At 34.1% G+C, this 115,343-nt stretch carries 96 protein-coding genes, 2 tRNA genes and 6 pseudogenes (1 of these 104 running past the window's edge); 46 read left to right on the forward strand and 58 right to left on the reverse strand.

Annotation, left to right across the window (positions count from 1 at the left end):
* The first annotated feature begins 114 nt into the window (after positions 1-114).
* The 3 genes and pseudogenes from IPM51_00320 (at position 115) to IPM51_00330 (ending at position 2,479) form a co-directional block, all read left to right on the forward strand.
* Positions 115-425: pseudogene (locus tag IPM51_00320) on the forward strand (hypothetical protein).
* A 47-nt stretch (positions 426-472) separates the two neighbouring features.
* Positions 473-1,724 (forward strand): annotated as a pseudogene (gene rodA, locus IPM51_00325) (rod shape-determining protein RodA).
* Positions 1,721-2,479, forward strand: coding sequence for a hypothetical protein (locus IPM51_00330; protein MBK9282750.1), 759 nt, complete (start codon positions 1,721-1,723; stop codon positions 2,477-2,479). The pseudogene rodA and the gene IPM51_00330 overlap by 4 nt, the downstream one beginning before the upstream one ends.
* Here the strand turns inward: IPM51_00330 and IPM51_00335 are convergent.
* The 3 genes from IPM51_00335 to IPM51_00345 all read right to left on the reverse strand — a co-directional run bounded on the left by IPM51_00335 (position 2,469) and on the right by IPM51_00345 (position 5,778).
* Positions 2,469-3,317 (reverse strand): T9SS type A sorting domain-containing protein, encoded by an 849-nt coding sequence (locus IPM51_00335; protein MBK9282751.1) that lies wholly within the window; start codon positions 3,315-3,317, stop codon positions 2,469-2,471. The genes IPM51_00330 and IPM51_00335 overlap by 11 nt on opposite strands.
* A complete protein-coding gene (locus IPM51_00340) occupies positions 3,292-4,371 on the reverse strand; it encodes a hypothetical protein (GenBank protein ID MBK9282752.1) in 1,080 nt (359 codons plus the stop codon). The genes IPM51_00335 and IPM51_00340 overlap by 26 nt, the downstream gene beginning before the upstream one ends.
* Positions 4,372-4,932: 561 nt before the next feature.
* On the reverse strand, positions 4,933-5,778 hold the full coding sequence (locus tag IPM51_00345) for a toll/interleukin-1 receptor domain-containing protein (GenBank protein ID MBK9282753.1): 846 nt from the start codon (positions 5,776-5,778) through the stop codon (positions 4,933-4,935).
* A gap of 517 nt (positions 5,779-6,295) precedes the next feature.
* On the opposite strand from IPM51_00345, the gene IPM51_00350 reads away from it, so the two are divergent.
* Entirely contained in the window at positions 6,296-9,910 is a 3,615-nt protein-coding gene (locus IPM51_00350) for an SBBP repeat-containing protein (protein MBK9282754.1), read from the forward strand.
* Between the two features lie 668 nt (positions 9,911-10,578).
* Positions 10,579-10,893, forward strand: a complete 315-nt coding sequence (locus IPM51_00355) for a hypothetical protein (GenBank protein ID MBK9282755.1) — start codon at positions 10,579-10,581, stop codon at positions 10,891-10,893.
* A 121-nt stretch (positions 10,894-11,014) separates the two neighbouring features.
* Here IPM51_00355 and IPM51_00360 read toward each other — a convergent pair.
* A tRNA-OTHER gene (locus tag IPM51_00360) sits at positions 11,015-11,074 on the reverse strand.
* 1,013 nt (positions 11,075-12,087) lie between these two features.
* On the opposite strand from IPM51_00360, the gene IPM51_00365 reads away from it, so the two are divergent.
* Genes IPM51_00365 through IPM51_00380 form a run of 4 tightly spaced genes read left to right on the forward strand, consistent with a single transcriptional unit; the run spans position 12,088 to position 21,149 of the window.
* Positions 12,088-13,902 (forward strand): hypothetical protein, encoded by a 1,815-nt coding sequence (locus IPM51_00365; GenBank protein ID MBK9282756.1) that lies wholly within the window; start codon positions 12,088-12,090, stop codon positions 13,900-13,902.
* Between the two features lie 20 nt (positions 13,903-13,922).
* Positions 13,923-14,369: a T9SS type A sorting domain-containing protein gene (locus IPM51_00370; GenBank protein MBK9282757.1), complete on the forward strand. Its 447-nt coding sequence runs from the start codon at positions 13,923-13,925 to the stop codon at positions 14,367-14,369.
* A gap of 5 nt (positions 14,370-14,374) precedes the next feature.
* A complete protein-coding gene (locus IPM51_00375; GenBank protein ID MBK9282758.1) occupies positions 14,375-20,797 on the forward strand; it encodes a VCBS repeat-containing protein in 6,423 nt (2,140 codons plus the stop codon).
* 10 nt (positions 20,798-20,807) lie between these two features.
* Positions 20,808-21,149, forward strand: a complete 342-nt coding sequence (locus tag IPM51_00380) for a hypothetical protein (protein MBK9282759.1) — start codon at positions 20,808-20,810, stop codon at positions 21,147-21,149.
* A gap of 103 nt (positions 21,150-21,252) precedes the next feature.
* Here the strand turns inward: IPM51_00380 and IPM51_00385 are convergent, their stop codons facing one another.
* Both IPM51_00385 and IPM51_00390 read right to left on the reverse strand, forming a co-directional pair.
* Positions 21,253-21,450, reverse strand: coding sequence for a hypothetical protein (locus tag IPM51_00385; protein MBK9282760.1), 198 nt, complete (start codon positions 21,448-21,450; stop codon positions 21,253-21,255).
* Between the two features lie 195 nt (positions 21,451-21,645).
* Positions 21,646-22,967: pseudogene (locus tag IPM51_00390) on the reverse strand (IS3 family transposase).
* Between the two features lie 106 nt (positions 22,968-23,073).
* On the opposite strand from IPM51_00390, the gene IPM51_00395 reads away from it, so the two are divergent.
* The gene (locus IPM51_00395; protein ID MBK9282761.1) at positions 23,074-23,307 is read left to right on the forward strand and encodes a DUF3997 domain-containing protein; all 234 of its coding nucleotides are present in this window, start codon (positions 23,074-23,076) and stop codon (positions 23,305-23,307) included.
* Between the two features lie 1,502 nt (positions 23,308-24,809).
* Here the strand turns inward: IPM51_00395 and IPM51_00400 are convergent.
* From IPM51_00400 to IPM51_00415, 4 genes are all read right to left on the reverse strand, one after another.
* Complete coding sequence (locus tag IPM51_00400) at positions 24,810-26,027, reverse strand: hypothetical protein (GenBank protein ID MBK9282762.1); 1,218 nt, start codon at positions 26,025-26,027, stop codon at positions 24,810-24,812.
* A 1,179-nt stretch (positions 26,028-27,206) separates the two neighbouring features.
* A complete protein-coding gene (locus tag IPM51_00405; protein ID MBK9282763.1) occupies positions 27,207-27,533 on the reverse strand; it encodes a hypothetical protein in 327 nt (108 codons plus the stop codon).
* 113 nt (positions 27,534-27,646) lie between these two features.
* A complete protein-coding gene (locus IPM51_00410; GenBank protein MBK9282764.1) occupies positions 27,647-28,372 on the reverse strand; it encodes a hypothetical protein in 726 nt (241 codons plus the stop codon).
* Positions 28,373-28,467: 95 nt separating this feature from the next.
* Positions 28,468-29,076, reverse strand: a complete 609-nt coding sequence (locus IPM51_00415; GenBank protein MBK9282765.1) for a hypothetical protein — start codon at positions 29,074-29,076, stop codon at positions 28,468-28,470.
* Positions 29,077-29,159: 83 nt separating this feature from the next.
* On the opposite strand from IPM51_00415, the gene IPM51_00420 reads away from it, so the two are divergent.
* On the forward strand, positions 29,160-29,417 hold the full coding sequence (locus tag IPM51_00420) for a helix-turn-helix transcriptional regulator (protein MBK9282766.1): 258 nt from the start codon (positions 29,160-29,162) through the stop codon (positions 29,415-29,417).
* A 64-nt stretch (positions 29,418-29,481) separates the two neighbouring features.
* Here IPM51_00420 and IPM51_00425 read toward each other — a convergent pair whose 3' ends face one another.
* The 6 genes and pseudogenes from IPM51_00425 to IPM51_00450 all read right to left on the reverse strand — a co-directional run bounded on the left by IPM51_00425 (position 29,482) and on the right by IPM51_00450 (position 37,212).
* Positions 29,482-31,398 (reverse strand): ATP-binding protein, encoded by a 1,917-nt coding sequence (locus IPM51_00425; protein ID MBK9282767.1) that lies wholly within the window; start codon positions 31,396-31,398, stop codon positions 29,482-29,484.
* Positions 31,399-31,480: 82 nt separating this feature from the next.
* The gene (locus IPM51_00430) at positions 31,481-32,701 is read right to left on the reverse strand and encodes a site-specific integrase (GenBank protein ID MBK9282768.1); all 1,221 of its coding nucleotides are present in this window, start codon (positions 32,699-32,701) and stop codon (positions 31,481-31,483) included.
* Positions 32,702-32,869: 168 nt separating this feature from the next.
* A tRNA-Val gene (locus IPM51_00435) sits at positions 32,870-32,944 on the reverse strand.
* Between the two features lie 149 nt (positions 32,945-33,093).
* Positions 33,094-33,863: pseudogene (locus IPM51_00440) on the reverse strand (hypothetical protein).
* 1 nt (position 33,864) lies between these two features.
* Positions 33,865-34,962, reverse strand: coding sequence for a Nif3-like dinuclear metal center hexameric protein (locus IPM51_00445; GenBank protein ID MBK9282769.1), 1,098 nt, complete (start codon positions 34,960-34,962; stop codon positions 33,865-33,867).
* Between the two features lie 54 nt (positions 34,963-35,016).
* Positions 35,017-37,212: a peptidylprolyl isomerase gene (locus tag IPM51_00450; protein MBK9282770.1), complete on the reverse strand. Its 2,196-nt coding sequence runs from the start codon at positions 37,210-37,212 to the stop codon at positions 35,017-35,019.
* A 160-nt stretch (positions 37,213-37,372) separates the two neighbouring features.
* Between IPM51_00450 and IPM51_00455 the strand changes: the two genes are divergently transcribed.
* The 7 genes and pseudogenes from IPM51_00455 to IPM51_00485 all read left to right on the forward strand — a co-directional run bounded on the left by IPM51_00455 (position 37,373) and on the right by IPM51_00485 (position 47,660).
* Positions 37,373-37,930: a PH domain-containing protein gene (locus IPM51_00455; GenBank protein MBK9282771.1), complete on the forward strand. Its 558-nt coding sequence runs from the start codon at positions 37,373-37,375 to the stop codon at positions 37,928-37,930.
* A 14-nt stretch (positions 37,931-37,944) separates the two neighbouring features.
* On the forward strand, positions 37,945-42,327 hold the full coding sequence (dnaE, locus tag IPM51_00460; protein ID MBK9282772.1) for a DNA polymerase III subunit alpha: 4,383 nt from the start codon (positions 37,945-37,947) through the stop codon (positions 42,325-42,327).
* A 1,248-nt stretch (positions 42,328-43,575) separates the two neighbouring features.
* The gene (locus IPM51_00465; GenBank protein MBK9282773.1) at positions 43,576-44,076 is read left to right on the forward strand and encodes a hypothetical protein; all 501 of its coding nucleotides are present in this window, start codon (positions 43,576-43,578) and stop codon (positions 44,074-44,076) included.
* On the forward strand, positions 44,034-44,489 hold the full coding sequence (locus tag IPM51_00470) for a hypothetical protein (protein MBK9282774.1): 456 nt from the start codon (positions 44,034-44,036) through the stop codon (positions 44,487-44,489). Before IPM51_00465 ends, IPM51_00470 begins: the two co-directional genes overlap by 43 nt.
* 131 nt (positions 44,490-44,620) lie before the next feature.
* Positions 44,621-45,646 (forward strand): T9SS type A sorting domain-containing protein, encoded by a 1,026-nt coding sequence (locus IPM51_00475; protein MBK9282775.1) that lies wholly within the window; start codon positions 44,621-44,623, stop codon positions 45,644-45,646.
* Between the two features lie 5 nt (positions 45,647-45,651).
* Entirely contained in the window at positions 45,652-46,278 is a 627-nt protein-coding gene (locus tag IPM51_00480; protein ID MBK9282776.1) for a hypothetical protein, read from the forward strand.
* 63 nt (positions 46,279-46,341) lie between these two features.
* Positions 46,342-47,660: pseudogene (locus IPM51_00485) on the forward strand (IS3 family transposase).
* Positions 47,661-48,027: 367 nt separating this feature from the next.
* Here the strand turns inward: IPM51_00485 and IPM51_00490 are convergent.
* Positions 48,028-48,660: a peroxiredoxin gene (locus IPM51_00490; GenBank protein ID MBK9282777.1), complete on the reverse strand. Its 633-nt coding sequence runs from the start codon at positions 48,658-48,660 to the stop codon at positions 48,028-48,030.
* Between the two features lie 100 nt (positions 48,661-48,760).
* On the opposite strand from IPM51_00490, the gene IPM51_00495 reads away from it, so the two are divergent.
* The 3 genes from IPM51_00495 (at position 48,761) to IPM51_00505 (ending at position 52,382) form a co-directional block, all read left to right on the forward strand.
* The gene (locus IPM51_00495) at positions 48,761-49,228 is read left to right on the forward strand and encodes a redoxin domain-containing protein (protein ID MBK9282778.1); all 468 of its coding nucleotides are present in this window, start codon (positions 48,761-48,763) and stop codon (positions 49,226-49,228) included.
* Positions 49,221-49,820 carry a ribonuclease HII gene (locus IPM51_00500; GenBank protein MBK9282779.1) on the forward strand — a complete coding sequence of 200 codons (600 nt, stop codon included), beginning with the start codon at positions 49,221-49,223 and terminating at the stop codon, positions 49,818-49,820. The genes IPM51_00495 and IPM51_00500 overlap by 8 nt, the downstream gene beginning before the upstream one ends.
* A gap of 69 nt (positions 49,821-49,889) precedes the next feature.
* A complete protein-coding gene (locus IPM51_00505) occupies positions 49,890-52,382 on the forward strand; it encodes a hypothetical protein (GenBank protein ID MBK9282780.1) in 2,493 nt (830 codons plus the stop codon).
* Here IPM51_00505 and IPM51_00510 read toward each other — a convergent pair.
* Positions 52,377-53,579: a phosphoribosylformylglycinamidine cyclo-ligase gene (locus tag IPM51_00510; GenBank protein ID MBK9282781.1), complete on the reverse strand. Its 1,203-nt coding sequence runs from the start codon at positions 53,577-53,579 to the stop codon at positions 52,377-52,379. The two genes, IPM51_00505 and IPM51_00510, sit on opposite strands and share 6 nt — an antisense overlap.
* A 59-nt stretch (positions 53,580-53,638) precedes the next feature.
* Here IPM51_00510 and IPM51_00515 point away from each other — a divergent pair, with 59 nt between their 5' ends.
* Positions 53,639-54,391: a menaquinone biosynthesis protein gene (locus IPM51_00515; protein MBK9282782.1), complete on the forward strand. Its 753-nt coding sequence runs from the start codon at positions 53,639-53,641 to the stop codon at positions 54,389-54,391.
* Here the strand turns inward: IPM51_00515 and IPM51_00520 are convergent.
* Positions 54,388-55,275 (reverse strand): diacylglycerol kinase family lipid kinase, encoded by an 888-nt coding sequence (locus tag IPM51_00520; GenBank protein MBK9282783.1) that lies wholly within the window; start codon positions 55,273-55,275, stop codon positions 54,388-54,390. The genes IPM51_00515 and IPM51_00520 overlap by 4 nt on opposite strands.
* Positions 55,276-55,325: 50 nt before the next feature.
* On the opposite strand from IPM51_00520, the gene IPM51_00525 reads away from it, so the two are divergent.
* Positions 55,326-56,849, forward strand: coding sequence for an aldehyde dehydrogenase family protein (locus IPM51_00525; protein ID MBK9282784.1), 1,524 nt, complete (start codon positions 55,326-55,328; stop codon positions 56,847-56,849).
* A gap of 30 nt (positions 56,850-56,879) precedes the next feature.
* Here IPM51_00525 and IPM51_00530 read toward each other — a convergent pair whose 3' ends face one another.
* From IPM51_00530 to IPM51_00595, 14 genes are all read right to left on the reverse strand, one after another.
* On the reverse strand, positions 56,880-57,089 hold the full coding sequence (locus tag IPM51_00530; protein ID MBK9282785.1) for a hypothetical protein: 210 nt from the start codon (positions 57,087-57,089) through the stop codon (positions 56,880-56,882).
* Positions 57,090-57,118: 29 nt separating this feature from the next.
* Positions 57,119-59,584, reverse strand: coding sequence for a TonB-dependent receptor (locus tag IPM51_00535; GenBank protein MBK9282786.1), 2,466 nt, complete (start codon positions 59,582-59,584; stop codon positions 57,119-57,121).
* 67 nt (positions 59,585-59,651) lie between these two features.
* On the reverse strand, positions 59,652-60,026 hold the full coding sequence (locus IPM51_00540) for a hypothetical protein (GenBank protein MBK9282787.1): 375 nt from the start codon (positions 60,024-60,026) through the stop codon (positions 59,652-59,654).
* Positions 60,027-60,032: 6 nt separating this feature from the next.
* Positions 60,033-60,392, reverse strand: a complete 360-nt coding sequence (locus tag IPM51_00545) for a DUF1801 domain-containing protein (protein MBK9282788.1) — start codon at positions 60,390-60,392, stop codon at positions 60,033-60,035.
* Between the two features lie 55 nt (positions 60,393-60,447).
* Complete coding sequence (locus IPM51_00550) at positions 60,448-60,843, reverse strand: polymer-forming cytoskeletal protein (GenBank protein MBK9282789.1); 396 nt, start codon at positions 60,841-60,843, stop codon at positions 60,448-60,450.
* Positions 60,844-60,918: 75 nt separating this feature from the next.
* Positions 60,919-61,392 carry a GyrI-like domain-containing protein gene (locus IPM51_00555; GenBank protein MBK9282790.1) on the reverse strand — a complete coding sequence of 158 codons (474 nt, stop codon included), beginning with the start codon at positions 61,390-61,392 and terminating at the stop codon, positions 60,919-60,921.
* Between the two features lie 3 nt (positions 61,393-61,395).
* Entirely contained in the window at positions 61,396-62,031 is a 636-nt protein-coding gene (locus tag IPM51_00560) for a class I SAM-dependent methyltransferase (protein MBK9282791.1), read from the reverse strand.
* A gap of 2 nt (positions 62,032-62,033) precedes the next feature.
* Positions 62,034-62,459, reverse strand: coding sequence for a hypothetical protein (locus tag IPM51_00565; GenBank protein MBK9282792.1), 426 nt, complete (start codon positions 62,457-62,459; stop codon positions 62,034-62,036).
* Between the two features lie 144 nt (positions 62,460-62,603).
* Positions 62,604-63,173 carry a hypothetical protein gene (locus IPM51_00570; protein MBK9282793.1) on the reverse strand — a complete coding sequence of 190 codons (570 nt, stop codon included), beginning with the start codon at positions 63,171-63,173 and terminating at the stop codon, positions 62,604-62,606.
* The gene (locus tag IPM51_00575; GenBank protein ID MBK9282794.1) at positions 63,170-64,543 is read right to left on the reverse strand and encodes a SpoIIE family protein phosphatase; all 1,374 of its coding nucleotides are present in this window, start codon (positions 64,541-64,543) and stop codon (positions 63,170-63,172) included. Before IPM51_00575 ends, IPM51_00570 begins: the two co-directional genes overlap by 4 nt.
* Positions 64,544-64,615: 72 nt before the next feature.
* On the reverse strand, positions 64,616-65,392 hold the full coding sequence (locus IPM51_00580; protein MBK9282795.1) for an SOS response-associated peptidase: 777 nt from the start codon (positions 65,390-65,392) through the stop codon (positions 64,616-64,618).
* A gap of 1 nt (position 65,393) precedes the next feature.
* A complete protein-coding gene (locus IPM51_00585; protein ID MBK9282796.1) occupies positions 65,394-65,723 on the reverse strand; it encodes a hypothetical protein in 330 nt (109 codons plus the stop codon).
* Positions 65,720-66,331 (reverse strand): YihA family ribosome biogenesis GTP-binding protein, encoded by a 612-nt coding sequence (locus IPM51_00590; GenBank protein MBK9282797.1) that lies wholly within the window; start codon positions 66,329-66,331, stop codon positions 65,720-65,722. The genes IPM51_00585 and IPM51_00590 overlap by 4 nt, the downstream gene beginning before the upstream one ends.
* Complete coding sequence (locus IPM51_00595; protein ID MBK9282798.1) at positions 66,328-67,269, reverse strand: GNAT family N-acetyltransferase; 942 nt, start codon at positions 67,267-67,269, stop codon at positions 66,328-66,330. Before IPM51_00595 ends, IPM51_00590 begins: the two co-directional genes overlap by 4 nt.
* An 83-nt stretch (positions 67,270-67,352) precedes the next feature.
* On the opposite strand from IPM51_00595, the gene IPM51_00600 reads away from it, so the two are divergent.
* From IPM51_00600 to IPM51_00610, 3 genes are all read left to right on the forward strand, one after another.
* Positions 67,353-67,922: a gliding motility-associated C-terminal domain-containing protein gene (locus IPM51_00600; protein MBK9282799.1), complete on the forward strand. Its 570-nt coding sequence runs from the start codon at positions 67,353-67,355 to the stop codon at positions 67,920-67,922.
* Positions 67,919-68,875: a PorP/SprF family type IX secretion system membrane protein gene (locus IPM51_00605; GenBank protein MBK9282800.1), complete on the forward strand. Its 957-nt coding sequence runs from the start codon at positions 67,919-67,921 to the stop codon at positions 68,873-68,875. Before IPM51_00600 ends, IPM51_00605 begins: the two co-directional genes overlap by 4 nt.
* 151 nt (positions 68,876-69,026) lie before the next feature.
* Entirely contained in the window at positions 69,027-69,836 is an 810-nt protein-coding gene (locus IPM51_00610; protein MBK9282801.1) for an energy transducer TonB, read from the forward strand.
* A 77-nt stretch (positions 69,837-69,913) separates the two neighbouring features.
* Here IPM51_00610 and IPM51_00615 read toward each other — a convergent pair whose 3' ends face one another.
* From IPM51_00615 to kdsB, 3 genes are all read right to left on the reverse strand, one after another.
* A complete protein-coding gene (locus tag IPM51_00615; protein ID MBK9282802.1) occupies positions 69,914-70,354 on the reverse strand; it encodes a GatB/YqeY domain-containing protein in 441 nt (146 codons plus the stop codon).
* Between the two features lie 70 nt (positions 70,355-70,424).
* Positions 70,425-71,429 carry a T9SS type A sorting domain-containing protein gene (locus tag IPM51_00620; GenBank protein ID MBK9282803.1) on the reverse strand — a complete coding sequence of 335 codons (1,005 nt, stop codon included), beginning with the start codon at positions 71,427-71,429 and terminating at the stop codon, positions 70,425-70,427.
* A gap of 62 nt (positions 71,430-71,491) precedes the next feature.
* The gene (kdsB, locus tag IPM51_00625) at positions 71,492-72,235 is read right to left on the reverse strand and encodes a 3-deoxy-manno-octulosonate cytidylyltransferase (protein ID MBK9282804.1); all 744 of its coding nucleotides are present in this window, start codon (positions 72,233-72,235) and stop codon (positions 71,492-71,494) included.
* Positions 72,236-72,293: 58 nt separating this feature from the next.
* Here kdsB and IPM51_00630 point away from each other — a divergent pair, with 58 nt between their 5' ends.
* Entirely contained in the window at positions 72,294-73,127 is an 834-nt protein-coding gene (locus IPM51_00630) for a DUF1571 domain-containing protein (GenBank protein ID MBK9282805.1), read from the forward strand.
* A 17-nt stretch (positions 73,128-73,144) separates the two neighbouring features.
* Here the strand turns inward: IPM51_00630 and IPM51_00635 are convergent, their stop codons facing one another.
* Entirely contained in the window at positions 73,145-74,053 is a 909-nt protein-coding gene (locus IPM51_00635) for a M20/M25/M40 family metallo-hydrolase (protein ID MBK9282806.1), read from the reverse strand.
* Positions 74,054-74,152: 99 nt separating this feature from the next.
* Positions 74,153-75,022, reverse strand: a complete 870-nt coding sequence (locus IPM51_00640; protein ID MBK9282807.1) for a DMT family transporter — start codon at positions 75,020-75,022, stop codon at positions 74,153-74,155.
* Between the two features lie 43 nt (positions 75,023-75,065).
* On the opposite strand from IPM51_00640, the gene IPM51_00645 reads away from it, so the two are divergent.
* Positions 75,066-75,788 carry a hypothetical protein gene (locus IPM51_00645; protein MBK9282808.1) on the forward strand — a complete coding sequence of 241 codons (723 nt, stop codon included), beginning with the start codon at positions 75,066-75,068 and terminating at the stop codon, positions 75,786-75,788.
* An 8-nt stretch (positions 75,789-75,796) separates the two neighbouring features.
* Here IPM51_00645 and IPM51_00650 read toward each other — a convergent pair whose 3' ends face one another.
* Genes IPM51_00650 through IPM51_00660 form a run of 3 tightly spaced genes read right to left on the reverse strand, consistent with a single transcriptional unit; the run spans position 75,797 to position 78,031 of the window.
* Positions 75,797-76,372, reverse strand: a complete 576-nt coding sequence (locus IPM51_00650) for a nicotinate-nucleotide adenylyltransferase (GenBank protein ID MBK9282809.1) — start codon at positions 76,370-76,372, stop codon at positions 75,797-75,799.
* A gap of 1 nt (position 76,373) precedes the next feature.
* Positions 76,374-76,973, reverse strand: coding sequence for a hypothetical protein (locus IPM51_00655; GenBank protein ID MBK9282810.1), 600 nt, complete (start codon positions 76,971-76,973; stop codon positions 76,374-76,376).
* Positions 76,970-78,031 carry a VOC family protein gene (locus tag IPM51_00660; GenBank protein ID MBK9282811.1) on the reverse strand — a complete coding sequence of 354 codons (1,062 nt, stop codon included), beginning with the start codon at positions 78,029-78,031 and terminating at the stop codon, positions 76,970-76,972. Before IPM51_00660 ends, IPM51_00655 begins: the two co-directional genes overlap by 4 nt.
* Positions 78,032-78,127: 96 nt before the next feature.
* On the opposite strand from IPM51_00660, the gene IPM51_00665 reads away from it, so the two are divergent.
* The 7 genes from IPM51_00665 (at position 78,128) to IPM51_00695 (ending at position 85,892) form a co-directional block, all read left to right on the forward strand.
* Positions 78,128-79,411, forward strand: a complete 1,284-nt coding sequence (locus tag IPM51_00665; protein MBK9282812.1) for a T9SS type A sorting domain-containing protein — start codon at positions 78,128-78,130, stop codon at positions 79,409-79,411.
* A gap of 83 nt (positions 79,412-79,494) precedes the next feature.
* The gene (gene kbl / locus IPM51_00670) at positions 79,495-80,685 is read left to right on the forward strand and encodes a glycine C-acetyltransferase (protein MBK9282813.1); all 1,191 of its coding nucleotides are present in this window, start codon (positions 79,495-79,497) and stop codon (positions 80,683-80,685) included.
* A gap of 4 nt (positions 80,686-80,689) precedes the next feature.
* The gene (locus IPM51_00675) at positions 80,690-82,381 is read left to right on the forward strand and encodes a hypothetical protein (protein MBK9282814.1); all 1,692 of its coding nucleotides are present in this window, start codon (positions 80,690-80,692) and stop codon (positions 82,379-82,381) included.
* Between the two features lie 48 nt (positions 82,382-82,429).
* Entirely contained in the window at positions 82,430-83,086 is a 657-nt protein-coding gene (locus tag IPM51_00680; GenBank protein MBK9282815.1) for a response regulator transcription factor, read from the forward strand.
* Between the two features lie 153 nt (positions 83,087-83,239).
* Complete coding sequence (locus tag IPM51_00685) at positions 83,240-84,172, forward strand: T9SS type A sorting domain-containing protein (GenBank protein MBK9282816.1); 933 nt, start codon at positions 83,240-83,242, stop codon at positions 84,170-84,172.
* A 17-nt stretch (positions 84,173-84,189) separates the two neighbouring features.
* Positions 84,190-85,326, forward strand: coding sequence for a hypothetical protein (locus IPM51_00690; GenBank protein ID MBK9282817.1), 1,137 nt, complete (start codon positions 84,190-84,192; stop codon positions 85,324-85,326).
* An 8-nt stretch (positions 85,327-85,334) separates the two neighbouring features.
* Positions 85,335-85,892 carry a hypothetical protein gene (locus IPM51_00695; protein ID MBK9282818.1) on the forward strand — a complete coding sequence of 186 codons (558 nt, stop codon included), beginning with the start codon at positions 85,335-85,337 and terminating at the stop codon, positions 85,890-85,892.
* Between the two features lie 53 nt (positions 85,893-85,945).
* Here IPM51_00695 and IPM51_00700 read toward each other — a convergent pair.
* The 3 genes and pseudogenes from IPM51_00700 to IPM51_00710 all read right to left on the reverse strand — a co-directional run bounded on the left by IPM51_00700 (position 85,946) and on the right by IPM51_00710 (position 87,883).
* Positions 85,946-86,322: pseudogene (locus IPM51_00700) on the reverse strand (RNA-binding S4 domain-containing protein).
* Positions 86,322-86,918: a hypothetical protein gene (locus tag IPM51_00705; protein ID MBK9282819.1), complete on the reverse strand. Its 597-nt coding sequence runs from the start codon at positions 86,916-86,918 to the stop codon at positions 86,322-86,324. Before IPM51_00705 ends, IPM51_00700 begins: the two are co-directional and overlap by 1 nt.
* Positions 86,915-87,883 carry a hypothetical protein gene (locus IPM51_00710; protein MBK9282820.1) on the reverse strand — a complete coding sequence of 323 codons (969 nt, stop codon included), beginning with the start codon at positions 87,881-87,883 and terminating at the stop codon, positions 86,915-86,917. Before IPM51_00710 ends, IPM51_00705 begins: the two co-directional genes overlap by 4 nt.
* Positions 87,884-87,947: 64 nt before the next feature.
* Here IPM51_00710 and IPM51_00715 point away from each other — a divergent pair, with 64 nt between their 5' ends.
* The 4 genes from IPM51_00715 to hemH are packed head-to-tail and all read left to right on the forward strand — an operon-like array spanning position 87,948 to position 91,479.
* Complete coding sequence (locus tag IPM51_00715; protein MBK9282821.1) at positions 87,948-89,345, forward strand: dipeptidase; 1,398 nt, start codon at positions 87,948-87,950, stop codon at positions 89,343-89,345.
* Positions 89,345-89,794 (forward strand): LEA type 2 family protein, encoded by a 450-nt coding sequence (locus tag IPM51_00720; GenBank protein ID MBK9282822.1) that lies wholly within the window; start codon positions 89,345-89,347, stop codon positions 89,792-89,794. The genes IPM51_00715 and IPM51_00720 overlap by 1 nt, the downstream gene beginning before the upstream one ends.
* Before the next feature lie 12 nt (positions 89,795-89,806).
* A complete protein-coding gene (locus IPM51_00725) occupies positions 89,807-90,469 on the forward strand; it encodes a lipoprotein signal peptidase (protein MBK9282823.1) in 663 nt (220 codons plus the stop codon).
* Positions 90,466-91,479: a ferrochelatase gene (hemH, locus tag IPM51_00730; protein MBK9282824.1), complete on the forward strand. Its 1,014-nt coding sequence runs from the start codon at positions 90,466-90,468 to the stop codon at positions 91,477-91,479. The genes IPM51_00725 and hemH overlap by 4 nt, the downstream gene beginning before the upstream one ends.
* Positions 91,480-91,487: 8 nt before the next feature.
* On the opposite strand, the gene IPM51_00735 is transcribed toward hemH, so the two are convergent.
* The 5 genes from IPM51_00735 to IPM51_00755 all read right to left on the reverse strand — a co-directional run bounded on the left by IPM51_00735 (position 91,488) and on the right by IPM51_00755 (position 98,045).
* Entirely contained in the window at positions 91,488-92,207 is a 720-nt protein-coding gene (locus tag IPM51_00735; GenBank protein MBK9282825.1) for a 2-phosphosulfolactate phosphatase, read from the reverse strand.
* A gap of 78 nt (positions 92,208-92,285) precedes the next feature.
* Positions 92,286-93,242, reverse strand: coding sequence for a gliding motility-associated C-terminal domain-containing protein (locus tag IPM51_00740; protein MBK9282826.1), 957 nt, complete (start codon positions 93,240-93,242; stop codon positions 92,286-92,288).
* 56 nt (positions 93,243-93,298) lie between these two features.
* A complete protein-coding gene (locus IPM51_00745) occupies positions 93,299-96,202 on the reverse strand; it encodes a histidine kinase (GenBank protein MBK9282827.1) in 2,904 nt (967 codons plus the stop codon).
* Positions 96,203-96,277: 75 nt separating this feature from the next.
* Complete coding sequence (locus IPM51_00750) at positions 96,278-97,027, reverse strand: response regulator transcription factor (GenBank protein MBK9282828.1); 750 nt, start codon at positions 97,025-97,027, stop codon at positions 96,278-96,280.
* Between the two features lie 82 nt (positions 97,028-97,109).
* Positions 97,110-98,045: a hypothetical protein gene (locus IPM51_00755; protein ID MBK9282829.1), complete on the reverse strand. Its 936-nt coding sequence runs from the start codon at positions 98,043-98,045 to the stop codon at positions 97,110-97,112.
* Positions 98,046-98,104: 59 nt separating this feature from the next.
* Between IPM51_00755 and IPM51_00760 the strand changes: the two genes are divergently transcribed.
* Complete coding sequence (locus IPM51_00760; protein MBK9282830.1) at positions 98,105-99,619, forward strand: glutamate--tRNA ligase; 1,515 nt, start codon at positions 98,105-98,107, stop codon at positions 99,617-99,619.
* A 197-nt stretch (positions 99,620-99,816) separates the two neighbouring features.
* Here IPM51_00760 and IPM51_00765 read toward each other — a convergent pair whose 3' ends face one another.
* From IPM51_00765 to IPM51_00775, 3 genes are read right to left on the reverse strand one after another with little or no spacing between them, the layout of a single operon-like run.
* The gene (locus IPM51_00765) at positions 99,817-100,365 is read right to left on the reverse strand and encodes a hypothetical protein (protein ID MBK9282831.1); all 549 of its coding nucleotides are present in this window, start codon (positions 100,363-100,365) and stop codon (positions 99,817-99,819) included.
* Entirely contained in the window at positions 100,362-100,784 is a 423-nt protein-coding gene (locus IPM51_00770) for a hypothetical protein (GenBank protein MBK9282832.1), read from the reverse strand. Before IPM51_00770 ends, IPM51_00765 begins: the two co-directional genes overlap by 4 nt.
* A gap of 1 nt (position 100,785) precedes the next feature.
* Complete coding sequence (locus IPM51_00775) at positions 100,786-101,283, reverse strand: hypothetical protein (GenBank protein ID MBK9282833.1); 498 nt, start codon at positions 101,281-101,283, stop codon at positions 100,786-100,788.
* Between the two features lie 141 nt (positions 101,284-101,424).
* On the opposite strand from IPM51_00775, the gene IPM51_00780 reads away from it, so the two are divergent.
* Complete coding sequence (locus tag IPM51_00780) at positions 101,425-101,820, forward strand: acyl-CoA thioesterase (protein MBK9282834.1); 396 nt, start codon at positions 101,425-101,427, stop codon at positions 101,818-101,820.
* A gap of 2 nt (positions 101,821-101,822) precedes the next feature.
* On the opposite strand, the gene IPM51_00785 is transcribed toward IPM51_00780, so the two are convergent.
* Positions 101,823-103,385 carry a T9SS type A sorting domain-containing protein gene (locus tag IPM51_00785; GenBank protein MBK9282835.1) on the reverse strand — a complete coding sequence of 521 codons (1,563 nt, stop codon included), beginning with the start codon at positions 103,383-103,385 and terminating at the stop codon, positions 101,823-101,825.
* Positions 103,386-103,524: 139 nt separating this feature from the next.
* Between IPM51_00785 and IPM51_00790 the strand changes: the two genes are divergently transcribed.
* Positions 103,525-105,126, forward strand: a complete 1,602-nt coding sequence (locus tag IPM51_00790; GenBank protein ID MBK9282836.1) for an FMN-binding glutamate synthase family protein — start codon at positions 103,525-103,527, stop codon at positions 105,124-105,126.
* Positions 105,127-105,135: 9 nt separating this feature from the next.
* Positions 105,136-106,368 (forward strand): tetratricopeptide repeat protein, encoded by a 1,233-nt coding sequence (locus tag IPM51_00795; protein ID MBK9282837.1) that lies wholly within the window; start codon positions 105,136-105,138, stop codon positions 106,366-106,368.
* On the opposite strand, the gene IPM51_00800 is transcribed toward IPM51_00795, so the two are convergent.
* The 3 genes from IPM51_00800 to IPM51_00810 are packed head-to-tail and all read right to left on the reverse strand — an operon-like array spanning position 106,369 to position 109,895.
* Positions 106,369-107,553, reverse strand: coding sequence for a DUF1501 domain-containing protein (locus IPM51_00800; GenBank protein ID MBK9282838.1), 1,185 nt, complete (start codon positions 107,551-107,553; stop codon positions 106,369-106,371).
* Complete coding sequence (locus tag IPM51_00805) at positions 107,550-108,932, reverse strand: DUF1800 domain-containing protein (GenBank protein MBK9282839.1); 1,383 nt, start codon at positions 108,930-108,932, stop codon at positions 107,550-107,552. Before IPM51_00805 ends, IPM51_00800 begins: the two co-directional genes overlap by 4 nt.
* Before the next feature lie 15 nt (positions 108,933-108,947).
* Positions 108,948-109,895: a hypothetical protein gene (locus tag IPM51_00810; protein ID MBK9282840.1), complete on the reverse strand. Its 948-nt coding sequence runs from the start codon at positions 109,893-109,895 to the stop codon at positions 108,948-108,950.
* Positions 109,896-110,005: 110 nt separating this feature from the next.
* On the opposite strand from IPM51_00810, the gene IPM51_00815 reads away from it, so the two are divergent.
* Positions 110,006-110,218, forward strand: a complete 213-nt coding sequence (locus IPM51_00815; protein MBK9282841.1) for a hypothetical protein — start codon at positions 110,006-110,008, stop codon at positions 110,216-110,218.
* A 93-nt stretch (positions 110,219-110,311) separates the two neighbouring features.
* On the forward strand, positions 110,312-111,628 hold the full coding sequence (locus IPM51_00820; protein ID MBK9282842.1) for an amidohydrolase family protein: 1,317 nt from the start codon (positions 110,312-110,314) through the stop codon (positions 111,626-111,628).
* A gap of 1 nt (position 111,629) precedes the next feature.
* On the opposite strand, the gene IPM51_00825 is transcribed toward IPM51_00820, so the two are convergent.
* Entirely contained in the window at positions 111,630-112,772 is a 1,143-nt protein-coding gene (locus IPM51_00825) for an aminotransferase class I/II-fold pyridoxal phosphate-dependent enzyme (protein ID MBK9282843.1), read from the reverse strand.
* Between the two features lie 133 nt (positions 112,773-112,905).
* Here IPM51_00825 and IPM51_00830 point away from each other — a divergent pair, with 133 nt between their 5' ends.
* Positions 112,906-115,044, forward strand: a complete 2,139-nt coding sequence (locus IPM51_00830) for a SpoIIE family protein phosphatase (protein MBK9282844.1) — start codon at positions 112,906-112,908, stop codon at positions 115,042-115,044.
* Between the two features lie 62 nt (positions 115,045-115,106).
* On the opposite strand, the gene IPM51_00835 is transcribed toward IPM51_00830, so the two are convergent.
* Positions 115,107-115,343 carry the 3' end of a hypothetical protein gene (locus IPM51_00835; protein ID MBK9282845.1) on the reverse strand. It continues 1,395 nt past the right edge of the window, so only the last 237 of its 1,632 coding nucleotides appear in the window; its start codon lies beyond the right edge, outside the window; its stop codon occupies positions 115,107-115,109.

A 115,343-nucleotide genomic window follows, 5' to 3' on the forward strand; every position in this document is an offset into this window, starting at 1 on the left:
CATAAAAGGAGTGGGCGAAGAAAAAAATTAGATAAGAAATTTAAAGAAAAACATTATGTAGCTGTTCAAAATCAGGAAGCCTATCAAAACGTAATTGATGGCATGTAAGGCGCAATGGAGCCCGGTGGTACTGCGTTTACCAATCGAATTAAGGATATTGAGTTTGTGGTAAAACCGGAACTGCACAAAATCCGCATGGAAAAGATCACGCCGTTTTTTTAGCCTTTGCGCCAAGAGAAAAACCAAAAATTGCCATTGCTTGTATTATTGAAAATGCAGGCTTCGGAAATACCTGGAGCGCACCGGTAGTTACTTTAATGATTGAAAAATATTTGAAGGGAAAAACAGATCGACAGGAACTGGAAAAAAGAATTATGGATGCCGACTTAATTCATACAACAACCTTAACAGTTGAAAATCATTAATGAGAGGAAATCAAAATAGTGTTTTTATGGTGTAGATAGACTAACCTATATTCATTTATTTTGTTTTAGTGTTGCTGGGTTGGTTTAATATTTACGCCGCTGTTTATAACGATGATCACCAAAGTATTTTGATGTTTCTCAAAAATACGGCAAACAATTATGGTGGATTGTTGGCGCAACAATTATCGCATTTGGTATATTATTGATTGATGCTAATTTTTATACGGTATTCTCCTATGGGTTTTATGCTTTTTTTATTATTGCCAATATTTTGGTGATATGGCTGGGTCGTGAAGTTAAGGGAAGTAGATCTTGGTTTAGATTTGGAGATTTTGGAATTCAACCGGCCGAATTTATGAAATTTGCTACTAATCTAGCGCTCGCTAAATTTTTAAGTAACAGTACAATTATTATTAATCAAAAATTCCGATTAAGAATTAAGGATTTAATTAAAAATTATAAAAACACCTTTATTGCATTATTAATTATCGGATTACCACTTTTATTAATTAAAAAATTACAAGATGAAACCGGATTAGCCATTGTATTTGTAGCCTTTGTAATTGTTTTGTATAGAGAAGGATTAAGCGTTAACTTTTTAGTGTTTGGTATATTGGCTGCAATATTGTTTGTAGTAACACTAGTTGTTGGTAATGTGGCTACCATCATCATTACTTTAAGTATTATAGCCGCACTTTCACTTTTATTTATTGAGCGAAGTAAGATAAACTTATTCACCGTTTTTTTAGTTTTGATAAGTTGTGCGGCTGTGGTAAAGGGTACAGATTATGTGTATGATCACCTCGAAACGCATCAGCGAAACAGAATTGATGTATTGTTGGGAAGGGGAAATGTAAATTTAAAAAAAGAAGGCTATAATGTAAACCAAGCCAAAATTGCTATTGGTAGTGGAGGAATGATGGGTAAGGATATTTACAAGGTACACAAACCAAATATGATTTTGTGCCGGAACAGGACACTGATTTTATTTTGTACAGTAGGCGAGGAGTGGGGATTTATTGGAAGCACTATTGTTATTTTCTTGAACTTTTCTTATCCTCCGAATTATCTTATTGGCCGAAAGGCAACGTTCTGATTTTAGTAGAATTTATGGATACGGAGTTGCATCTGTTTGTTTTTCCATCTGCCGTAAATATTGGCATGACCATTGGTTTAATGCCGGTGATTGGAATTCCTTTGCCCTTTTTCAGTTACGGAGGATCTTCGCTCTGGTCCTTTACTATTTTGCTTTTTATTTTCATTAAGTTAGATGCCAATCGTTTAATGATTTTGAGGTGAGTATACGCTATACGCCAAATAAATTAATTATTATAGGATTAGTCTTTTTACTATTTTCTTGTAGATACACAAGAGTACCATCCTATTTAAAAAAAGAATTTAAGTATGAACCTCATATAGACACTTTGGCTCAAGAAAAGATTCAACTTGCCAAAGGCTTTTACAGGGAATTAATGATTGATGAAAATATGCCAATAACACAAGGACTTTGTTTTAAAACGTATTATTTTGATAGTAAAGATAGTTCACTTAGAGAAAATACAGGTTATTGTGATATCATGTTTTTTGAAAATGGATTGTGTTTTGTGGGACATTTAAATCCTTTAAGGTGGGAAATAAACCCAAAAGAATTTCATCGTAGTGTCGAGGAAGGAATTAGATTAAATAAACCCGGTTACTTTAGTGATGTTGTTTATTCTTATTGGGGGCCTTATGAAATAAAAGGCGATACAGTAAAAATAAAAGTACTTATTAGAAATTCATTAATGTCGGCCAGTGTTTTAGCTTATGAGCAATGGTATAGAATTATTGATAAGAATACTTTGAGGCCGATGCAATTTAAAGGACTTATAAAAGGTCATTACAATAAACAATGTGATTCTGTTGTTAAATTAAATCCAAAATATTATCCAGATTCTAAATTTATACCATTACAAAATATAAATATTAACCCCAATTATAATTGGATTATGAATAAAAAATGGTTTTGGAGGAATAAACAGGATTATGTTCGTTGGAAAAAATCTACGCTTTAACTATTTTATAGATTTTATTTTTATTACGAATTTTTATTTTCATTAAAAAAATTCCGGGTTTCATTTCACTTAAATTAATCTTTACAGTTCCATCATTTGGTATGGAATCAAAATATTTTGTAAATAAAACACTCCCAAAAGTATTTAAAACCTCAATTGTAAGTTTATCTTCAGATTCTAATTCTATTTGGATATTTACTAAATCTAGGGTGGGGTTCGGAAATAAATTAACTCCAGTCAGCGTTTTTTCTAATTCATTAATGCCTATACATTCATCAACTATTTGAGTTACTATTGCTGTATCAGAGCATCCATTCAAATCTAATCCTGTAACTATGTAATTTGTTGTTAGAGTTGGTGAAACAATATTGATTGATGAAGTAATTCCATTATTCCACCAATAGCTATTAGCACCAGTTGCGCTTAGGGTGGAAGATTCACCTGTACAAATCAAGGTCATGTTACTTGATGCATTCACTAACGGAGGTGTGCCAGTACATTGACTCAATTTATAAATAAAACTAGATTGTAAATTTGAAATTAAATTGTAAGTTCCAATTCCTGAATCAAAATCACAAGTATCTTGAAAGTATCCAGTAACTAAAACATTATTTGTAACATCTATGGCTATTGAAGAGCCTCTATCGTCTATTTTCCCACCCAATTTTAATGCCCACAAAAAATCACCTAAAGGATCTAACTTAGTTATAAAACCATCTGATGAAAGAGCCGTTAAAGGGTAATTTCCAATATTTGGATTAAAATCTACTGTCCCATAAAATTGGCCTGTTGCATAAACATTATTTGAAGAATCAAACGAAAGAAGTTCCAAAATCATCTCCTATGCTACCATAAGTTTTCACCCATACAAAATCACCAGATGGGTCTAATTTTAGAATATAATTATCTTGAAGTCCCGCTGAGGGTAAATTCATTATTCCTGGGCCTGGATCAAAATCAACTATATCATGAAAATAACCAGTACAATAGATATTATTTAATTGATCTATACGCATACTTAAACAGTTATCAATTCCAGAGCCTCCATAACTTTTAGCCCAAATAAAATTCCCTGCGTTATCCAATTTAATTAGGAAAATATCTTGCCAGCCACTAACCGAGCTTAGAGTTGATGTTCCTGGTCCCGGATCAAAATCAATAGTAAATTGGAAATAACCGGATAGGTACACATTACCAAATTGATCACATGCAACTGTGCTTCCACCATCTTTTCCTGTACTTCCAAATGTTGCTGCCCAAAGAAAATCACCAATGGAATTTAATTTTAATAGAAATACATCTTCAGAGCCGTTAGATGTTGCTGTGAATATTGCTGGACCAGGATCAAGATCAATCGTATTAAAAAAATTTCCTGAAACATAAACATCGCCTATTTGATTAATGAATAAACCATAAGCATAATCAGAACCAGAAGAACCTACATTTTTAGCCCAAATAAAATTTCCTGAAGCATCTAGTTTAACTATAAAAACATCACTTTCTGAAACACCATTAGAAATCAGATTTGTTACTCCCGGTCCTGGATCGAAGTCACATGTGCCCCTGAAAATGCCACTAACATAAATATTTCCAATCCCATCTAAAGCAATCCTGTAGCCTGCATCAAAACTTGCCCCGCCAAATTTTATAGCCCAAATAAAATTTCCCGAAGCACTTAATTTAAGAACATATGCATCATCATAACCTGCAGAAACAATGCTGAATGTATTAATACCGGGGTCAAAATCAACGGTGTCTTGAAATCGCCCTGTTGTATAAACGTTACCGGATGGGTCGGTAACAATTGACATTCCCAAATCTGTATTAGATTCTCCTATACCATGTGCCCAATTTAAGGAAGGTGATTGAGATTGCGCTATAAAAAACCGCAAAAATAAAATTAATGAATATAAAACCCTTTTTATAATAAATGATATTTCACAATAAAATTAATCATTTTTTTTATTTATTGTGATTAATAGATTAGTGGGAGTATATTGCTTTAGTTGAAAGCATAATTTTTAAATGAGCGTTAACGAAAATTATCCATTATTTATTTTCCCTTAAGATAAAAAAAACAAAGGATATAATAAGTTATATTATACCCTTTGAATATGGTTATTTTCAGTGAATTGCTTTTTTCTTATATAGCCAATCTGAAAGCACTCGTCTCAAAAAACCAGTGAAAAAATACAATATCAAAACAGATTATTTATTTATGTGGAATTCAAAACCAATCAAGGATTGAATGATCACATGCAGCTGGACTATCAGCAATTCATTTAGCTTCTATTGTTCCAAAAAGCTATGTATTAAGGAGTGAAGATTAATTTTCGTACTTTGAATTAAAGTTGGTATTTGTTGTTAAAAACACTCAGTTAATTTGTAGTAAAAGCGAGTATTTTAGACTTTTTGATATTAAAACAGGCGTTAAATTTAGATTTTTCTCCAGTTTATTTTATAACTGCTTTATGAATTTTATTGGCAACTATTTCCACACCTAAGTCCCAGTCAATGCCAAATCTTTCTGATAGCGTCGGAGAATACTCGTATACTTCTTTTTTTGATACCCCAGCCCAGATCGGTAAAATTAAGTTTTTGGTTTCAATTATTTCTCTAGTGAAAATGGCGTTAAATTCAATTTTTGTCCAACCGTTATTTTTAATAAAGTTCGGGGATAAAATGAGTACACATTTATTACAATTTATAATGCCTCTCTCTATTGACTCTCTTAGACTGTCGCCAATTTTTAAAGAGTATTGATCGTACCAAACCCAACACATTCTTTTTTGAAGTGCTAACGCAAGTGGTCCTGCAATAAATTCTTTATCTCGAGTGTCGTGTGAGATAAAGGCCAGAGGTTTTTCAATTTTGTTTTTTTCGTTAACATAGTTTTGATCTCGAAATCTAAGTATTAGTCCATTTGTTTTTACTTTTTGTTGAAGAAATTCAAACTCTGTTTTATTTACCTCTCCTTCAAAGTAAAAGAAAACTTTTCCCGAGAAACGAAGCTCACTAGAATGATCCTTTTCTTGTCCAAATCCGCCTTTTGCAACTTCAATACCTTTTTTTATGTCAAGCACATCTTCTATTTTTGAAAGTAGGAGAGAGAAAGCATCTATTGGGTTTTCAATTAACGGGACATAAAATGAAATGAAAGTCACATGAGCGTTGAAGTCGAGGTGAAGCCTTGAGGTCACTTCATAAATAATTCCGTTTGGACTTGATAGTTTCCAAATTTTATGTTGGGAAAGCAAAGTGCTTAGATCTTTGTTGTAATATTCTTTAAGTGTTGCCATATTTTAACGTCTACAAAATGGGTGCTTAACAATTTGTAGTTACTTTGTAGTTATAGCGCATAGGGGCGGACATTCTCCGTAGACAATTCCTCGTAGACAAAAAGCATTTCGCTTCGACAGGCGACTTCTCACACGGGCGACCGCACAGCAGCTCTTTCGGTAGACAAGAACATTCAGGTAAAAAGATTTTTAAAATTTTTTGCCGACGCACTTTTTTGGCTGAAGCCATAGTAACAGCCATCGCACGACCTCCTTTTCGCCTCCTTCGGAAGGCGGATTGGCTATCCCAAGCTGCGGTCATTTGTATTTTTTCCGTTCCTCCAAAAATCCAAATCACCTCGCTCTGACGCACATTATATGGCGTGGCGAAGCCACCTTTATGTGCGTGCGCTTCGCACCATAATGCGCAGCCTCCGGCAGGTAGGCATGTATGGTTTGACGTAAGATTGGTTATTTCTAGCTATTGTAAGCTTCGGTTATTTTCCCGTATTTTATAATATAAATTGGATTAACTAACATGCAAACAAAGCCCCCATCACCACAATTAGCGTTCGATTTGATTATCGATGAGTCCTTTGCTAGGCTGGAAATGCAAACGTTTTACCATTTTAATTCTTTATCTTTGGTATTAATTCAGCTAAAGTCAAGTTTAATGAAACATTCCTATCTTATTATTTGTTTCACAATTTTCACAAGTAACTTATTTATAGCTCAAGTTACCAGACCTCTGAATAGCTCCATAGTATTCACAGAAAACAAAGGTCAAATACATGACCTAAATTTTAACAACAGACCGGATATACTCTTTAGTGCTGAAGCAGGACCAATTGGCTTTCATTTGAGAAATACCGGCATAAGTTATCAATTGTATAGAGTTGACGATTGGGAAGAAGTCAAGGATCTCAAGACACAGGAAACAAAACTTGAGATAAAACAGCAAACTATTTATCGAGTTGATCTGAACTGGTTGGAGGCTAACAGCAATATGGTCATTAGCACCGATGATCGGTATCAAGGATACAGTAACTATTATTTGGAGAATTGTGCGACAGGAGTATTAAATGTCAAGAGCTATAAGGGGTTTACAATACACAATTTATACGATGGAGTTGATCTACACTATTACGAAAAAAATGGTCAATTAAAACACGATTATATTGTAGCACCATTCTCCAACTATTCGCAGATACGATTGAAAGTAGATGGAGCGAATGCGAAACTGACCAACGGTGGAGGCCTAATACTTAGCACACCGCTAGGAAATGTCGAAGAGTGCAAACCAGTCGTTTACCAAGATGGTAAAGAGCTGAAATGTCGTTGGGTCATAAGAAATAATGTGTTAAGCTTCGAAATTAAAAACTACGACCGGAGCAAGAAACTTATTATTGATCCGGTTACACGTTTGTGGGGAACATACTATGGTGGCAGTGGCAATGACTACGCATACGCTTGCGCTAAGGATACATTGGGAAATATTTATATGTCAGGTCAAACAACCTCAAACGCAGGCGCTGTAATTGCTACCGCAGGCAGCCATCAGCAAACTTTTGGCGGGGGATCAGGCGATGCTTATTTGGCAAAATTCGATGGTGGCGGGAATAGGATTTGGGCTACTTATTATGGAGGCAGCGGAAACGATGCAGCGTATTCTTGCTTCGTTGATAGAACCGGCAGTGTATACCTTGCTGGCTTTACTGACGTGAGTGGCGGCACTTCCATTGCAACTATTGGTAGTCATCAGCAATCGAATGGTGGAGCGATCGATGCATTCCTTGCTAAATTTAACTCTGCCGGCACAAGAATTTGGGGAACTTATTATGGTGGCACCGGGAACGAATATGCTTGGTCCTGCCATGTTGATACCACGGGGAGCGTTTTTTTATCCGGGTACACAAACTCTAATTCAGGAACTGTAATTGCAACGGTAGGAAGTCATCAAGCGACTTACGGTGGGGGCGCTAATGATGCTTTCCTTGCGAAGTTTAATACTAATGGTCAACGAATATGGGGTACCTATTATGGCGGGGCATCGGAGGATATTTCATACTGTTGTTTAACGGATATTTCAGGAAACGTGTTTATGACAGGCGTTGCAGGATCGGGTACTGGCATCGCAACTCCTGGGAGTCATCAACCAACTTATGGCGGTTGGATTTTTGACGCATTTCTTGTAAAATTTGATGGAAACGGGCAAAGACAATGGGGAACATATTACGGAGGGAATCAGAGCGATTACGGGAATGGAATTGCAATTGATGGTGCGGGTAACATTTTTTTAGTGGGTTATACTTCCAGTAGCGGAACAATGATAGCCACAGTAGGTAGCCATCAGCAAACATATGGTGGGGGAATTCATGACGCCTATATAGCTAAATTTAATTCACTTGGACAAAGACTGTGGAGTACATATTATGGCGGAATAAATACAGATTATAGTACAGCTTGCGCAATAGATGCAAGCGGGAACATTTTCCTAACAAGTTTGTCATTTTCAAACATCGGTGATATAATTGCTACAAGTTGTAGTTATCAGCAGAGTTACGGAGGCGGTGCGTGGGACGGATATATAGTTAAATTTAGCGGTGCGGGGCAAAGGCAATGGGGCACCTATTATGGTGGAAGTTCTGATGACAGAATGCAGTTTTGTACTGCTGATACATCAGGAGTTTATGTTGTCGGTCATAGTCAATCTACCGGGACTATTTTAGCGACACCTTCATCGTATCAGCCATCATTTGGTGGTGGAGTTTGGGATGCATTCTTAGTGAAATTTAAAGATGGTGGTGCTCTCAGTCCTACAATATCAGTTAATTCACCTGTATGTATCAACAATGCGCTAAACTTTTCTGTGGCTATTACCGGAACGACAGTGCCAACATATAGTTGGACTGGCCCGAACAGTTACACCGCTGCCGTTCAAAACCCAGTCATCCTAAATACATCAACAGTAAATGCAGGTAATTATGTAGTTACACTTACTTATACTTCAAATATTATCCCAGGTACATGTATTGAAAACGCGACGACACAAGTAATTGTAAATGTCAATCCTACAGTTAGCGTAAATAGTGGCAGCTTATGCAATGGCAATTCTTTTACAATTGTCCCTTCAGGTGCAAACACTTATACAATTCAAGGTGGTAATAGTGTTGTATCGCCTACTGTGTCAAATTCTTATACTGTTATTGGCACTAGTAGCACTGGCTGCATCAGTTCAAATACAGCCGTTTGCAATGTAACAGTATTCCCAAATCCTACGATAACCGTTAATGCTGGTAGTATTTGCATTGGGAGTTCTTTTACAATCGTTCCAGGAGGTGGCGTCACATATTCTTATTCCGGGGGCTCTCCTGTGGTAACTCCAACTAATAATACAACATATACAGTTTTAGGATCCAGCGTCCAAGGATGTACCAACACTGCAGTAACTACTATTTCGGTTAACACATACCCTATAGTGATAATTAATGCAAATACCGATACAATTTGTTACGGAAACTCTGGAGTTTTAGTCGCAAGCGGAGCTAGTAGTTATTTATGGAATATGGGTTCTATTAGTCCAACTATTGTTGTTTCTCCTTCTATCAATACGAACTATACGGTAACAGGCATGCTTAACGGATGTCCGAGTCAAGCGACCCAGAACATTGACGTATTAAGTCTCCCGATTATCATACCCGCTTTAACCCCAACATTGATTTGTGTAGGTGAAACTGCAACGCTCAATGCAAACGGCGCGCTTACATACTCATGGAACCCGCCGATCCCAATGAACAGTATAGTTTCCCCTTCTTTCACAACTACCTACAGTGTTATTGGTACCGGCTCAAATGGATGTGTTGGTACTCAAACGATGATTACTTTAAACGTCGATCTTTGTACAAATACCGCTAGCAAAATTTCAGGCCTGTCTAAAGAAATATTAATTTATCCGAATCCGTTTACTAATATAATAACAATTATGAATTCTGGCATTATCGAATTGCCTGTAAATATATATGATGTTTTAGGTTCGCTCATTTATTCCTCCAATATCTTAATTGGCAAATCGGAAATAGATTTAACAGAACGACCATGCGGAATCTATTTTATTAGAATAGGTTTTGTGACTGAAAAAATCATTAAAGAGTAAACCAACCCTACCGTTTTTTTTCTGGACTATGCCTATTAATTTAAATAAATGCGATACATCACCTTAGCGTATCGACCTGTGTGCGTTGACCTAAACCGTCAACCATTATGTACCAACCGCACATTTTACAAGCACTTGTGTCGCTTTTAGATTAAGGCAGATAATTTGTTTGGCGCCACAAAAGCTTGCAAAATCTCTCACCCGCCTATGTGTATCGAACTGTGTGTAAAAGCCGACGCAAAAAATTTTAAAAAGGTGGCGGTATTAAAAAGACATTCGGAGAGCTGCTTTCCTCCCCTGCAATCACGCAGACAAAAAAAATGTATGCAGACACGTAACCAGTCGCCAAAGCTGTGTGCGCCCCTACGACGCTATAACACCACCTACCAGTAATTGGCGCGGACGGCGTAATAAAAAGTTTTGTATCTTTAAACAACCTTTTGTCGGTATAGACAGTTGAGTGTTTCAAAACGCCAACTACTGGTAGCCGGAAAACGTTATTGTAAAGTCCAAATTAAAAAATTAAATGTTAACCCGCAAATATCGTTTCCTTTATAATGTCAGGTTACTAGAGCTTTCCTTGTAATATAGACTTTATTTTTATGAAGTAATAAAGTTGTTACAAGTCTTAATTGTATACGCATGTTCGAGTAATTTTGTCTATAAATATGAAAATAATAATTATAGAGTCCCAAAGGATGATTATCCCAGGGAAAAAAGGGTTAAATAATTGTGATAAACGAACAGTTACAGCTTTGTCATTTCAAAGAGAAGTTAATCAAATTAAAATTGTCATGTGTAAATTCGAGTATGAATTACTCGTGGATTTTCTTTGCAAGAAGACTAGAAACGGAACATATTTTATTTATTTTAAAGAAATTAAGAAGTGGATTTCTTCAAGAATTATTTATGCTAAAAATAATGAAGTGTTTTTTGAAATTTATAAAGAAAATTTTGTTCTGTTAAACAGTGATTGTATATAACTGTAAAATTTGCAGGTAGATTTAGCTGGTTCCAACTTTAGTTGGTCATCAGAGCATCGCTGGGAGAACCGTTCCTAAAAGAAAAAGCCTCAGTATCATTTGGATACGAGGCTTTCTTCTGTGGGAACTACTGGGTTCGAACCAGTGACCCCCTGCTTGTAAGGCAGGTTAATTCTAGTTCAAATCAATTAGTTTTGAATCATTTACCGTAATAATGCGTTTAATTTGCATGCAATTTGCAGGTGAAGGCTTGGTTATTATTAATTTATAATTTTAATTGAAATTTTTCTTAGACAAGTAAATACTAGTTTAATATAGTATTTTTCTAAAGGTTTGAGGATGTTAGTTTAGTCGGTTTTTAATTCGTAAATCGTTTATCAATTTAGTGTTTTATAGGGCGTAAAAATTTTAACTTAAAAGGCAAGTTTTTTTTAAATTATTTCTTCATAATTATTACTGTGTTGGTAATCAAGTGACTTATTGATAATAAATTTTTTTCGCCATTTTGCACTGTTTAAAACTATGTATCACATGTTAATTCATTGTTTTTAAGCACCAAAGCATTTTCATTAAATTTATATGATTCTTTCTAAAGAAGGTAAACCATTCAGGGTGAATGGGTGTTCTTAAAACGCAAAAACCAAAGATAGGACTCTGGTTTATGCAGGCTTTATAAAGTATCGGGTCGAAGAAAAGTTACGAGTATAATCTTGGGTCTAGTAAAAACCGAATTTCATTTCTCGCAACAGCCCCAATAGAGTTAAAACTTTGTTGGGGTTTTCTTTTAAAATTTATATTCAAATATATACTTTAGATTCCATATTGAGCAGAAGAGTTTTCAATAATTAATCTAGTGTACTAATCAAGAAAAATGCTTCAATCCTTGAAAACAAGCTAATTACAGAAAAGGTAAACCTATATTTTTGTTGATAATTTTTAGAGTTATACAAAGTAAAGTTTAAGGAATAGTTTTTACAGCACAAGTTATAAACAATAAATAAAACCCCTGAGCATATTAATACTAAAGCTATTAAAAAAATTTCTGTTTATTTATTTGATTGAATAAGCGACATCATTGGCTTTCACATTTATTCACTTTTTATAAACAGCCTGTTTTTTTCTACCGTTTTATTTATTACAATTGTTATAAGAAAAATTATTCAATTTTTTATAAATAACTAAACTACAAAAATAATGAGGAATAAATTATTTCTTTTTGCATTTACTGCTTTATTTACAAATGCATTTTCGCAACAAGGGCCTAAATGGGCGACTGGTGGAAATTTAATTTCTAATGATGATTTTATTGGAACTACGAATAATTTCCCAATGGACTTCAGAATTAATAATACACAACGAATGAAACTAGGTATAGATGGTAATCTTGTGCTTAATAATTTAGCAGGTTCAGGAAACCGAATGCTAATGAGTGATTCAACAGGAAAATTATTTTCATTACCAGCTGGAGGCCCTGGTCAATTTTTGCAAGGCAATGGAGTTTGGGGAAATTTACCCGGTGGAGCTACAAGTTGGCAATTAATTGGGAATGACTTAATTTCTACTAATTCAGGAAATATTGGTATAGGAACTTCTAATCCACAAAATAAATTAGAAGTTGTTGGTGATGTAAGTATTTCCAATAATTTATTCGTTGGTGGGGGATTAATAACCTCACAACAAGTAGATGCAACAACGATGTTGAATGCTGGAGATGTTAACGCAACTAATAATTTGAATGTATCTGGTAATTCTAATTTTTCTGGATTAATGACTTCTCAACCTCTTGGGAATAATAATGGATATCAACCTATCTTTGTAAACTCAGGTGGTCAATTTGTAACAGCTACTGCGCAAGGACCAATAGGAGGTATATTCCCATCTACAGCATGTTATCCTCTTAACCCACCTTGGGTAATTGGCGGAAATGCGCTTATCGGAACAGGTCTTACTGACCCTTCTGTAGGCACTTGTGATGATGTTCAATTTGGGATAAAGCAAAACAATCAAAATAGAGTATATTTTGGAAACGCTTCTAATTTTTATAACATTGGTTTTGGTACTACTAATCCACAACAGAAATATCATTTTTCCTCTGGACATGTTTTAATAGATGAATTGAATTCTAGTGCCGGAACACAAAATACTAAATTAAATATAAGAGGGGCCGTAGATAATACAGGTTTAATGGTCACTACTAATCATAATCTAAATGGAGCATATAATGTAAAACTGTTTGTAAATAGGAATGAAACAAAAGCAATTGGGGTTTTAAATACATTTGCTGATCCTAATGGTTTTGAAAATTTCATCGTATATGGTGATGGTAAAACTAATGTAGGCTGGCAGCCAAATTCACAAAACTTAGCTAAACTAAATGTTAATTTGAATGGTGGACCTGCTTTAAATATATACGATGCAATTACAAATCAAATAAATTTTGCAGTTAATGCTGATGGAGCTACATTTATTGGCAACCCTTCACAAACTAATGGGGCTATGCTTACGGTTGCACAAGCTAATGATAACGCATTGGCATTTTCAATAACAGACAATTCTTTTAATCCTAATCGTGATTTCTTTAATGTACTAGGAAATGGGTATACTGAAATAAAAGTATATAGTCCGTTGGCGATGCCTAATGGCAGGGCATTCGCAATAAAAGATATGGTAGCTAATAGAGATATTTTCGTGGTTAAAAGTGATGGGAAAGCCTATGCAAGAGAAGTTGAAATTACCTTGGTTCAGAATTTCCCTGATTATGTGTTTAGGAAAGATTATAAGTTAAAAACCCTGAATGAAGTAGAAACCTTTATAAATGAAAATAAACACCATCCCAATTTTAAGAAAGCAGATTACTATGAGAAAAATGGGATGAATATTACAAACATAATCCTTGACCAGCAAAAAACTATTGAAGAATTGACGCTTTATGGAATAAATGCAGACAAAAAAGTACAAAATCTTGAAAAAAGAATTGAGGCTCTAGAAAATTATATTAAAAGTAAATAATTGTAAAAGACATTGATATTATGAAAAAATTAAAAATAATCACAATTTTTTCCTTTTTGTTCCTTTATTTCAAGCTTAGTTCACAAACTAGTTTGGCTTTTACCTATGATGCTGCCGGCAATTTAATTCAGCGAAATGTAGTTATTATGTTTCAAAAGCCAGGCGGAGATTTTATAAATCCATTTTCAACCTCAGAACAGAAAAACGATTCATCAATGGTATTACAATTTAATGTGTTTCCAAATCCTACAAAAGATATATTATTTATTGAGGGGGAATTGCCAGAAGAAAATGAAACTGCTGATTTATTTTTATTCAATTCGATGGGTCAATTAATGTATAAAGATTACTATTCAGGTAGCAGTAAACAATTAAATATTAGAGAACTAAAATCTGGACTTTATTATCTGGAAGTGAAGTACTCTAAAGAACATTCTTCCAATTATAAAATTATAATTAACAATTAATTGTTATGGTAAGGAAGTTTTATATACTTATTTTTTTTGTTGTTCATGTGCTATTAAAGGCACAGATTCCTGTGCCAACTACAACAGTTTTTAATGCGCCACTACCAAATTATGGCATCAATTCTTACACAAGAGCATCGCAGCAAATAAATTTAACGCCCGGGTTTGTGTATGGTTTTGTAACAGCAGGAGCAACTAATCTCCAGAATCTGAATATTAGTACGTATCCTTCTTATGTAAATAATAACTACACAGACCCATCGAACAATGAGAATTATTTTACTCCAAATACCAATTTGCAAGTTGCTACAACAAACTGGAATAGCTCAGTTGATGATATTGGTGCTTATAATTTAAATATTCCTATTGTTTGTTCTCCGGGTACAAAAGGTATTCAGCCTAATTTATCAATAAATTATAATAGTAATGGCGCTAATAATTGGTTGGGTCTCGGTTTTAATCTTAGTGGAATCCCAATGATTACTAGAGTAAATAAAACAATTTACTTTGATGGCGCACCATCAGGCATTAATTTTAATTCTAATGATGCTTTTAGTTTAAATGGAAGTAGGTTACTTCAAAAGTCAGGAACTTATGGTCAAAACGGAGCTACTTATAAGCTCGAAATTGAAGACTACAGTTTTATTTCATCTTTCAATAATCAAGGAAATGGACCACAATATTTTGTTGTTACAAATACAGATGGCTTAACAATGGAATTTGGTAGAACGCCGGACTCAAAAAACGTAGCTAAATTTAGCAATGAAGTTTTGGCTTGGTATGTAAATAAAATTTATGATGAATTTGGGAATTACCTGATTTTTGATTACACAAATCAAAATGGAGAAATATTAATTAATGAAATTAATTATACAGGAAATAATAATGCGCAAATAAATCCATATAATAAGATTAAGTTTAATTATATGAGTAGAAGTGATAAGAATGTTTTTCATGTAGGTGGCCAACATTTCACTTCAGAGCATATTTTAAAAAACATCATTTGTTTAGATATTAATAATGAATTAGTAAGGCAATACAATTTTGAATACAAATATGAGTTTGCCAGTTTATTAAGTAAAATAACTGAAATTGACTCAAAGGGTAACACTATAAATCCTACTTTTTTTGAATGGACTCAAAGTGGTATTTCGCCAGAATTATCCAATAACTTTTTTATTTCAAGTGTCAATTTATTCCAGGGCAGTGTTTTTTCCACGGTTGCTGCAGATATCGACGGTAATGGAATTGATGAATTGTTGTGTTTAAATAATATTAATTCGCCGGAAATTATTATAAGACATCCAGGACAGATTGTTCCGTATACACCAATTCCTTGGTTACAAACACCTATTAATTTAATTGGTGTATTTGCATTTGATGAAGATTATGATAATAAAGATGAAGTATTTGCCTTTGTAAGTGTTAATACTCAATACACTCTATATAAATTTAAATATGTGAATGGCACTTTGGCAATTTCAATTGAAAATAATGGTTCAATTCCACAAAATACAGGAATAACATCTTGGAATAATTTAAATATATTTAATAATCTAAGTAATCATATTAATAATTCAAGTTATTTTTATTCAAAAGCTGATATTAGTGGTGATAATTTGAATGATATCATATTAGTTGATCAATTTGGATTAAGAGTTACTCCATCAAATGGACAGAGCCAAACTGCACTTCCATTTACAAATATAATCAAGACAAGTTTAGGCGACTTTAATGGTGATGGAAAAACTGATTTATTTTTAGTACGTTATACTGGGAACATAGTCGCTCCAATTGTTGAAGTTTATGAATATGTTAATAATTCAAATTCATTAAATCTAATGTTTTCGCAAACCATTAATATAGGCACTAATCCAAATATAATTAATTGGAATCTTTTAGATCCAATTAAAGTGGCTTATGCTAATGCAGCAAAGTCAATTGATTTTGGTGACATTGACGGCGATATGAAAACAGATTTGTTTTATGTGTATTATGTAAATAATACACAAGCAAATTTAAATAGTTTACGCTCAAATGGAATCACTTACGTTGGGGATATATCTGCAATCCCAATCCCAACTCAACTAAATGGACAAGAGGCTGTATATTTTATAAGAGATATTAATAATGATGGATTGACAGATTTTGGCATCTCTTCACATAATCCTTTTACGTATGAATCAAGATTTTCCTTCTATCATTCTAATGGTGACAAATTTATTCCCAATCAGAGTAGCTTTGGTTTTTTTGACCGATATATTGGCGAAATGGGTGATTTCGATGGGAATGGGACTGTCGATTACGTTTATCAGAACACCGGTACCGGACATAAAGTTACCTATTCTATGTTCAATCAAAATAATAAAAAACTCATTAAACGCGTATTTAATTTAAAAAATGAAACAAAAATATCGTACAAGTTTTTACCAAGCGCAAGATATTATCAAGAGGGAATTCCAGATTTTAATCTTGGGCAAAACACAACGCTATTGAAGCCTCGATTATTTGTGGTGGAGGAATTAATTGATAATGGTGTTTTTAATGATTATGGATATAAAAATGCAATTTACCATATAACGGGTAAAGGTTTTTTAGGATTTGAAAAGACAATTGTAAGAAATAGAAACGAAGTGATTCTAAAAGGGGTATTTACTACAAATGAATTCGATTTGACAAATGATCTCCCAACAAGAATTCAGAAACTAACAACACATATCTCTACTAATAATATTTTTAATTTATTACCAAATTCACAATCTTCAATTAAATCCACTACTTTAAATTATACGCAATCAGGCTCAAATAAATACTTAAATAGTGTGATAAGTAGTTCTAAAAATTATGCTATGTCAACTTTTATGGTATCTACCGAGAATTACGATCCTAATCAAGGAGGAAAGGTTGGCACAATTATCGAAACAAGTTACAATTGGAACTCTAATAATGCAATTCTAAGTATTCAAAAAGATTTTCAATATCAACCTTTCACTAATCAAATCTATAATAGTACTTTTTATAAATTAGGTCAAATTAATCAAACAAATTCTTCCAACGGAAATTCTTCCCAATTTATTAGTACTTATTTATATGACAATTCATTTAGATTAATTTCTTCTAATGAAAATACTATTCCATCCACAATACCTTTGGTGACAAACTATTCTCAGTTTAATGCTTTTGGAGTTCCTCAATCTGTTAGCATATCTGCACCTGATTTGGCACAACCCCGCACAAGTTCTGTAAATTACGACGCTACCGGCAGATTTATTCTACAATCCACAAATTCCATTGGTAACAATGTATCCAACATTTACGAGCCGGGGTTAGGCAATGTAATAAAATCAACAGATTTATACGGTAAGGAAACAAAATTTAATTATGATGGATTAGGTAGATTAATAAAAACAATTTCTGCTACAGGAGTTACAATAAATTCTAATTACGAATGGGATCCTTATACAATACCTACTAATGGGATATTGCCCGCAAGAGATATTTATCGTCCTAAAATTACTACTGAGATTAGCAATGGTGGGAGTAATGTAAGTTATTTAGATCATAAAGGAAACGTGTTGAGGATCGAATCAAGTGGATTCAATGGTAATACAATTATTACAGAAACAAGTTATGATTATATGAATAGAGTGTTGCGGAAAACAGAACCATATTTTCAAGGCCAAACTACTGTAAAATCAACTGTATTCACATTCGATGAATTTTATAGGCCGTCTAATGTGTTTCAATATCGGAATCAAAGTATTATTAACAGCATAGAATACACCTACAATAACTTTAGTACGGATAATAATTTTATAAAAGGATTTAAGAAAACAAAAGTGCCAAACTTAGGCAATATAGGATTCACCTATTTTATTTCCGAAAATAATGAGGCGGGACAACAAGATCGTACCATTAATTATGCAAACATTCAATCGCCCCATGTAGTTGATTATACATTTAATCAGCTTTCTTTACCGACCCAAATATCAACTTCATTTCCAAGTGGACAAGGAAATGGAATTACCACAGTTGGATATGATGCATATGGAAGACGCATTGTTTTAAATGATCCAACAACTGGGGTTTACAACTTTCAATATAACAGAATCGGGGAAATAATATTGGAGAACACACCCAATGGAGATGTAGCTTATCAATATGACCAACTTGGACGAATAACTTCAAAAACCGGAAATATTTACGGTGCATGCTCATATGAATATGTTTTAAATGGAAATGGAAAGGAATCTATTAAAAAAATCACCGGCCCAAATAATAGTTTGGAATTTAATTATGATGACTTCGGAAGATTAATTGAGCAAAAACAAAAGGTCTTGATTCCTCCGGTGAAGGAATTTTTATCACAATTTACTTATGATCAAAATAATCGAATGGTTAATCATGTATATCCAGGCGGTTTTGTAACATCCAATGAATATGATCCTAATGGAATTTTGATAAAAATAAAGAATAATAATAATACAATATGGCAACTTAACAACTTGTTAACTCCAGGATTAATTAATCAATATAGTAATTCGGGTGGTACAAACACTCAATTAAATTATGACAATAATTTAAATATTAGTGAAATTATTACAGGTAGTATTGCGAAACAAACTTATAGTATTGAAAATACTACCTCCAATGTAATTAATAGACAATTCGAGAATTTTGTTTCAAACACAAATATTGAAGAAGGTTTTAGGTTTGATGACTTTGATCGATTAGTTCAAACCACCTATCAAGACATTAATGATATGCCCGTTGTTAAAGATGTTTTTAATTATAATGCCAATGGTAATTTAAGTTACAAACAAGATTGTGGAAACTACGTGTATGGTCAACAAGGGCAACCCTATAAACTTACTCAAATCACAAATCAAGTAGGTAATATAAGTTTAAACACTTTAAATATTAATTATAATAATTTTAACAAGGTGAGTAAAATTATTGAAACAGATAATGCCAGAGAAATGAATTTTATTTACGGATGTGATGAAGAACGAGTTAAAATGGATTATAAAGTCAATAATGCTACCATATTTACAAGGTATTACGCAGATAATTTTGATAGAGAAGAAACAAATGTTGGTTATAAGGAATGGACATATATTAATTCTCCTACTGGATTATGTGCAATTAATTATAATAACAATGGTACAAATCAATTATTCAATGTTACAACTGATCATTTAGGAAGTCCTTTGTTACTAACAAGCACTGGAGGGAATATTGTTGAGCAATTCAGCTTTGATGCTTGGGGTAGAAGAAGAAATCCAAATGACTGGACTTATAATAATGTGCCAAACTCTCAATTTTTAATAAGAGGGTATACCATGCATGAACATTTGGATGAATTTGGATTAATAAATATGAACGGACGAATATACGATCCGGTATTAGGAAGATTTATACAGCCAGATAAATTAATCCAAAACCCTTCTAATGTACAAAACTATAATCGTTACAGTTATGTGATGAATAATCCAATTAAGTATAATGACCCTTCAGGTTATGTATATGTAAGACCTCCATTTGTTATGGCAGATGGAGGAAGTCAAAATGATCATGGTCATTACCGTTATTTAGCCGAACCTGTAATTTATTTAGATGGTATAAGAATTACATCAGGAAGTGCAGGTTATAATATGTGGCTTGGGGGCGGTGGCGGAGGTGTTCGTACTTCTCAAGTATTTGGAGGTTGGTCAGGAAATGGTGTTGTTCAGCGAGGTGTTACTACTTCAATGGGAGCTTTTTTAGATGCTGATAAAATGAATCCAGGTAGTGTTACAAACTTAAATCCCCGTGGGGCTTATGTACAACTTAAATATTTAGGAGATAACAAAGTAGGTAAATCCGTTTTCATAAATCCAATTGATGGAAGTGTGAGTGTAAACAAAAAAGATTTTGCAGCATATATTCAATGGACGGAAGCCCAAGGTGGCGGGGGTAGAAATTATGGAGGTGATGGTAGCGGAAGTGCTTGGGACAATACATTGAAAGTGGTAGATGCGATTAATCAGTTTAATCCTCTTGCTAATTTAATGGATGTAGTTAGCAATGCTTTTACCGGTGCTGATAGGTTTGGGAACAAAATGAGTCAGGGCGATGCGTGGTTAAAAGCTGCTGGCGTTTTTCCGGTTGGTAAAGTTGGTTCAAGCGGAATAACAATGTATGGTTCATTGACTTCAAAATTTGGTAGTGGATATAAATCTGTTAGCGTCATACAAGGAAGTTATATGAATGTCCAACTTGGACAAAAACTTAATGCAATTTCTCCTGGTCCATGGAGCAAAATATATGAAGCTGGTATATTAAATGGTTCAAAAGTTGAGACGCATTATTTCTATAATGCTGCAACTGGGCAGTATGCCAATCCTTTTATAAAAATGAGTGGCTGGGGTTCTAGTGGATTTAAATAAAACAAAGAAAATGAATATTGATGCAATTGAAAAAAAATTAGGCGAAATTAATGACTCAAATTATTCATCGATACTGAGATTAATTATTGATGCCGTAAGAGACTATCCTCTTGAAGGTTTAAATGATACGGAAGAATATTTTTATGAGGTAGGGAAAATGATTCAAACGGAGCAAATAGACAGGGATAGTTTGCGTAACTATATTGAAAAAAACAATGATGTAAGTGAAAATAGTATTTGGATAGAAAGCTCATTAAATAGTTTGCTAGATGCATTTCATTTGATGGATTTATACAAAATTAATTTCAATCAGGTTTTAACTCAAATTGAAAAATTAAAAAAGCCCTCTTAAGAATATTCAGAAAAAGTAGGCTGCCAGCGGAAGAAAAGATGAAAGTCTTTTTAGTAAGAATTAATTTTAGTAAACACAAAGCCCGCGTTTGCGGGCTTTTTGATTAAGAAGCAGTTTTATAAGAGAGAGAAGTTTTATAATCTCTGATAAGGGCAGAAACAACTTTGAGTACAATATTTTTTTCGGTATCGGGTAAACTATCCACTTCTTTAAATTGCTCTAACACTTTGCTATCCTTTAACTGGGCTTTGGCTTTGGCCTCTGTAGCACCATTAATAATATAATCAACGGTAGTATCCAACACTGTATGTAGTCAAACCAATCTGAACTTTTAAGCATAAATAACTTAGGACACTTTCTTTTTTAAAATTAGTTAATTTTTTTGATTTTAATATCCAGTCGTAAAATTATTTTCAACTAAGGGTTTTAATTTTTTTAAAGTGCTATCCCTTGTTTTAAAAATTTCACTTACTGATATTCGATTGATGTAATTTTGTTTTCTTTTTTTGATGGTTTCTTGTTTTATTTTGTTCCTCCTTTCTAATATTTGATTTGACTTTCCGTAATATTTTTGTGCTGGTGTAACATTATTAATTGCTTCGTGATATCGTTCGTAATTGTAATAATGCACAAACTTTTGTAATGCTCGTTCTAATTCCATAGGACTGTGATAAACATCAAGCTTAATAACATTCTTCATACTTCTGTGATAGCGCTCAATTTTACCTTGTGTTTGTGGATGTCGAACTCTGCCTCTAATATGTTTTATTTCTTGTTCTTTTGTGTATTTTTTAAAATCAGTAGCGATATAACAAGAACCAATATCACTTAGTAATTTAGGCTTTTCGTTCGCTTTAAGATTAGATTTTAGCATTGCTGCATTGATTGTATCTTCCACGTCCGTTTCTTTCATTGTAGGGCCTAATTGCCAATGAATAATAAATCTGCTATGATCATCAAGCACTGTGCTTAAATAATACCAACCCCAACCAATTATTTTAAAGTAAGTAAAATCAGTTTGCCACATTTCATTTACCCTGGTTGTTTTATCTTTAAATTCATTCGAGGCTCTTATTAAATCATATGCTGGTGCTGTAATTAATCCTTGCTGTTTAAGTATTCGATAAACTGAACTCTCTGATACAAATCGCTTATGAATGTCAGTAAATAAAAATGCAATTTCTCTTGACGAACGTTCAGGATAATCTAATGCAGTTTCAATAATTAATTGCTTTTCTGGTTGTGGTATAGCGTTCCAATATTGTTTCCTGCTCTTGGGCTTATCCGCTAAGCCATCGTATCCATCAAGTAAATAGGCATTATACCAATTATAAAACGTGCTTTTGTGTATTCCTAATTCCAACAAAGTTTTACTTAAGCTCACCTCTGATTTTTCTATCAGCAAAATGATTTCATATTTATCGTTTTGATTTAATCTCATATATTTTGTCATTTTATGGCTTACTCCAAGCCTGTTAAACTTTTTTTTAATGACTCATTATGTAAATATAAATCTGCGATAGCTTTCTTTAAATCATTGTTTTGTTTCTTTAGATGTTCTACTTCATCTGCGGTAGCGTTACGCTCTGTATCGCCACTTAACCGCTTCTTACCAGCTTCCATGAAGTCTTTGCTCCACTTGTAGTATAAACTGTCGTTAATCCCGTATTTACGGCAAATTGCCGCTACGCTTTCTTCTCCTCGCATACCTTCAATAATGATACGGATCTTTTCTTCTGAACTATAAGTACGATTTGTTTTACGTTTAATATCCTTAATTAAACTTTCGGCTGTTTTTTTCTTTGGATTTGTTTCCATTTTCTTTCTGTTTTTACTTTAGTTAAACTTAAGAAAATGTCTCTATTCTTTTATATTAAATCAGTACACTTTGGTTTGAAACGAAACAGATGCCACAGTTTTTGCAGTGGGCTATAACGATAAATATATGATTGTAAAACAGTACCCACGTACATTTCCAAATGCTCCGAATAAAACAATAATAAACTACTATATTTTACCTTTCAAAAAAGGGATGAACTGGCGAACTAAAAATGGATTAATTGGCCCATTAACTGAATCGGAATTTAAAGAGAAGCGGAAGGAGTTGGGAATATCGGATGAATTAATATTTTCGAAGGTATTGAAAGACCTGGAATAAAAGAAAGGCTCTGTAAACCGGAGCTTTTTTACTTTAGAAATTAGTTTTACTTACCGAGCTTGATAATAATCGTTGGCTAAGATGATACAATAATTGAAATTTAAATGGGAGTATAATACATATTCCGGTTAAATTGATCACCTAATACCGGCGCAAATTGACCACCGTTCTTTCTGACGAAGTCTGATATAATTGAAAAAATAATAATTAAGTATGAATGGAGGGTAATAATAATATATAAAGATTTAATTTATTTCGTAATCATTAATATGAAAAACAAAGGATATAATAAGTTATATTATACCCTTTGAGTATGGTTATTTTCAGGGAATCGCTTTTTTCTTATATAGCCAATCTGAAAGCACTCGTCTCAAAAAACCAGTGAAAAAATGCAATATCAAAACAGATTATTTATTTTATGTGAAATTCAAAACCAATCAAGGATTGAATAAACACATGTAGCTGGACTATCAGCAATTTATTTGGTAGTGTCTCAGTTTGAAATTTTATTTTCGTCCGAAAAAATAATTAATGCACATAATGCTGTAAGAGCTCCTTTTGCACTGGCAAAACACTTAGCTCAGGTTGACGAGCAAAGATTAACTCTACTTAGGATTGAAATCCTCAATGAAATGAACTGCATACTGAATGATACATTGCGATGTTTTAGCGCACTTCAATCTACCAGCGTATAATTAATGGTAATAAAAAAACCCACTAATGCGGGTTTTCTTTTTCAAGGATAACGAAATGATTAACCGTTTCGGCTGACATAATCCAATGCCCTGAAAAAATATTTCATTGAGCAAGTTTTATGATTAATGGGCATTACTGATTTAAATCCCAAAGTGTATCGCGCCCAAGACAAAATACACGGGGATAATGATTTTTTATTATTCATAATTAAAATAAAGTAAAAATATTTGATGTTTCCAAATTTAAATTGAAAAATATCATCAATTATTTCCGTACAAATCAAACAATATTACAATTTCCGAAATATCCATAATACCCTTATTTAACCCCGCTTCTATAGTTCCAAAAAGCTATGTATTAAAGAGTGTAGATTAAATTAGGTATACCGCTTAAATGTTGATTTTTTTTGGTTAAAGCCTTTATTAAACTTTAGTAAAAGTGAGTATTATGAATATTTTAAACTATCTGGCAAACAAACATTTTGGTAAATTTTTTCAAAATCTTAGTTAAAGGTGCCCATGTTTAGGTATTCAGAAGTGGATTTCATTAAGAATTAGTTATGCTAAAAATAATGAGGTATTTTTTGAAATTTATAAAGAAAATTTTGTTCTGTTAAACAGTGATTGTATATAACGGTAACTAGGTAGGATAGGTAGATGTTTTTTTAATTCTACAAGAGATTAATCATGGTTATTCTTTTATTATGTACTAAATACATTAATAAAAAACTTACCTACCTTACCCTCTTACCCAAATAATATGAAAAAGCCCATATTTCTATGGGCTTCATAAATTAAAATTACCTATTAATTAATATTAACATGGTAACCATACACGTCTTTTTTGATTCTTTGAAATCCAAGATATGTAAGTTTTTTCCCTACATGAATTGGGGAATAATTCCTTGTAACTAATTTTTTCTCTAATATAATTTCTAAAACTTGTGACGACGTGATGAATTTAGTATGCTCAGTAATAGAAATAGGCACGGAGAACAATTCCGAAATAGCTTCTTCAAGTTCATCCATAGTCTGAAAGCTTAAATTATTTTCCTCTATCTTGTTTTGCTCTTCATGATCAAACCAGTGTTTTTCATTTTGCTTATAAAGGTGATATGCTTGAGCATACACCTTATCCATGTCAATGAAAACTTCATCATTAATTTTCTCTAGTACTTCAAAACACGGGAAACGACGATTGCCTGTTTTATCAACCAAAAATCGCCTTTCATTAATTGAAGCTATAAAAGAGGCATGCTGTGTGATTGACTCATTGTTTCTTGCGTAAGCACGTCTGACCTTTGTGTTCACTTTTGTAACCAAGTCTTTTAACGCACCGATTTTTTTAATATCCTCAAACTCTTCAAGATTAATTATAAAACATTCCTGTAAGAGTAAGAGATTATCTTTATTGTTACCGTGAAGTGTCCCGTTATATAGATAACTAACTAGTGATTTTGGTAAAAGCCGTCTAATCCATCTTGATTTACCTTTCCCTTGTCCGCCCTGTATTACAAGTAAAAGATGATTAATTTGATCTTGGGTTATTGCGCCGGCAACGACACCAATTAACCATTTTCTTAAACATACTTTCCAGAATTCTTGATTATGAGTTTTTACAGTATCAGCTAATTTATCTATGTGATCTTCTCCGTCCCAAAGAGGTAAAGAATTAAAATAGTCAATAAAGGGGTGATAACGTTTCGTGAAATCCGATAAGAGAATCTGTTTTAAGAGAGTCGAATTACAATTGTGGCCTTTTTCTAAAAGCCTATTTAAAATACTGTTTTCGGCATAATCTGATATAATCTGATATTCTAATTCATTCTTCTTTTTATATTCAATCCTTTCTAATAAACTGTTTACCTTAAAGTCGTAATTTGTGTCCAAATACACTTTAATAGGATTTAATCTTCCACCCATTTGAAAATCAGGAGTGTTTTCTGTGGTTGGTTTTGCGTTGCCTTCTTTTGGCTGTTCTTGACTTTGTGAGTCTTCTTCTGGTGTGTTTTTGTAATTATTCATTTTATATATTACAGTTTGTTTATTTCTACTGCAATAGAACTGTTTTTAACTATGCAGCCTTAATAATCAATTGCATCAATCCTTAAATAATCCTATACTAATAACCAAAAATCTTTTTGAAAATCACACCCTCAATCTCTCTTCAATCTGCGCAGAACGCGCTTTGCTAATCAGGTACAAAGATAAGGAAAATAATAATATGTTTGACAAAAAGGTGAAAATATTTTTCTTCTACTGATTTTTTCTTATATATATAGTATAATATAACCTATTATATGATTTGAATGAATAACAAATATTATTCCTTCTAATAATAAATAGTGCAAAATGTACTTGAAGTATTTGTTTGTTCTCTTTCAATCAATAGTTCAATAATTCAGTCTGCTCGCCCTGCCTCTGCGAGTTGCAAAATTCATGCTGATTTGGAGCTTTGAAAAAGCAGGGATTAGCTATGTTTGGCTTGCCTCTTGCCAAACACTTGTGAATTTTGCACGAAGGCGAGCCTAACATTAAAATGTGATTTAATTATTTGAGGGTGGAAGGGTGCGAAGGCAGAAATAATTAAAAGAAACATTTTGTGAGCGAAAGGTTGTAGAATTGCAAAGCTTGTGACAAACGAGGGCTTGTGTGTGTTTGGCGCAAGATTTGCTTCAAGACCTGTAGTGAACACCTTATTTCCTTTTAACTCTATAGTTCCTTATTTGTTATTCGCAATATGTTATCTGTAATGTATTCTCATTATTCACTTTTCATTTAACCTCTAACAATTGTTTATTGACCAGAATAAGTTTTCTCTTGTTAAACAACCTGTTCTAAATGAATGTAGGAGTAAACAAGGTTTTTAAAAAATTGTTTTGTAAACACACATTAACCAAAAGAATTTATTAAAATTTATCTTGACCTTGTTTAGTCCGAAATGAAAGTACCTTTGTTTAACAAGAGGAAATTAATCCAATATCACAAAGAAGTAGTAGTAATAGAATTGACCTTTGAAGCCATAAACCATAATCCCACTTGGGCCATATGACACGCTTGTAATTACATATACTTCACCATTTAGTATTTCTCCTACATCAATCAAAGAAAGGGCCTTAAAAGGGGTTTTAATCCTTCTAAGAGTCCCTTTATTTGTAACAACGAGTAAACCTTCATAGTCTAAATAAAAAAAGTGTTTCTCCATTATTGACCTTGAAAAACAGATTCTTCAATTGTTGTACCTTCTTCACTATATTCATAAGTGAATTCAATTTCAATCTCTTCTCCAGATTGTGTTTTGAATAAGTAAGGCGCACATACTTTTTTAATAATAGAGCCAGTCATCTTTTGGCCAATCATTTGCTTGGCTACTTTTAATGAAAGAGTGCAGGGCACACTTGCTTTTCTTGTTGTTGCATAGAATTTGCCTTTTTGAGATTTAACCATCTCAACTCCTCCCGAGAGGATGAATGAAGTAAATACTTCGTCTTTGCTGTTTTTTCTTTCAACAGCATCAATAATTGTTACCATAAACTATTAGTTTTAAGTTAATAAAATGGAAAATCTACAATGATTTCCCTGTCAGAGTTTAGAGGGGGTGTAGTAGGGGGGTGACTTGTTGTTTGACGTAAAAAAATAAAAAATTAATTTTTTAAAATAAAATAGTCAGTATTGCGGTCATATATAAGAAAGCCGTTTACATATGAATTCCCATCGATTTCCATTTCTATATCACTTTCTAAAACCCATTTTTTTCTAGGGGCATGGGTGTCAATTGAAATGTAGCGGTAGTTACAAGCTTCATTACCAATCTTTAGTTTATATTTCATATCATATTTTAACGGAATAATGAAATTACAATAAACGGTATCTGATGTAATTGAATTATCAGTTTCATTAATCACTTCAAGTATGTAAGGCGCTTGCATTCGAAACTTTTCCATTTTCACAAGAAATTTCATATAAAGAAATGAGTCAGTTGGAAATTTTGATAGGATGCTATTAATTTTATCGCTATTAATGGAATCTCTGGCCCAAGCAGCGACATAGTCATGCCCTCCTTTAGAATAGACATGTATAACACCTAATGATTTCCCTTTTATAGAAACGGCTATAGACAATTTTCCTGTGTAATTTTTTACAAACCTAAAAGTACCGTTATTTAAATTTTTAAACACTATTCCAGCGCCTAAACAGGAAAGCTGCGCCTCATTTGCGTTTTTGTGGTATACTTTTAGCGTATAGCATTTTGAGGTTTCAATAGTGTCATTTTTTAAATTAACAATTTCAATTTTGTTTTTTTTAGTTTGCGCATTAAGCATTATAACAAACATAAAATATAATAATGCTGTAATTTTTAATTTCTTCATTTAATTTGAATTTATATTATGTGGATAATTTAAAGAACGGGAAGGTTAAGTATTTATGAATACAACACATAGAAGAAAAAAAGTATCTAGTAATATTATTTGTAAATAGTTTCAATAAAGTATACATCGTAATAAGTATCCTCTATTCGAGTTGGCTCACCAATCATGGTACAAATCGTTTTAACCAATGCCTTGCCTTTGGTAATGGAGCTAGAAAATGGTATTGGCACATCTTTTTCGTTGTTCTTTACAAAGTGCGTGATTTTATTTTTTTGAACATATACTTTCAAGCTTACAACTCCTTCAATTTGATCTACAAATTCACAATTGTAAACTCCATCAATCAATGTTACAGGATAACTTGGCGCATTAGCATATAAATCTTGAATTTTTTGAATTTGTTTTTCATTTTTCAAACGTAATTCTTTCTTTTTATTCTCTTCAATTTGGGATTGATTGTTGGATTTGGTATTGTAATTATTGTATTCTTGGTCTTGTTTGATGTTATCAGTTTGTTTTTTCCTTAAGTCCTCACGTTTTTTTTCTTCAGCCTCTTCTTGTGCTTGAGCTAATTTTAAAAGAAGGTCAAGATTTGAGGTTGTATGAGTGCTTTCATATTTCTGCTGGGTTGGCGTATCATATCTATTTTGCGAAGCACAATATAGTGTTAGAAAAATAAAAATTTGAATAAGTGTAGTTTTCATAATGTTATGTTTGATTAGTAAAATTAATAAAATATAGCACAAGTGCAATAACATAATTATAGCAAATGTGCTCTTTTTGAATTGTGAATAAAAAGGCAATTAAAAAAAGGGTATTGATCTATGATGAAGAGGGATTAAAGTTGCTTGCATCAAGCATTAAGGGAGTAAGAGCTTCTAAAGGTTATACTCAGGAAGATTTAGCCTATGAATCGGGATTAAGTTTATCACAAATTGCAAGAATTGAAACCTGCAAAATTAACCCAACAGTCAGTACGATATTTCAAATTGCCCGTACTTTAAAAGTGAATGTTTCTGAGTTGTTTGATTTTAGGTTGAAGTAAAATTAAAAATTTCATAATTATTCAAAGAAATTGCAAATAGAAAGGTTGTTATTTAAACTTTTAACTATTCAATTTTGAAAACCTTATCTGTATCATAAAATACTAATTTCTTTTCTATCCCATTTAATTTACAATGAATAGATAAGGTTTTTACAGTTCCAAAAATAGGGTCTGGTATACCGAATGTAGATGGGTCCACAGGACCATGAATTATTCCTCTTGAAACTTGTTCTAATATAATTTCAGTAATGTCTATTAATTTTGATGGTATACCATAAGTTGCTCTGATAATTTCTATTTCAGAAGAAATTAATTTGTTCCATTTTTTAATATTGAGTACAATAGAATCTATTTTAAGTTTTAAGTCAAATAAATCAAGGTCATCCTTTGTAATGAAATTAATTATTTCTTTTGCGAATAAGTTTTTAGTTTGTGCATAAGGAATTTTGTAATTAGATTTGATTTTCACCTCAAATTTTTCAAATTTATCCCCCTTAAATTTTGGTTTTTTTATTTCCTTTGAATTTAACCATTTGTTAATGGTTGAATCCGTTAAGTAATTTTCTATTTCAATACCTGAAGTTATCCAACATTTATCACCACCCAATTCTTCATTTATTCGTTTTTTCGTTTTATTTATATCTTCATTAATATTTCTCCTATCCTTATCAATTATAACGAATGAATTTCTATTAATTTTTAAAAGTGGTATTAATTCACTTTCAAAATAAGAAAAAGTAATTGTGCTCAATAATTTTCCACCATAAAACATAATACTGTAATGCAACCCTTCCTTGAGTTCTGGAGCAATTAAGTTAATCCATTTGTTTAAATAATGTCTATCACTTGGTCCTTCCACCCATATTATTCCGTTGCTTTGAAAAATATCGCTCGCCTTAATTTCCAAATCATCTAGAACTCTATTAATTCCTTTAGAACAATTCACATTGTTCGTTACTGAATCACTTATATGGATAATTTGTGCATTTTCATTAGCGCCAAATGAGTCAATTACCACATTAGAGTGAGTGGTTATAAAAAATACAGATTCAAACCTTAAAGCAAAATCTTTTATGAAATTAAATAATCTTCTTTGTAATGAGGGATGTAAGTTGTTTTCTAATTCTTCGAATAGGAAAATATATTCATTCTCCTGTTTTTTTTCAAGTTTAGGAATTACAATTAAGTTCAATAAAACTTGTAAAATAGTTTTAATTCCACTACCCATTTTTGATAATGCAATTCTAACTCCATTTTTATCTTCAAGATAAATCTCCCAAACGTTAGATTCAGTATTTTGAGTTAAAATACGTGTAAACTGAATTTCAGGATAGGTTATGGAATTCAATCCTTTTAATAGTAAAGACTCTATCCAAGTAGAGTCATATTCAGCAGAATTTATAATTTCTTGAGCTAAGGCGGTTGCCCCTTTACCATCTGCTACTAAAGCTAGATTTTTTGCCTGAGCTTCTGGTTTTATGTCTCGTTCTGCATTTATAGATTTTATAATTTTACCTTTAAAAGGATGCGAATTTATCCTTACTAATTCTTCATGTCGTCTATTGTTAGGAATTTTAATTGGCTTACTTGAACCAATAAATTTAATACCATTATCATAGCCCCATTCAGCAGTAATTGTTTCCCCGACAAAATCTTTTCCGTAATGATAATAATTTGGACCTGATATATTACCACCTGAAAGGTTTTCGGGATAAAAATCTTTAATGGTGGATTCGGTTAATTTTGATGTGTAAATGATGGCTAATTTTGGAAAGTTCTTTTTAATAATATCAAAATTAGTTGAGTTAGCCATTGTTTTAACCAATTCAAGTAAACTACTTTTACCAGAATTATTTTTACCAATTATTATATTTATTGGTAAAATTTTATCAAACCCTTGTGGCTCGTCACCAAAACATTTATAATTTTTTATTTTAAAACTGAACTTGTCCATTATTTTAAATCCGCAAATATTTTTCAAGATTAAAGTTACGTAGGAAATAGCAGTATTAATACTATATTTTATAGCAATTCTTCCTCTTTATCTTAAATAAACAAGGATTTTACCCCTTGTTTATTATTTTATCCATTACTTTAATATTCATTTCATCTATCAGTTCTTTATCATAAGCTTCAAGATAAATTCCAGTCACTTTGTTCCCATATTCATGTCCTAGAGCTTCGGCTATTAAATCCTTACTATAACCCATTTGCTTGGCTATATTCGACCAAGTATATCTAAATACATAACCCGTTATTTTCTCCTTTGTTTTAATTTGCTTACCTAGTTGTTTCAGATGAGCATTAAAGACTTTATTTTTTTGTTTTAATAACTCTGGAAATCCTTTTTGGAATTTATCTTCCAAGTTTATATTTCCTAATATAGTGTTATGGTTCTTATGCAAAAAGTGCTCTAGTATTGAATGAGCTTCAGTTGGAATTTTTATGCTATACATTCTACCTGTCTTTGCTCTTTTATAAATTAATCTATCTCCTTTAATACTTTCAGTTGTTAAGAGTTGTAGATCTTTAAAATTAATACCAATAAGCATAAACATAAGTTTACCAGTGAGCCAACTTTCATAATATATTGAATCAGGTTTTAATTGCAGACTAAAAAATAGTTTCATTTCATTTAAAGTAATAGTTCTTGGTATTGTTTTTTCCTTCTTCAACTTGAAATTCCGAAATGGATAATGATTCATGGAAACAACTTTGTGATTAATTGCTTTATTGTACACAGCTCTAAAGGTTCTTAAGTACAGATTAATTGAATTAATACCTGTTCCTTGTTTAATAAAATCAATTTCTAAGCTCTTAAGAAAAGAATAGTCTATTTTTTCAAAAGGAATATTGAGATCACATTTCTTAATCACTGCTTTTAAAGATTCAGAGTAGATTAAAGCGTTGCCGTTTTTATTTGAATCATATAAATTTTTGATTTCATTTTTCCAGAATTCATTAACAGTTTGTTTTTTTTCGGATTTGGATATTAAGTAATCTCTGATTTTTTGAATATTCTTATCATAGGGAAATTGTTTTTCAAATTCTATTATTTTATATAGGTATTTAATTTTCTTTTCTTGAAGCTCCTTATTAATTATTTCAAATAGTGGGTGTGATGGTTTTATGTTGTTTGTTATGGTTGACCAACATTTGTCTGTAGAGTTGAATCCTGTTGGAATGTCTCTTGTTTGTCCATTCAGACTAAGTCTAAACACTAAGGGAAATGAACCGTCTTTTTTTGCTCGTCTTGTATCGAGCGTTAATTTTAATGTTATCATTTGCTACAGGTTTTGTAGCCTTCACTTGTAAAATTTGCAGGTAATTTGCAGGTAATTTGCAGGTAGATTTAGCTGGTTCCAACTTTAGTTGGTCATCAGAGCATCGCTGGGAGAACCGTTCCTAAAAGAAAAAGCCTCAGTATCATTTGGATACGAGGCTTTCTTCTGTGGGAACTACTGGGTTCGAACCAGTGACCCCCTGCTTGTAAGGCAGGTGCTCTGAACCAGCTGAGCTAAGCTCCCATTTGTTTAGGAAGTTTTTTTCTTCCGGCGCTCTGAACCTCCGCCGCGGCGGATGAGCTAAGCTCCCATTTGTTTATAGAGTAATGAACTCTTTTTTTCCTTTCTAATAGGTCGGCAAATTTAATTACTTATTGTGAAATGAACAAGTATTAGTGTGCTTCATTTGTATCCGGAATCAACATTCCATCTACCAATACTCTACCACAATGTTCGCAAACAATAATTTTTTTGTTGGTTCTAATATCTAACTGTCTTTGCGGTGGTATTTTATTATAACAACCTCCACAAGCATCACGTTCTACCGCAACTACTGCTAATCCGTTTTTTGAATTTGCTCTTATTCTTTTATAAGCATTTAATAATCTGTCTTCAATTTCAGAACTGGCTTTTTCGCTATCTACCAATAAATCTTTTTCTTCTTTTTCGGTTTCTGAAATAATCTCTTCCAGTTCAGCTTTCTTTACTTTTAAGTCCTTACTTCTTTCTTCAAATTCTACCTTACTTTTTTCAAGTAATTCAGCTTTTAAAATGATAGCCGCCTTTGCTTCTTTCTGACGCTTTTCAGCTAATTGAATTTCCAAATTCTGAATTCAATTTCCTTGGTAATCGCATCATACTCTCTGTTATTTCTAACTTTATTTTGTTGCGCTTCGTACTTTTTAATATTCGCTTGAAAATCTTTAATCGCCTGCTTTTTTTCATTCAATTGATTTTCTAGTTCTGCTACTTCTTCGGTAACATTTTGTAATCTGGTTTCTAAACCCAAAACAGTATCTTCCAAATCACTTACTTCCAAAGGCAATTCTCCGCGTATGGTGCGTAAGCGATCAATTTTACTGTCTATTAATTGCAACTGGTATAGTGATTTCAGTTTACCTTCTACCGAAGCATCTATCTTTTCTTTAATTTTAGCGCTCATCTTATATAAAATAATTTACCGGGTTCGTATTGATTTTTGATAAATGGATTGCAAATGTAGCAAATTTTTTAGTGATAATTTCATAAAATATCTCCGGTGTATATTGTTCTGTTTCAAAATGTCCGGCATCTACCAATAGGAGCTTTTCTTCCACTTCAAAAAAATCGTGATACTTAAAATCAGAAGTCAAAAACGCATCACTTTTGCTATTTATCGCGTTTTTTAACAAAAAACGACCGCTTCCACCACAAATTGCTACTTTTTTAACAAATTTATCGCTCATTTTTGTGTGTCTTAATACCTTCGTTTTTAGTGCTTTTTGCACTAATTTCAGAAAATCTTCTTCGCGCATGGCTTCTTTGAATTCAGCAATTATTCCGGAGCCAACTGCATTTAGCTTATTTTCAAGCGGATAAACGTCAAAAGCCACTTCTTCATAGGGATGATTAGATTTTAATGCCTTTAAAATGTTTTTTTCATTTCGGGCTTCAAAAATGGTTTCAATTTTAATTTCCGCTTCCTTACTTAATTGTCCTGCCTTGCCAATAAAGGGATTAGTTTTATCGCTACCCTTAAATGTTCCCGTGCCGGAAGTATTAAAGCTGCAATTTTCATATTCTCCAATTTGTCCGCAACCGGCTTCAAAAAGCGCTTGCAAAACTTTTTCGTGATGTGTAGCCGGCACATAAGTAACTAATTTTCGGAGAAGATTTGTTTTAGGCGCAAGTATTTTGCAATTCTCCAATCCTAATTTTTCGGCTATTTTATAATTTACGCCTTGCCGTACATTATCTATGTTTGTATGCGTTGCATAAAGTGCAATATTATTTTTTATGGCCTTTATGATTATTCGTTCAATAAAATTATCTCCGGTTATTTTTTTTAAGCCGGAAAATATAACCGGGTGATGCATTACAATTAAGTTAGCCTTTAGCTGAATGGCTTCATCAAGGGTTTCTTCGAGGCAATCCAGCGTTAGTAATACGCCGCTACACGCTACGTTAGCATCACCGGTAAGCAATCCGCAGTTATCATAACTTTCTTGATAGGTGAGGGGTGCAAACTCTTCAATAACTTGGGTAATATTTTTTATGGTAATCATTTTATAGGGTAAAAAAAATCCCCCTGTATTTATTTAGGGGGATTTAAGATTTTAATCTAGTCTTGATTTGTGATCTTCAATCTCCGCCATTTCTTTTAATACCACCATCACTTCATAATCGCTTCTTCCGCCAATTTCCTGTTCCATCTCCATGCGTTTAAATTTAGGCTCTACTTTATTATCACCGGCAATTAAATTACTTAATTGTACTACAAAAACTCCTACTTCACCCTCTACAACTTTACTGGTTTGCCCTTGTTTCATTGCAGATAAAACGCCCATCATTACATCATCATGAAATCCATCAAAGCCATGGCTGCTTGCCGGAATTTGTTCCGACTTTCTTACATCTATATTTAATTTTGAAGCTAAAGCATTTAAATCATTTGCGCCGGCACTTTTAAATTCAGCGGCAAAGGCTTCTGCCTTTTTCTTTTGACGCGCTTTATCAGTTATTTCATCCTTCACATCTTCTAATGGTAAAATTCCTTTGGAAACAATGTTACTTAATTTGGCTACAATATGCTTGTCGGTCAAAGAAAAAATCTGCACATCACCTTTATTTGCTGTGTACACCCATTTTACCAATTCTTTGGCCTGCTCAATTCCGGGTAATTGTCTGTCGCCTTCTTTAATGTTGTCGGCAACACGTTTTGTTAATTTTTGCTCTTCAACAGCTTTATCAAATAAGGCGGCCGTATTATTTTTTCCTCCAAATTCATTGGCAGTAGCAAAAATTTTATCATTGGTTTCTTCACTTGGAGAAATAAGCTTGAATATTTCGGCTACTTTAAAACTTTCGTGTTTGGTTGGGCTCACCTCTAACACCTCAATGATATGGTATCCGAATTGCGTTTCAACCACCGATATATCACCCTTTTTACCCAATAAACCTGCGTTTTTAAATGGTTCAACAAACCCCTTATCTTCTCCAAACCAACCATAATCACCGCCTTTATCAATACTTCCTCCGTCATCACTAACGGTTTTCACTAGTGTGTCAAATACAGCTTTCTTTTCTTTAATTAAGGTTAATAAACTGTCGGCTTGTTTTTTGGCTTGCTCCGGAGTTCTTTTAACTTGCTGTGTAGCCATATCAACGGTTCCAATTAAAATATGTCGAACGCGGGCGCTATCGGCTATAACAGATTTACCAACCAATTTGTAAATTTTAAAGTATGCACCTTCATTATACGGACCATAAACAGTACCAACAGGATCTGTGTAAATGGTGGTATCACGTATAATCATGGTTTCTTTAGTTAGATTTTTAAAACTTACGTTTCCGTTTTCACTTTCTGACATCATGATAGCACTATCTTCGGCTAAGGTTTTCCCCTTAAAATTAGATGCAATTTCCTGCGCATTTTTTTCAATTGCAATTAAATCTTCCGGACTTGGCATTACGTTAAACGCAACATATTCTATTTTTCTGCTGGCTTCATAACTTCTGAACTCATGCGAATTTTCCTTATAGTATTTCTCAATGTCGCTGTCAGCTACCTGGTAAGCACTGTCACTAACTGCATCATATCGTTTCATCACATAATTTACATCAAATTTTGTGCTGGCTACTTTAATGGCTTCTTTTGCTTCGGCATCTGTTACATAAATTCCTTTGCGAATAAGGGCAGAATATTTTTCCAATTGCCTGGAGTTTCTGATCCCTTCTTCTAAATCTTTTATAAATCCTTCCTGATCTCCGCTGGCATTTTGCACAAATTGTTTCCATTTAAGCGGATCTAAATCACCATTGGCATTGGCCAATTGCTCGTAAATTTTTCCGGTTTTTTGGTCAATTAAACGTTGTGCAATGCTTTGTCCGGGGTTAGCAACCACACGATCATAAATTTCATCCTCACTCACCGAAATTCCTAATTTGGCAAACTCCGGCTTAATCACTAAATCATTGATGTATTGATTCCAAACAAACTCTACAATTTGAGCTCTGGTTTGATCATCAATGTCATTATTTTGACGCTGCTGACGAATTTGATTCATTTGTTGCTCAATTCGGTAAGCAAAATCATTTCGGTCAATTTTTACGCCGTTCATTTTTCCAACCGACATCATATCATCACCTCCAAAAATAGAAGGGCCCGAGCTTAATAAACTTTCTAAAATAAAAATGACCAAGGCTAAACCAACAATACCTACCAAAAGGCCGGTACGTTTGCGTATCATTTCTAAAACACTAATATTTTCTTTCTTTTTCTCAACTTGTTGAGGATTCTTTTCTTTACCCATTTTGTGCTAATTTTTATGCCGATAATTATCGGAAGGCAAAGATAGTAGTTTATGTGAAATTCAAAAAAGTTTTCTGAATGAAAAGTGCTGAAAATCAAGCCCATTTCTCTTTTTTTCAACAAATCCAAATACAACCCTCATTCTTACTATTTTTATAGAGATGGAAAACGAAGTATTGCAAAGGGCAACATTTAACCCAAAAGTTAAAACCTATATTTTTTTAGTGGTTATTTTTTACCTGATTATATCTGTAATAGGTATACTAATTTTACCCGTTTGGCTATTTGGTTTTGGACAATGGTTAAGCAATAAATTTTTTAATACTTTAAAATGTGAATTAACCACTAAAAATTTAAAATTCTCTAAAGGATTAATTCTGCATATCGAAAAAACTATTCCACTTGAAAATATTCAGGACCTATCGTTTATTGGCGGCCCCATTTTAAGATCATTTGGATTAACCTTAATAAAAGTGGAAACCGCAGGCGGTGGCGGCGCTCATCATAGCAATATGATGAGTATGATTGGTATAAATGACGCGGAAGCTTTTAAAAACAGAATACTGGAACAACGTGAAGTAAGAATGAAAGAAAAATCAGGTGTACAGCAAAATTCATCGCCGGCACTTAGCACCAATATGCAGGGAAGTGAAAAATTGTTGCTTGATATAAAAAATGAGTTGAGTGAAATAAAATATTTGTTGAGAGAGAAAAAGTAAAACCCCAAGATATTATGTTTTTAATTTTTGATACCGAAACCACCGGTTTACCCCGTAATTATAATGCGCCACCTTCAGATGCAGATAATTGGCCTCGACTGGTTCAATTAGCCTGGCAATTGCACGATGCGCAAGGGAAATTATTAGACCATCATTCGGTGATTGTAAAACCTGAGGGTTATACCATTCCGTTTAATGCAGTTAATGTACACGGTATTACAACTGACAGAGCACTAAAGGAAGGTGTTGAACTTAAAGCTGTGCTTACACAGTTTATAAATGTAATGGCAAAGGCCCAATACATTTGCGGACATAACATTTTGTTTGATGTAAATATTGTTGCGGCTGAATTATTGCGTTGTGGAGAAAGTGATGTGGTGAGCCCTAAATCTATTATTGATACAAAAAACGATCAAACCACTAATTTTTGCGCTATTCCCGGAGGAAGAGGAGGAAAGTTTAAATGGCCAACACTAACCGAACTATACACCAAATTATTTGGCAGCGGTTTTGCCGAGGCTCACAATGCAGCATTTGATGTACAGGCAACTTCCAAAACATTTTTTGAAATTTTAAAAAGAGGCATTATTCAAGTAAAAGAAATTTCAAAAGATAATTTAGCCGATATACACTATGAGGATGTTGATTTAAGCGAATTACTGGAGCAGGAAAAAAAATTAAAACAAGTTGGAAAAAGCGAAAAAGAGGTTGTTGTAACACCTGTTGAAAAGATAAAAGATGTGTTTAGTGATTTTGTTCACCTGCATAATCATTCTCAGTATTCCGTGTTACAATCTGTATCAAACATTAGTGATTTAGTTAAAAAAGCTTCAGAGTACAACATGCCTGCGCTTGCCTTAACCGATCATGGGAATATGTATGCTGCGTTTTTATTTTGGCAGGCTATTGAAAAAGAAAATAAAAATATTAAAGCACACAATGAAAAAGTAGAAAAGGGGGAAATTCAAGATTCGCCCAAAAATATTTTAAAATGTATTTTTGGTTGTGAGTTTAATATTACGGTTAATCATAAAGAAAAAAGTAAACAAGATAATGGTTTCGCGGTTCCATTCTTGGCGAAAAATAAAAACGGATACGAAAACCTGTGTAAATTAAGTTCTATCGGATTTGTGGATGGAATGTATTACGTGCCTCGAATAGACAAAGAAGTTTTATTAAAGTATAAATCAGATTTAATTTGTTTCACCGGATCTCTTTTAGGAGAAATTCCGCATTTAATTTTAAATGTTGGTGAAGAAAAAGCAGAAGAAGTTTTTCTTTGGTATAAAGAACAGTTTCAGGATGATTTTTATGTGGAATTAAATCGGCATGGTTTACCGGAAGAAGATCATGTGAATGAAGTATTACTGCGTTTCGCCAAAAAACACCAGGTAAAATATTTTGCCGCAAATAACAATTATTACTTAGAGCAAAAAAGTGCTTATTCCCGCGATATTTTAATTGGTGTAAAAGAAGGATTAAATTTTAGTACGGATCAGGAATTAAAAGAATTGAAAAATAATTCTCGCCTTGGAAAATTATTTTTAGCCAATAACGATTTTTATTTTAAATCTCCGGCTCAAATGACCAAATCTTTTGCTGATTTGCCCGAAGCTTTGGCGTGCACCAAAGAGATTGCCGATAAAGTAGAAAGTTTTAAATTGGGCAGAGATGTACTCTTACCTAAATTTAAAATTCCGGATGCCTTTTTAGATGCAAGAGATCAGGATCCCAATGATGAAGGAAAAGGAAATAGAGGAGAGAATGCTTATTTGCGCCATTTAACTTATGAAGGCGCCAAAAAGAAATATCCAAACATAACACCCGAAATTCAAGAACGAATAGACTTTGAATTAAGTGTAATGGAACGTATGGGTTTTCCGGGATATTTTTTAATTGTATCTGATTTTACCACCGAAGCGCGAAGATTGGGTGTAAGTGTAGGACCCGGCCGGGGAAGTGCGGCTGGAAGTGCGGTTGCTTTTTGTTTAGGCATTACCAATGTTGATCCGATAAAATATGATTTGCTCTTTGAGCGTTTTTTAAATCCCGATCGTATCAGCATGCCCGATATTGATATTGATTTTGATGATGAAGGCAGAGATAAAGTAATTAAATATGTTATTGATAAGTATGGCATCAATCAGGTTGCACAAATTATTACTTATGGCACCATGGGTGGAAAAAGTGCCATTCGTGATACGGCCCGTGTTTTAAATTTGCCTTTATCGGATGCAGATAAATTAGCCAAATCTTTTCCGGATAGTTTAGATGCGCAATTAAAGTCATTACTCAAACCCGGAGGAATTGATGAAAAATATTTAGAGAAAGTAAAAGACCGCCGTGAAGTGGTAGAGCAATCTTATCAATTCCGGAAATTAGCAGAAGAAAATTCACGCGAAGCGGATATTTTAAAGCAAGCGTATGAATTGGAAGGTTGTGTAAGAAATACCGGCGTGCATGCCTGCGGGGTTATTATTACTCCGGATGAACTTACCAAGTTTGTTCCGGTTACCAAAGGAAAAGATAGTGAGATGTTGTTAACGCAATTCGATAACTCGGTTGCTGAAAGCGCAGGATTATTGAAAATGGACTTTTTAGGTTTGCGTACACTTACCATTATTAAAGATGCCATAGCATTTGTCAAATTACGTTTCAATAAAGAAATAGATATTGATACCATAGATTTAAATGATAAAACTGCCTTGGAACTTTTTCAACGCGGTGAAACAAACGGTATTTTTCAGTTTGAAAGTCCGGGTATGCAAAAACATTTAAAAGACTTAAAGCCGGATAGTTTTACAGATTTAATTGCCATGAATGCGCTCTATCGTCCCGGTCCCTTAGCATACATTCCAAATTACATAGCTCGTAAACATGGGCGTGAACAAATTACCTATGATTTGGAAGGGATGGATGAGTTTTTGAAAGAAACATACGGGATTACGGTGTATCAGGAACAGGTTATGCGGCTCTCGCAGAAACTGGCCAACTTTACCAAAGGTGATGCGGATACTTTACGTAAAGCCATGGGTAAAAAACAAAAAGATGTGCTGGATAAAATGAAAAGCAAATTTTTGGACGGATGTAATGCTAACGGTCATGATAAGGTAGTAGCTGAAAAAGTTTGGAAAGATTGGGAAGCCTTTGCCAGTTACGCTTTTAATAAATCGCACAGTACCTGTTATGCATTTTTAGCTATGCAAACCGCTTATTTAAAAGCGCATTATCCGGCTGAGTTCATGGCTTCTGTATTAAACCACAGTGGCAATATTGATAAAATTGCATTTTTCATGGAAGAGTGTAAACGAATGGGCATAAAAGTACAAGGTCCGGATGTGAACGAAGGATTTGGAAAATTTAGTGTTATGAGTAACGGAAATATTCGTTTTGGCATGGCCAGTATAAAAGGAGTAGGGGAGAATGTAGTGAATAATATTGTGGAAGAACGCAATGCCAACGGAAAATACAATTCTGTTTTTGATTTGGTTTCACGCCTCGATACTAAAACTATAAATAAAAAGAGTATTGAAGGATTAGCTCTTTCCGGGGCCTTGGATAGTTTTGAAAATTTAAACCGGGCCATGTTTTTTGTGGCGGATACAGATGGAACTACACTAACTGATAAAATTATCAAATTCGGAAATCAAAAAAGTAATGGCGTTGATTCTTCACAAGCCAGTTTGTTTGGTGAAGAAGAAGCTGTTGAGGTAAGTGAGCCTACTCTTCCTAATATTGAACCTTGGTCGGCTTTAGAACAATTAGCCCGAGAAAAAGAAGTGGTTGGATTTTACATCAGCGGACATCCGCTTGATCCCTATAAAGTTGTTTTAGAACATCGTTGCAATGCCAATTGTTCTCAATTAAAAAACGGACTCGAAAATTTCAGGGCCAAAGAAGTTTATTTTGGAGGAATTATTACCGGATTTGAAAACAGAACCAGTAAAACCGGAAATGCATACGGAAAACTGATAGTGGAAGATTATCACGGTACTTATGAAATCATGTTATTCGGAAAAGATTTTATTGAGTATAATAAGTTTATGGTGCAGGGATTATTTGTTTTTATCAAAGCGAGAGTACAAGACCGTTATAATCAACCCGGCAGTTTAGAATTAAAAGTAAATAAAATTGAGCTACTCGAGCAGGTAAAAGAAAACGCATTTAACAGCATACGCTTAAAAGTAAAACTGGAGCATGTGAATGATGAACTGATTAACAAGATTGAAAGACTTATTGCAACAAAGGCTGGAAAAAGTACAGTTGAATTTTTTGTAGAAGATGAAATAGAAAAAATGAACGTGAAACTTTATTCCAATAAAAATAAAGTAGCCATTGACAATGAGTTTTTATTGGAGCTCGATAAAATGGTAGATATTAGTTACGATATAGTTTAACGATATAAGTTTTTGGTTGAAGCATTTTTTGTTTTTGGAATTCCCGAATGTCTCACTGAGCGATCCGCCGAGGCGGAGAAGTGTGATCTCTAGAACAAACCCAAATTTTTAACCACATAGTTTCATAGTTTTTTTCTGAGAGTTAAAGTGTAAGATTAGATCCACATAGGAAAATTATTAAAATAATTTTTAAGCATGCGAACTTTCCTATTGGAAATTAAATAGTTTTATTTTTAAACCATAAAAGGAATAAAAGATCATAAAAGTGTTTTTGATATTTGAGTTTTTAGTTGCAAGTTTTTAGTTGTTGGAATTCCCGAATGTCACGTTGAGCGCCTGCCTACCGTAGAAATGGTAGTCGAAGTGTGGCACACTGAGCTATCTGCCGGGACGGAGAAGTGTGGCACACTGAGCACGTCGAAGTGAGAATACCAGAATTCTTCTAAATTTAAAATACATGTAGTTAGCGTTTACAATAAATTTAAAACTATGTTACTATTTGGTATAATATTCTAAACCATAAAAGAAATAAAAGATCATAAAAGGGTTTTTGGTTGGAGAGTTGTTTGTTGCAAGTTTTTTGTGTTTGGATTTTCCCATTGTCACTTCGAGTAGCCGAAGATGGAAATGGTCATCGGCATATCGAGAAGTGATTCTCCTTATGCAGTTCTCGATACGCTTCACTTCGTTACGCTACTCGAACTGACAGCGCCATTGTCACTTCGAGTAGCCGAAGATGGAAATGGTTATCGGCGTATCGAGAAGTGATTCTCCTTATGCAGTTCTCGATACGCTTCACTTTGTTACGCTACTCGAACTGACAGCGCCATTGTCACTTCGAGTAGCCGAAGATGGAAATGGTTATCGGCGTATCGAGAAGTGGTTCATTGTTTCCTATAAAGCTCAACAAACAATCTCTGTTGAGTAATTCATTTAAATCACTTTTTGCCTTTCGTGTGTTAAAGTTGTGTTGAATTTATAATTAATAAAACTTTACATAATTGTTTATTGTGTAATTTTTGGGATGTAAGATTTATTTTGTTTTTGTAAAAACTATCGCCATCTGTTTATAAAATGTTCACAAAATCAAAAAAAAAAAAAACGCTATTTGAACTTACATTGGGGTTTAATTTGTTCCCGGTACTTGGCCTCTTTGTACTGTTTCTTTAGCACTCGGTTCTTATTGTAAAATTGAGACTAATTGATTATATTAGCTCTACTGCGCATAGGTAGTGTAGTATAAACTATATGAGAAATAAAATTATAATAATTGTTTTGATAAGCGCGTTTAAAATAAATGCACAGGTGAATTTGGTGATGAATCCGAGTTTTGAAGATCCAACAACTTGTAGTCCACAAATGTCTACTTGTCCTTTGTATATTTTACCAAATTGGGGCTGCAACCTAAACACACCAGATTGTTATAATATTTGTGTTACTAATACTGTATTTGGAATTCCGTCAAATTTACTTGGTTATCAACAACCATTTTCAGGATTTGGCTATGTAGGTTTGCACACGTATGGCACGTTTGGTCCTAATGTAAGAGAAATTATACAAGGAACTTTGTTGCAACCTTTAGTAATAGGTCAAAAATATTTTTTTTCATTTCGAGTATCCAGAGGGGATAGCGGTGTTTCCTTTTTCCATGATAAAATTGGCCTTAGACTTTCAACTAGTCCTCAAAACTCAGTCAGCATTAATAATTGGGCTCATATCAGCACAAGTCAGTTAATATCAGACAAGTAAATTGGACAAAAATAGCAGGAGCCCTAATTGCTGATTCGGCTTATCAATATATCTATATTGGTAATTTTTTTGATGACAATAATATCAATCTTATTCAAGATGGCAACAGTACTGTTGGCTATTATTATATTGATGACGTGCGAGGAAGCACTGACTCTTCCTTTGTTTATAGTGACGAACCAACAAGCCTTCCTGAAAAAAGGATAAATAATGAATTTTTGATTTTTCCAAATCCGGCCGATGAATATTTGATTATAAATCAGTCATTACACCCGTTTAAGGTCGTTAGTTCACTTGGATTTGAAATTAAGTTTTCAGTTTCGGGAAACAAAATAGATTGTTCTCTTTGGCCGGAAGGGATTTATTACATTGAATTAGAAAGCAGGCACTTAAAAATAATTATTAAACATTAAAATATCATGAAAAAAAGATTACTTATTTTAACAATCAGCATCACCTGTTGGCGCGGATATTCATCCGTGCCTGATTTAACAATAACGTAAATTTGATTTGCCTTTAAACCAAATTATTTTATCTTTATTAAATGAATAAAAAAATAAAAATACTCTCACTAACTAACGCTTTGCTACTTGTCTCTTTTGCTAATCTTAAGGCTCAGGCAAATTTGGTGCCGAATTTTTCTTTTGAAACTTACACTAATTGTCCAAACAGTGAGGATCAAGTAGAGTATTCAACTGGATGGAGCAAATATAGCACTGCCAGTGCTACCCCAGACTATTATAATGCCTGTTCATCTTTTAGTAGTTTCGGAGTTCCAAAAAATGTTTATTGTAATCAGCCAGCGCGCCGAAACTGTAATGCCTATATAGGCCTTGTTACTTACTGGTCGCCTGTTTCAAATGCGAGAGAGCATGTCGGTATCCAATTGAGTCAACCGTTAATCCCAGGTCAGAAGTATTTCATTTCATTTCACGTTGTTATGGGAGAGTATTCACTTGGTGGAAATCAATACGGAATGCCCTCAAATAATATTGGGTTGCGTTTTACAATGGTTCAGCACAATTCTGCAAATCCAACACCTATCGATAATTTTTCTCACTTACATTCACCTTCTGTTATTATCGACTCTGTTAATTGGCAGCGTATTTCAGGAAGTTTTATTGCTGATAATAATTACAATTATTTAGTGCTGGGTAATTTTTATGATGATGCAAATACTACCGTAACTAATTACACATGCCCCACTTGTTCTAATTTGGGAAGTTATTACCTAGTTGATGATATATGCGTTTCTACTGATTCTCTTTTATGTAATAATGGTATTAACGCTTTGCCTTGTGTTACTTCGATAAATGAATTGAGCCTAAATGACCGCATAAGTGTAGCGCCAAATCCGGTAATTGACGTAATTTATATTTCGTTGAGAAACAGCGTGAAAGTCCGTTGGACTCTTTTAGATTTGGTTGGTAATAAAGTTTTAACTGGAGAGATTGACAGTTCAATAACTAATTCTGTGGATCTACATGATCTTGCCTCAGGAATTTATATTCTGACGGTGATCGAAAACTCGAATTACAGTAGAATCGTAAAAAAAATAATTAAAAAATAAATCATATGAAATCAAAAATTCTTACATCAATTGTGTTCCTTTTATTGACAAAAAATGTGTTTTCTCAGGGTGGAACTGCATCAAACGCTCGACCTATACTTGGCGCATTGCCATTAGGATGGACATCTGGATCTCCCGGCCCCCTCAACATCCGCAATGATTTCGGAACTCCAAATGCGCACATCAATTTTCACAGCGGAGGCGCACCTACAAATTTTAATCAACGTATGGTAATTAATCCAAATAAAACCCAAGTAACAACCGTAGCAGTGCAAACTTTTTTAGGTGGTGGTTTACAAAACACAAGTGGGTATGTTGGCATAGGTTTAAACCCTGCAGTTCAAGCCCCGTGGAGTAGATTACATATTGGAGTACCTGCCGGCCCTGCTATGACACAAGCATATGGAGGATATAGAGATTGGATGGGCGAAGGATTAACTATACAAAGGAGAGACGATCAATTATGGTTAGGTCACTTACAATGGGGAGGGTTTGTTGATCAGCAAAACGCAGTGATTAATTGGGGTGACGATCAGGTCACTCCGGGTTTCTCTTCTCCAGATCATTTAATTTTTAATTATACCGAAAGTACTTATGGCGGACCTTACGCACCCTGTAAATCGTCAGCATAAAGTGGACTAAATTTAACTAAAACTAAGAGAGTGTTTCCAGAAAAACAATAAATTTATAATACTATGGAAACAAAGAAAAAACAAACAGCGGAGAACTTTATAAAAGAGATACGTCGTAAATCAAAAAGAATATTTAGTTCAGAACAAAAAATAAAATATTGTAATGGAAGCTATACGAGCTGAGATGCCAGTAGCTGAATTATGCAGGAAGTATTCCATTAACCCATCTCAATTCTATAAATGGAACAAAGAGTTTTAGAAGCGGGAAAGAAGAGATTATCAGGGGATACAACCAGGAAGCAACCAGTGATGAAGTAGCGGAGCTCAGAAAAGAAAATCAAAAGCTAAAGGAAACCGTAGCTGATTTAGTATTGCGCTATGATATCGTAAAAAAAAGCTTGAACATATTGGAGAATCTGTAAAATTCAAAAAGTATATGAGATTTACAGCTTCCGAAAAACAAGAGATAATCAAAATTGTTGTCCGTTCCGAAATCGGCGTTAATAAAACGCTTCGCAAATCGGTTTAAACAAAAGCACGTTTTACAATTGGTACAAATCCTATTCCGACAATGGTATTGATGGTTTAGAGCCTTGTAAGCGCACTTCTAACAGGCAGTGGAACACAATACCCCGGGAACAAAAAAACTTAGTTGTAGAGCTTGCTTTAGAGTGTCCTGAATTATCGTCAAGAGAGCTCGCGCACAAATTAACCGATGAACAACAAATTTTTATTTCTGAATCGAGTGTTTACCGGATTTTAAAAGCAAGAGGACTGATAACAACACCCGAGCATATTTTTTTAGCAGCTAAAGATGAGTTTACAAACAAAACAGGATTCGTTCATCAAATGTGGCAAACTGATTTTACTTACTTTAAAATAATTGGATGGGGTTGGTATTACTTGAGTACCGTTTTAGATGATTACAGCCGTTATATTGTACACTGGGAGCTTTGTGCAGGAATGAAAGTGCAGGACGTAAAAAGAACCGTTGACAGAGCAATTATAAAAGCAAGAATTGTAACTAAACAACGGCCCAGATTATTATCCGACAATGGTTCATGTTACATTGCAGGCGAACTCAAAACATATTTGAAAGACAATCATGGAATGGATCAGGTACACGGCAGACCCATGCATCCGCAAACGCAAGGCAAGATTGAACGTTATCACCGAACAATGAAAAACGTTGTGAAGCTTGATAATTATTATTCACCGGAAGAATTAATTGCGGCCATTGAAAAGTTCGTGGAAAATTACAACAATGCTCGTTATCATGAGTCTTTAAAAAATCTAACGCCTGCTGATGTTTATTTTGGACGAGGAGAACTAATTTTAAAAGAAAGAGAAAAATCAAACAAAATTCATTAAAAAAAAGAAGGGAGGAAAATGAAAAAATGAGAAAAATTATGAAACATCAAAAAACTAACTTAACTTTAAATTAAACTTAAAACACTCTCTTGTGAAAAGTTCACTTTACTTTGACTACATACACCAAATACAAGGGAGGTTTTATTGTTTCTAATTTGTTTAATCTTTAAAAACACATAGTTTTTACACATACAGTATAAATAACTATCTGACTATGTGGTTTAATATTCTAAACCATAAAAGAAATAAAAGATCATAAAAGGGTTTTTGGTTAGGGCGTTTTTTGTTGTTGGATTTTCGGAATTTAGGCGAGGTAATTAAAAAGAATTCAAAAAAAAAGCGAAGATAATTCTTCGCTTTTTTTATTTTTAAAACTAATTAGTGTTTTGCTAAATAATCAGCAACTGCGGTATGACTTTCTTTCATACCCTCAGCACCTTTGCTCCAGTTAGCCGGACAAACTTCGCCGTTTTCTTCAAAAAACTGTAAAGCATCCACCATTCTTAAAGCTTCATCTACATTTCTTCCTAAAGGAAAATCATTAATTAACATGTGTCTTACAATTCCGTTTTTATCAATTAAATAAAGTCCACGGAAAGCAATCATTGGTCCTGTTGCAATTAAATCTCCGGCCTCATTCACATCATAATCTCCAAATAAAGTACCATAAGCCAATGAAATTGTTTTGGTAGTATCTGCAACAATAGGATAGGTAACGCCTTTTATTCCCCCGGCTTTTTTATCCATTTGCAACCAACCCCAGTGGCTTTGCTCGGTATCGGTACTACAACCCACAACGGCTACACCTCTGCTTTCAAATTCCTTCAATTTTTCCTGAAACGCGTGTAATTCAGTAGGGCAAACAAATGTAAAATCCTTTGGGTAAAAGAAAAATATAACATGTTTTTTGCCAATGTATTGCTCTAATGAGAAATCGTTTACAATTTCTCCTCCGTTAATTACGGCTTTTGCCTTAAAGGCAGGTGCTTTTTTTCCAACTATACTGCTCATATAAATTTTTTTAATTTGTGTAAAAATAATCATTCCTTTTATATTACAAATAGCTTATCATTGTATATACAATTAATCATTAACAAAATTTAAATTCCATATGAAAAAAGGAGATAAAGCACCGGATTTTTGTTTATTCAACACCCAAAAAAAAGAAAGCAAACTGGCTGATTTTAAAGGGAAAAATCTGGTCTTGTTGTTTTACCCCTTCGCCTTTTCGGGCACTTGTACAACCGAAGTGTGTGCAATAAGAGACAGCCTCGCTGATTACAATGGCTTAAATGCCGAGGTATTGGGGGTTTCATGCGATTCGGTATTTACGCAAATCCGTTTTAAAGACGAACAAAAGTTAAATTTTGAATTATTAAGCGATTACAATAAAGAAATGTCGAAAGCTTACCATACACTTTACGATAATTTTATATTTGGTACAAAGGAAGTGAGCAAAAGATCGGCATTTGTGATTGATAAAAACGGAATCATTCAGTATTCGGAAATTCTGGAAACGGCCGGAGATCAGCCCAATTACCAAGCCATTAAAGATTGTTTAAGTAAGCTGAATGCTTAAAAAATATTTTGATAAAACAAAAATAGAAGCCGGTTGTGATGAAGCCGGAAGAGGTTGTTTGGCCGGTCCGGTTTACGCAGCAGCAGTTATTTTACCTGCAAATTTTAAAAACAAAATGTTAAATGATAGTAAACAGTTGTCGGATGAGCAGCGTTATGCCTTGCGACCTGTGATTGAAAGTGAAGCTCTGGCTTGGGCGGTGGGCGTAGTGAGTCAAACCGAGATAGATGAAATTAATATTTTAAATGCTTCTTTTTTGGCCATGCACAGAGCCATAATGCAATTGCATATTAAACCTGAATTGTTGTTGATTGACGGTAACAGATTTAAACCCTATCCCAATATAATGCACCAATGTATAATTGGAGGAGACGCTAAGTTTTTAAGTATTGCAGCGGCCAGTGTTTTAGCAAAAACATATCGGGATGATTATATGAAAGAAATGGCTATCAAGTATCCGGCCTACGGTTGGGAAACCAATATGGGATACGGAACTAAAAAACACAGGGAGGCCATTAAAAAACAAGGACCTTGCGAATTGCATCGCATGAGCTTTCAGCTATTACCGGCTCAAATACGGCTGGAGTTTTAAACAGCTTAAATTAAATAACTCTTTAAGTTTCACTAAATTCAAATTCAATCATTCTCTACTTTTAAATGATTGAAAAAAACTTCCCTTATACTTTTTACATTACTTGTAATTGCTGCCGTCACAGGTGCCTTCTTAGGCTACCAAAAACTCAAAAGCATTAAGCAGCCCGAAGTTAAAATTACAGAGTTGCTTCCCTCCGATTGTGAAATGCTTTTTATTGCGAGTAATTTCTCCGAAATAAATAATGCCCTCAGTCATCAAAATTTGTTGTGGCAAGATCTCAGTAATACGAATCAATATAATCAAACCAATCAATTGCTGGCATTATTTGATTCACTTTATTCCGGTGAGCCCCAACTGGCAGATTATTTTTCCGAAACACCTGTGTATTGCGCATTCTATAAAAATGGATTTATCATTGCCTTAAGTCTGAAAGAAGTTTCAACCGAAACTAAAATGCAGGAAATTTTTACAAAACTAAATACTACATTATCGCGTAACAATTTACAGGTTGAAATTAAAATGGGAATTGTTTCAATTTCAAATTCCACGGCCTTGTTAAGTTTATTTTATACTAAGGAAAAAAAGAGTTTGTCGGAAAATGATTTGTTTGCTGAATTGAATAATAGTGTGAAGTATGATGGCTTGAGTTTATATCTATCAAAAAGCAGTAAACTACCTATAGCAGGATCATATAGCGGAATTACATTTAAACCCGATCGAATTGTTTTAAATGGCGTTAAAAAAACGGATTCCATCCTTCCCGGAAATTATTTGGGACTTAAACCTTTTCAATCACTTGAATTTATCAAACATGTGCCGTTAATTTGCAATGCATTTGAATTATTTGTTTTAAATACCAATGAATATTTAGCATCCGATAATAAAGCTTTGTGGTGGAAAAGTGTAAATGATTCGGCCATGTACAATGCACAAAAACAATTTTATCAGGCATTGGATGGAATGGCGTCTCAAATATTAATGCCCTCGGGTGAATTAGCCTTAGTACTTGGAATTGAAAATAAAGAAAATATAAACGAATTAATGCCATATATGACAGATTCGCTTTTTGCAAATCAGGTGGGGCGTTTATTGCAGAATAAATACGATTTTTCGGAGAGTACTTTTCCGGATTTAAAAACCCGAAAACTTAAATTCGTACAATTGTTTGATGATTACCTGGTTTTAACCGAATCGGAAAACGATGCTGCTGTGTTTTTTAATGCGCATTTAAATGGAAGTTCAATTTTAAATAACGAACGTTTTAGGATGTACGCCAAAAAGAATTTTGATGCTGATTTTCATTATTTAAATTATTGTTTGATTAATGCCACTTCACGAAAACATATACCTTTTGGCAATTATTTTAGCGATGAAGAAATGAATCATTTCAAAAATGTTGGACATTTTTCATTGGCGGCCAATCATAAAAATGGAATAAGTAATTTTAGGGTAAGTATAAATTATTTGCAGGAAAATGTAAGTGATGAGCCAAATTCATTATGGACATTAAAAACCGATAGCGTAATAAATTACAACAGCTATTTATTTAAAAATCATAAAACCAAAGAAAACGAAATACTATTTCAAGCCGGCAAAAATTTGCATTTAGTGAGTGCAACCGGAAAAGTACTTTGGAAAAAAGAATTGCAAGAATCGATAGAATCTGAAATTTTAACGGTAGATGCATTTAACAATGGCAAATATCAAATGTTGTTTAACACGGCTAATTATTTGCATTTAATTGACCGAAACGGAAATTATGTGGCCCCTTTTCCGGTAAAGTTGCCTGCAGCCGCTACTAACAAATTGCAGATTTTTGATTATGAGAATAACAATGATTTGAGATTATTTATTGCCTGTGAAGACCGTAAAATTTATAATTATACGATTAAAGGAAACAAAAACGAAGGATTTAAACCCCTGCTGACTATGGCTAATGTGAGCTTGCCCATTCGATATGGCAGAGTTGGACTTAGTGATTATTTGATTACGGCCGACGTAAAAGGAAATTTTTATGCTTTTTCGCGCAAGGGAGACGGAAGAATAGATTTTAAAAATAAAATGGTTGAAGATGCTACAACCTTTGAACTTATAGTTTCTAATTCATTAGCCAATACTAAAATAGTTTATTACGACAAGAAGGGAAATTTAATACATCGGGTTTCTTTGACTGATGTTAAAGAAATTAGCAAAATAAATAAAAGTGAAAGTGATCAGCATTATGAATTTTACGACATCAATCAAAATAAACTTTCAGACTTAATTGTGAATAATGGCTCCACTATTGAAATTTATGAAGTGAATGGAGAACCACTGCCGTTTTTAAAATTAACTCAAGAGGCAGAAATTTCCGGCGTGAAAGCCTATGAATCTTCTATACAGAATTTCATTAGCGCATATAGCAGCAGTACTAAAATTTCCTTTGTGTGTCAATTCGAATCAGGACAAGTAAAACAATTTCCGTCAACGGGATTAATTCGGGTTTGTAATTTATTTAATGATGGTAAAGCGTACGCACTGGTTATTTATGAAAACCAGCTACAGTGTATAAAATTATAGATATTCAAATTTTCCAAATACCGAATTCACGGTTACTTTTTTCACCTTATTTTTTTCTACTCTTCCTATAATTTGAGCATCAACGTTAAAAGATTTAGCAATTGCAATTATTTCTTCTGCATTTTTTTCATGGGTGTATATTTCCATGCGGTGTCCCATGTTAAACACTTTGTACATTTCTTTAAAATCCGTTTTACTTTCTTTTTGAATCATTCTGAATAGAGGAGGAAGAGGAAACAAGTTGTCTTTTATTACATGTAAACCCGGATTCAGAAAATGTAAAACTTTGGTTTGAGCTCCGCCGCTGCAATGCACAATTCCTTTAATTTCTTTTCCAAAAGCATCAATAATTTTTTTAACGATAGGGGCGTAGGTTCGGGTTGGTGAAAGCACTAATTTGCCAACGGTAATGTCTTTACTTACTTTTTTATTTCCGGATTGGTAATCCACTTTAATGGTATCGGTAAGCCCCATACCTCCGGTATAAACAACATTTGCTGGTAATGCATTATCATAACTTTGCGGATACTTTCTGGCCATTTTTTTATTAAAAACATCATGTCTGGCACTAGTTAATCCATTACTTCCCATCCCCCCATTATATTCCTTTTCATAAGTAGCTTTGCCCGAACTGGCTAAACCTATCACAACGTTTCCGGCGCTGATTTTATCATTGGAGATTACATCCTTTCTTTGCATTCTGGCAATTACGGTACTATCTACAATAATTGTTCTTACTAAATCGCCAACGTCAGCAGTTTCTCCTCCGGTTGAAGATATAGTAATACCATTGTCTCGTAAATTCTGCAACACTTCTTCTGTGCCATTAATAATAGCAGATAATACTTCTCCCGGAATTAATTTTTTATTTCTTCCGATTGTGGAAGAAAGTAAAATATTTTGAGTGGCACCCACGCATATTAAATCATCCAGATTCATTACGATAGCATCTTGCGCAATTCCTTTCCAAACACTTAAATCACCTGTTTCTTTCCAGTACATATAAGCCAAAGAAGATTTGGTGCCTGCGCCATCGGCATGCATTACTAAACAATGCTTTTTACTGTTACTAAGTTGGTCGGGCACAATTTTACAAAATGCTTTAGGGTATAATCCTTTATCCAGTTTTGCAATGGCGGCATGCACATCTTCTTTAGATGCAGAAACGCCCCTTAAGTTGTATCTATTATCACTCATGTTGGTGCTCAAAAGTAAAATTTATTTAGTTAAGCAAACTTCTTACTTTTACAATCGTTTTGAACAAAGAAAGAATACGTTTATCAATAGTTAGCTATACGAATACCCTCCCATTCCGATGGGCATTAAAAAACAGTGCCCTTTTAAACCAAATAGAATATAGTGAGGACATTCCCAGTATTTGCGCTAAAAAATTATTGTATGATCAAGCTGATTTAGCATTAGTGCCTGTGGTTATATTACGGGACATGAAGGAATATTTTATTGTTTCGGATTATTGTATAGGCGCTCAGGGTAAAGTAGATAGTGTTAAGTTATACAGCCGAGTTCCTTTGCAGGAGATTAAAAGTATCATTTTGGATTATCAATCCAGAACTTCTGTTCAGCTTACCAAAATTCTTTGTAAAGAGCATTGGCAAATTGCACCCAACTTTTTGGATGCATTGCCCGGATATGAATCTGATTTGAATGAAAAAACTGCCATTGTGGTTATTGGTGACCGTACTTTTAAATTGAATGGCACATTTAACTATGAATACGATTTAGCAGAAGAATGGAAAAGCATGACCGGATTACCCTTTGTGTTTGCAGCCTGGGTGTCGAATAAAAAACTGGATGAAAAATTTTTGCAGGATTTTAATGCGGTGCTGAAACAAGGTAAAGAAAATATTTCATCCGCTATTCATTCAGCAGAAAACAAAAGTAATTTAAGTGATTCGGATTTAAGTTTCTATTTGCAGGACAGAATTCGCTATAATTTAACGGATGAGTATGAAAAAGCAATGGAAATATTTTTAAATAAAATGATTTAATCCATAAAATTATCACCCGTTAATACACGGATGCTAAGAGGTAAAATTTTAACTTCTATAATTTCTCCTTCTTTTTTAGGTTCGCCATCAAAGTGAATGTAGTCAGCCTGAGATCTTTCAATAATAATATTTGTACACTCAAATGATTCAATAAGACTGCTTCGGTCTGCCCTGCGACTTAAAATATAATATAATAATCCGAAAACTTCTAAGAAATTAAACGACCTTAATATGACTAAGTTAAATTTCCCGTCTGTCATTTTCGCTTGAGGAGCTATATAAAAATTATTGCCGTATTGACCGGCATTGGCAATGGTAATTAAAAAAGCTTCTCGATCTATATCTACACCATCTACCTTTAATTTATATGAAATTGATTTATATTTTCGAAATTCTTTACTTATGATTTTTATATAAGAAATTAACCCTCTTTTAACACTTGTTGCAAATAAATGACCAATATGCGCGTCAAATCCAAGCCCTGATGTACAAAAAAAAGGAGAATTATTTATAGTGCCTGAATCAATGCTTCGTATATTGTTTTTAAAAAGGGTATTTATTGCATCTTCGGGGTCCATTGGAATATCTAGACTTCTAGCTAATCCGTTTCCCGATCCTGTTGGTATAATTCCGAATAGTATTGTAGAATTCACCAAATGCTGGGCAATTAAATTTACAGTACCATCTCCTCCAACAGCAACAGCATCAGTGAAACCTTCTTTTTTTAACTTATTTATAAGATTTGATAATTCATCTAATTTATTCCATAACTTAATTTCGAATGAAATTTTGCCAAGTAATTTTTTATGAATGATTGGAATTAAGGATTCCCCTCTTTTTTTACCTGCTTTGGGATTAATAATGAAAAGCATTTTACGATGCATGCTACTAAAATACATCAAAAATCTTATCTTTAAGCTTTCAATTTCTAGCTATGATTAATGTATTAAAGTCCTTAGGTGTTAAAGAAGTAAATGAAGGTTGTTCAACCGGTAAAAATTGGTTTTCGCAAGGCGAAGCTTTTGATTCTTACAGTCCGGTTGATGGTAAATTAATTGGCAAAGTAAAAAGTGCTACTAAAGCTGATTATTTTAAAGTTGCAGCTGCAGCATCAAATGCCTTCAAATATTGGAGGGAAATACCTGCGCCTAAACGAGGTGAAATAGTAAGACAGTTTGGTGATAAACTTAGAGCCAATAAAGAAAATTTGGGAAAATTAGTTTCCTACGAAATGGGAAAATCATTACAGGAAGGTTTAGGTGAAGTGCAGGAAATGATTGATATCTGTGATTTTGCAGTGGGTTTGTCGAGACAGTTATACGGATTACAAATACAAAGCGAAAGACCAAATCATCGCATGATGGAACAGTGGCATCCGCTGGGTATTGTGGGTATAATTTCAGCATTTAATTTTCCGGTGGCTGTTTGGTGCTGGAATTCAGCTTTAGCCTGGATTTGTGGTGATGTTTGCATTTGGAAACCATCCGAAAAAACGCCACTTTGTTCTATAGCCTGTCAAAATATCTGGAACAAAGTTGCAGAAGAAAATAATCTGCCGGAAGGAATTTCTTGTATCATTAATGGTGATTATACAATTGGTGAATTATTAACTCAAGACAATAGTGTGCCTTTAATTTCAGCAACGGGTTCTACCAGAATGGGTCGGATAGTTGGTGCTAAAGTAGCGGAACGTTTTGGAAAATCTATTTTGGAATTGGGCGGAAATAATGCCATTATAATTACCGAAAATGCAGATTTAGAAAACACGTTAGTTGGTGCAGTTTTTGGCGCAGTGGGTACAGCGGGGCAACGTTGTACTTCAACCCGCCGATTAATTATTCATGAAAGTATGTATGAAAAAGCGAAGGCCATGTTAATTAAAGCATATGCGCAAATAAAAATCGGAAACCCTTTGGATGAACAAAATCATGTAGGTCCATTAATTGATAAAGCAGCTGTAAATAATTATCAGTCTGCTTTGGAAAGTGTAATTTCTGAAGGAGGTAAGATTATTGTGCCCGGTGCAGTATTGGAAGGTAAAGGATATGAAAGCGGATGTTATGTAAAACCTGCCATTGCTGAAGCCAGCAATGAAATGGCCATTGTGCAACACGAAACTTTTGCTCCTATATTGTATATTATGAAATATAAAACACTGGAGGACGCTATTGCACTTCAAAACGGAGTTCCACAAGGATTATCCAGTGCAATTATGACTTTAAATATGAGAGAAGCTGAATTATTTTTAAGTTGCTCAGGAAGTGATTGCGGTATAGCCAATGTGAATATAGGAACCAGTGGTGCAGAAATTGGCGGCGCTTTTGGAGGTGAAAAGGAAACAGGCGGAGGAAGAGAAAGTGGTTCTGATGCTTGGAAAGCCTATATGCGCAGGCAAACCAATACCATCAATTGGGGAAATAAATTACCGCTTGCCCAGGGAATAAAATTTGAAATCTAAAATAAAAGGGAGGATATTCCTCCCTTTTTTTTATATGTGGCACTCTGAATATAATGAAGGGTTGGCGGATTTGTAATTCTCACATTGTTCTTCCGCTTTTTTCTTGGTATCTTTTATTTGATATTCTACCGTACCGGAATTAGCCGTTTTGTGACATTCGCAGTGGTATTCTTTTTTACAGGAAACGGTTCCGCAAATTAATGCAATTGCGGAAAGTTTAATTAGGATGTTTTTTTTCATTTGAGTTATTTGTTTTAAGTTATTATTTTTTAATTGGATTTAATCGATAAGGGAATAATTAATTTAAAATTAATGTCTCTGCCCATATTGTATATTCCGCTTCTTCCACTTCCGTTTACCGGATAATTATCAAAATATTTCAGGCGACTCATGTTACTTTGATAAATTTCATCGGCTAAGTTATTAACGTTAACGCTAAGGCTGAAGAGTACCCGATTATTTTTATTTACAACATCAGTTCCTATACCGGCATCCAGCAGAAAATAACTTGGTGTTTTGGTTTCAGTTCCAAAAGCGGAATAAATTTTATTTTGTTCGGCATAATATTGAAAACCTGTTTTTACATACGTATTTTTGAAACAAGCGATTTTCTTTTTGAGGTCTGCACGAATCTCAGTAACGGTTCGGAATGGTGGGATTAAAGGAAGATACTTGGTGCTATCTGTTACTTTCACTCCATTTCCTCCCAAATTTTGAGCGGAAATAAATGAAACTGCATTTTCGATGTGTAACCAATCGAAGGGGTGTGGATGAATGTCAAAACTAAATTCTGCTCCGTATAATTGAGCTTTGGTTTGATTAAAGCGGTATACTGGTACAAAATCATTCCCCTTTTCAGCCAATGAATCACCGCCAAATGCCGAACTAAGTTTTTCATTGTAAATATAATTACTAATAAGATTATGGAATAAATCGAGTTCACCTGATATATGTTCTGTTTCAAAGAAAATACCCAGATCTTGTTGTAAGCTGAATTCGGGAATGAGTTCCTTATTTCCCAATTGGAGTAATCCGGTGCCGGTGTGTACACCTTTGGAAGCAATTTCGGAAATATTCGGCGCTCTATATCCTCTTGCAATATTTGTTTTTAAGCCCAGATGTTCTGAAAAGTTATACGTTAAACCTATTCCGGCACTTACACCGCTAAAATTTGCACGATAATTTGGAAATTGTTCTATAATAGTACTGTCCTGCTTATTTTCAGCTACCGGATAAACTAAACCACTTACACTATCTTCCCTTGTGTAGAGGCCCGTGTTATAAAATGATCTTTGATCGGTTCTAATTCCGCCGGTAATATCCAGCTTACCAAAATTCTTTCTTACATAAAGAAATGGTCCGAAATCAAACAGATAATAATCGGGAATTACAAATTCATGTGCATGTTCATTTTTATTTTCCTGGTAAAACCCGTTGATACCAATATCGGCATCAATGCCTTTTATTTCCGGAAAATGAAATTTCAAATCGTAAGTTATAGTGTTTAATAGCATATTCAATTCCGGATGATCTAATTCACTAGCGTTGTGAAATTCTTTTCTTGAACTTTGTTGAACACCAAACTTACTTACTAATCTGCTTCTTCCTAAATGAAAGCCGGAGGTAGCAAATAGGCGCAAATGTTTAATGTGTTGTTGAGCGCCTTCGAGTTTATACGAATTCAGTTCCTCTTTATCTATCAAATGCAAGAGGGTATCCTCTTCACTCAACGATTTCACAAATTTTCTTGAACTGGAATCTCTATCACCGCTGGGTACTTCCTGTTTGTTTTCATAGTAACTGAAATTAAAGTGCGTATACCCCCAATTTTTATTGAAACCGGCATACAAGTTCAAATCTGACTCGTCGAATTTGGTACCGTATACTTTACCGTCTACTTTATTTGTATAATTTCCTGCTTTTTTCTTTGAAATTCTTCCGCCATAAATCAAAGCGCCTTCACTGCCGGCAAAAGAAAAAGAACCGGTATATTGTTTGTTATTGGAATGGTACGCGCTAAGTAAGGATCCTTTAGTGCTACCTTCCGGTTGTGGATTGGCAGGAAGTAAATTAATTACACCGGCCAGGGCATCACTGCCATAAATTAAACTAGCCGGACCTTTAACAACTTCTATTCTGTCAATTAAAAACTGGTCAATCTCAACGCCATGCTCTTCGCCCCACTGTTGGCCTTCTTGCCTCACACCATCAAATAAAGTGAGCACACGATTCATTCCTAAACCCCGAATAAATGGTTTGGATATGTTTGGTCCGGAATTTACAGAACTTAAACCGGGCACCTTATTTAAAGCTTCAATAATATTGTTATACGAATTTTGCTGAAGCACGCGACTACTGATGTTTACCATGGGTACCGGGCTTGTTTTACTTTCTGTGGCGTGATTATGTCCGGTAACTACAATTTCTTCTTCTTCCAAAACGGATTCTTCCATATCAATATTAAGAACTGTATTAGTATCAAGTGCTATAGATTTAACAATGGTTTTGAATCCAATCATTTTAAATTGTACCAAGGTTTTTATTTTAGGAAGTTTTTCGAATTTGTAGTGCCCCTGAGATGAACTGGTTATACCCATTTTTAAATCAGGGAAGTAGACTACTACTCCCGGAATAGCTTCGTTATTTTGTTTGTTTTTTATTGTTCCGCTTAAGTTTACCTGACTATACAATAGGCTCACCGGTAAGAACAATAAAAAGATTAAATATCTTTTCATTGATGATAATTTTAAATAATTTGTTTTTTCACAGTGTGAAACCGCGAATTAATTTAATCCTGAAAAATTAAATGTTGTAGGGAGGTCCTCTTACAAGAAAAGAATTGGAATTATCATCAAAGGAAATACTTTGATAGTTTTTTAAAGGGGAAGTAAATAAATCAAAGTCGGCTTTTTCAATAAAAATTAAATGGGTAGACTCAAATGCCGTTGTTTGATAAGTAAGAAAGGCACAATGTGTATGTTTAGATTCAATGGATTTTTCATTCTGGTGATCATGTTCAATGCAAGTTGCATGTTCGGTGTCATTATGGTTTGCAAATAAATCGTGAAGTGTATGCGTAGGCAACATCCCCCATAGGAAAATAAGTGTTAAAAAGAGGGATAAATATTTTTGTAAAATCTTCAGGGAACAAAAATAATCAATAATTATCAAAGGCAAAACTGATTATTTCTTAATTAAGGATTCAATTTGCGTAATATTCAAGTGAAAAAGTTCATTTAAAGTTTGTATATCAATATCTTGTTCAGGGTTTAAGTAATATACCTTTACCATCTTTCTGCCTTCCTTTTTTAGTTTAGGATGCTTTAATAATTTTCCATGTATAAAACCTAAATAAACTATATTATTTTTGTTTACCGACAGATAACAACAATTTTTGTTTTTGAAAGTAAAGAAAGGAATTCCATATTTTAAGGTTTCACCAAAATTCGGATGAAAGGATAAAATGTAATTCCGGATAAATAACAAGCAGCCTTGAATAGGTTCTGGATGTGATAGGATATAATGGTCAATAGATAAACTCATTTCACAAAAAAAGGCAAAACTAATTTTGCCTTTTCAATTAAAGTATAATAATTAGTTAAAAGAAATCAAAAAAGAAGATTACCGCGGCTTCGCGCTTATTAACACCTTTAGCAGAACCAATTACACTGCCGTTTTTTCGGATATCCCCATTATCTTCCACTTTGCCCTTCACACTACCGCTAATTCTAACATCGCCATTAGATTCAACTTTACCAATTACTGAACCGTTTTTACGAATATCGCCGTTGGATTCGATTTTTCCTTTTACGCTACCACTCACACGAATGTCGCCATTGGACTCAAATTTTCCTTTTACGCTTCCGTTAATGCGAACATCACCATTGGATTCGATTCTGCCAAAACTTGAACCGCCTTTTCTTAAATCCTGAGCCGATAGTTGCAAGGTAAGGAAGCTTATTCCTGCAAGCATTAATAATTTTTTGAATTTCATAAATTTAATTTTTAGTTTATGAATGTAATTTCAACTTTTAAATTGGAATACGCAAATATATCCCTTCAACTTATATTATTTTATCGGAATCCAAATTTCTTCTTCCGAGGAGTCAGCGTTTTTGTTAAATTTTTCTCCCAATATTTCAAAATGCGGTCGCTTATCAATTTTTAAACTGGCATTTGGAAGAACTTCGTTAAATACTTTCATGAAGAAGGCCGGTGCTTTTTGTGGATTTCCTTTATATTGAAATACGGCATATTCACCTTGCGGAATGATTAACTCTTCCATGTTTTTTGGTAAATGAGCGTTTAAGTTTACTTGTTTACAGGCCCATTTTTCAAATTCAAGATTTGGATTAAATGCAGAAAAATAAAATTCAGGATAGTTTTGAATGGAGAATAATTCATCTCCTATGCTATCGTCAATTGTTTTATGAAGAGGAATAAATTCAGACCAAAGTTTTTCAGTAGTATTGTTTATCAAATTCATTTTTTTTCTGCGTCCGAAAAACCGACTAGACGGAAAAAATTTGCGTTCAAATTCCATTAATTATTTTTTGCGTGAAAGTAGAATGAGGTGTGTGGAATTTTCTTTTCCCGGAACCTCATAATTTACATACAAAGTTTTAATTAATTCAAAATTGTTTTCTTTCAATAGCTGGGTTAAAAATTCTTCTGAATAATAATGCATATGCATTTTATAATGTCCGTCACTGCTGGTTTCGAATTTAGAATTTTCATAATTCCCCTCAATTGCACTTAAATAAAGTATTCCTTTCTCTTTAAGAATACGATTTGCATTTTGAATAAGTAATTTGGCATCTTCTTTTGCTAAATAGGGCAACACAAAACCACACATCAGTCCGTCATACGTATTCGTTTGTTTATTCAAATCTCGGCAATCCATGGTAATGAATTCAACTTCCGGATTATTTTGTTTCGCCAATTGAACCATAGAAGGAGAAACATCGCTGGAAGTAATTTTTAAATCAGGTTGTTTTGATTTTAAATATTTTGTGATATTTCCGGGTCCGCAGGCAATTTCAAAAATTTCGGCGTTTTCTTTGGGTAAATGACTTAGGAAAAGATTATAACTTTCATTATACAATTCCATATTCATAAATTTTTCCTGATAGGCTTTTGCCAGCTTATCCCAGGTTAAAATTGTATCTAAATAATGATCCATTATTAATTTGTTTGCTTATTGTTTTTAATAAATAGTTTGCCTGCAATAAAAGCCATTGGAATATAAGCTAAGGCTAGATCGGTAATATTAAACCAAGTAGGTGAAGGGAGCATAAAAACGTTTATAGTTCCTCCTAATAAATACCAGCATCCTATGGAAATGGCAAATTTCATTTTATGTGTTGCAGCAATCAAAGCAGCAATAGCGGCTCCGGCAAAGGATCCTAAGGCATGCGCTAAAAACGGCATTAAAAAATGTTTAGGCTCAAATAAATGCATGGAGGCCACTAAGCCTTCCATGGTGGTTACATCAGCGCCATGTGGAGGAGGAATAATTTTACCGCTGATCATAATAATTCCCATATTTAAAGAGCCCCCGGCTAAAACGCCAATGATTACTGCTATAATGTTTCTTACTATTGGATTCATGATGAAAACTTCCGTTGGATAAATGTAAACTTTTCGATGATAAATCAAAAGTGGAGTTATGCATTACTCATGTGATTTTTTAAACAATAATATCAGTATTGAATAGATACAATTTAGGTAATTTGCTGAAGGAGAAACGGAATTTTATTTTTTTGCCCGACAATAAACATCTGATTTTTCAACCGGATATTTATTTTCCAAATCAATGTCATTAAAGCCCTTTTTATTACCCCACATAAATAATTTTTCAAAAAAGGGAAGTAACTTATTATTTTTTATTTGATTCAGGAAATATACTTCGTGTTCTTTTTCTTTAATTCCCATTTCATAAAGTATAATATCGTGTTTGGTAATTCCAAGTTCATTAAACCAAATTTTCATTCTGAAATATTCACAAACATTTCCGCTTTCCAGTCTTCCTGCAAAATAATAGGGCATAAACCATCCGATTACATAACAACTTGCCGAAATAATTTTTCCAATGATGTGAAAGCGGATTTCAAACCATTTTGAAACGGGGATATCATATTCATTCATAATTGCTAAAACTTCTTTGCGATGGAGCCATTCATCCAATTCAATTTGTTTTATCGCTTTTTTTTCCCACGGATTTTTTACTGAATTAGCATGGCCAATGTAAGCAAATGCCGCAGCCTTTTCAGCTGAATATGCTTGCTGTAATAATCTGACTAAAGGCTGATGCTTAAGCTTCATGCTGTTTTAATTCCTATGATACACACATCGTCTACTTGCTCATGATTCCCTTTCCATCGGTTGAATTCTTCTTTTAATTTTTGATTTTGTTGTTGACAAGGTAAGGTATGAATGTCTAATAAGGTTTGTTGCAATTTTTTGTATTTATATTTTTTACCTTTTTCTCCTCCAAACTGATCAGCCATTCCATCGGTAAATAAATAGAGCATGGAATTATCGGGTAAATGAAAATTATGATTGGAGAATGTCAATTGTTTTTCGTTGTATCCTATGTGTTGTTTATCGGCTTTGATTTCTTTTAATTCTCCTTTGTTGATATACCAAAGAGAATTATTTGCACCGCTCCATTGTATTTGTTTTGTTTTATGATTCAATCTAAGTATAGAAATATCCATGCCATCTTTCACGTCCCCTTTATTTTTTACAAAAGCTTCACGAACCAATTCGCTTGTTTTATTTAAAATTTCATGTGTTTCTGAAAGCTTAAACTCTTTAATGGAACGGGATAGGGCTCCGGAACATAAAACCGACATCATGGCACCGGGCACTCCATGTCCGGTACAATCTGCTGCAGCAATGAAGGCAAAGTCTTGATTTTTTTCAAACCAGTAAAAATCTCCGGCCACAATATCTTTAGGCAAATAAAATATAAAATGATCGGTTAATGCATTTTCAATGTCAGACGTTGACGGCAAAAGTGCTTCTTGCAATCGTTTAGCATATTGTATACTGTCAATAATATCTTTATTCTTCTCATCAATTATTTTTTTTTGGTAACTGATAGTTTGTTGGGCTTTTTCAATAGTATTTGTTTTGTCCCACACACTATAAACGATAAGCATTAAGGGAATAAGTGCTAAAACTATAGGAGGATCTGAAGCTGTTTCTTCTAGTAAAAATGGAACATTAAGAGCGCCATTTAATTGGTGATTAATAACCAAATAAATAATCGGAATCCAATTGATGAAAAAACAAAATAAAATGCGAACCCAGCCTTTTTGTAGAATTATGCTTAGTAAAACAAAAAAGCTAAGCCAACCCATATTAATGGCATCTACCGAATTGTTGGCAAACACCATATAGGTAAGCGTGGAAATTACGGATGCAACAATAAAAAAAGTATTAACAGACCGGTTTGTATTTTGCTGTTTTTTAAGAATAAAAGGAAAAGTACACATGGCCAATAAGGCCAAAACATGAAGAACCATGGCTTTGTAATAGCCTAATATGTAATCTGATAATATTGGAAGCGAAAAACAAACAATAAAAAAAATGACCAGCCGAAATAAAAGCAAAGTATTTGCTATTTCAAAAGGATCATTTGATTTTGCGAGTAAATCTTTTAGAAAATAATTCCGTATTTTATTCATAGAGCAATTCAGTATATGAATGTAACAAAAATAAGCTATTTGTCAAATGTTTATTTAAAACGGAATTATTAATTAAAAGGGGAATAAATCTTCATAGCTATATTCTTTTAGTGCATTTTCGTTATCACCTACTGCATTTTTGCCTTTTAATTTTGATACACTGTGGTATTTCAAATTTGCATCGGCGTACGGGACACAAAGATTCAATAATTTTAATTTGTCATCATCAGATATGCAAGGCTTTAACCATTCATCTTGTTTTTCCTTATCTAAAATAACGGGCATGCGGGGCATTTCCAATTTTGGATTATTGTGAATTTTATTCATGAATCCATTTGCCCGGGTGGTGACTATAGCGGTGGTATTAACAATTTCGCCGGTTTCTTTATTCACCCATTCTTCCCACAAACCTGCGATGGCCAAGGGTTCGTCAATTACAGATTGAATATAAAATGGAAAAGTTTTTGAGCCTTGATGATGATGTTCAAAAAAACCGTCCAAATAAATTAAACATCTTTTATTTTTTGCAGCATTTCTGAAGGATGGTTTTTCAAAAATAGTTTCACATTTTGCATTTAAAGTTTGGTTGGAGATGGTTTTAGCTGTTTGAATATCTTTAACCCAGGCTGGAATTAACCCCCAATAAAAAGCTTGCGGCTCATCCGGTTTTTCGTTGGTGAAAACCATTAATTTGGGGTGAGCAAATCCACTTACGTAATGATGCGAAGGCAGTTCTTTTATCCAGGTTTCTAATTTTTTTTCAAGAGCGGCGATATATGCAGGATCATCTCTACGGTGTTTGGCATATTTAATGAGTGCTTTTAATCCGGATGTGACGTCGTAACACATTTCAAATAAACTCTCCTTTTTTAAAATAATCAATTATGGCATCAACCATTAGTTTGTTTTGCTGTTTCGAATCTAAAAAAGGGATTTCCTCTTTTAAGTTCCAATGTGGCCAGCCTTCTTCATCAAGTCCGATATATTCATAAAAACCATAAGGCTCAAGCAAAGTGCAAATGGCGATATGCATAATTTCAACTTTCTGATCTTTTTTGAATTTACGAAAAAGTTTGCCGAGTTCATTGATGCCAATTAAATAAAGTAAAGAATCAATGTCTACTTCACTGCCAAATCTGTCTTTTAAATTTGTTTGTAATATTTGCCAATCACTGCTCATTCTTCTTCATCTTTAATTTCATTAAGTAGATGCTGAATAAATTCCAGCACATCCTCCTTACCGGTTCTTTTTTCGGCAGAGGTAATGAAACTATTGGGTAATTCATTCCAATGGTTGAGTAATTCCTTCTCAATTTTATTAATATTTTTGGCTAATTCGTTTTTCGAATTTTTATCAGCCTTGGTATACAAAATTGCAAACGGAATTTCTTTTAAAGCGCACCATTGCATAAATTCTAAGTCAATGTGTTGAAGGGGCAATCTACTGTCAATTAAAATAAACAAACAACTTAAATTTTCTCTTCGAAGGCAATAATCGCTTATTAGTTTTTCAAATTTTTCTAAATCTGATTTTGAACTCTTTGCATAACCATATCCGGGTAAATCTACTAAATGCCATCTTTCATTAATGAGAAAAAAATTGAGCAATTTGGTTTTACCGGGCGTTGCAGATGTTTTTGCTAATTTGTTATTATTACAAAGCATGTTGATTAAAGAAGATTTGCCCACATTACTTCTTCCAATAAACGCAAATTCAGGTATAGTTCCCTTAGGACAATCTGCTAATGCTGCCGCGCTTTTTTTAAATATGGCTTTTGAAATAATCAAGCTCTGTTTTGTAACTCTTTAATATAAGTGTTTAAATGCCGGTCTTTTTTACTTTCGTAAATATCAGCAATCGTAACCAAAATACCGGTTTCTTCCACTCCGCCAAATGTTGGGTTGATGGCAGTACCAAAACTTTTCATGGTTGGACTTAAATTCATATATGCATTAACCAAAGGCGGAATATTTTCGCCCAAGGCTCTTACGTTTTTGTTTAAGAGTGCATGTCCTTCTTTGTAATTTAATTTAGCAAGTTCATTTAAAAATTCAGTGACATCAGATTTTAATTCAACAGTATGAATTGGAGTAACCATGTTGTCGGGGTCCGGAAAATAATGTTTTAAAAAGGATAAAATATAATCTCTGGCCTGCACATTAAAATCGGTATACATGGTTACCTTACCGTAAAAATGTTTCTGTGACGGATTATCAATTACGATGGCGCCTAAACCATCCCATAAATTATCTAAGCTGAATAGACCTTTTCGGAATTGTTCACTAGGTTGATAAAGTGGCTGAATAAAGGATCTCCCCAATTCTATGGTATAGGGTAAATACTCTTGGTAAAACTTTTCATGAAAATTAAAGAGTTCAGTAACCGCTAAATGAACTTTACCATTTCGGTATTCCGCATCTTTGCATAAAATAAAACGATATGCCCCAACAATCTCCTTATCCTCCGGATTCCAAACCAATAATTGCTGATAAGGATGTTCACTCACGTCAAATTCATCCAAATCAACCGATTTTCCGGTGCCTCCTCCGGCATGCCTGAAAGTAACTTCCCGTAAACGGCCAATTTCCTGCATCACCTGAGGCGAATTCTTATGATTAATAATATATATTGCATTATTACCATTATTGGTTTTTCTTACAAAACGCTCTTTGTTAAGCTCATCCTGTAAAGCCTCTTTACTGATTTTATCAATTATCGTTTCCATAAAGTTTTTAAAGATACATTTAATAACGAAGAATATGCGCATTTCAAAATTAAGAAAAGTATTTTTGTATCTTTAGTTTTTAAATGGAAAAGGGAATAATTATAAGTTGTATTTTTTTTATTTTTTGCTTAATTCCGTTTAATTATTTTTCCCAGAATTCTTACACTTTCACATCATCCAATCAACCCGAAAGTTGTTATAAAGGTGCAGCCGGAGTGCAAATTGATGGAATACAAACTAATGACACCATTACGTTAAGTTGGAGCAACGGACAATCGGGCGTATTCTCAATCAATGAATTGGTAGCAGGAGATTATAATGTGATTATTAATATTAAAAATAAATTGGATACAACAATAAATTTCAAAATAGAAAAAATCGAATGTGAGATTATATTTGAAAGTCATTTTACGCCTAACGGCGATAATTACAATGATACGTGGGAAGTTTATCGTACCGAGTTTTACCCCGAATTTGAATTATACATCTTTAATAAATGGGGACAGCAGGTTCATAAAATAAACAACACTTTTAAGCCCTGGGATGGCAAATCGGGTGGGCTAAACGCTGCGGATGGAACTTATTATTATGCATTTTATTTTAAAGCCAATGACGGTAAACCATTAAAGGGAAGCTTTACTTTATTAAGATGAAAAAGTGTAAGTACATATTTCTCTTTTTAATCTGTGGTAAAATTATAAACGCACAGCAATTTCCGCAATACACGCAGTTTACGTTTAATAAAATTGGTTACAATCCGGCTTCTTCGGGTACTTCACTGGCAGCACCGTTTGAAATAATATTTGGGGCAAGAACTCAATATATAGGTGTACCTAACAACCCCAAATCAACCTTTGTTTCATTTAATTATAATTTTGTTCCGCCACGCGCTTATAGTAAATGGCATAATGTGGGCATGTATATTGATCAGGATCAAAACGGAAATTTTGTACACAATGATGTTTGGTTGTCATATACCTTTCATAAAGTTATTGCCAGTAAAACGGTTTTAGCGGCCGGCGTATTTGCCGGTATAAAACAGTATCGTTTAGCTTTAAATAATTTGGATAGAAATGATCCCGCCGTGCAAAATAGTGCCGGCTCAATTATTGCCTATCCGGATATAGTTCCAGGTATCCGAATTACCAAACGTAATTTTTTTGCCGGTATTTGTTTACAACAGGTAAGTATTTATTCGCAAAAAGGGATAGGTGGAAAAATCGGAAGCCCTTCACGTGTTTGGCCTCACTATAATTTCACTACCGGAATTAAAACCAAATTAAATTATTATAATTCCCTAGTTATTGCAGCCAATGTAAAAGGATCTTTTACCGGCGTTCCTTCGGCTGAATTAAATATAATGGATTATGTAAGCAAACTAGTTGGTTTTGGCGTAAGTATTCGAAATAAAAATTTTGTATGCGGAATAATACAATTTAGATTAGCCAGAAAGTTTAATGTAGGATTAGCTTATGACTTGGCCATAAATAAAATGTTTAAAGCCGCACCCCACACGGGCGAAGTCATGATTGCATTCACACCTGTTTTCAATGGTGAAACTATCAGCAAAAAAACCGCAAGAGTAGTTGATGATTGTACATTTTAAATAAAAAAGAATATTCTTTTTTTCCAGTTTTATCGAAATAAGCTCCACTTAACAAACAGAAAGCACCGCTTTTAAGATTCCCTAAAATAATTTATGGAATCGGACTTAACTTTACATCATAATAGTAAATCAATCATTAAAATTCAATGTTATGAGCTACTTACTAAACAACCAGCAAAAAATGAACGAGATTATTTTTATGAATAAAAATAGATCATACGGGGCCTACATCCTTCGTTCGCAGTATGGAAATACAGTGGTAAAAGCACTCTCCTGGATGATTTTGGGAATGGGTTTAATATTAAGTATGGCTTATTACAGCGTTCATCGGGGAGATTCATTCAGCAATGAACAAATTATCCCGACTGATATACCAAATTTTAAAGAAGTAATTTTTAATTTGGAAAAACCACAACCCAAAGCTGCACCCGATCCGGCTCCTAAACCTAAAAGTGCATCTGCAGTTTCTTCGGCAATTAGTACCAATATTTCCGATACAGCGGTAGTTAATACGAATACCGTTACGAATGAAAATATGAATTTGGGTAGCAGCAATACAAGCTCCTCAACAAATGTAAGTACCACCAATACGAATTCGGGAACAGGAAGTGAAACAGGAACATTAACAACAGGAGGAAACAATGAAGTGCATATGATTGCCGATTCTTCTCCTGAATTTGAAGGCGGTTTAAAAGCACTTTACGCCCACCTGAGTTCACATTTAAAATTCCCGGAACAAGCTCGGGATGCCGGAAAAGATGGAACGGTACATGTGCGATTTGTTGTAGATGAAAATGGAAAAGTATCCAAAGCCGAAGCATTAAATAAAGTGGGTTTTGGAATGGAAGTGGAAGCTATTCGGGTGGTAAGTAGTATTCCTGCATTTAAAAAACCCGGCATGATGAATGGAAAACCGGTGAAAGTGTATTATACCTTACCCATCAGCTTTAAATATCGTTGAGTTTTGTCTGCCTCAATTGTAAGGATTGTTGAGGTTTTTTACATAACAAAAAAGGGCTTTTTTAAAGCCCTTTTCTTTTATCCTAAAAGTTGTTTCACTAATGCAGAAACAATTTTATTATCTGCTTTTCCGGCAAAGGCTTTGGAGGCTGCGCCCATTACTTTACCCATATCACCCGCACCGTTAGCGCCTACTTGTGTAATTATTTTTTGAAGTTCTGCTTTTATTTCTTCTTCACTTAATTGTTTAGGAAGATAGGCTTCCATAACATTCGCTTGAAAAAGTTCGGTTTCTTCTAAATCTGCCCGGTTTTGCGTTTTATAAATTTCAGCACTTTCTTTACGCTTCTTCACTTCTTTTTGAAGGGCCTTGTTCACCGAATCTTCGCTTAAACCTTCCGGTGAGGTTTTTAATAAAAGGATAACTGATTTTATAGCTCTTAAGGCTTCCAGTTTTTTTGCCTCTTTGGCCAGCATGGCGGATTTAATATCCGTATTTATTTGTTCTTCAATATTCATAATTAGGATTTGCTTGAAATAAAACCGCCCTTCCGGTTTATCCGAAAGGGCGGAAATAAAAATGAGTTTATTAATGATTAACAGTAATTCTTCCAGACTTAAGCGAGCGATTACCGCCATCGGTTAATTTGAATAGATACAAACCATTATTGTAATCGCTTACATTCAACTGTGCTTTGCCGTTTTGAAGTAAAATAGATTCTACCTTTTTACCGGTTAAATCAAAAATATCCACTTGCTTGGCTAAATCACTTGGGGTACTAAAATTCACTTGTGTGCTGGCAGGATTTGGGAAAACATTGAGGTTAATGTTTTGAACGCTGTTATCCTTAATACCCACCGTATTGTAGTTTTTCTGAACGTAGGCATATTTCTGAACAGATGTACCTAAACCAGAAAGGGTTGAGGTATTAATGGTAACAATAGGATATTTAGAATCTGATAAAGAATAAAAGTCTTCAACCACCTGTTGGGCATTGCCCGGAATTCCTCCGGCTGTAAAGCTAATTACTACACCGGTAGTTACTCTAATAACATTGCTGAAGGTTTTTGCAGGTAGAGCCATAGTTCCTGTAGCAAGTGCAGTTACAGTACATACACCGGTAAATGTTCCACTTTGGCCTAATGTAGTAATCGAACCGGAAATAGGACTAGTTGTACCGCCATTTAAAGAAGTAGGATAAGCCATATAGGAAGCAGCGTTAGCAAAACGCAACTCGGCTGAAATATCGCCTAAAGTTAAATTTCCACCCCAGTATTTTAAATCATTGGCAGTAGAACTATAAAACGAACCCGGTAAAGTGGACGAGCTTACTGCAACACTTGCAGATGGCCAAATGGTATTACTTGATGCAGTAACCGTATAATTTTGACCTAAAGAACTATGTGTAACAATTGCGAAACTCCAACTTTCAGAAGCTGTGTTTGATCCTGCACTAACTGTAGTTGAATCAATTTGCCAGGTTCCGTATTGGTCTCCTTGTAAGGGTTCGTGATTAGCTTTGGTGATGGTAATTTGAGCCTGAACGTTTAATAAAACAAAGCTCAATAAAATAAGTGAATAAATTTTTTTCATATTTTTTAATTGTATAAGCAAATATATAAAAAATTGCCCTTGTTTTTAGCGTTTTAAAAAGCTTAGATTAATTTCAATAATTTTAACACTTTTTCAATGTCGCCCGGCGTGTCAATACAATGGCTGTCAAAATTGGTTTCTGCGCATTTAATCGCATAGCCATTTTCAATCCATCGGAGTTGTTCCAAAGACTCGGCTTTTTCAAGTGAAGAGGGCTTGAGTTGTGTAATTTCGGCTAAAATGTTCGCTTTGTAAGCATACATACCTACATGACGGTAATAGTTAAATTGGCTGTGCCATTGTTTTTCATTCACGCCTTTTAAATATGGAATAACGTTTCTGCTGAAATAAATAGCTTCGTTTTTGTGGTTTAATGTAATTTTTACTTCTCCGGCATCAAACAAGGTTTCGTAATCATTACACTTAATCATTTGCGTTGCAATTTTTGTTTTGCCATCACATATAGCGGCGAGTGAATTTATTTGTTCGGGATCAAGAAAAGGTTCATCGCCTTGAATATTTAAAACGTAATCGTAATTTTTATTATTTAACACGTAAGCCTCATAACACCGGTCGGTTCCGCTAATGTGTTCTGTTTTGGTCATCACTGTTTTTGCTCCGAATTCATGGGCGTGATTCATAATTCTTTCATCATCGGTAGCTATAATAACTTCAGCTAAACTTTTTGCTTTTGTAGCTTGTTCATATACTCTTTGCAACATGCTTTTGCCGTGAATTAAAGCCAGGGCTTTACCCGGAAAACGGGTAGAGGCATAGCGTGCCGGTATAATGCCTATAATTTTCATGTGTTGCTTATTGATTTCAAAAATAAGTAAAAAGTATTAGGTAACTTAGCAAAATATTATGAAACGGTTTGGTTATTATTTTTATCCCGTTTTAATACCGGCGATATTGTTGTGCTCCTTTTCAGGTAAAGACGAGGTTAATGCAGTTAAATTATTATCGCAAATGAACGATTCCATCAAAAATATCCAAACTTTACGCGTGAAAATTTTTGCACTGGAACGAATAGAGAAAAAGTATTTATCAGCCAATTCAGAAATCAAACTGCAAACGAGTCCCCGAAAATTATATTTCATCAATCCCCAAAAGAAACTGGAAATTTTATTTATTGAAAAGGAAAATGGAGATAAAGCCATAGTTAAACCGCATGTTTTTCCGTATTTCACCATGTTATTGGATCCGCGTGGAAATCTGATGCGCAAAAATCAACATTATACCATACATGAACTGGGATTTGATTTTATAGGCAAATCGGTAGCCTTAACAATTAGCAAAGATAAAGAAGGTACCAAACATTTCCGTTACCATGGATTAGTAACCCGAAACGGTAAAAAATGCCATTACATTGAATATGAAAATAAATCGTATGGTTATGTAAATTATGTGGTAAAAGAGAAAGAGACTGTGACTTCTATTGCTTACACAAATATTGTAAATGATTACTTAATCCGATATCACAATGATTTGGTAAATGATTTCGGGTATTTAAAAAAGGGGAGAACAATTCAAATTCCAAATTTGTACTGTAAAAAAGCGGTTCTTTTTATTGATGAGAAAATGATGTTACCCATTGAGATTTCTCTTTATGATGAAATGGGAATATTTGAAAATTATACATTTTCTGATATTGTGAAAAACGGAGTTATTAATACTGAAGAATTTTCGCGACAATAAAAACTATCACTTTTAATTTAAAGCGCCTTCATTAACTCCTGATATAGTTTTATCATGGCTTCAATATCTTTTTTATGTACTTTCTCATCCGGGGTATGTACATTTTCTTCGGCTGCACCCACAAAACACCAATCCCAGGGATTGTCACTCATTTGCAAAGGCCCGGCATCGCTTCCTCCAGCACCTTCTACTTCCAATTGATATTTGCAGTTTGTTTTTTTCGCTATGGATAAAATTTTATTTACAAAACTTTTACGTGGAATTAAACTATCTCTTAAACTAATAACCGGTCCTTTTGCAAATTTTACTCCATCCGAAATCCAACTGATGTCCGAAATTAATGCCTGAGTAATCTTGTATTTTTTTTGCAAAAATTTTTGCAGATACTGTACGCTGCCTCCTCCATGTTCTTCGTATGTACTAAATACTATGGCTCCGTTTTTTAAAGTTTCGGCAACTTTGAGTGCGTTATAAATGCCCAAACGGTTATCCATATAACAACATTGAATAAAATCTTTCGATTCTCTCCAATTGGGTTTAAAACTCAAATCGGTTCCTGTTTCAAAATTTCTTTTCCCTTTGTACTCCAGTTTTTTTACTCCGGTTTTTTTATTTTCTGTTACTTTAAGTTCAACTTCCTGTATTCCCTTACTGTCCTGTCCGATTAATTGAAATCCCGATTTAGCAACCGGTCCGCCAATCTTCACCAAACCTTTACCGTATCGAACAGTAAATCCAATATTATCCATGTGGGCAAAAATGGCCGTTCGCGGTTTTCCAAAAACCAGTATGATATTGTCGCCAAAGCCTTTGCCTTCGTAAATAACCGGTTTTGTTTTCCATTCAGAAACGTGCGACTTAATATAATAAAGCAAAAACTGTTTCATGGCAATTTCATTACCGCTGGTAGCCGGAATATGGCACATTAATTTAAGCGTATCGTATTTTACTGACATAAATTTTTTTTATAAAGATAAGTGTTGTTTAAGACTACCCGTTATTTTTTAAAAATTAATAGGGTTAAATCAAGAAGAAATCAGGTAAATAGCCAGAATTGCCATTACTATTCCGGCAATATTTGATTTATTTAATTTTTCGTGAAAGAAGATGAAACCGATAAGGGTGGCTAAAGCAACATTACAAACATTAAGCACCGGAAACAATGATGCGCTATTCATGATTCCTTCATCCAAGGCTTTAAAAATAAAGTAAATGCTAAAGTAATTGGGTATACCTAATAAAACACCTCCAAGCATGTTTTTAAGCGATATGATTTCGGAGTACTTTATTTTCTGATTAAGGGCAAGCATGTTTAGGGTAAGCATTCCCATGATAAATGCCGAACCAAAAAGGAGTGCACTAAATAAGGCACTTTCGGCATTGCTGTTTATGTAAAACGACTTCATTAAATTTAATGAGGCATCAATTAAGCCGCTGCCCAAAAATACCATAAAAGGCAGTAGTAAGTTTTTGGTGTTTATCTTTTCCGATTTGGAAGAAGCTAAGTAAACGGCTAAAAGTGAAAGAATAACACCAACTAATTGTAAATAAGTTACCGATTGATCTAAAATTAAAACAGAAACAAGGAAGGGAATAACCAAACTCATTTTATTGGAAATGGATGCTGTACCTATACTGATCAACTGAGCCGTTTTGGAGATCAGAAAAAACACCGCAATAAATAAAACACCCAAGGGGATGCTCCACCACATCCATGGTTTTAAAACCACCGTGTTATTTTGAATGTTTTGATAAACAAAAAGGTAACCGGATAAGAAAGCAAAAAGATAGTTAAAAACAATGGCCACCAAGGTGTTTACACCGAATCGGGGAAAGGTTTTAAATAAAACCAGCAATACAACACTTAGCGTTACCGCAAGAAATACAGATACCATGAAATTTAAAGTAAAAATAGAATTTATTTGATAATTTTACGCCATGAAAGTAAAGCGCATTCTTTTTTTGTTTTTAGTGATTTTCGGAGGATTTGGATTAAAAGCTCAATATATTTATTATAAAAGCATGCCGGAAGATTCCTTAATTTTATTTAAGGATTCAGTTTCAAAACTTCAGTTCATTTATAAAGATACTTCGTATAAAAAAGATTACACCTTGCACTTTAACTATGTAATGCGGTTTTTTACAAAAATTGAGTACAATAAAATAAAAGTGATTTTTAAAAAATCGAAACGAGTTACACATGTGAAACCCTCTTTCTGGTGTTTTTTCCAGGCTCCTGAAAATCGTACCTATAAAGTTATTTTCAGCACCAAATCTAATCCAACTTTAGATAGTGTATTACTACACAATTTACATTTCAATTCTCAATTAGGAATGATTGCCAGCGAAATGGGTAATGTAAAAGAATTAAGCACCGATGGCTTTTTTAATTTAGTTGGCTGGCATTTTAGGCAACTGAGTAGGAGAAGTCGCAAAAAAATTGATCATGATAACGACATGAAAGTATTAGAAATTGGTTGTGGTTATTTATTATTAGCACTCAGTATGGAAGAGGAAGTGAAATTACACATTGATCGTTGGCACAACGCAAGAGCTTATGCGCATTACTTCAGACATTACCAAAACCATTTTATGAGCGCCGAGGCCATTAAAGGGTATATAAAAGACATGCCGGTTTATGTTACCCATAAATATCGGTAGTTCGGCTTTTATTTACTGAAAAGGTTTGATCCGTTAATGTATTCCCAAACTTTGGGATGCAAAAAATAAGCAACATTTTTTTTATCCTTTACTGCATTCCTAATAAAGGTGGATGAAATTTCCATAATGGGCGCCTGAGTAAATTGCACTTTTTCATGGTTGTCGAATTCAGAAGCTATAGCAGAAGTTCGGGGATACACAAAAATTTTGTGGTTCGCCAAAATCTGTTCGTAGTTTTTCCATTTGTGAAAAGTAGCTAGATTATCCTGACCCATAATTAAACTGAATTTTTTGTCGGGATGTTTTTCCTTTAAATGGGCAAGAGTATTAATGGTATAGGATGGTTGAGCAAGTTGAAACTCAATAGTACTTACTTTTATTTTTGGATTAAAATCTAAAGCCAGATTAATCAAGTGAAGTCTTTCGTTTTGATTTAAAAGTCCCGCTTTATTTTTTAATGGATTATGCGGGGAAAGCACCAACCACACTTCATCTAATTCCGTAAAATAAGCCATGTAATTAGCTATGGCTAAATGTCCGATATGAATAGGATTAAAGGAACCAAAAAATAATCCAATGTTCATGCTAGTGATTATAGGCTTCGCCCAAAAAAGGTATCATGCCCGGTTTTAACTGATTAATTCTTCCTAATGTTACTCCAATAACTATACTCTTTTTTAAATGATGTGGCTTCTTATGAATATTAAACTCTTTTGGTAAAATATTTAATATAAAATTTACCTTATATAAATCAAAGTTATTCTGATTATTGTTTTGATTTAATAATCCGTTTTCAGTCATATATAAATTTAGCTCAACACTTTGATTGTGCCATATTCCGTTTAAAAAAACCTGACCATTTAATTTAATTGTTTTATGATTATGATTGGCCAGGCCACTGAAATGTGATGGATCCATTGGTGCTTTAAATAAAAGACTGGTTTCTTCCAAATCTTTTAACCAATCATCTATGGAATCAATACCAATTTCAAATTTTGAAAAATCAACTTTTAAATAAAAGCTGCTTTTAGTTTCATCATAAAAAAGATAACTGGAATTGCTAATGGAATAACATTGGTGATTTTTAATGCAAGTTTGAATGAAAGTGGGCGAAGAAATATTTTCCTGACTAAAAAGAAGGAAAGGTGCAAAGGCCAATATTGTTTGAAAAATTATTTTTTTCATTTTATTTTTTTTCTGTTTAAGGCCATGGTTTTTAACATCCAATCGGGCAAGGGTTTTTCGGGCGCTCGTTTTTTAAGATCAAGATACCAACCTAATTTTTTGAGAATCGGAATTTTTTTGGTTTCAACAAATTCAATCAATGAACCGTCCGGATCTTCAATATAAGTAAAATGTCCTGCTGCTTCTCCCATTTCAAATCCTGAACCTCCATCCACGGTGAAAGGATGTCCGCTTTTTTCACACTTGTTCTTCAATTCGTTCATGTTTTTCACATCAAAACACAAATGGATAAAACCTAAGTCGCCCCAAAATCTATTTTCAAATATTTTGCGGGGAGTATAATTTTTAACTTCAATGAGTTCAATATAACTTTTTCCTAACAGTTTCGAAAAAGGTCCAACTCTGTTTTTAGAATGAGTGAGTACGGTTCGCTTGCAAAGTACATTTCCGCCGGGTAAATGCGCTAAATCTTTAAAGGATTCTTCTCCTGAATAAAGCACTTGGTCATATCCTAATATTTCACTGTAAAAACGCAATGATCTTTCGGTATTTCTTACGCCAATCACCATGCCGTTAGGTCCACCGGTATTTTTTAAACCGTTACCAAACCAATTGTTATCCTCAATTACTTCAAAATTATTTCCGTAAGCATCTTGTAAATAAAAATGTTTTTTACCGTAAGGTGACAAACAAACTTCGCTTAATAGTTTTGTATTTAATGATTTCAAATAAGTAAAAGACTCCTGAATATTGTCTGTTTTCATTTTAGCGCAGAAAAAGCCTAAGTCGCCCATTTTAGGTTCAAATAAAGGATGTTGCGGTGTTCGGCTGGTGTATTGCCAAATTTCAAAACCACCTCCGCCTTTTAAATTAATGGCTAAAATGGCGTGGCGTGAATGCGGTTGGCCACCGGTATAAGGCAACATGAGTTCGGCTTGTGCAGCTTCCTCAAAAACTGGAATATCCATGCCAAAATGTTTGTTATACCAATTAAAAGCTTCGTGTACGTTCGAAACACCAATGCCAACTTGTTGTATTCCGGAAATTATATAGGACATAGTAATTAAAAAATTAATAGTACAAACTTAAGTATATGTTTCCGGATTCCGGATTTTAATCGCTAAAATTTATTATTTTTAATAAAAAAAATAGCCATGAAAAAATTAATATTATTCTGTTTTTTCTTTAGTGGATTGATTTGCAAGGCGCAAATTCCAAGTCCAACTTTAAACATCGGTATCACTTCCCACAATGAAATGACTTTAACTGAGCCTTATAATACATATACCTTTTATGTTCAAACAAGAGACACTTTGAAAAAAATTATTGATGTAATAAATGCTAAAGGAGCAAAGTATAATTTACAAACCAATCAGAAATTTGTATTGGGTTGCCTGCAACATGAAATGGCTGCTACAACAGCCACAGATATTATGGAATATGCTTACAAATTGGGCGGAGTACCTTTTGGAAATGTGGTAGAAATAGATCCTAGATATAAAACGCAAACGCCAACTTACACTTACAATATAGCCGATGTGGCTCATTTAATTGATTCTACCGGGGCGCAATCATCCAATAATTTAGGTGGTTTTGTTTACATTCCTTATCCCGGCGATTGGATAGCGTTTACAACACCAACTACCGGTGTATTTGGTTCATCATGGAAAGTAGATATACTTTGGGGAGCAGGCACCGGTTCTCCATTACCCTTACACTCAAAAGATGCAAATAATTATGGCACATGGAAGCCTAGAGGTAATGTAGATTCTATCGATTTTTATTGTCACGATCCATCCAAAAATTATTGGCTACAAGGTAATGGCTGTGCCTGGAATGTTGATCAGTCAACCAATATTCAAACAGTTATAGCGGAAATACGAAGTGAAGCTACAAAAATTAAAAACGGAACCTATCCGGCAAATAAATTCTATAATGCTTCTGTTATGTTTAATTTTAAAGATTTTCAATCTCCGGGCTTAAGAGCTAAATTAACTACATTGATGGATTCTGTTAATGTTTTAGTTGCCCAGGGAAAGGTAAATTGGAAAACGATTAGTCAAAAGCAAGCTGCATTTGCGGCTTGGTCGGCAACTACCGGAATTTCATATTCACAATGGAGATGCGGACAAACCGTAACGCTTGCGCCAACCTGCGCACCTACCGGATTAAATGAATACCAAACTTTCGGAAATAGTTTTTTAAAGCTGGCTCCAAATCCGGCGAGCAACAATCTTTTAATTTCGTGGGAAGGTCAGTTAAATGAAAATACCCGCTTATTGATTTACGATGGTCTTGGTCGTAAGGTTTTTGAAGAGCCCATGGAAGTGTCACTCAAACAAATCTCACTATTACAATTTAATTCGGGTATTTATACTGTAATTATGCAAAATGATGCAGCACAAAGCAGGGCTGAAAAATTGATTATCAATCATTAAGTTTTTATTACAACTACAAGCCCGTTAAACATTGTTTTTAACGGGCTTTTTTTATTAATTTAATCCCCTGAAAAAATCAAATTATGTACGGTACATTAAAAGATCAATTGCAAAATACACTTAAGGAAATTGATGAGAATGGTTTGTTTAAGCGTGAACGGGTAATCACATCTCCGCAAGGGGCTTCAGTTACAGTAAACGGCAAAGAAGTAATAATTTTTTGCGCGAATAATTATTTAGGACTCTCTTCTCATCCTAAAGTGATTGAAGGGGCTAAAAAGGCATTAGATACTCATGGTTATGGTATGAGTAGTGTTCGTTTTATTTGCGGTACGCAGGATATTCATAAAACTTTAGAAAAAAAGATTGCCGATTTTTTAGGACAAGAAGAAACCATTTTGTATGCAGCAGCTTTTGATGCTAATGGTGGAGTATTTGAACCTTTGTTTGATGAACAAGATGCGATTATTAGTGATGAATTAAATCACGCTTCTATTATCGATGGGGTTCGTTTATGCAAAGCACAACGCTATCGTTACAAAAATTGCGATATGGCCGATTTAGAAGAGCAATTGAAAAAGGCACAAGCGCAGCGTCACCGAATTATTGTAACAGATGGAGTTTTTAGCATGGATGGATTTGTGGCACCTTTAGATAAAATTTGCGACTTAGCTGATAAATACAAGGCATTGGTGATGGTAGATGAAAGCCATGCCAGTGGTTTTATTGGAAAAACCGGAAGAGGAACGGTTGAATTAAAAAATGTACTGAAGCGTGTGGATATTATTACCGGAACTTTAGGTAAAGCATTGGGTGGAGCAATGGGTGGATTTACGACCGGACATAAAGAGATTATCGAAATTCTTCGGCAGCGTTCTCGTCCTTATTTATTTTCAAATTCATTGGCGCCAAGTATTGTTGGCGCATCTATTGCGGTATTTGATATGTTAAGTTCTACAACTGAGTTGAGAGATAAATTAGAATACAATGTCAATTATTTTAAAGCAGGAATGAAAAAAATTGGTTTGGAGATCCGTGAAGGAGACTCAGCCATCGTTCCGGTCATGCTATACGATGCAAAACTTTCGCAGCAATTTGCTAATAAATTATTAGATGAAGGAATTTATGTGATTGGATTTTTCTATCCTGTTGTACCTAAAGATAAAGCCCGTATACGTGTGCAACTAAGTGCAGCTCACACACAAGTGCATTTGGATAAAGCAATTACCGCGTTTGAGAAAGTGGGGAAAGAGCTGGGCGTCATCATAAAGTAAAAATATGAATTCAGTAAAGCGCCAAGTTTATTTTTGCATCATGGCGTTTTCTTCTATGTATGGTTTAACACAAACCAAATCGATCGATAGCCTAAAGCTCCTTCTGAATAAAGTGCAGCAAACAACGTCTCGGCTGGATTTAATGAAGGAGATCGGAACACAATTAGTAGAGAATGGCTTTTACAACGATGGATTAAATTGGTATTTTAATGCATTGAAGCTTGCTGAGGCCAGAAGAGATACAACATCAATGGCTGCGTTGTGCAATAACATTGCTGTTATCTATACAGAGACAGATCAAAACAAAAGGAGTTACCCATTTGCTGAGAAAGCAGTACAATATGCCCTAAGAAGAAATGACGACAAACTAAAGGCGAACGCATATAACACACTTGGTAATGTTTATTATGCAGACTACCAGGACTCTATTGCACTAGGGCATTTCAATAGTTCTTTAGAATATAGGATCAGATCTGCAGATACAGCAGCAATAGGTACAGCTCTTAAAAATCTAGCAGGTGTATACAATGAATTTGGAGATCATAGAAAGGCATTGCAATTAACGCATATGGCCCGAGTCTTTCGATTAATAAAGGGGAATGCAGATCAAAAAATGTCTTTATTCGTTACACTTTCTGATCTACAATTTGGGATTAAACAGTATGATTCAGCATTTTATTATTTGAGTAAAGCGAGTGAGTATTTGAGAGCTTCAAAGAATTTATATGAGCTAAAGAGTTACTATAATTCAAGCATTCAGGTCCATCGTCAAAGAAATGATCTTGAAAAGGTAATCAGTGATATGAATTCTGTATTGCGAATAAAGGATAGTATTCTTGATCAAGAAAGTCAAAAGAATATGTCTGAACTCCAAACCAGGTATGAAACAGAGAAAAAAGATAGTCAGCTGAAGATTCAAAAATTGGAGTTAGAAACAAAAGAGCAAGAGGCCTTATATTCAAAAATTCTTTTCGTCGGAATTGTAACAATTATTCTTTTGCTCTTTTCTTTCTTCTTTATTCGATTCAAAAGCAGGCAAAAATTAAAGGATGAAGTAAATCGAATTGAAAAGGAAAATGTAAAAAAAAGAGTTGAGCTGGAAACTAAGGAGAAAGAACGCAATCGTATATCAGCAGAATTACACGATAATGTTGGTTCATCTGTAAGCTTTATTAGTTCGAAGATTGATTGGCTGATTAAGAATTACTCTTTTAATAAGTTAGAGAAAGAAGAACTTATGTTTTTGAAGGACTCCTCTCAGGATGTGATGAATAGGTTGAGAGAGACGCTTTGGACCTTGAATAATAAAAACATCAGCAATGTCGATCTTTGTGATAAATTAAAAGTGTATTTGAGAAAGTATATTTTGTGTACACTCAAAATCACAGATTCCATAAGCTCAGAATATATTCTTGCCAATGAGGATGTTTTGGCAATTTACAGATGCGCACAGGAAATAGCCAACAATATCAATAAGCATAGTAAGGCACAGTCTGTTCGAATTGATTTCTATTCAGACGAAAAAACAAAACTAAAGATATCATTCCATGATGATGGGGTAGGATTTGAAGAGGAGAAAAAAGAAGATAACTATGGCTTGAGAAACATTCGAAATAGATTGAAGCATATTGGAGCGAAATTGGAAATCAATTCTGTAAAAGGGAGTGGCACTTCAGTAACAATCATTTATATTTAGTTCAAATGCACTATTCCTAGAAGGTAAATTGATAAGTTTATTTGTAGAATGATAAAGATCGCAATAGTTGATGATAAAAGGTTAAATCGTATGGATAGGGCCAGGGAGTTGGAGTACAATGGCGAGATCAAAGTTGTTTTCACCTCTCAAAATGGTGCTGAATTTCTAGAGAGGATGAAAGAGACCCCGGCGTCCTCTCATCCGGAAATTGTATTAATGGATATTGATATGCCTGAAAAAAACGGAATTGATACGGTTAGAGATGCGAAGATTGTATATCCTGACATCGAATTTCTGATGTTGACAGTATTTGATGACGATGAAAAGATATTTGAAGCAGTCAAGGCGGGTGCTTCCGGTTATTTGCTGAAGGATGAGAGCTCTGACACGATTATTAATTTCATTAAGCAAGTGAAGGAATTTAGAACAGTTCCTATGAGTCCTGCTATAGCCAGAAAAGCATTAAAGCTTCTAACTCAAACGGAAATGATAATCATGGCCAATGCTCCGAAATCGGATCTGACAGAACGGGAGTTATTAGTGCTTAAAGGTCTTGTAGATGGATATGATCACAAAGAGATCGCTGAAAGATTATTTGTTAGCCCGCATACCGTCAGAAATCAGATCTCAAGTATTTATAAAAAACTTCATGTGAATGGTAAAGTTGATGCAGTAAAGGTAGCGCTTAAGAATAATCTGATCTAAATAGAAATATATCGGATCAACGTTTCAATTGGAAGCCGGAAAAATCCGGCTTTTTGCTTTTTATCATATATCAAACAGTAAATTAGTGCATTTGTACTATTCTTGGCCACTAACAAAACCCTGAAATTTGCTCTATAAACCAAATCCTTTATTATGAAAAGAATTTTTATTTATTTGTCTTCCATGGTTAGCTTAACATTGTTGGCTCAACCTACCACGCACAGCGTTATGCCTGCAATTGGAACAGTATATAGTTTTAATACTGTTACCGGTGCTATCACTCATGCAGCTGGGGGTAGCGGACAGTTCTGGAATTTCAACCCAATTGCGAATTCTGTTACCTTAACTTATTCCATCATACCTTTATCTGCCACTACAGCTTCCGATCAGTCTACTTTTCCTGCGGCAAATTACTTCAGGTTAAAGTCATTGGGTTCGATGACGGTTGGTATAGACTTTTTGCACATACAGAATGATCGATTGATCGAATTAGGTGAAAGAGGATCAGGAGGAAATTACAACATGAAGCCGGTGCCTTATACTACTTATACTTTCGGGATGAATGTAGGAAGCACCCACGTTTCTACGTATACGACAGGTGTCGGAACAACAACACGTACAGTTAAATGCGATGGCACAGGCACATTAACAACTCCTTATGGCACTTTTAATAATGCAATTCGACTTAAAACTTACAACATTGGTGACGCTGATACGCTTTTCTCTTATTACGATTCGCAACCCGAAATGCGTTTGCATCTGCATTATGTTAGAAAGGGCGACAATTCAATAGCAAATAAATTTGTGTACAATTACAACTATGCACCAAGTGGAATAAATGAAACAATCAATAAAGAATTGTTGTTCAATGTTTACCCGAATCCAACTAATGGCATTATCAAATTTAAGGGGCAAGATCTAAATACGATTAAGAATATAACTATTTATAATTCTACTTTACAGAAATGCATGGAAATAGAAATGCAAGGCGAAAATCTTTCATTGGAATCATTACAAAATGGTTTGTACTTCATAGAAGTGAAATCTAGTGCATCATCAAGTTTGATGAAGGTGATTAAAAATTAATTATTATCAATATTATTATGAAAAACCTCATTCTGCCTCTTCTTTTTATACCCTTCTCGCTGAGCATTGCGCAAAATGCAACAGTTGTAAAGAATGGTATGATTTTAACTATGAGCCATAAAGATTTTGGGCTATCTCATGTTCCGGAAATAACTAATAAAACAAAAACTGCTGAAAGAGAAAAACTAGTTGATGAATTTAATGAAAAAGCCCTTTCAGGTCAGATGAAATTCTTCAGTAAAGATCCGGTTACAATTGAGATAGCTAATGAAAAAAGTTCAGACAAAGGAACTTCATTCATAACCTACTATCGTCAGCCTGTAGTTGGAGGTAGTGGGTGCCGAAGCGTTAACAAATTTGATGGCGCTCTGTTTTTCACAAAAGACACCACCTATTGGGCTGTGCACACAGAGCCGATGATGATTCAAGGAATAACGAAAGATTACAAAGTGGATACGACAGCGATTCTTACTTTTCCGATTTTGCGTTATCCTTCAAAAATTAAAATAGGAGATGTACTTCCTATTTCAATGATGCATTATATGGTTACTCCTCAAAAGTCATTCAGTCAAGTAATGGCAGCTGTGGTAACAGGAAAAAAGACAACAAAATCTATTGAAAATGTGGAGGTTCAAAAATTTGGAATAGGTAACAGCAATTATGGTTTTGAACAACGCCTTGGAATTGTTACTCGTTACGAAAATGTTTATGAATATGTACCGGTTGAACTTGAAACAAATATTGAAATGGGACTTAGCCGGATTTTTAATGTTGGTGCAGCAGTTACAGCCACAGAAAATATTTCAATCAGCGGAAAAACATATCTGGCTTACATTATACGTAGTGAAGAGTGGAATGGAGACTTGAATGTGAAAATGGACGCGAAAGCGTATACTGATAAAAAATCTGAAGTAAGCAATACGGTAGCTTCTAAGGCTGAACAGCTAGCCTTAAGGCGCCAATTGAAAGCTGCTAAAAAGGTTGAAAAGGCAATGAATAAAGGTGCTGACAATAAAAATGAAGAGGGCTACACCGTGATGTATGAAGATCGTTGGTATGTGCCTGAACTAGGTCTTGAAGTGAAAAAGATTCGTTACAATAAATATGGAATCATTGAATATATCCTCGAACCCCTTTCAATAACTTATAAATAGTACAAGCCATGAAAAAAATGAAACAATTTTTTATTGCATTTATCCTCATAACAGGATTTGCTTTAGCTCAGGATCCTCAAAGAAAACTAATGGAATCCATTTGTTCTGGTAATATTGAGGCTGTTGAATACTGGATTAGTCAAGGTGCTAATATTAATAAAAAGTACGATGGCCCATATTCCATAAATGGTATTGAAACTCAAACAACTAAATATAATGAGTGGCCTGTGCACGCTGCTTTAGGTGCATTGAATGCTGATATGGTTATCTTTTTATTAGATAAAGGGGCCGATCCAGATAAAGAGAACGGTTTCGGATCTTCTCTCATACAAGTCTTGGCAACAAAGAGCCATCATTTTGTTGCAGCTAATAATTTGTGTGAAGGTCAAGAACATAATCGCGACATTAAAATGGCAAAGAAAATGATAGAGAAGAAGGCAGATTTAAATGGCAAAGCATTCGGAAAACGAACTTTGCAAATTGCACGCGAATATGATAAATACCGACCAACAGAGGCACAAGGAGCCTTATTTAGTTTTCTTAAATCAAATGGTGCGAAAGAATAATAATGGAAAGCCCTGTTACAAACGGGGCTTTTTTATTTTAAAAATTTAAGTGATTATACTCCCCACCCAAAATCATCCAAATCCCTTCGCTCTTTTTTGGTGGGACGACCACTTCCTTTTTCGCGAATAATTTTGGTTTGAAAAAAAACGGAAGGCAATTTTGAATTTTTTTCGGGCTTTGGTGAATGATCAATATAAAATTGTAGCGCGGTTTCATAATTTCCCCGCTTATCAATTAAGCCGCTCACTTCAACAATTTTTTATGATCACCAATGCTTATGGAATAACGTTCACCAATTTTTACCAAATGAGAAGTTTTAATTTTGGAATCGTTTAATTTTACTTTTCCGCCTTTGATTGCTTCGGAAGCCAATGTACGTGTTTTAAACATACGTATTGCCCACAAATACGTGTCGACCCGAACTTCCATTAACGATTAACAATAAATTTAGAAGAATAAATAACATAGCCGTCGGTTAACCACAATACATACATATCGTTTACCAAATCAAAAATATTCAAAGCTGCATAATCAAGCTGGGTAATTAAATCAATTTCTTTAACAGGTTTGCCTGATTGATTATAAATATAACCCACCAAACGAGTATTATTGGCGTTAGATACTTTTATATTGAGTAAATCGTAAAAATTATAAACGGGATTGGGATATAAAAGCAGGTTGTACTGCGGAGAGGTGGAAACAAAAATGCGCTGTGGAGGAGATGTTTCCACACCGTTCAATTCAATTTTATAAAAATTGACTGCATTTAAAGCCGGAGAATAATGATCGTATGAATGATTGGTTGCCTTACTTATCTCCCCACAAATACCGGCGTAATTATATATCGGATAATAGTTTAAAGAATCTATACTGTGCAACACATTATACCCCACACATTGACTGCCGGCACTCACCGTAAAACGAACACTTACAATGGTATTGGTTAAGGATAAATTAAAATTCTGTATCCGTTGTGCATGTATAGTTTGCACCAAAAAAATAAATATGATTAAAATTCTTTTCATTCCGGAATTAACCAACTGTAACTGTGCGTACCGTTGTAGTATAAATTTACAACATATGTCCCTTTTTTCAAACCCAGCCCTTTTAAATCAATAAACAAGCTATTGTTACCTTCTTTAATTTTTCTCTTTTTAACAATAGTATGTTCTTTTTCAGAGTGTAAGGGATTAGTAATTCCGGCGCTTAACAAACCGGCCTTGGGGGCTTGAAAGCGAATAGTTATGCTGTCTTTACAATTAAAAGTTTTGTTTAAAATGATTTGTTTAATTGCGTACTGAACTTTTAATCTTAAAAGAAGGGAATCTGAGATGAGGTAATTGTATTTATTTTTTCTGATTATATTTTTTTCATGTACTTGTAAAAAGGGAATATTATTTGTAGTGAGTTGTAAATCTATTTTTTTTATTTTTTTTTGAAAAGCTTTTTGATTAAGGCGAACAGATTCAAATTTTAGTCCCCCGTTATTACTTTCGGCATACATTAAATCGAATTGATTATTGGAAATTGAAGCTGTAGCGTCTAAATAAGTCAATACTAATTTACCACTTCCGGGTTCAATTTTCATAAGCGGAAGAGTTTGCGTTTTATGATTCACGGCATAAGTAATCAAAACAGGTTCCGTCCAGTTTATTCCTTCATCATCGCTAAAGCATAAAAAAATATCCTCATTATCTTTTCCGTTTTTCAAATCACTCCAATACACATATATTCTGCCTTTAAATGAATTAGAAAAAGTATCGCATAAAATTTGAGGCTCACAAACTATTTGTGTCTTACTGGCATAAACCACACTTTCTCTATAAACAGAACATGGATTTATTAATTCAGCTTTAAAATATATTCCGTTTTTATTTTTATAGGTGGAGTATAATTTACCGGAGTAACCTATAAAATGAACTGATTTAGGAACATTTTGCGCAATCAGAAAAAAGGGTAATAATAGAATTGTTAAAGCACTAATTTTCATTGTTATAAAGTTACAAAAAGGAATGTCTCGGTATGCTTAAAAAAACTATCTTTAAAGCTTAATTATGGAAAAAGCTACTATTAATGAATACCTTGATCAGAACAAGGATCGTGTATTGAATGAATTACTTGAATTACTTCGCATTCCCTCTGTGAGTGCTGATAGCAAGTATAAAGCCGATGTATTAAAAACAGCCGAAGCGGTTAAACAACGCTTACAGGAAGCCGGTGCCGATAAGGTTGAGGTTTCTGCTACTAAAGGATTTCCGGTGGTATATGGGGAGAAAATGATTGATCCGGCTAAACCTACCATTGTGGTGTACGGACATTATGATGTGCAACCGGCCGACCCTTTAAATTTATGGGATTCTCCACCTTTTGAACCGGTAATTAAAAAAACTCCATTGCATCCGCAGGGGGCCATTTTTGCACGAGGCGCTTGCGATGATAAGGGACAAATGTATATGCACATTAAAGCCTTTGAATTAATGATGAAAACAAATACTTTGCCCTGCAATGTAAAATTCATGATTGAAGGGGAGGAAGAAGTTGGTTCACCAAGTTTAGGCGCATGGATTGTGGAGAATAAAGAAAAATTAAAAGGGGATGTAATTTTAATTTCGGATACCTCCTTATTAGCCAATGATACGCCGAGTATTGATACAGGATTGAGGGGCTTGGCTTATATGGAAGTAGAAGTAGAAGGCCCAAACAGAGATTTACACAGTGGAGTATACGGAGGTGCAGTAGCTAATCCGGTAAATATTTTATGTAAAATGATTGCCGGTTGTCATGATGAGAATAATCACATTACTATTCCCGGATTTTACGATAATGTAGAAGTTCCTTCTAAAGAATACCGTGATGATTTAGGTAAAGCTCCTTTTAATCTGGAAGATTTTAAAAAGGATTTGAATGTGGAAGATGTTTGGGGTGAGAAAGGTTTCACTTCCATGGAAAGAACCGGTATTCGTCCAACTTTAGATGTAAATGGTATTTGGGGTGGATATACCGGCGAAGGTGCAAAAACAGTTTTACCTTCCAAAGCTTTTGCTAAAATAAGCATGCGTTTGGTGCCCGGACAAAACTCGGATGATATCAGCGAAAAGTTCACTAAATATTTTTTAAGCATTGCACCAAAATCGGTTAAAGTAAAAGTTAGGCCTCATCACGGTGGTGAACCGGTAGTGGTGAGTACTGAAAGTGCAGGATACAAAGCGGCAAGTTTAGCCATGCAGGATACCTACGGAAAAAAACCAATACCAACACGAGGTGGCGGCAGCATTCCCATTGTGGCTTTATTTAAAAAAGAATTAGGTTTAGATTCTATTTTATTCGGTTTTGGATTAGATACCGATGCGTTACATTCACCTAATGAGCATTACGGATTATTTAATTATTACAAGGGTATAGAAACCATTCCTTTGTTTTATAAACATTATACTGCGCTCACTAAAAAGTAATGTCTACAAAATTTCGCTTGCTTAAATATTTAATATTGGTTTTGCTGGTATCCTGTAAATCTTTTCAAGAACCACAATGTACCGGAGTTAAAGATTATAAAATGACTAAACTAGATATGACAGGAATTAGCGCGAATGTGGGCATAGGTATTAAGAATCCAAATAATATTGGTTTTTCAGTTTATCGCAGCACCTTTGATGTTTATTATGGCGGAGTGTATTTAGGAAAAGCCAAAACTAAAAAAAGAGTTTTTATTGAAGCGAATAAAGAAAAGAATTATTATTTTACTATAAACGGTAAGTTTAAGGACGTTAGTTTAACCGAAGTAATGAAATTGGTGAGTGGAGGCGGAAACGGACAATTGCAGGTTAAAGGAAGTATTAAAGCGGGTAAGTTTTTCATTCGAAAAAAATTCCCTATTGATGAAAAGAAAAGAGTGGGGTTATAATAGTCTCGAAAGATGAAGCAGTTTTTTAAAACATACAAAATTCCTCTAATAACGGTGCTGGGTGTTCTCTTCATCGATCAGTTCATTAAAATTTACATTAAACTCAATTATCCTTTGGGAGAAGTGGGCCGGGCAGCAGATTGGTGTATCATTCATTTTACTGAAAATCCGGGTATGGCATTCGGATTTGAATTTGGCGGGGAATACGGCAAAATAATATTAAGCGTATTTCGTATTTTGGCTTGTGTTGGCGGAGGATTTTATATTCGTTATATCATCAAACAAAAAGAACATCCGGGATTTATTGTATCTGTTTCTCTTATATTAGCCGGAGCATTAGGTAATATTTTTGATAGTGCTTTCTATGGAGTTTTGTTTAGCGAAAGCGATGAATTTAATGTGTCCAAATTTTTACCGGCCGAAGGGGGTTACGAACCTTTTTTATATGGTAGAGTGGTGGATATGTTTTACTTTCCTATGTGGAACGGGTATTTTCCGGATTGGGTTCCCTTTGTAGGTGGAGAATCATTTCAGTTTTTTCGTCCCATTTTTAATTTTGCCGATATGTCCATTTCATTTGGTGTAGGCATTATTATTGCCTTTCAGAAAAAATTCACACAAAAAGCAGAAGCAAAACCTGATCAGGAAGCTGCCAAAAACGAAGAAAGCAAGTGATTAAAGAAGCCGTATTATTAATTAACCTGGGCACGCCTGATGATCCTACACCGGGAAAAGTTGGGCAGTATTTAACGCAGTTTTTAAATGACAAAAGAGTGATTGATATCAACCCTATTGGTCGTTTTATTTTAGTGAATGGCATCATTGTTCCTTTCCGGAGATTTGCTTCCTCAAAACTGTATCAAAAAATATGGACCGAAAAAGGTTCGCCTTTATTACTGAACAGTATTGAATTAAAAAACAAAGTACAACAAACTTTAGGTGAGCAGTTTATTGTTGAGCTGGCTATGCGTTACCGTAATCCTTCTATCAAAAGCGTATTGCATAAATTAAGAAAAGAGCAACCCTCGCGCATTCATATTATTCCCTTATATCCTCAATACGCCAGTTCAAGTACAGGAAGTACCATGGAAGAAGTAATGGATGAATTAAAAAATTGGGAAGTTATTCCTTCTTTTAATTTCATTAGTAAATTTTACGACAGGCCCGAGTTTATTGAGGCTTTTGTAAAGGTGGCCGATAAATACAATCATTCAGATTACGATCATGTTTTATTTTCTTATCACGGTTTACCGGAAAGGCAAATTAAAAAAGCATCGGCTCATTACGGTAATGGGATTTGTAATTTTGGAACGTGCTGTGATGTGATAACAAAGGAAAATCAATATTGTTATCGGGCCAACTGTATGGAAACAACTCGCCAACTGGTGAAAAAATTAAATATACCGCAAGGAAAATACAGTTCTGCTTTTCAAAGTCGATTAGATGATAAATGGTTAAAACCCTATAGCGATAAAGTAGTGGCTGAATTGGCTAAAAAGGGCGCTAAAAAAGTTTTGGTTTTTTCTCCGGCCTTTGTAGCGGACTGTTTGGAAACTATTCATGAAATTGGAACAGAGTATGATGAGATATTTAAAGAGCATGGGGGTGAAAAAATTACCTTGGTGCCCAGTTTAAATGCAAGTGATGATTGGGCCAAGGCCCTTGTGAAAATGATTTCCTTATAAATTATTATTTAAAGCTTAACTAAAAATTTGCCTTCCATAATTGGAATCACCGGACATTGATTGGGTGTAAGACAATATTTAATATCTCGCTCCAGATTTAATTTAGACAATCTGTTTCTATGTGAGGAGTGTGATAAAAATTCATACAAATCGTGTTTCGCGCCATTGTATAAATGCATGGCTGCTAAAGTAGAATCACAAGTAGTTGTAAATTGATTTTTATAAGTAAGCTGGTGACTAACAGCTCCGGCTAATAAAGTATCTTCTAAATTAAATTTATTTTTCCAACCCGCACAAACAAATAAAACATCTTGTTTTTCTTTCAATAAAAAGGCAGCAATAGCATCTAAATTTAAAAAACTCCCAACAATAATTTTTTTTGCATTTTTAGCTGCTTCTATAGCCTGCGTTCCGTTAGTAGTTGTAATTGCCACCGTTTTTCCTTTTATTTTGGTATTCATGTATCCAAAAGGACTGTTGCCTAAATCGTATCCTTCAACCATTTCGCCATTGCGTTCTGCGGCAACCAGCATGCCTTCTTCCTTATATTTTTTTGCTTCCTCAATGCTTGCTACCGGAATCATTTTACTTACGCCGTGATAAAAGGCTGTAGTTATTGCTGAAGTGGCTCTTAAAACATCTATAACAACAACAATGGCATTGGGATTGTGAAAAAGGGGATAAGCCTGAGGGGTAAAACAAACTTCAATTTTCGGTTTCGTCTTCATCTTTCTATAAACAAACTTAACATTTTTCGGATAAAAACAAAAGTAAAAAGCTCAGCTTATCACATTAAACGATTTAAATCATCTAAATAAGGATACTTTTCCTACTCTGGGCGGATTTTTTTTGCCGGTGGCCTTTTCTACGCTTTTAATTTCATAGATGTAAACTTCTTCCGGACATAAATTTCCTTTAAAACGTCCGTCCCATTTCCCATTCGGATTTTTACTGATGTATACAATATTATCCCACTTATCTTTAATCGTTAATTCAAATTCGCTGTACTCACATTGAATGACAGGGAAAAAATAATCGTTTCGATTATCTTCATTAGGCGTAAAACTGTTTGGAATCAGCATTTCGCAATCACAAGCTTTTAATATCACTTTCACACTGTCAATTTGTTCACCACAATTTTTATTAAAGGTTTTTACCCAATAAATTCCATCTTTGGTAATTTTAAGGCTTGGATAAATGGATCCGTTATTCCATTGTATTTTGGTGTCGGGTAATGTTTTAATGCTTAAGGTTTTATTTTCGTCACTCAAACAAAAGGTAACTTCTTCACCAAAGTTTGGCGTGGAGCCGGGAATAAATTTGATACGGGCCGTATCGGAAACTATACAGCCGTTATTATTTATTTTAACCCAATAAGTACCACTATTTTCTAATTTTATCTTTTGAGAAGTTTCACCGGTACTCCAGGTGTATTTCATTCCGGGATTTTTAGCATCGAGATAAACACTTCTGCCTTTGCAATAGGTAGAGTCTTTTAAATTTAATACCGGTTTTTTATTGAGTACAACCATAGTGCTGTCATAATACGTGTTTTTTCCTATGATTACTTTTACAGTTACTTTGCCGGGTTTTAATACTGCATATTTGATAGCATAGGGTTGTGAGGCTAATACCTGTTGTTGTGTATAACCGGCATAAGTATCGTACCAAATGATGGTTGCATTTTTTTCTAATCGTTTTTCAATTTTTAAGGTAGCAATTTCGCCGGCACAAATACCAAAGGTATCGGGTAACAAGTTCATGTTTTGTGCATGCGCAACAGAAAAACAAATAAAAAATAGATATGTAAGTATTCTTTTTATAATTCTAATTCAATGGTTATTATAGTGCCTTGTCCGGCCGGCGTTAAGGTGCTTTTGTCAATCATTTGTACCGATTGTTTTTTACCGGAAAGTTTGGAATTAATTTCCAAAATATTTTTAATGGTTGCAGTTCCTAATGACTTATGTCCGGTTTTTGAATGTTCTTTGGCTTTTATTAATCCAATGCCGTCGTCCTCCAGCGTAATCAATAGTTTTTGATTAGCTAATTTCTGAAAATTAATTTTTAAGGTACCATGTTCCAATTTGGGTAAAATACCATGAATAATACAATTTTCGGCGTGAGGCTGAATTATCATATTTGGTATTTTTGTTTCTGAAGTATTAATATCTGAGGCAACTGAAATTTCAAAACTGAATTTGTTTTTAAATCTTTCTTTTTCTAATTCCAGGTAATAAGTTAAACGGGCCAATTCATCCTGTAAGGTAATTTCTCCTTGTGATGCCTTTTCAATAATCATTCTGATTAAACGCGAAAATTTGGCCAAATATTCGCTGGCTTTTAAACTGTTATTGGAATTAATGTAATTTTGAATAGAAGTAAGTGAATTGAAAATAAAATGCGGACTCAACAAAGCATTCATGGCCTGATGCTTTAAAACATTTATTTCCTGCTGTTCCAGTAATTTTTGTTTCGTAATTTTTTTATGACGCTGAAAGAATATCCAGAATATTCCGCTGATCACCAATAAAGTAATTAATACGGCTGCAAATATAGTCCATCCACTTTCCGTAATTTTTGCTTCTTTCAGAAAATACAAGTTCGTATCATCACTCCAGTTTATTTTATCCTTTGAAACTGAAATGGCAATTTGATGATATCCTCCGTTACTGATGGAAACGGCAATGGAATTATCGTTTACAAAAATCCATTCCCCGTTGTTTATACGGTAGCGATAATATTGTTTATTGGGTTTGCTGTACATCGGGCTGTTAAATCCAACATAAATATTTTCCTGATCACTGCTTAAATTAATTGTTCCGCTTGGTACGCTGTTGCTTATCGCATTTATTTTAATTTCGTTAATGGTAACTGCCGGAAGTTTTGTGCCGGCCTCCAAAACGTTTTTTAAAGAGGCTATGCTTAAACCCCGCGCAGTAGCAATACAAATACTTTCATTATTGCAAACCACATCGCTTACCGCATTGGATAACAAGCCAATGTTTTTGTTTAACAACATTAAGGGATTAAAGTTTTTATCACAAACCAAAATTCCATCAAGTGTGGCCATCCAAACATAATCGTTAAAGGATTTTATTTTCTTTACCGCATTTAAATTTATATTCTGTATGGAATTGATTAGTTTTTTATCGGCCAAATCGGTTATACCTGATTCGTGTGCGAGATAAATTTTTCCGTTAATATTGGCTATATCGTTGATAATAAAATTAAAAGCGCTACTGTTTACGGCGTGATAAGTTTTTTTGGAATAGGAATAAATATACAATCCGGCATTGGTAGCCACTAAAAGCGAGTCGCCGCTTTTGTACAGATCATTGATGGCAATTCGGTAATTGGGGAAGGAAATTAAAGTATCCATAAACCGACTGAGGTTTTCGTCATATTGTAAAACGCTGGCCATGCGATCGGCAACAATTACAGATTGGTCGAGTGGATAAAACTGTGCTGCGTTGATGGATTTAAACTTGTAAATATTTTTGGTATCGGTGAAATAAGAAACCGGCATTTCACTACGTGCCGAAAAATAAATGGTGTTATTAATTTCCTGAATTGTACCTACCGGTTCGGCCAAAATTTCATCCGGCTTAAAAATGGGTTTGGATTCCAGGGAATTTAAATTTATTCCGTAAAGGCCATTGGCAGTTCCTGCAGCCAATAAATTGTTTTTAAGAAATACGCTATTTACATTGAGAATTTTTCTACCGAAGGAAAAGTTTAATGAATTAAAGTAGGTATTCTGAATAAAATAAGCCCCATCGTTAAATGTACTTATCCAAATATTTTCATCTCTGTCCTTGTAAATATTATTAATCAAGGTGGGTGGCAAATCCATCAATTCAAAAGCATCATACACTTTATTATTCTCGAATAAATAAAGTGATTCACCGGGAAAAGCGGTAAACCAAATTCTGTTGTATTTATCAATGATAATTTTTTCAATATTCCTGCCGCCGTTTAATTGAAAGGAAGCAGATTTTTTGGTATAAGATGGAATAATCTCTTTATAAACCGTATTATTTTTAAGAATGACAATAGAGCCGGAAGTACCTAGAACCAGTTCGCCCTCGGCCGATTCGGAAATAGCATAAACGCCTGAACCTTTTATAAAGTTTGTTCTTACCTGCGCTGCTCCAACAATTTCATAAAGTCCGTCTTGCCGGCCTACATAAATTTTGTTGGAACTGCTTTTGAAAATACAATGTGCGGTATTGCTTCTGTTTTTTTTCGATTCGCTGTCGCTTATTAATTCTTTTGTTTTAAGATTTACGATATTTAATTCTGTACCGCTGTTTAGAAAATAAATAAAATCTTCATTTTCTATAAACTGGTCGCAATTGCCTTTAAATGGAATTTCTTTGTTTAATTGAAATGCTTTAGTCTCTAAATTGTATTCAGCTAAACCTTGATCACGAAGCGATAAATGTAACTTTTGTGCATTGGCAATATTTAAACTTTGTAAGGCATTACTTTTTAAACTGTCTATTTTAAGTTTAATAAAATTATATCCATCGTAAGTATAAATTCCATTTTGCGTGGTAAAATACATTACTCCGTTAGGGTGCTGTTTTATACTAAAAATGTTGGCGTTGTTTAAGCCCTCTTCGCTCCCGAATTTTTGATAGTTAAAGGCAGGCGTTTGTGCGCTTAACTTAAAAAGTGAAGTAAGTGCTATAAATAAAAATACAAATCTGAATTTCAATTCAAATGGGGTTTATTAATTTATAAAAATACGAAAAGCCCGAATAACGGGCTTTAATTACGTATAAAAAATGCGTTATTTAGGCGAAACAGATTTAGTTCTGATAAAATCCCCAAACTCTTGAATACGCGCTTTACTTACCTGTACGTGAGTTCCTTCACTTAAAATTACTTCTCCTCCTTCGTTATTGCTGTACTCTTTCACATAATTTACATTAATAAGTGCTGAACGGTGAATTCTGAAAAAGTCATTTGATGGTAAAATCATTTCAAATTCTTTTAATGTTTTACTGGCAATAATTTTTTTAGGCCCGCTTAAGTATAAATTGGTGTAATTATCGTTGGCTTCTAACCAAACTATGTCTTTAAAGTCAACCAAGGTAAATCCTTTACTGTGATTTATTAATACCAAATTTTTATCTCCGGGTTCAGTTTTTGCATTTGTTGTGGTCCCTTTTGCATCATAGTGCTGAATCACCTTTTTAATGGCTCCTTGCAGTTCACTCAACATTAATGGTTTTAATAAATAATCAGTAGCTCCAGCTTTTACCGCAGTAATTCCGTGTTCACTATATGCCGTTAAGAATATAACGCAAAAATCACGGTCATAAATACCTTCCAGCATTTGAAATCCATTCATGCCCGGCATATTAATATCTAAAAAAACCACATGGGGCTTTAATTCCTGTATTTTGATTTTACCTTCAGGTCCGCTGGCTGCTTCACCCACTACTTCTATTTCCGGACAGTAATTCTGTAACATATTTTTGGTGTTACTTCTGCTGTCTTCTTCATCATCAATGATTACTGCGCGATATTTTTGCATATTTTAAATTTTAGGTTAAATCTACTCATTAATATTAGTGTTTTTTTTGCAATTATGCAAGGTGGGTTTCGGCTGAGTAAAGTCAAGCTTTTTTTGATGGATTAACCAATAATTGGGCAAAAACCCTATCCTTTAAAAAGAATTTCTCTAATATTTGATGCGCCTCCTTTAATAATTCGCCGTGCTGATCCGGAGAAACTTTATCCGGTTTGCTTTTAGCACTTAAAATATGTAATCCTTCGGCGTGCAAACCTTTATCTTTAATCCTTCCCAATTCCTGAATAATCTTGCTTAAGGCTAAGAATGGTTTTTTGCGGTACGCTATATTTAATTTTAAATTTTTCTTGGCTGGTAATTTATTAAAGGGATTTTGAACGGTTTCTTCATCTATATAATCTTTTTCCCAGCTGTAATTTTTTTGTTCATCCTGCAAAGTTATTAAGCCTTGTAAACATTGGGCATAAATACTAAACCATCTTAATTTTCGTCTGAATTCATGTACCTGTAATTCCAAATCGTTAAATCCGGTTTTATGGCTTTCAAAAAATACCAAACATTTTTGTAAATCGGCGGCAATTATTTTTCTGATTTGTATAATTAAATTTCTGTTATTTAAATCCAGCAAGGGTTTGCGGTATTTTATTAATTTTCGTTCAAAAAAATTATTTTTTATTAAATAACCGTTTATGCGGTTAAATGCTTTTTCAATTTTATAGTCTAATTCATTCAATTGGACGGCAGAAAGTTTTTTATGATTTTTAAGTTCCGATTTTACACTTAACCAATAATCCAGTTGCCCCAATTTATCTTCCATTTTTTTATAAAACCTGTGTTTTTTTCTGGCTTTCTCGTGCTCGCATTTTAATTCAATGCGCGCTATACCTTCCAACATAAAAAAACAAGTTCGAGCACCCTGCTCGTGCAACCACATGGCCGGATTCTTTTTTCTTCGGCAAGTATCCATCAACGCACAAAGTTGACGTATATAAATTTTATAAGGATCGAAGCGAAAGTTCACTCCTAAAGCTACAGTTTTGGGACAGAAAATACAACAAAAAAGGATTATCTTTGCGGGCTATGGAAAAACGAGTACGTGTTCGATTTGCGCCTAGCCCTACGGGTGGCTTACACATGGGCGGCGTACGAACTGCCCTTTTTAATTATTTATTTGCCAAAAAACACAAGGGTGATTTTATATTGAGAATTGAAGACACCGATCAAAACCGATTTGTTGAAGGCGCTGAGGCTTATATTGTTGAGGCTTTAAAATGGTGTGGCATTGCTCCTAATGAAGGGGTGGGCTTTGGTGATGGTCCGCATAAACCGTACCGACAAAGTGAACGTAAAGAACTGGGCATTTATAAAAAGTATGCCGAGCAATTGATACAATCAGGACATGCTTATTACGCATTTGATACAGAAGAAGAATTAGACGCCATGCGCAAACGTTTGGAAGCTGCAAAAGTGGTGGCTCCGCAATACAATGCGGTAACGCGACAAAACATGCGTAACTCCATAACTTTACCCGAAGATGAAGTAAAAAAATTATTGGAGAGTGGTGCTAAGCATGTAGTACGATTAAAGGTTCCGCGCAATGAAGAAATTCGTTTTCATGATATTATTCGAGGTTGGGTAACTGTAAATTCAACACAGGTAGATGATAAGGTTTTATTGAAGAGTGATGGAATGCCAACTTATCATTTGGCTCATATTGTAGATGATATTGAAATGAAAATTTCTCACGCGGTGCGGGGAGAAGAGTGGTTGCCCAGTGCGCCGGCTCATATTTTGATATACCGTTATTTGGGATTAGAAAATGAAATGCCCAAGCTGGCTCATTTGCCTTTGATATTGAATCCGGATGGAAATGGAAAAATTTCTAAAAGAGAAGCAAGATTTCCTGTTTTCCCTCTGAGTTGGAAAGATCCAAGAGAAAATGCGCCTTATGTTGGTTATAAAGAAGCCGGATATTACCCCGAGGCCTTTGTGAATATTTTAGCTTTATTGGGATGGAATCCCGGAGATAATCAGGAAATCATGTCTATTGATGAAATGGCTGCTTTATTTGATTTTGAACGAGTAAATAAAAGCGGTGCCAAGTTTGATCCGGAAAAAGCCAAATGGTTTAATCAGCAATATTTGCGCATGCAATCGGATGAGGATTTAGCCAATGGATTTAAACCGGTGCTGAAAGAGAAGGGCATTGAAAGAAATGATGCATTTGTGATTGCATTTTGTAAACTGGTAAAAGAAAAAGTACAGTTTGTGCATGAGTTTTGGGAACAGGGAAAATATGTTTTTGAAGCACCAAGCACGTATGATGAAAAAGTGATGGCCAAGAAATGGAACGAGCAAAGCAAAAATATTTTTACTCAGTTGGGCGATGTGTTTAAAAAATTGGAGCCCTGGAAATCGGAAGCTATTACCAAGGCTTTTAAAGATGCCGAAGGTACGCTGGGCAAAATGGATATGCAATTGTTACGTGTTTTAATTACCGGTGTTGCCGGTGGTCCCCAATTATTTGATATGCTGGAGTTGATTGGAAAAGAAGAAACAGTAAAGCGTTTGGAAATTGCCTTAGCGAAAAAATGAAAAGAAAACAAAATTGTACCTCAACTGAAACAAAAGTAAAGTAATTCCTTGACTACTCCCAATTTTGGTGAAGTCGTTAATAAACCTTGTTCTATAAAACCAATATCGGCGATGTGCTAATTGATCTTGTTGAATGGAAAGAGGTTGTGAAAAAAAGAACTCACTTATTATAGCAAGAGTAAAAACTAAGATTATTTTCATTGCACAAATATTAGTTTATATGAATTTTCTAACCGGTAATCCGACACAATTATTAATTCGTTTTTAGTTAATTTATTTATCATCCACTGTTTCGAGTAAATATCTTTTAATTCAGGAAATAAGAGGTTTCTTGAGCAATAATAAATGCTATTTATAGATTTACATTGAGCTGAGTCTTCTTGATTTATAGGCCAATGACTCATGCCAAGTGTAAAATATTCTGATTTTGGAACAATTTTCCCACTATACTCATAAACAAAAGTATTTGCCAAGTATCCTATTGAAGGGTCGCCTTCGCTGTTATATGTGAATTTTATTGTTTTCTCATAAAAATCCGGTATCCCCCCAGTATTTATTAAATAAGTAGAATCAATTCCATTTACTTCGTATTTTTTCAACTTCCATGTTTTGCTGTCTCCTACCTTATTACCACCAAATAAATTTTTGCAGGTTCTTCTAATCCAGCCTCCCTCATCGTATTTTTTACAGGTGAGAAGAACGCTGCAAATACCAATTAGAAAAATAATATTAAATAATTTTTTCATGATAATTTATTTTGTTCCCAAAACTGATCAGCTTCATTATCCAGTCGGTTTAGTGTTTTTAAAATATAATAAATTTCTTTTATGGTTTCTTGTGTGCTTTGATTGGCTCTACTCAATAATTTATACTCTAAGGCCAAATTAGCTAAGTACATATTTGTAAGATCGATTTGATCAGGTCCGACTTTGCTATAGTATTTATTGTATTGATCCTTTTGTTCTTGACCAGTATATTCATAATTTCTTTCTGCTAACATAATGCAATTCCCTTGCTCATTATCTATTTTCATAAAATCGTTTATTACGCGGGCGCGATAAAACCAATACCTTTTATGTGCTCTGTAATTTTCTTCGAATGTTAAAGGCTGTGAATTAATATTAAACGAATCCAAAAAAAGTAAAATAAATAATAAATTCTTCATATTAATTTTGCAACTTAATGTGGTAGTTTTTTTTATTTTGTTTATGTAGAATTACTTCATTTCTTGTAAGCTTTGTTATTTTCCATTCAGAAATAGGATCGCTTTGATCAGGATAGAAAATGTTTCTAGAGCAATAATTAATATTATCTATTATTCGGCATTGTGAATTCAAGGTTATCAAATCAATATTATTACCAATTATTATTGATTTATAACTTGCACTAATTGTACCGCTATACTTAAATATAAAAGAACTTGCGTTATAAGAACACATATCCTTTTTGTCAACCAGGGTAATTGTTAAATGCTTTTCATAAAAATCAGGTATCCCCCCAGTATTGATTAAATAGGTAGAGTCAATCCCATCCACTTCATATTTCTTTAATTTCCACGTTTTGCTTGAGCCTGATTTTGTTCCTCCAAAAAGATTTTTGCACCTTCTTGCAACCAATCCTCCCTCATCGTATTTTTTGCAGGTGAGCAAAGTGAAACTTGTCAAAAGGAGTATAATATATAAGATGATTTTTTTCAAGAAATTGATTAGGTTAAACGAATATATAACAATTTTTGATGAAAAGAAATAGTTCTAGCGAAAGCTCTTGTAATTCTTTTAGTGGAAAGTGATATATTTAAACAATCTATGAAATCATTAAGCCTGAATATTAATCTCGACTGGAGCGAAATGGATTTGTTTGGTCACATAAATAACGTGGCCTATTTTAAATATGCGCAAAGTGCACGAGTAAATTACCTGGAGAGCGTGGGTATAAATACTTCCGATCCTGAAAATAAAAACAGCTTTGCGGTTGCTCATTCATCCTGCCAATTTAAAGCACCCTTATTTTATCCGGGTTCCATAAAAATAATTACAAGTGTCGACTGGATTAAAAACACCAGCCTCCAACTCAATCATAAAATATATAATTCAAAAAATGAACTAGCCGCTGAAATAACCGATGTAATTGTTTTATTTGATTATAGTAAACAACAAAAAATGGAAATTCCCGCTTCGGTTCGAAAAAGTTTGGAAGCTTAATTTTATTCCACCAGCATATTTACGGTAAATATTTCTCCTTTGCTCTCCATTTTTACAAAATAATTCCCCTTACATTCTTTTAATTTAATTTTCAATTGATCGGATTGATTTTTATGAGCATAAACTAATTTTCCGTTGACATCAAAAATCTGAATATTTCTTTCCGCATGATCTTCAAACAAAATAGTGAACTCCCCGTTGTTTGGATTTGGGAAAATTATCCCCTCTTTCAACTTATTTTTTGCTAAGCCGGTAATTTGACTCATTTTATATTTATTAAAATAAAGTTGATTGGTACTTCCGTTTCTTTTATCCGTCCAACAGGAATAAACCACGGTATCATTCAATACACAACCCAAAAAATCATTTCCATCTACGGGTATCATTAATGGTCCATCACTTTGTGATACTTGAAAATTAGGCGTAAAATTTGCTCCTCCGTCAACAGAAAGACTTCCCCATATTTTATAAGGCTGGTTTTGTGCGCCGCTATTGGCTCTTCTATCTCGCCAAACACCGGCATATTTTCCCGTACTTGAAAATCCGGCCCAACACATGTCCTGATTATTGCCGTTGTTGATTAGATCATTCGTAATTCTTTGTGCATTACTCCAGCTATTTCCTCCATCATTGGAGTAAGCCGAATTAATATCATAATCGTTATTAGATTTATCTACATAAGTAAAAACTAAATTATTGCTGTTGGTAGGATTTGCGGCTAAATGATAAGAGTATTGCAATAGCGTATCGTTGGTGATTGGCGTTGCGCCAATGGTTTGTATGACTGCTGCTGAAAGTGAATTACCTCCATCTATAGAACTGGCACAAATAAATCTGCCCAACAAAGATTGTGGCGGGTTATACGAGAAATAAGCAATATTTAATTTGCCGTTTTTACTAACACAAGGTATTCCCATGGGTTTAACTGTCGGTCCTCCGGGTATGGCCACATCAATTTGTAAAGGAGCCGACCAGGTATTTCCGCCATTCGTTGATTTCATTAAATAATTATGGTGGGGCAAGGGATCTTCTTTAATACTCATGGTAACGCAGTACACATTGCCGTCATATGCTCCTCCGCTATTATCTACTGCAATCCAGGGTCGGTCAATGGCTAAGTCGGCATTATCAAAAAAGTCGATTACTTTAGATGGTGTTCCCCAACTTGTTCCGCCATTAGTTGATTTCGCCACGTAAACGGCACCGCTGTCTTTTTGAATTTTATAATCAATATATCCCAAATAAATATCGCCATTGGTATTAAATGCTAAAGTAGGATCAGCGGATGTCCAATGCGGACGAAAGTGCGGAATATTAACCGGTGTACTCCAGGTTAAACCTCCGTTGGTAGAAGTGCTGGTAGCAATCATCATACCGGCCGGTGCCGGAGCAAAAATATATTTCATCCAGGCCACCACTAAATGGGCGGGATTGTTGGGATGCATGGCCATAGATTGTTCCCCATTAAAAGTGAGGTTGGCATTAATATTTAAATCGGCCGGAACCTGCGCATATAGCGCAGAATTTATGCAAAGCGTGAGAAGTAAAATTTTTATTTTCATCATAACTAAGGTAAGACATTTAAATTAATAAAAAGTTTAATAGGCCTGTGTATTTTGCGAATGCGTATATTTTCAAATTACCATAATATTTACTATTTATATCCCATACTTTTCCTTATTTTTAAACTTCTATCATAAAAATATGAAAGCAAAATTTATTGGTATTTCTTTAATCATACTAGCTGCAATTGGTGCGGGCGGTTATTTTATGAATTGGATTTGGTGGCTATTTATTTTAGTTGTGCCTATTGTTATAGTGGGTATAATGGATTTAAGCCAAACCAAACACAGTTTAAAACACAATTTTCCGGTGATTGGTCGTATGCGTTGGTGGGCCGAATGGATGCGTCCAAAAATTTACCAGTATTTCATTGAGTCGGATACCGATGGTGCGCCTTTTAATAGATTAAGCAGAAATGTAATTTATCAACGCGCAAAAAAAGTAAATGATACTACTCCTTTTGGAACGCAGTTAAACGTTTATGAAACCGGATACGAATGGTTAAATCATTCTATTTCTCCATTAGCCCATGATAAAGTAGATCATGATCCCAGAGTATTAGTCGGTGGACCGGATTGCAAACAACCTTATTCGGCCAGCATTTTAAATGTATCGGCTATGAGTTATGGTTCCTTAAGTAAAAATGCCGTGATGGCCTTAAATGGAGGAGCAAAAATTGGCGGATTTGCGCACAATACCGGAGAAGGAGGATTGAGTCCTTACCATTTGCAACCCGGTGGAGATATTTTCTGGCAAATTGGTACCGGATATTTTAGCTGCAGAAATTCGGATGGTTCGTTTAATTACGAAGCTTTTGCAGAAAGAGCGGTAATTCCCAATGTAAAAATGATAGAAATAAAACTATCACAAGGAGCAAAACCCGGTCATGGAGGAATTTTACCCGCTGCGAAGGTGAACGATGAAATTGCAAAAATACGTTTGGTTGAAAAAGGAAAAGATGTATTATCTCCGCCTTATCACACGGCATTTTCGAATCCCATTGGCTTGTTGGAATTTGTAAAAAAATTAAGAGAATTAAGTGGAGGAAAACCTATTGGATTTAAATTATGCATAGGACAAAAAATACAATTTATTGCGATATGCAAAGCCATGATAAAAACCGGAATAATGCCTGACTTCATAACGGTTGACGGAGGTGAGGGGGGAACAGGAGCTGCGCCGCTGGAGTTTACCAATTCGGTAGGTATGCCTTTGCGCGATGCCTTAGCTTTTGTTTACGATGCTTTAAATGGCTTTGGAATAAAAAAACACATTGCTATTATTGCTTCCGGAAAAGTGCATACCGGATTTGATTTAGTGAGAAATATTTCACTGGGTGCTGATATGTGCGGAAGTGCAAGAGCCATGATGCTTTCCTTGGGATGCATTCAGGCTTTAGAATGTAACACCAATACTTGTCCCACAGGTGTAGCCACACAAAATCCAAAATTATATAAGGGGCTTGATGTAGATGATAAAAAAGTTCGTGTGGCCAATTACCATCAAGAAACGGTAAAAGCGGCTGTAGAGTTAATGGCGGCAGCCGGCATATCACATCCAAAAAAATTACATCGTTCGCATATTTATCGTAGAGTAAGTGCTAATCAAATTCAAACCTACGCCGAGTTATATCCTTATTTACTGAAAGGATCATTATTGGAAGCACCGTTCCCAATAGGATGGGAATTATCGGTTATGCATGCCAGTGAAGAAACCTTTGAAAGTGCTATTCAATATTCATAATTCAATGAAATGAGTCAGTTCGATTTTTTTAGGGAGTTAAAACAAAAAGTTGAAAACGGCAATACGGATATTTTTGAGTTTTATCGTCAGGCCTGGCCAAAAATTGTTACGCTTCCTTTAAATGAGCTGGATGAAATAATAGCATTTGGCGAAAAGTATAAACAAGCCGGTAATTTGCAACTAGCCTATCATCTCTTTACTGTTGCCATGATTGATGTTTTTAAAGGCAAGTATAATTCCTCATTAGATAATTGCAAGCTTGCTATAACGCTTTTTGAAATTGAAAATAATCAAGAGGGTTTGCTGGCTACTTTTTGTATGCAAGGCATTGCCTACCGTTCAATCGGACAATTAGATTTAGCTCAACAAAATATTCAGTCGGCTATTTCTTTGATTGATAAAACACAAAATTCAAAATTGTTTAATTATTTTAAATCGGTTACATGTTATCAGGCCGGAGAGTTGTGTCAACAGTTTGGAGATTATAATAGTTCTGTTGAATATTATATACAGGGACAAGAATTTACAGGAGAAAACATTGAATTGAATGGCAGAATTTGCAGCGCAATAGGAACTTGTTATATGAAGTTGAATGATTTTGATAATGCATTTAATTATTTCACAAAGGCTCTTACCACTATTCAAAATTCAGAAAGTCCCAATGCACTGATGGAATCTAAAATTTATGGAGATTTAGGTGATTATTATTTTGTGAAGAAGGAAATGCCTAAAGCCTTGGAGTATCATTTGCAAAGTCTTGAAATCAGAAAATCAAATAATTTACAAAATCCTATTTGTACGAGTTACTTAGCCTTGTCAAAAATATATTTGAATTTGAAGGACTACGAAAAATCGTTATCGTTTGCCAATCAGGCATTGGATTTGGCTATAGCATTAAAAGTGCAAATGAAACAATACGAGGCGCATGAATTACTAGCCTATTCTTTTGAATGTACGGGAAATATTGCCGAAGCATACGCGCATTTTAAAAAGTTTCATCAGATAAAGGATGAGGTATTAAATCAGGAAGTGATTAAGAAAATTGAAAATTTAAATAATAAACACAAAATAGAAAGTTCGGAAAAGGAAAAAGAAATATTCCGATTAAAAAACATTGAATTAAAAGGAGCCTTGAACGAGATACACGATAGTTTTACTTACGCCAGTCGCATACAAAGAGCTTTAATTCCCAACGATAAATACATACAAAGTTCTTTAGAAAAATTAAAAGGTAAAAATTAATTAAATTAATTCGAGTCCTTTTACTTTTTGGGGAATAATTGCATCGGCATCAACTTGCATCCAGTTTTGAAGCACATTTTTATAAATACTTCTGAAATCAATGCTGTGTTTTAAATCACCATCCAATAAGTTTTCCAAATCCGGATCTTCATTTACAATCCCGGTCTTTTTTAAATTTTTTCCGAACAGCAAAACATTTCCGGCTGTACCATGGTCGGTTCCGGCATTGGCATTTTCTTCTGCTCTTCTTCCAAATTCACTGTAGGTCATTATTAAGGTATCGTCCCACTTATTGAGTTCTTTCAAGTTTTCAATAAAAGTTGAAATTCCTTCAGAAAAATTGGTAAGTAATTTCTCTTGTCGCTTGAGTTGACCCATGTGTGTATCAAAACCATTGATACTCATAAAAAATATTTTGATATCGCTTTCGGCTGCAATTAAGGAGGCCGCGTTCTTTAATTGAGTCCCGAAACCTCCTTTAGGGTATTCTTTGTTGTTTTGAACTAGTTTATTTTTTTCAAAAACGTAATCAAAGGCCGTATGGGTTTGTATTAAAGTTTTATATAAATAGGATTGATTGTCGTTATTCAATTCATCAACTTTTACACTTTTAATCAGGTTATCGTATAGGGGTAATTGTAACTCAGTATGTAAATGCTTTAAATTTTTAATTGCAACGCCATTTAAATTATTTCCTTTTAATGCCAGAGATAAATTCAAATCACCTTGCACGGCTTCATAGGCATTAGTACAATGTAAGTCCATATACCTGCCCAGCCAGCCTGTACTTATATATTCGTTGGAATCACCGGCACTGTGCCAGATATCCGAGCTTCTGAAATGTGAACGATCAGGATTAGGGTAACCCACGTTATTTACAATACACATTTCTTTTTGGGCATATAATTCCTTTAGCGTTTTTAATGCAGGATGTAGTCCTAAAGTTCCGGTGAGTGGAATTACTTGATCAGTAGGTATTGCAATTTTAGGTCGGAATTTGTAATACAATTCATTTTTAAAAGGAATAATGGTATTCAGCCAATCATTGCCGCCATTGAGATGAATAAGGATGAGTTTTTTGGTAGTTTTTTGAGGAAAAAGAAAATTACCCGACCGCAGGAGGGATGGCAAAAATAATCCTGCCGAGGCTAAGGTACTTGTTTTTAAAAATGTTCTTCTCTTCATACTAAACTATATTCCGGTAGAGATACGATGCTCAATACCATTTCTTTTTTACTCAATGCGGTTAATTCTTTTATTTTCTGAATTGTTTCCGGTTTGGGTGATTTGGCCAAATACACTTTTATCAGTTTCTCAAAATCCAAATCAGTTAATTCACTCAATATCCCTTCCCAATTTATTTCAGCGCCTATTAAATTTGTGGCCGTATTGTTTTCCGTTTCTTCTTTTTCCTCTACTTCAGGTGCCGGTACTTTAGTGCCGGTAGGTTTAACATCGCTTAATAATATGCCGGGTAGTTTCATGCGCCAAATGAGTGTACTGCTATCAATAAAATTTCTTCCACCACTCCATCCTGCAACATTGGGTGGATAAAACAACTGCATGCCTAATATTTCCTGAAATTTAAACAGGGCTTCATATCGGTGGTATTTAATTTTAAACTGACGGCTTAGGCCAACCAAAAGTTCAATCGGACTTTTAATTTTACTTCCTATATTTTCTTCTTCAAAGAAATAGGAAGAAGAAAATATTTTTTTTATTAGCGCGCCGGTATTGTATTGATTTTGATAGTAAAACTCCGCTAAATCTTTAACCCGGCTTTCATTCACATTTTCATTCACATAATATCGATACATTTTGCGAGCAATATGATAAGCTGTTTTTTTATTACTGATGATCATATTAATCACATCCTCGCCGCCAAAATTTCCTTTTTTACCGAAAATTTCTTTTTCAGAGAAATCAAATAATTTTTCGTTGAAAAAAAACTCGCCGGTATCTTTTTTAAATCCCCATCCGGTAAATGCTTTCGCGGTTTCTTTAATATCAGTCTCGCTGTAATTGCCATGACCTAATGTAAAAAGTTCAAGCAATTCACGTGCAAAATTTTCATTGGGATGTTCTTTTTTATTTTGCTGATTGTTGAGGTAAATTAAAATGGCCGGGCTTTTACAAACTTCCACTAATAAATCTCTGAAGTTGCCAAAAGCAAATTTACGCATGGTGTTATTGAGCTCCTGTAATAAATACGGATTAGGAATTCTGCAAGCGAAATGATTGTGCCAGAAAAGGGTTTGCTTTTCAACCAATACATTTTTTGTATCAATGAGTTGCTTCATCCACTGTAGATTCAACTCCATGGTTTTCATTTTATTGAGGTTCTGAACCTCCACCTTATTTTTTCCTTCTGCAATGGTTTCCTTAAAAGCCTGTATTTCTTCTTTTTTGATGACCGACAAGTAAGTACTTATGCCGGAAGAGATAATTAAACCATTTACAATTTCATTAATATTTTTATGTGCAATTTCCTTTGCTTCTTTATAGCTTATTCCAAATCCTAAGCGATTATATAAGTGAAATATTTGACCAAGCGGTGTAGGCATTGCTAATAAATATAATTAAATTAAATTATATGATGCTAAGTAAACAATTAAAATACAAATGAATAAAAGTGTTAAAAGAGTATTGCTGATTTTGGTTTGTTTGATGGAATAAAAAAAGTCGCCTAAAATAAAAGCAAATGGAATAGAAAAAATCAGAATTAATTCTGAGCTATTCATTCCGCCGGAAAGAATACCAAAAATATTGAAAAGGGTAAACCATAAAAAAATTGTTTTTGCTTTTTGTTTTTTAACTGTATTACCAAGGCCAAATGAAAACATTTTAAACAAAGCGGCAATAAAAAGAAGCACAATAATAGCAACAAGTGGCAGATAATATTCGCTAAACGTAGGAAATTTAAAATCGTTGAAAAACATTTTGGCTGCTTTAATAAAATACCATTGATTAAAATTACTCAGGTATGCAATTGATTCATAAATAAAAACCGGAGCTAAAAACCCAATCAGGGCTACAATCCATTCTTTCCAATTAAATGGTCTTAATATTGACAATGCAATAAAATATACCGGGAAATTAATTATAGCGGTAAAACTGATAAATGCCGATAAACTGATATAGAAGGAGGATTCAAAAATTTCATTTAAAACAAATTCTTCCCTATACGATTTTAATATTTTGTATAAGGAAATTAAAATAAAAAAGTTAGTTAAAATTTGAGCATTGAGTTGTCCTGGCTGAATAGCGGCTACGTTTAAAACAGCAAACAGAAATAATGGAAAAAAATTTTGTTTTTCCACAATCTCTTGCCGTAACGTTATAAAATTTAAAATAATCAAGCAAATGGCCAGTACGCCATAATTGATTAAGACTTTTGCGTATTGACTTTGGATTTCTTTGGCAAAGAAGTTGTAGAATAAATTGGGAAATAAGCTGTTTTCAACATTTTGTGCTGCAAATATACTAGCGCCCGCACAAACTAGTAAAAGTGCTGATATATAAGGCATTGCCTCTTTAAAACCCCTATTTAAGACCGTGGCAAACAATTTTTTTATTTAGAGATTATTGTTATTTTTGTTCGGTAAACTTACGAAATTAGAATTCAAAACCGTACACTATGCATACATTACTTATAAGCTTAATGATAACCTGGACAGATGTTTTTGAAGGAATTGGAAAATTCTCTTACTGGGTATTTGATATCATGAAATCCATGGGCCATATTCCAAATGTGTTTATTTGGATATTTATTATTGGTTCAATATTTTATTGGACAATACGTCTTCAAAAATATAAGAAAATTGCCAAGCGTGATGGCACGTATGAATAAAGAAATTATTTATGAAAAGCCCTGCTCAAAAAGCGGGGCTTTTTTGTTGATTAAAATTGTCGAGTTTTCAGTTGTTAGTTTTAACTTGCAACAATGAAAAGCAAAATCAATTTATTTTTATTGCTCTTTTTTATTACTCATGCGCAGGCACAGAATATTGTTTTGCGTAACGTAAATATTCTGCCCATTAATCATAACATCACCATTCCGGGTTGCAATGTTTTCATTCGAGATGGGAAAATTGAAAAAATTACTCCTTTCCCCTATGTGCGTGAACCGGGGAAAAGGGCTAAGAAGAAAGAATCAACCGTGGGTTATGTTGTGCACGATTGTGGGGGTGCCTACTTAATGCCCGGCCTGGCTGATATGCATGGCCACTTACCGGAAAAAAACGATCCCATAAAACTCCAGCAATATTTAAATCTGCAATTGGCCGCCGGTGTAACTTTGGTGAGAAGCATGCGCGGTAAAAAAGAACACTTGGCCATAAGAGATAGTGTTAAAAAAGGAATTAAAGCTAATGCGCCTGAGCTTTGTGTTTCTTTTTTGTTAAATGAAAACGATACGGTGATGGATAAAGGCAAAGCCGAAAATATTGTTAAAGAAGTTTCGCAAAACGGATTTGATTTTATAAAGTATCTGCATGGATTAGATGAAGCCTCATTTAAAAATCTGGTTGAAGCCTGTAAACAATATACAGTTGCTATTGCAGGCCATGCTTATCAAAATAATTTTGAAAAAACATTTGCCGCCGGATTTAGAAGTATTGAACATTACCAACCTGTACTGAAGTTATTTAAAGATGATACGGTAAAGTTCAAACAATTAATTCCGGAACTTAAAAAAAGTGCTGTTGGTATTTGTCCAACTTTATCTTATTACTATATCTATTCATTCGACATGAAAGAAGAAGTTTTGAATGCCAGGAATGGCATGAACTTTTTGAGCACCAAAATTAAAAAGGAATGGGGAAAATCTTATAAAGAGGATTTGACCCGGGCCAAGGAACATTTTAAAACAGATTTTGAATCAAAATATGTAAAACCTTCCAAATCAAAAATAGAATCATTTTTCCCGGTATTAAAATTAATGGCGAATGAAGATGTTAATTTACTTTTGAGTCCTGATGATGGTCCTTATAACGTCCCTGGATTTTCCGTGTATGAAGAAATGATGTTGTATAAAAAGGCAGGTTTAAGTAATTATCAAATTCTGAAATGCGCAACTTTAAATGCGGCCAGATGTTTAAATGACAATACCTGGGGAAGTGTTGAAATTGGAAAGAAGGCCAACCTAGTACTGTTGTCGGGTAATCCTTTAGATGATCTTTCTAATATTAAAAAAGTAGAAGCCATAATTTTACATGGTAAATATATTTTGCCGGAAGATTTAGTAAAACAGCCTAAATAAACTATAATTTATTAATTATTTCAGCGGCTTGCTCCAGCGTTTCATCTTTTTTAGCGAAGCAAAATCTTAATATAGACGGATCGGTATGTTCGGCGTAAAAGGCCGATAAGGGTACCGTTGCAATTCCCTTTTCTTTGGTTAAGCGTATAGCTAAATCCATATCATTTTCTGAACTGATGGCTTTAAATGACATGAGTTGAAAATAAGTTCCTTCGGCAATAATCGGTTTTAAGCGAGATCCGGAAGTGAGTTTTAAAAATAAATTTCTTTTTTGCTCGTAAAAATTTTTTAAGTCCAGATAATTATTTTTATCCGATAAATAATCGGCTATACCTAACTGAAAGGGATGATTAACCGAAAAAACCAGAAACTGATGAACTTTTCGGAATTCATTCATTAATTCTTTACGTGCTGCCACATAACCAATTTTCCATCCTGTAGTGTGTATGGTTTTACCAAAGGAAGAAACGATGAAAGATTGATTGGCCAAAGTTGGATATCGCGCTACACTTTGATGGCTTCGATCATCAAAAACAATATGTTCATACACTTCATCACTAACAACAATAATATTTTTACCTTTCACCAAAAGCTCCAGTGCAATTAAATCTTCTTGCTTTAATAAAATTCCGGTGGGATTATGAGGAGTATTGATGATAATCATTTTGGTACATGCATTTATCGCCGATTTTACATCTGCCCAATTAATTTTAAATTCAGGTGCAAGCATTTTTATTTTTACAGCTTTGCCTCCGTTGGTTTCAATGCTTGGAATATAACTATCGTAGCAGGGTTCAAAAACAATAACTTCATCACCGGGCTTTACGAATGCAGAAACGGCAGTAAAAATACCCTGCGTAGCGCCGGCTGTTATAGTAATTTCAGTATCTGGTGAGTAAACCGCTTGGTAACAAGTTTCAAGAATTTCAGCCACTCGTTCGCGTAGTTGAATAACTCCCGGCATAGGCGAATATTGATTAAACCCGGCATTCATATACTTTTGACAAAGGCTGAGTAAATTTTTGTCACAATCAAAATCAGGAAATCCCTGAGATAGATTTATAGCATTGTGCTCGCGGGCTAAACCGCTCATAATTGCAAAAATGCTGGTGCCAATACCCGGAAGTTTACTTTTTAATTCCATTTACAAACAAATATACATATTCCACATATGAATTTATTGAGATTAAATAAACACAAGGCAGAAATTGAGTCAAATTATTTTGATTCGGACTAAAATTAAATAACTTTACAGATATAAAGAAGAATTCTTAAAATTGTTTCGAAAGCTATATTTATTTATTAGCCTAGTATTTCTAGCTACTTCACTTCCGGCACAAACCGGTCACATTCATTTATCAGACACCGGAAAAAATGCATTATTACAACTTATTCACTGGGAAATTTTTAATGCCGAAACAAAAACATGGGATTCTATTCAGGAGAGCTATTGTATAGAAAATCGAGACTTTAACTCAATTGTAAAATTCAGAAAAAAATTAATCATTGATTCCGGACTTGTTGGCGTGCCACTTACCATTAATGTTTATCACTTTGGAGCGTCGGATTTTTTTATGGATGGTAAAAAAATTGGAGGTTTCGGAATACCGGCTAATCAAGCGGAGGATGAGATTTGTATAAATCCCAAAAGCAAGCGAATCACGTATGCCTTTTTAAAAGCTGGCACACATTGGTTAGAAGTAAATTATTCAAATCATCTGTTCCATTCATTTTATTCGAAACTCAATGAGTCGTGTGCGGGCTTTGAAGTTTTAATAAGTAAATCAAGTTCGGTTTATTCAAGCAAATTGGGAACTAACGGTTTATTTTCAACCGGATTCTTAATCGTCATTGGTATTTTATTCGCACTTGGTTTATTACACTGTTTAATTTACTTTTTTTATAAAAAAGAAGTTTCCAATTTATATTTCGCAGTATTTACTACTTTGTTTGCCTTACTTATTTCCCTTTTTGAAATAGCTCACGCTTCCGAATCACCAAGGCTTATTATTTTATCGCTTTTTCTAAGATGGAGGCTTTTAATTCCGGTATTTTACTTTTTATTGCAGCTCGTATTTGCGGTAGCAGATATCAAGAAGGGAAGTCGACTAAGACAATTGGTTAATATAGTTACAATTGTTGCAGCCGTTTTACTTTTTGGAATTCCAAATTTATACAGCTTGATAATATTCGCGCTTATCGCATTGTATACCACCTTCTCCTGCATATTAACCGGTATGCTCATTAGTCGAATTAAAGCAGAAAAGGGTAATGGCATTCGAATTGTAAAAATGGGCCTTCAGATCTTTATTTATTTTGCGGCAGTATATTTTGTAGTAAGTAATTTTTTGAATTTATCTTTTGCTTCAGGGCCATTTGGTCAAGTATTTATTTTCACACTATTGGTTTTGGGCATTTTAAGTTTACCTATAAGCATGTCAACCTATCTGGCCTTTATGTTTACGAAAAACAATCGGGATTTAATATTGCAGTTACATAAAGTGGAAAAATTATCTGAACTAACCATACAACAAGAAAAGGAGAAGAAGTTGATGCTTGAAAAACAAAACGAAGAACTGGAGAGTCAGGTAAAAATCAGAACGGCCGAAGTGGTGGAGCAAAGAGAAGAACTCGCTATTAAAAATAAAGAGATTATTGATTCTATAAATTACGCCCGGAAAATTCAGCATGCTTTGTTGGCACATAAAGAATTATTGCAAGAGAATCTACCTGAACATTTTATTTTGTTTCAACCCAAGGATATCGTAAGCGGAGATTTTTATTGGGCTACCAAAACAATTGATAAATCTGAATCGAGCGAATTATTCACTTCCCGATTTTTTCTGGCGGTTTGTGATAGTACCGGTCATGGTGTTCCGGGTGCATTTATGAGCTTGTTAAATATTGGTTTTTTAACGGAGGCCATCAATGAGAAAAAAATACTTAACCCCGGAGAAGTTTTTAATTTCGTAAGAGAGCGTTTAATTCATAATTTAAGCCGAGAAGAACAAAAAGATGGCTTTGACGGTGTGTTGTTGTTGTTACCGGAAAAAGACAAGGTATTGCAGTACGCGGCCGCCAATTGTAAACCGGTAATCATAAGAGCCGGTAATTTATTGGAATTGGAGGCTGATCGTATGCCGGTAGGGATGGGAGAGCGCAAAAACAATTTTAATACCTTTTCAGTAAAAGTGGAGAAAGGTGATGTTTTATATATTTATACCGATGGTTTTGCAGATCAGTTTGGCGGACCAAAAGGAAAAAAATTCAAGTATAAAAATCTGAATGAATTTTTAAAAATCATTTCTTATTTAGACATGAATGCGCAACGGGACGAATTGAAAAAAATGTTTGAAGATTGGAAAGGGGAATTAGAGCAGGTGGATGATGTTTGCGTAGTAGGAATAAAATTTTAATCTTAACGCATACTATGTAAATAAAAAAGGCGATCCATGGAACCGCCTTTTTACTTTTGAACCTATTTGGTTCCGTTGTAACAATTATCTAGCATCTTTAGTGTTTCCTGCAAATTATCTTTGTCTTTGTATTTCTTTTGATCCGCTTTTGGCATCATTAAATAATCTTCGCAGGATTGTAGGATGGGTTCAATACTGTCGCTGAAATCATTTTTAATAATAATACTTTTTTCTTTGGTGTTTTTGTTCAGTAAAACATATTCTACATTATAAACCACAATACTGTTGGCTAATTCTCT

The sequence above is a fragment of the Sphingobacteriaceae bacterium genome, from assembly GCA_016715905.1.
Taxonomy (GTDB): domain Bacteria; phylum Bacteroidota; class Bacteroidia; order B-17B0; family Aurantibacillaceae; genus Aurantibacillus.

Bases quoted from the DNA above. Each gene is read 5' to 3' on its own strand.
- IPM51_00335 (MBK9282751.1), bottom strand. From the start codon at position 3,317: ATGATTTTGGAACTTCTTTCGTTTGATTCTTCAAATAATGTTTATGCA.
- IPM51_00345 (MBK9282753.1), bottom strand. From the start codon at position 5,778: ATGGCAACACTTAAAGAATATTACAACAAAGATCTAAGCACTTTGCTT.
- IPM51_00350 (MBK9282754.1), top strand. From the start codon at position 6,296: ATGCAAACAAAGCCCCCATCACCACAATTAGCGTTCGATTTGATTATC.
- IPM51_00355 (MBK9282755.1), top strand. From the start codon at position 10,579: ATGAAAATAATAATTATAGAGTCCCAAAGGATGATTATCCCAGGGAAA.
- IPM51_00365 (MBK9282756.1), top strand. From the start codon at position 12,088: ATGAGGAATAAATTATTTCTTTTTGCATTTACTGCTTTATTTACAAAT.
- IPM51_00370 (MBK9282757.1), top strand. From the start codon at position 13,923: ATGAAAAAATTAAAAATAATCACAATTTTTTCCTTTTTGTTCCTTTAT.
- IPM51_00375 (MBK9282758.1), top strand. From the start codon at position 14,375: ATGGTAAGGAAGTTTTATATACTTATTTTTTTTGTTGTTCATGTGCTA.
- IPM51_00380 (MBK9282759.1), top strand. From the start codon at position 20,808: ATGAATATTGATGCAATTGAAAAAAAATTAGGCGAAATTAATGACTCA.
- IPM51_00400 (MBK9282762.1), bottom strand. From the start codon at position 26,027: ATGAATAATTACAAAAACACACCAGAAGAAGACTCACAAAGTCAAGAA.
- IPM51_00405 (MBK9282763.1), bottom strand. From the start codon at position 27,533: ATGGTAACAATTATTGATGCTGTTGAAAGAAAAAACAGCAAAGACGAA.
- IPM51_00410 (MBK9282764.1), bottom strand. From the start codon at position 28,372: ATGAAGAAATTAAAAATTACAGCATTATTATATTTTATGTTTGTTATA.
- IPM51_00415 (MBK9282765.1), bottom strand. From the start codon at position 29,076: ATGAAAACTACACTTATTCAAATTTTTATTTTTCTAACACTATATTGT.
- IPM51_00430 (MBK9282768.1), bottom strand. From the start codon at position 32,701: ATGATAACATTAAAATTAACGCTCGATACAAGACGAGCAAAAAAAGAC.
- IPM51_00450 (MBK9282770.1), bottom strand. From the start codon at position 37,212: ATGGGTAAAGAAAAGAATCCTCAACAAGTTGAGAAAAAGAAAGAAAAT.
- IPM51_00455 (MBK9282771.1), top strand. From the start codon at position 37,373: ATGGAAAACGAAGTATTGCAAAGGGCAACATTTAACCCAAAAGTTAAA.
- dnaE (MBK9282772.1), top strand. From the start codon at position 37,945: ATGTTTTTAATTTTTGATACCGAAACCACCGGTTTACCCCGTAATTAT.
- IPM51_00465 (MBK9282773.1), top strand. From the start codon at position 43,576: ATGAGAAATAAAATTATAATAATTGTTTTGATAAGCGCGTTTAAAATA.
- IPM51_00475 (MBK9282775.1), top strand. From the start codon at position 44,621: ATGAATAAAAAAATAAAAATACTCTCACTAACTAACGCTTTGCTACTT.
- IPM51_00480 (MBK9282776.1), top strand. From the start codon at position 45,652: ATGAAATCAAAAATTCTTACATCAATTGTGTTCCTTTTATTGACAAAA.
- IPM51_00490 (MBK9282777.1), bottom strand. From the start codon at position 48,660: ATGAGCAGTATAGTTGGAAAAAAAGCACCTGCCTTTAAGGCAAAAGCC.
- IPM51_00495 (MBK9282778.1), top strand. From the start codon at position 48,761: ATGAAAAAAGGAGATAAAGCACCGGATTTTTGTTTATTCAACACCCAA.
- IPM51_00500 (MBK9282779.1), top strand. From the start codon at position 49,221: ATGCTTAAAAAATATTTTGATAAAACAAAAATAGAAGCCGGTTGTGAT.
- IPM51_00510 (MBK9282781.1), bottom strand. From the start codon at position 53,579: ATGAGTGATAATAGATACAACTTAAGGGGCGTTTCTGCATCTAAAGAA.
- IPM51_00520 (MBK9282783.1), bottom strand. From the start codon at position 55,275: ATGCATCGTAAAATGCTTTTCATTATTAATCCCAAAGCAGGTAAAAAA.
- IPM51_00525 (MBK9282784.1), top strand. From the start codon at position 55,326: ATGATTAATGTATTAAAGTCCTTAGGTGTTAAAGAAGTAAATGAAGGT.
- IPM51_00530 (MBK9282785.1), bottom strand. From the start codon at position 57,089: ATGAAAAAAAACATCCTAATTAAACTTTCCGCAATTGCATTAATTTGC.
- IPM51_00535 (MBK9282786.1), bottom strand. From the start codon at position 59,584: ATGAAAAGATATTTAATCTTTTTATTGTTCTTACCGGTGAGCCTATTG.
- IPM51_00545 (MBK9282788.1), bottom strand. From the start codon at position 60,392: ATGAGTTTATCTATTGACCATTATATCCTATCACATCCAGAACCTATT.
- IPM51_00550 (MBK9282789.1), bottom strand. From the start codon at position 60,843: ATGAAATTCAAAAAATTATTAATGCTTGCAGGAATAAGCTTCCTTACC.
- IPM51_00555 (MBK9282790.1), bottom strand. From the start codon at position 61,392: ATGGAATTTGAACGCAAATTTTTTCCGTCTAGTCGGTTTTTCGGACGC.
- IPM51_00560 (MBK9282791.1), bottom strand. From the start codon at position 62,031: ATGGATCATTATTTAGATACAATTTTAACCTGGGATAAGCTGGCAAAA.
- IPM51_00565 (MBK9282792.1), bottom strand. From the start codon at position 62,459: ATGAATCCAATAGTAAGAAACATTATAGCAGTAATCATTGGCGTTTTA.
- IPM51_00570 (MBK9282793.1), bottom strand. From the start codon at position 63,173: ATGAAGCTTAAGCATCAGCCTTTAGTCAGATTATTACAGCAAGCATAT.
- IPM51_00575 (MBK9282794.1), bottom strand. From the start codon at position 64,543: ATGAATAAAATACGGAATTATTTTCTAAAAGATTTACTCGCAAAATCA.
- IPM51_00580 (MBK9282795.1), bottom strand. From the start codon at position 65,392: ATGTGTTACGACGTCACATCCGGATTAAAAGCACTCATTAAATATGCC.
- IPM51_00585 (MBK9282796.1), bottom strand. From the start codon at position 65,723: ATGAGCAGTGATTGGCAAATATTACAAACAAATTTAAAAGACAGATTT.
- IPM51_00595 (MBK9282798.1), bottom strand. From the start codon at position 67,269: ATGGAAACGATAATTGATAAAATCAGTAAAGAGGCTTTACAGGATGAG.
- IPM51_00600 (MBK9282799.1), top strand. From the start codon at position 67,353: ATGGAAAAGGGAATAATTATAAGTTGTATTTTTTTTATTTTTTGCTTA.
- IPM51_00605 (MBK9282800.1), top strand. From the start codon at position 67,919: ATGAAAAAGTGTAAGTACATATTTCTCTTTTTAATCTGTGGTAAAATT.
- IPM51_00610 (MBK9282801.1), top strand. From the start codon at position 69,027: ATGAGCTACTTACTAAACAACCAGCAAAAAATGAACGAGATTATTTTT.
- IPM51_00615 (MBK9282802.1), bottom strand. From the start codon at position 70,354: ATGAATATTGAAGAACAAATAAATACGGATATTAAATCCGCCATGCTG.
- IPM51_00620 (MBK9282803.1), bottom strand. From the start codon at position 71,429: ATGAAAAAAATTTATTCACTTATTTTATTGAGCTTTGTTTTATTAAAC.
- kdsB (MBK9282804.1), bottom strand. From the start codon at position 72,235: ATGAAAATTATAGGCATTATACCGGCACGCTATGCCTCTACCCGTTTT.
- IPM51_00630 (MBK9282805.1), top strand. From the start codon at position 72,294: ATGAAACGGTTTGGTTATTATTTTTATCCCGTTTTAATACCGGCGATA.
- IPM51_00635 (MBK9282806.1), bottom strand. From the start codon at position 74,053: ATGTGCCATATTCCGGCTACCAGCGGTAATGAAATTGCCATGAAACAG.
- IPM51_00640 (MBK9282807.1), bottom strand. From the start codon at position 75,022: ATGGTATCTGTATTTCTTGCGGTAACGCTAAGTGTTGTATTGCTGGTT.
- IPM51_00645 (MBK9282808.1), top strand. From the start codon at position 75,066: ATGAAAGTAAAGCGCATTCTTTTTTTGTTTTTAGTGATTTTCGGAGGA.
- IPM51_00650 (MBK9282809.1), bottom strand. From the start codon at position 76,372: ATGAACATTGGATTATTTTTTGGTTCCTTTAATCCTATTCATATCGGA.
- IPM51_00655 (MBK9282810.1), bottom strand. From the start codon at position 76,973: ATGAAAAAAATAATTTTTCAAACAATATTGGCCTTTGCACCTTTCCTT.
- IPM51_00660 (MBK9282811.1), bottom strand. From the start codon at position 78,031: ATGTCCTATATAATTTCCGGAATACAACAAGTTGGCATTGGTGTTTCG.
- IPM51_00665 (MBK9282812.1), top strand. From the start codon at position 78,128: ATGAAAAAATTAATATTATTCTGTTTTTTCTTTAGTGGATTGATTTGC.
- kbl (MBK9282813.1), top strand. From the start codon at position 79,495: ATGTACGGTACATTAAAAGATCAATTGCAAAATACACTTAAGGAAATT.
- IPM51_00675 (MBK9282814.1), top strand. From the start codon at position 80,690: ATGAATTCAGTAAAGCGCCAAGTTTATTTTTGCATCATGGCGTTTTCT.
- IPM51_00680 (MBK9282815.1), top strand. From the start codon at position 82,430: ATGATAAAGATCGCAATAGTTGATGATAAAAGGTTAAATCGTATGGAT.
- IPM51_00685 (MBK9282816.1), top strand. From the start codon at position 83,240: ATGAAAAGAATTTTTATTTATTTGTCTTCCATGGTTAGCTTAACATTG.
- IPM51_00690 (MBK9282817.1), top strand. From the start codon at position 84,190: ATGAAAAACCTCATTCTGCCTCTTCTTTTTATACCCTTCTCGCTGAGC.
- IPM51_00695 (MBK9282818.1), top strand. From the start codon at position 85,335: ATGAAAAAAATGAAACAATTTTTTATTGCATTTATCCTCATAACAGGA.
- IPM51_00705 (MBK9282819.1), bottom strand. From the start codon at position 86,918: ATGAAAAGAATTTTAATCATATTTATTTTTTTGGTGCAAACTATACAT.
- IPM51_00710 (MBK9282820.1), bottom strand. From the start codon at position 87,883: ATGAAAATTAGTGCTTTAACAATTCTATTATTACCCTTTTTTCTGATT.
- IPM51_00715 (MBK9282821.1), top strand. From the start codon at position 87,948: ATGGAAAAAGCTACTATTAATGAATACCTTGATCAGAACAAGGATCGT.
- IPM51_00720 (MBK9282822.1), top strand. From the start codon at position 89,345: ATGTCTACAAAATTTCGCTTGCTTAAATATTTAATATTGGTTTTGCTG.
- IPM51_00725 (MBK9282823.1), top strand. From the start codon at position 89,807: ATGAAGCAGTTTTTTAAAACATACAAAATTCCTCTAATAACGGTGCTG.
- IPM51_00735 (MBK9282825.1), bottom strand. From the start codon at position 92,207: ATGAAGACGAAACCGAAAATTGAAGTTTGTTTTACCCCTCAGGCTTAT.
- IPM51_00740 (MBK9282826.1), bottom strand. From the start codon at position 93,242: ATGAACTTGTTACCCGATACCTTTGGTATTTGTGCCGGCGAAATTGCT.
- IPM51_00750 (MBK9282828.1), bottom strand. From the start codon at position 97,027: ATGCAAAAATATCGCGCAGTAATCATTGATGATGAAGAAGACAGCAGA.
- IPM51_00760 (MBK9282830.1), top strand. From the start codon at position 98,105: ATGGAAAAACGAGTACGTGTTCGATTTGCGCCTAGCCCTACGGGTGGC.
- IPM51_00765 (MBK9282831.1), bottom strand. From the start codon at position 100,365: ATGAAAAAATTATTTAATATTATTTTTCTAATTGGTATTTGCAGCGTT.
- IPM51_00770 (MBK9282832.1), bottom strand. From the start codon at position 100,784: ATGAAGAATTTATTATTTATTTTACTTTTTTTGGATTCGTTTAATATT.
- IPM51_00780 (MBK9282834.1), top strand. From the start codon at position 101,425: ATGAAATCATTAAGCCTGAATATTAATCTCGACTGGAGCGAAATGGAT.
- IPM51_00785 (MBK9282835.1), bottom strand. From the start codon at position 103,385: ATGATGAAAATAAAAATTTTACTTCTCACGCTTTGCATAAATTCTGCG.
- IPM51_00790 (MBK9282836.1), top strand. From the start codon at position 103,525: ATGAAAGCAAAATTTATTGGTATTTCTTTAATCATACTAGCTGCAATT.
- IPM51_00795 (MBK9282837.1), top strand. From the start codon at position 105,136: ATGAGTCAGTTCGATTTTTTTAGGGAGTTAAAACAAAAAGTTGAAAAC.
- IPM51_00800 (MBK9282838.1), bottom strand. From the start codon at position 107,553: ATGAAGAGAAGAACATTTTTAAAAACAAGTACCTTAGCCTCGGCAGGA.
- IPM51_00805 (MBK9282839.1), bottom strand. From the start codon at position 108,932: ATGCCTACACCGCTTGGTCAAATATTTCACTTATATAATCGCTTAGGA.
- IPM51_00810 (MBK9282840.1), bottom strand. From the start codon at position 109,895: ATGCCTTATATATCAGCACTTTTACTAGTTTGTGCGGGCGCTAGTATA.
- IPM51_00815 (MBK9282841.1), top strand. From the start codon at position 110,006: ATGCATACATTACTTATAAGCTTAATGATAACCTGGACAGATGTTTTT.
- IPM51_00820 (MBK9282842.1), top strand. From the start codon at position 110,312: ATGAAAAGCAAAATCAATTTATTTTTATTGCTCTTTTTTATTACTCAT.
- IPM51_00825 (MBK9282843.1), bottom strand. From the start codon at position 112,772: ATGGAATTAAAAAGTAAACTTCCGGGTATTGGCACCAGCATTTTTGCA.